General features: G+C 71.3%; 103 protein-coding genes, 1 tRNA gene and 3 pseudogenes (1 of these 107 cut by a window edge). 45 read left to right on the top strand and 62 right to left on the bottom strand.

All coding sequences use genetic code 11. From position 1 onward, the window contains the following. Window positions 1-76 precede the first annotated feature (76 nt). The gene (locus tag AB0E07_RS06815) at window positions 77-415 is read right to left on the bottom strand and encodes a hypothetical protein (protein ID WP_362247224.1); all 339 of its coding nucleotides are present in this window, start codon (window positions 413-415) and stop codon (window positions 77-79) included. Between the two features lie 318 nt (window positions 416-733). Here AB0E07_RS06815 and AB0E07_RS06810 point away from each other — a divergent pair, with 318 nt between their 5' ends. Both AB0E07_RS06810 and AB0E07_RS06805 read left to right on the top strand, forming a co-directional pair. Then, entirely contained in the window at window positions 734-1711 is a 978-nt protein-coding gene (locus tag AB0E07_RS06810) for a helix-turn-helix transcriptional regulator (protein WP_362247222.1), read from the top strand. Beyond that, entirely contained in the window at window positions 1708-2724 is a 1017-nt protein-coding gene (locus AB0E07_RS06805) for a helix-turn-helix transcriptional regulator (RefSeq protein WP_362247220.1), read from the top strand. Before AB0E07_RS06810 ends, AB0E07_RS06805 begins: the two co-directional genes overlap by 4 nt. Here the strand turns inward: AB0E07_RS06805 and AB0E07_RS06800 are convergent. Both AB0E07_RS06800 and AB0E07_RS06795 read right to left on the bottom strand, forming a co-directional pair. Further along, window positions 2660-3709 carry a helix-turn-helix transcriptional regulator gene (locus AB0E07_RS06800; RefSeq protein ID WP_362247218.1) on the bottom strand — a complete coding sequence of 350 codons (1050 nt, stop codon included), beginning with the start codon at window positions 3707-3709 and terminating at the stop codon, window positions 2660-2662. The two genes, AB0E07_RS06805 and AB0E07_RS06800, sit on opposite strands and share 65 nt — an antisense overlap. Before the next feature lie 206 nt (window positions 3710-3915). After that, complete coding sequence (locus tag AB0E07_RS06795) at window positions 3916-5025, bottom strand: substrate-binding domain-containing protein (RefSeq protein WP_362247216.1); 1110 nt, start codon at window positions 5023-5025, stop codon at window positions 3916-3918. A 298-nt stretch (window positions 5026-5323) separates the two neighbouring features. On the opposite strand from AB0E07_RS06795, the pseudogene AB0E07_RS06790 reads away from it, so the two are divergent. Beyond that, window positions 5324-6736: pseudogene (locus AB0E07_RS06790) on the top strand (PA14 domain-containing protein); the annotation flags it as partial. A 74-nt stretch (window positions 6737-6810) separates the two neighbouring features. Here AB0E07_RS06790 and AB0E07_RS06785 read toward each other — a convergent pair. Genes AB0E07_RS06785 through dnaK form a run of 4 tightly spaced genes read right to left on the bottom strand, consistent with a single transcriptional unit; the run spans window position 6811 to window position 10985 of the window. Further along, window positions 6811-7257 (bottom strand): helix-turn-helix domain-containing protein, encoded by a 447-nt coding sequence (locus tag AB0E07_RS06785; protein WP_362247214.1) that lies wholly within the window; start codon window positions 7255-7257, stop codon window positions 6811-6813. A gap of 6 nt (window positions 7258-7263) precedes the next feature. Further along, window positions 7264-8448, bottom strand: a complete 1185-nt coding sequence (dnaJ, locus tag AB0E07_RS06780; protein ID WP_362247212.1) for a molecular chaperone DnaJ — start codon at window positions 8446-8448, stop codon at window positions 7264-7266. Between the two features lie 33 nt (window positions 8449-8481). Next, entirely contained in the window at window positions 8482-9144 is a 663-nt protein-coding gene (grpE, locus tag AB0E07_RS06775) for a nucleotide exchange factor GrpE (RefSeq protein WP_362247210.1), read from the bottom strand. Beyond that, window positions 9141-10985 (bottom strand): molecular chaperone DnaK, encoded by a 1845-nt coding sequence (gene dnaK / locus AB0E07_RS06770; RefSeq protein ID WP_362247208.1) that lies wholly within the window; start codon window positions 10983-10985, stop codon window positions 9141-9143. The genes grpE and dnaK overlap by 4 nt, the downstream gene beginning before the upstream one ends. A 317-nt stretch (window positions 10986-11302) precedes the next feature. On the opposite strand from dnaK, the gene AB0E07_RS06765 reads away from it, so the two are divergent. Both AB0E07_RS06765 and AB0E07_RS06760 read left to right on the top strand, forming a co-directional pair. Next, a complete protein-coding gene (locus AB0E07_RS06765) occupies window positions 11303-13594 on the top strand; it encodes a (Fe-S)-binding protein (RefSeq protein ID WP_362247206.1) in 2292 nt (763 codons plus the stop codon). 106 nt (window positions 13595-13700) lie between these two features. Then, on the top strand, window positions 13701-13985 hold the full coding sequence (locus AB0E07_RS06760; RefSeq protein ID WP_362247204.1) for a zinc-ribbon domain-containing protein: 285 nt from the start codon (window positions 13701-13703) through the stop codon (window positions 13983-13985). A 32-nt stretch (window positions 13986-14017) separates the two neighbouring features. On the opposite strand, the gene AB0E07_RS06755 is transcribed toward AB0E07_RS06760, so the two are convergent. Further along, the gene (locus AB0E07_RS06755; RefSeq protein ID WP_362247202.1) at window positions 14018-14371 is read right to left on the bottom strand and encodes a hypothetical protein; all 354 of its coding nucleotides are present in this window, start codon (window positions 14369-14371) and stop codon (window positions 14018-14020) included. Window positions 14372-14746: 375 nt separating this feature from the next. Next, complete coding sequence (locus AB0E07_RS06750) at window positions 14747-15082, bottom strand: hypothetical protein (protein WP_362247200.1); 336 nt, start codon at window positions 15080-15082, stop codon at window positions 14747-14749. 191 nt (window positions 15083-15273) lie between these two features. On the opposite strand from AB0E07_RS06750, the gene AB0E07_RS06745 reads away from it, so the two are divergent. The 4 genes from AB0E07_RS06745 (at window position 15274) to AB0E07_RS06730 (ending at window position 20947) form a co-directional block, all read left to right on the top strand. Continuing rightward, window positions 15274-16569 (top strand): VCBS repeat-containing protein, encoded by a 1296-nt coding sequence (locus tag AB0E07_RS06745; protein ID WP_362247198.1) that lies wholly within the window; start codon window positions 15274-15276, stop codon window positions 16567-16569. Window positions 16570-16759: 190 nt separating this feature from the next. After that, window positions 16760-18232, top strand: a complete 1473-nt coding sequence (locus tag AB0E07_RS06740) for a VCBS repeat-containing protein (RefSeq protein WP_362247196.1) — start codon at window positions 16760-16762, stop codon at window positions 18230-18232. A 320-nt stretch (window positions 18233-18552) separates the two neighbouring features. Beyond that, window positions 18553-19887: an FG-GAP and VCBS repeat-containing protein gene (locus AB0E07_RS06735; protein ID WP_362247194.1), complete on the top strand. Its 1335-nt coding sequence runs from the start codon at window positions 18553-18555 to the stop codon at window positions 19885-19887. 79 nt (window positions 19888-19966) lie between these two features. Next, window positions 19967-20947, top strand: coding sequence for a Yip1 family protein (locus AB0E07_RS06730; protein WP_362247192.1), 981 nt, complete (start codon window positions 19967-19969; stop codon window positions 20945-20947). 2 nt (window positions 20948-20949) lie between these two features. Here AB0E07_RS06730 and AB0E07_RS06725 read toward each other — a convergent pair. The 4 genes and pseudogenes from AB0E07_RS06725 to dcd all read right to left on the bottom strand — a co-directional run. Beyond that, a pseudogene (locus AB0E07_RS06725) lies at window positions 20950-21093 on the bottom strand (calcium-binding protein); the annotation flags it as partial. A 65-nt stretch (window positions 21094-21158) separates the two neighbouring features. Continuing rightward, on the bottom strand, window positions 21159-21761 hold the full coding sequence (locus tag AB0E07_RS06720) for a hypothetical protein (protein WP_362247190.1): 603 nt from the start codon (window positions 21759-21761) through the stop codon (window positions 21159-21161). Window positions 21762-22151: 390 nt separating this feature from the next. Continuing rightward, window positions 22152-22667 (bottom strand): phosphoribosyltransferase, encoded by a 516-nt coding sequence (locus AB0E07_RS06715; protein ID WP_362247188.1) that lies wholly within the window; start codon window positions 22665-22667, stop codon window positions 22152-22154. An 8-nt stretch (window positions 22668-22675) separates the two neighbouring features. Continuing rightward, complete coding sequence (dcd, locus tag AB0E07_RS06710) at window positions 22676-23251, bottom strand: dCTP deaminase (RefSeq protein ID WP_362247186.1); 576 nt, start codon at window positions 23249-23251, stop codon at window positions 22676-22678. Window positions 23252-23758: 507 nt separating this feature from the next. On the opposite strand from dcd, the gene AB0E07_RS06705 reads away from it, so the two are divergent. Next, a tRNA-Gly gene (locus AB0E07_RS06705) sits at window positions 23759-23832 on the top strand. A 49-nt stretch (window positions 23833-23881) separates the two neighbouring features. On the opposite strand, the gene AB0E07_RS06700 is transcribed toward AB0E07_RS06705, so the two are convergent. The 11 genes from AB0E07_RS06700 to AB0E07_RS06650 form a co-directional block, all read right to left on the bottom strand. Then, window positions 23882-25051 (bottom strand): tyrosine-type recombinase/integrase, encoded by a 1170-nt coding sequence (locus tag AB0E07_RS06700; protein ID WP_362247184.1) that lies wholly within the window; start codon window positions 25049-25051, stop codon window positions 23882-23884. Further along, window positions 25051-25266, bottom strand: a complete 216-nt coding sequence (locus AB0E07_RS06695) for an excisionase family DNA-binding protein (RefSeq protein WP_285430295.1) — start codon at window positions 25264-25266, stop codon at window positions 25051-25053. The genes AB0E07_RS06700 and AB0E07_RS06695 overlap by 1 nt, the downstream gene beginning before the upstream one ends. After that, the gene (locus AB0E07_RS06690; protein ID WP_362247182.1) at window positions 25263-26543 is read right to left on the bottom strand and encodes a replication initiator; all 1281 of its coding nucleotides are present in this window, start codon (window positions 26541-26543) and stop codon (window positions 25263-25265) included. Before AB0E07_RS06690 ends, AB0E07_RS06695 begins: the two co-directional genes overlap by 4 nt. Window positions 26544-26694: 151 nt before the next feature. Continuing rightward, complete coding sequence (locus tag AB0E07_RS06685) at window positions 26695-26934, bottom strand: SpdD protein (RefSeq protein WP_362247392.1); 240 nt, start codon at window positions 26932-26934, stop codon at window positions 26695-26697. Window positions 26935-26951: 17 nt separating this feature from the next. Beyond that, entirely contained in the window at window positions 26952-27146 is a 195-nt protein-coding gene (locus AB0E07_RS06680) for a hypothetical protein (RefSeq protein WP_362247180.1), read from the bottom strand. 10 nt (window positions 27147-27156) lie between these two features. Then, window positions 27157-27348: a mobile element transfer protein gene (locus AB0E07_RS06675; RefSeq protein WP_362247178.1), complete on the bottom strand. Its 192-nt coding sequence runs from the start codon at window positions 27346-27348 to the stop codon at window positions 27157-27159. Further along, entirely contained in the window at window positions 27348-27548 is a 201-nt protein-coding gene (locus tag AB0E07_RS06670; RefSeq protein WP_362247176.1) for a hypothetical protein, read from the bottom strand. Before AB0E07_RS06670 ends, AB0E07_RS06675 begins: the two co-directional genes overlap by 1 nt. 20 nt (window positions 27549-27568) lie before the next feature. Next, the gene (locus tag AB0E07_RS06665) at window positions 27569-28153 is read right to left on the bottom strand and encodes a DUF2637 domain-containing protein (protein ID WP_362247174.1); all 585 of its coding nucleotides are present in this window, start codon (window positions 28151-28153) and stop codon (window positions 27569-27571) included. Beyond that, the gene (locus AB0E07_RS06660) at window positions 28153-28413 is read right to left on the bottom strand and encodes a hypothetical protein (RefSeq protein ID WP_362247172.1); all 261 of its coding nucleotides are present in this window, start codon (window positions 28411-28413) and stop codon (window positions 28153-28155) included. Before AB0E07_RS06660 ends, AB0E07_RS06665 begins: the two co-directional genes overlap by 1 nt. Window positions 28414-28495: 82 nt before the next feature. Then, window positions 28496-29869: an FtsK/SpoIIIE domain-containing protein gene (locus AB0E07_RS06655; protein ID WP_362247170.1), complete on the bottom strand. Its 1374-nt coding sequence runs from the start codon at window positions 29867-29869 to the stop codon at window positions 28496-28498. Window positions 29870-29874: 5 nt separating this feature from the next. Continuing rightward, window positions 29875-30225 (bottom strand): hypothetical protein, encoded by a 351-nt coding sequence (locus tag AB0E07_RS06650; RefSeq protein ID WP_362247168.1) that lies wholly within the window; start codon window positions 30223-30225, stop codon window positions 29875-29877. A 165-nt stretch (window positions 30226-30390) separates the two neighbouring features. On the opposite strand from AB0E07_RS06650, the gene AB0E07_RS06645 reads away from it, so the two are divergent. Then, the gene (locus AB0E07_RS06645) at window positions 30391-30801 is read left to right on the top strand and encodes a hypothetical protein (protein WP_362247166.1); all 411 of its coding nucleotides are present in this window, start codon (window positions 30391-30393) and stop codon (window positions 30799-30801) included. Between the two features lie 30 nt (window positions 30802-30831). Here AB0E07_RS06645 and AB0E07_RS06640 read toward each other — a convergent pair whose 3' ends face one another. The 3 genes from AB0E07_RS06640 to AB0E07_RS06630 form a co-directional block, all read right to left on the bottom strand. After that, window positions 30832-31560: a GntR family transcriptional regulator gene (locus tag AB0E07_RS06640; protein WP_362247164.1), complete on the bottom strand. Its 729-nt coding sequence runs from the start codon at window positions 31558-31560 to the stop codon at window positions 30832-30834. Window positions 31561-31650: 90 nt separating this feature from the next. Next, window positions 31651-32088, bottom strand: a complete 438-nt coding sequence (locus tag AB0E07_RS06635; RefSeq protein WP_362247162.1) for an ATP-binding protein — start codon at window positions 32086-32088, stop codon at window positions 31651-31653. Window positions 32089-32365: 277 nt separating this feature from the next. Continuing rightward, window positions 32366-33106: a GntR family transcriptional regulator gene (locus AB0E07_RS06630; protein WP_362247160.1), complete on the bottom strand. Its 741-nt coding sequence runs from the start codon at window positions 33104-33106 to the stop codon at window positions 32366-32368. A 100-nt stretch (window positions 33107-33206) separates the two neighbouring features. Between AB0E07_RS06630 and AB0E07_RS06625 the strand changes: the two genes are divergently transcribed. Both AB0E07_RS06625 and AB0E07_RS06620 read left to right on the top strand, forming a co-directional pair. Beyond that, on the top strand, window positions 33207-34325 hold the full coding sequence (locus AB0E07_RS06625; RefSeq protein ID WP_362247158.1) for a DUF1152 domain-containing protein: 1119 nt from the start codon (window positions 33207-33209) through the stop codon (window positions 34323-34325). Beyond that, a complete protein-coding gene (locus AB0E07_RS06620) occupies window positions 34322-34552 on the top strand; it encodes a hypothetical protein (RefSeq protein ID WP_362247156.1) in 231 nt (76 codons plus the stop codon). The genes AB0E07_RS06625 and AB0E07_RS06620 overlap by 4 nt, the downstream gene beginning before the upstream one ends. Before the next feature lie 364 nt (window positions 34553-34916). On the opposite strand, the gene AB0E07_RS06615 is transcribed toward AB0E07_RS06620, so the two are convergent. Next, the gene (locus AB0E07_RS06615) at window positions 34917-36803 is read right to left on the bottom strand and encodes an NACHT domain-containing protein (RefSeq protein WP_362247154.1); all 1887 of its coding nucleotides are present in this window, start codon (window positions 36801-36803) and stop codon (window positions 34917-34919) included. A 134-nt stretch (window positions 36804-36937) separates the two neighbouring features. Continuing rightward, window positions 36938-37282 (bottom strand): hypothetical protein, encoded by a 345-nt coding sequence (locus tag AB0E07_RS06610; RefSeq protein WP_362247152.1) that lies wholly within the window; start codon window positions 37280-37282, stop codon window positions 36938-36940. Window positions 37283-37562: 280 nt separating this feature from the next. Between AB0E07_RS06610 and AB0E07_RS06605 the strand changes: the two genes are divergently transcribed. After that, complete coding sequence (locus AB0E07_RS06605) at window positions 37563-38108, top strand: GIY-YIG nuclease family protein (RefSeq protein ID WP_362247150.1); 546 nt, start codon at window positions 37563-37565, stop codon at window positions 38106-38108. 370 nt (window positions 38109-38478) lie between these two features. Further along, entirely contained in the window at window positions 38479-39225 is a 747-nt protein-coding gene (locus AB0E07_RS06600; protein ID WP_362247148.1) for a hypothetical protein, read from the top strand. Window positions 39226-39640: 415 nt separating this feature from the next. Here the strand turns inward: AB0E07_RS06600 and AB0E07_RS06595 are convergent, their stop codons facing one another. Further along, on the bottom strand, window positions 39641-40039 hold the full coding sequence (locus AB0E07_RS06595) for a PIN domain-containing protein (protein WP_362247146.1): 399 nt from the start codon (window positions 40037-40039) through the stop codon (window positions 39641-39643). Further along, complete coding sequence (locus tag AB0E07_RS06590; RefSeq protein ID WP_210924166.1) at window positions 40036-40314, bottom strand: hypothetical protein; 279 nt, start codon at window positions 40312-40314, stop codon at window positions 40036-40038. The genes AB0E07_RS06595 and AB0E07_RS06590 overlap by 4 nt, the downstream gene beginning before the upstream one ends. A gap of 363 nt (window positions 40315-40677) precedes the next feature. On the opposite strand from AB0E07_RS06590, the gene AB0E07_RS06585 reads away from it, so the two are divergent. The 4 genes from AB0E07_RS06585 (at window position 40678) to AB0E07_RS06570 (ending at window position 44842) form a co-directional block, all read left to right on the top strand. After that, the gene (locus AB0E07_RS06585) at window positions 40678-41163 is read left to right on the top strand and encodes a hypothetical protein (RefSeq protein WP_362247143.1); all 486 of its coding nucleotides are present in this window, start codon (window positions 40678-40680) and stop codon (window positions 41161-41163) included. Between the two features lie 141 nt (window positions 41164-41304). After that, the gene (locus AB0E07_RS06580) at window positions 41305-42504 is read left to right on the top strand and encodes a 4-hydroxybenzoate 3-monooxygenase (RefSeq protein ID WP_362247141.1); all 1200 of its coding nucleotides are present in this window, start codon (window positions 41305-41307) and stop codon (window positions 42502-42504) included. Between the two features lie 109 nt (window positions 42505-42613). Then, on the top strand, window positions 42614-44311 hold the full coding sequence (locus AB0E07_RS06575; protein ID WP_362247139.1) for a methyltransferase: 1698 nt from the start codon (window positions 42614-42616) through the stop codon (window positions 44309-44311). 165 nt (window positions 44312-44476) lie between these two features. Continuing rightward, the gene (locus AB0E07_RS06570; protein ID WP_362247391.1) at window positions 44477-44842 is read left to right on the top strand and encodes a L,D-transpeptidase; all 366 of its coding nucleotides are present in this window, start codon (window positions 44477-44479) and stop codon (window positions 44840-44842) included. Window positions 44843-44870: 28 nt separating this feature from the next. Here AB0E07_RS06570 and AB0E07_RS06565 read toward each other — a convergent pair whose 3' ends face one another. The 3 genes from AB0E07_RS06565 to AB0E07_RS06555 are packed head-to-tail and all read right to left on the bottom strand — an operon-like array spanning window position 44871 to window position 48153. Next, the gene (locus tag AB0E07_RS06565) at window positions 44871-46256 is read right to left on the bottom strand and encodes a dipeptidase (RefSeq protein WP_362247137.1); all 1386 of its coding nucleotides are present in this window, start codon (window positions 46254-46256) and stop codon (window positions 44871-44873) included. A gap of 5 nt (window positions 46257-46261) precedes the next feature. After that, entirely contained in the window at window positions 46262-46699 is a 438-nt protein-coding gene (locus tag AB0E07_RS06560) for a hypothetical protein (RefSeq protein WP_362247135.1), read from the bottom strand. Next, entirely contained in the window at window positions 46696-48153 is a 1458-nt protein-coding gene (locus tag AB0E07_RS06555; RefSeq protein WP_362247133.1) for an APC family permease, read from the bottom strand. Before AB0E07_RS06555 ends, AB0E07_RS06560 begins: the two co-directional genes overlap by 4 nt. A 274-nt stretch (window positions 48154-48427) precedes the next feature. On the opposite strand from AB0E07_RS06555, the gene AB0E07_RS06550 reads away from it, so the two are divergent. Continuing rightward, window positions 48428-48922, top strand: coding sequence for a three-helix bundle dimerization domain-containing protein (locus AB0E07_RS06550; RefSeq protein ID WP_362247131.1), 495 nt, complete (start codon window positions 48428-48430; stop codon window positions 48920-48922). A gap of 368 nt (window positions 48923-49290) precedes the next feature. On the opposite strand, the gene AB0E07_RS06545 is transcribed toward AB0E07_RS06550, so the two are convergent. The 8 genes from AB0E07_RS06545 to AB0E07_RS06510 all read right to left on the bottom strand — a co-directional run bounded on the left by AB0E07_RS06545 (window position 49291) and on the right by AB0E07_RS06510 (window position 61681). After that, on the bottom strand, window positions 49291-50619 hold the full coding sequence (locus tag AB0E07_RS06545; protein WP_362247390.1) for a phosphatase PAP2 family protein: 1329 nt from the start codon (window positions 50617-50619) through the stop codon (window positions 49291-49293). Window positions 50620-51131: 512 nt separating this feature from the next. Next, entirely contained in the window at window positions 51132-52811 is a 1680-nt protein-coding gene (locus AB0E07_RS06540; protein WP_362247129.1) for a helix-turn-helix domain-containing protein, read from the bottom strand. Window positions 52812-53400: 589 nt separating this feature from the next. Then, window positions 53401-55053, bottom strand: coding sequence for a ribosomal protection-like ABC-F family protein (gene abc-f, locus AB0E07_RS06535; RefSeq protein WP_362247127.1), 1653 nt, complete (start codon window positions 55051-55053; stop codon window positions 53401-53403). A gap of 181 nt (window positions 55054-55234) precedes the next feature. Then, complete coding sequence (locus AB0E07_RS06530; RefSeq protein WP_362247125.1) at window positions 55235-56173, bottom strand: LysR family transcriptional regulator; 939 nt, start codon at window positions 56171-56173, stop codon at window positions 55235-55237. Between the two features lie 101 nt (window positions 56174-56274). Next, window positions 56275-56970 carry a type 1 glutamine amidotransferase domain-containing protein gene (locus AB0E07_RS06525; protein WP_362247123.1) on the bottom strand — a complete coding sequence of 232 codons (696 nt, stop codon included), beginning with the start codon at window positions 56968-56970 and terminating at the stop codon, window positions 56275-56277. A gap of 217 nt (window positions 56971-57187) precedes the next feature. Beyond that, window positions 57188-57871: a response regulator transcription factor gene (locus AB0E07_RS06520; RefSeq protein ID WP_362247121.1), complete on the bottom strand. Its 684-nt coding sequence runs from the start codon at window positions 57869-57871 to the stop codon at window positions 57188-57190. Beyond that, window positions 57868-59133, bottom strand: a complete 1266-nt coding sequence (locus AB0E07_RS06515; RefSeq protein WP_362247119.1) for a sensor histidine kinase — start codon at window positions 59131-59133, stop codon at window positions 57868-57870. Before AB0E07_RS06515 ends, AB0E07_RS06520 begins: the two co-directional genes overlap by 4 nt. Window positions 59134-59380: 247 nt before the next feature. Then, complete coding sequence (locus AB0E07_RS06510; RefSeq protein ID WP_362247117.1) at window positions 59381-61681, bottom strand: MMPL family transporter; 2301 nt, start codon at window positions 61679-61681, stop codon at window positions 59381-59383. 385 nt (window positions 61682-62066) lie between these two features. Here AB0E07_RS06510 and AB0E07_RS06505 point away from each other — a divergent pair, with 385 nt between their 5' ends. Beyond that, entirely contained in the window at window positions 62067-63392 is a 1326-nt protein-coding gene (locus tag AB0E07_RS06505) for a lipase family protein (protein ID WP_362247389.1), read from the top strand. Window positions 63393-63484: 92 nt separating this feature from the next. After that, complete coding sequence (locus AB0E07_RS06500) at window positions 63485-63853, top strand: DUF6479 family protein (protein ID WP_362247115.1); 369 nt, start codon at window positions 63485-63487, stop codon at window positions 63851-63853. 131 nt (window positions 63854-63984) lie between these two features. Here the strand turns inward: AB0E07_RS06500 and AB0E07_RS06495 are convergent, their stop codons facing one another. Further along, entirely contained in the window at window positions 63985-64521 is a 537-nt protein-coding gene (locus AB0E07_RS06495) for a hypothetical protein (protein WP_362247113.1), read from the bottom strand. Window positions 64522-64716: 195 nt separating this feature from the next. Here AB0E07_RS06495 and AB0E07_RS06490 point away from each other — a divergent pair, with 195 nt between their 5' ends. Together AB0E07_RS06490 and AB0E07_RS06485 are read left to right on the top strand one after the other, a co-directional pair. Continuing rightward, entirely contained in the window at window positions 64717-65178 is a 462-nt protein-coding gene (locus tag AB0E07_RS06490) for an FxLYD domain-containing protein (RefSeq protein WP_362247111.1), read from the top strand. A 115-nt stretch (window positions 65179-65293) separates the two neighbouring features. Next, window positions 65294-66418, top strand: coding sequence for an aminopeptidase P family protein (locus AB0E07_RS06485; RefSeq protein WP_362247109.1), 1125 nt, complete (start codon window positions 65294-65296; stop codon window positions 66416-66418). Between the two features lie 216 nt (window positions 66419-66634). On the opposite strand, the gene AB0E07_RS06480 is transcribed toward AB0E07_RS06485, so the two are convergent. Continuing rightward, a complete protein-coding gene (locus AB0E07_RS06480; RefSeq protein ID WP_362247107.1) occupies window positions 66635-67456 on the bottom strand; it encodes a carboxypeptidase regulatory-like domain-containing protein in 822 nt (273 codons plus the stop codon). A 396-nt stretch (window positions 67457-67852) separates the two neighbouring features. Beyond that, window positions 67853-68116 carry a hypothetical protein gene (locus tag AB0E07_RS06475; RefSeq protein WP_362247105.1) on the bottom strand — a complete coding sequence of 88 codons (264 nt, stop codon included), beginning with the start codon at window positions 68114-68116 and terminating at the stop codon, window positions 67853-67855. 458 nt (window positions 68117-68574) lie between these two features. On the opposite strand from AB0E07_RS06475, the gene AB0E07_RS06470 reads away from it, so the two are divergent. Together AB0E07_RS06470 and AB0E07_RS06465 are read left to right on the top strand one after the other, a co-directional pair. Further along, entirely contained in the window at window positions 68575-69090 is a 516-nt protein-coding gene (locus tag AB0E07_RS06470) for a hypothetical protein (RefSeq protein WP_362247103.1), read from the top strand. Window positions 69091-69199: 109 nt separating this feature from the next. Further along, the gene (locus AB0E07_RS06465; protein ID WP_362247101.1) at window positions 69200-70045 is read left to right on the top strand and encodes a DUF4097 family beta strand repeat-containing protein; all 846 of its coding nucleotides are present in this window, start codon (window positions 69200-69202) and stop codon (window positions 70043-70045) included. Window positions 70046-70059: 14 nt separating this feature from the next. Here AB0E07_RS06465 and AB0E07_RS06460 read toward each other — a convergent pair whose 3' ends face one another. Further along, complete coding sequence (locus AB0E07_RS06460) at window positions 70060-71724, bottom strand: glycoside hydrolase family 13 protein (protein WP_362247099.1); 1665 nt, start codon at window positions 71722-71724, stop codon at window positions 70060-70062. A gap of 402 nt (window positions 71725-72126) precedes the next feature. On the opposite strand from AB0E07_RS06460, the gene AB0E07_RS06455 reads away from it, so the two are divergent. Further along, window positions 72127-73077 carry an LPXTG cell wall anchor domain-containing protein gene (locus AB0E07_RS06455; RefSeq protein ID WP_362247097.1) on the top strand — a complete coding sequence of 317 codons (951 nt, stop codon included), beginning with the start codon at window positions 72127-72129 and terminating at the stop codon, window positions 73075-73077. A gap of 60 nt (window positions 73078-73137) precedes the next feature. Here the strand turns inward: AB0E07_RS06455 and AB0E07_RS06450 are convergent, their stop codons facing one another. Continuing rightward, a complete protein-coding gene (locus tag AB0E07_RS06450; protein WP_362247095.1) occupies window positions 73138-74103 on the bottom strand; it encodes a nucleoside hydrolase in 966 nt (321 codons plus the stop codon). Between the two features lie 224 nt (window positions 74104-74327). Between AB0E07_RS06450 and AB0E07_RS06445 the strand changes: the two genes are divergently transcribed. Both AB0E07_RS06445 and AB0E07_RS06440 read left to right on the top strand, forming a co-directional pair. Then, window positions 74328-75116, top strand: a complete 789-nt coding sequence (locus AB0E07_RS06445) for a hypothetical protein (RefSeq protein WP_362247093.1) — start codon at window positions 74328-74330, stop codon at window positions 75114-75116. Between the two features lie 12 nt (window positions 75117-75128). Continuing rightward, window positions 75129-75398: pseudogene (locus tag AB0E07_RS06440) on the top strand (VOC family protein); the annotation flags it as partial. A 15-nt stretch (window positions 75399-75413) separates the two neighbouring features. On the opposite strand, the gene AB0E07_RS06435 reads toward AB0E07_RS06440, so the two are convergent. From AB0E07_RS06435 to AB0E07_RS06425, 3 genes are all read right to left on the bottom strand, one after another. Then, a complete protein-coding gene (locus AB0E07_RS06435) occupies window positions 75414-76124 on the bottom strand; it encodes a TIGR03943 family protein (RefSeq protein ID WP_362247091.1) in 711 nt (236 codons plus the stop codon). Then, the gene (locus AB0E07_RS06430; RefSeq protein ID WP_362247089.1) at window positions 76121-77107 is read right to left on the bottom strand and encodes a permease; all 987 of its coding nucleotides are present in this window, start codon (window positions 77105-77107) and stop codon (window positions 76121-76123) included. Before AB0E07_RS06430 ends, AB0E07_RS06435 begins: the two co-directional genes overlap by 4 nt. Before the next feature lie 75 nt (window positions 77108-77182). After that, window positions 77183-78526, bottom strand: coding sequence for a tetratricopeptide repeat protein (locus AB0E07_RS06425; protein WP_362247087.1), 1344 nt, complete (start codon window positions 78524-78526; stop codon window positions 77183-77185). 122 nt (window positions 78527-78648) lie between these two features. Between AB0E07_RS06425 and AB0E07_RS06420 the strand changes: the two genes are divergently transcribed. Both AB0E07_RS06420 and AB0E07_RS06415 read left to right on the top strand, forming a co-directional pair. Next, the gene (locus AB0E07_RS06420) at window positions 78649-78849 is read left to right on the top strand and encodes a hypothetical protein (RefSeq protein WP_362247085.1); all 201 of its coding nucleotides are present in this window, start codon (window positions 78649-78651) and stop codon (window positions 78847-78849) included. Window positions 78850-78875: 26 nt separating this feature from the next. Further along, on the top strand, window positions 78876-80117 hold the full coding sequence (locus AB0E07_RS06415; RefSeq protein ID WP_362247083.1) for an amidohydrolase: 1242 nt from the start codon (window positions 78876-78878) through the stop codon (window positions 80115-80117). Window positions 80118-80263: 146 nt separating this feature from the next. Here AB0E07_RS06415 and AB0E07_RS06410 read toward each other — a convergent pair whose 3' ends face one another. Together AB0E07_RS06410 and AB0E07_RS06405 are read right to left on the bottom strand one after the other, a co-directional pair. Next, the gene (locus tag AB0E07_RS06410; protein ID WP_362247081.1) at window positions 80264-81325 is read right to left on the bottom strand and encodes a hypothetical protein; all 1062 of its coding nucleotides are present in this window, start codon (window positions 81323-81325) and stop codon (window positions 80264-80266) included. A gap of 82 nt (window positions 81326-81407) precedes the next feature. Continuing rightward, window positions 81408-82619, bottom strand: a complete 1212-nt coding sequence (locus tag AB0E07_RS06405; RefSeq protein ID WP_362247079.1) for a PP2C family protein-serine/threonine phosphatase — start codon at window positions 82617-82619, stop codon at window positions 81408-81410. A gap of 144 nt (window positions 82620-82763) precedes the next feature. Here AB0E07_RS06405 and AB0E07_RS06400 point away from each other — a divergent pair, with 144 nt between their 5' ends. After that, on the top strand, window positions 82764-83207 hold the full coding sequence (locus tag AB0E07_RS06400) for a hypothetical protein (RefSeq protein WP_362247077.1): 444 nt from the start codon (window positions 82764-82766) through the stop codon (window positions 83205-83207). Window positions 83208-83270: 63 nt separating this feature from the next. Here the strand turns inward: AB0E07_RS06400 and AB0E07_RS06395 are convergent, their stop codons facing one another. Beyond that, window positions 83271-83795, bottom strand: a complete 525-nt coding sequence (locus AB0E07_RS06395; protein WP_362247075.1) for an SH3 domain-containing protein — start codon at window positions 83793-83795, stop codon at window positions 83271-83273. A gap of 155 nt (window positions 83796-83950) precedes the next feature. On the opposite strand from AB0E07_RS06395, the gene AB0E07_RS06390 reads away from it, so the two are divergent. After that, window positions 83951-84796, top strand: coding sequence for a hypothetical protein (locus tag AB0E07_RS06390; protein WP_362247073.1), 846 nt, complete (start codon window positions 83951-83953; stop codon window positions 84794-84796). 276 nt (window positions 84797-85072) lie between these two features. Further along, the gene (locus AB0E07_RS06385; RefSeq protein ID WP_362247071.1) at window positions 85073-87022 is read left to right on the top strand and encodes an FUSC family protein; all 1950 of its coding nucleotides are present in this window, start codon (window positions 85073-85075) and stop codon (window positions 87020-87022) included. Window positions 87023-87124: 102 nt separating this feature from the next. Here AB0E07_RS06385 and AB0E07_RS06380 read toward each other — a convergent pair whose 3' ends face one another. Then, entirely contained in the window at window positions 87125-89191 is a 2067-nt protein-coding gene (locus AB0E07_RS06380; RefSeq protein ID WP_362247069.1) for a PhoX family protein, read from the bottom strand. 236 nt (window positions 89192-89427) lie between these two features. Between AB0E07_RS06380 and AB0E07_RS06375 the strand changes: the two genes are divergently transcribed. The 5 genes from AB0E07_RS06375 (at window position 89428) to AB0E07_RS06355 (ending at window position 96587) form a co-directional block, all read left to right on the top strand. Further along, window positions 89428-90993 (top strand): VWA domain-containing protein, encoded by a 1566-nt coding sequence (locus AB0E07_RS06375; RefSeq protein WP_362247067.1) that lies wholly within the window; start codon window positions 89428-89430, stop codon window positions 90991-90993. A gap of 122 nt (window positions 90994-91115) precedes the next feature. Then, entirely contained in the window at window positions 91116-92834 is a 1719-nt protein-coding gene (metG, locus tag AB0E07_RS06370; RefSeq protein WP_362247065.1) for a methionine--tRNA ligase, read from the top strand. A gap of 94 nt (window positions 92835-92928) precedes the next feature. Continuing rightward, entirely contained in the window at window positions 92929-93294 is a 366-nt protein-coding gene (locus tag AB0E07_RS06365; RefSeq protein ID WP_015659096.1) for a PH domain-containing protein, read from the top strand. 254 nt (window positions 93295-93548) lie between these two features. Then, window positions 93549-95063: a polysaccharide pyruvyl transferase family protein gene (locus AB0E07_RS06360; protein ID WP_362247063.1), complete on the top strand. Its 1515-nt coding sequence runs from the start codon at window positions 93549-93551 to the stop codon at window positions 95061-95063. A 114-nt stretch (window positions 95064-95177) separates the two neighbouring features. Beyond that, entirely contained in the window at window positions 95178-96587 is a 1410-nt protein-coding gene (locus AB0E07_RS06355; protein ID WP_362247061.1) for a VCBS repeat-containing protein, read from the top strand. A 23-nt stretch (window positions 96588-96610) separates the two neighbouring features. Here AB0E07_RS06355 and AB0E07_RS06350 read toward each other — a convergent pair whose 3' ends face one another. Next, window positions 96611-96823 carry a DUF397 domain-containing protein gene (locus AB0E07_RS06350; RefSeq protein WP_362247059.1) on the bottom strand — a complete coding sequence of 71 codons (213 nt, stop codon included), beginning with the start codon at window positions 96821-96823 and terminating at the stop codon, window positions 96611-96613. Further along, complete coding sequence (locus AB0E07_RS06345; RefSeq protein WP_362247057.1) at window positions 96820-97680, bottom strand: helix-turn-helix transcriptional regulator; 861 nt, start codon at window positions 97678-97680, stop codon at window positions 96820-96822. Before AB0E07_RS06345 ends, AB0E07_RS06350 begins: the two co-directional genes overlap by 4 nt. Window positions 97681-97838: 158 nt before the next feature. On the opposite strand from AB0E07_RS06345, the gene AB0E07_RS06340 reads away from it, so the two are divergent. From AB0E07_RS06340 to AB0E07_RS06330, 3 genes are all read left to right on the top strand, one after another. Then, the gene (locus AB0E07_RS06340; RefSeq protein WP_362247055.1) at window positions 97839-98384 is read left to right on the top strand and encodes an ATP-binding protein; all 546 of its coding nucleotides are present in this window, start codon (window positions 97839-97841) and stop codon (window positions 98382-98384) included. 149 nt (window positions 98385-98533) lie between these two features. Then, a complete protein-coding gene (locus AB0E07_RS06335) occupies window positions 98534-99394 on the top strand; it encodes a helix-turn-helix domain-containing protein (protein ID WP_362247053.1) in 861 nt (286 codons plus the stop codon). 62 nt (window positions 99395-99456) lie between these two features. Further along, window positions 99457-99804: a hypothetical protein gene (locus AB0E07_RS06330; RefSeq protein ID WP_362247051.1), complete on the top strand. Its 348-nt coding sequence runs from the start codon at window positions 99457-99459 to the stop codon at window positions 99802-99804. A gap of 113 nt (window positions 99805-99917) precedes the next feature. On the opposite strand, the gene AB0E07_RS06325 is transcribed toward AB0E07_RS06330, so the two are convergent. Further along, entirely contained in the window at window positions 99918-100853 is a 936-nt protein-coding gene (locus AB0E07_RS06325; RefSeq protein ID WP_362247049.1) for an intradiol ring-cleavage dioxygenase, read from the bottom strand. Between the two features lie 113 nt (window positions 100854-100966). Further along, window positions 100967-102730: an aspartate--tRNA ligase gene (gene aspS, locus AB0E07_RS06320; RefSeq protein ID WP_362247047.1), complete on the bottom strand. Its 1764-nt coding sequence runs from the start codon at window positions 102728-102730 to the stop codon at window positions 100967-100969. A gap of 162 nt (window positions 102731-102892) precedes the next feature. Here aspS and AB0E07_RS06315 point away from each other — a divergent pair, with 162 nt between their 5' ends. After that, a complete protein-coding gene (locus AB0E07_RS06315; RefSeq protein ID WP_362247045.1) occupies window positions 102893-105088 on the top strand; it encodes a SpoIIE family protein phosphatase in 2196 nt (731 codons plus the stop codon). On the opposite strand, the gene AB0E07_RS06310 is transcribed toward AB0E07_RS06315, so the two are convergent. The 4 genes from AB0E07_RS06310 to AB0E07_RS06295 all read right to left on the bottom strand — a co-directional run bounded on the left by AB0E07_RS06310 (window position 105073) and on the right by AB0E07_RS06295 (window position 109895). Next, entirely contained in the window at window positions 105073-106116 is a 1044-nt protein-coding gene (locus tag AB0E07_RS06310; RefSeq protein ID WP_362247043.1) for an AI-2E family transporter, read from the bottom strand. The genes AB0E07_RS06315 and AB0E07_RS06310 overlap by 16 nt on opposite strands. A 76-nt stretch (window positions 106117-106192) precedes the next feature. After that, window positions 106193-107164: a pirin family protein gene (locus tag AB0E07_RS06305; protein ID WP_362247041.1), complete on the bottom strand. Its 972-nt coding sequence runs from the start codon at window positions 107162-107164 to the stop codon at window positions 106193-106195. A gap of 128 nt (window positions 107165-107292) precedes the next feature. Next, window positions 107293-109224, bottom strand: coding sequence for an Ig-like domain repeat protein (locus AB0E07_RS06300; protein ID WP_362247039.1), 1932 nt, complete (start codon window positions 109222-109224; stop codon window positions 107293-107295). Between the two features lie 188 nt (window positions 109225-109412). Continuing rightward, window positions 109413-109895 (bottom strand): SseB family protein, encoded by a 483-nt coding sequence (locus tag AB0E07_RS06295; protein ID WP_362247037.1) that lies wholly within the window; start codon window positions 109893-109895, stop codon window positions 109413-109415. 208 nt (window positions 109896-110103) lie between these two features. Here AB0E07_RS06295 and AB0E07_RS06290 point away from each other — a divergent pair, with 208 nt between their 5' ends. Together AB0E07_RS06290 and AB0E07_RS06285 are read left to right on the top strand one after the other, a co-directional pair. After that, window positions 110104-111930 carry an acyl-CoA dehydrogenase gene (locus tag AB0E07_RS06290; RefSeq protein ID WP_362247035.1) on the top strand — a complete coding sequence of 609 codons (1827 nt, stop codon included), beginning with the start codon at window positions 110104-110106 and terminating at the stop codon, window positions 111928-111930. 79 nt (window positions 111931-112009) lie between these two features. Continuing rightward, window positions 112010-112762, top strand: the 5' portion of a protein-coding gene (locus tag AB0E07_RS06285; RefSeq protein ID WP_362247033.1) for a M18 family aminopeptidase. The gene runs 540 nt beyond the window's last position; only the first 753 of its 1293 coding nucleotides appear in the window; its start codon is at window positions 112010-112012; the stop codon falls past the right edge of the window.

The following is a 112762-nucleotide window of genomic DNA, read 5'->3' as shown; positions in this document are numbered from 1 at the left end:
GTCACCGTGTTCAGGTCACGGTGACGCCGCTGCGGGGGGAAGCGCCTGAGCGATCTGTTACGACGGGGGAATCGCGTCAGGCACTGCGGGGGGTGGCTGAGATGGTCGGGGGTACCTGGACCTCCGGGTCCACCAGCTGCTGGTGGTCGCGCTGGTCCAGGTTCACAAAGATCATTCCGTATCGGATGGCGCATCGCACCGGCTGCGGCGCCCCCCGGGGCCGTCGCAGGCACCGGTAGGCCCGCACGTCCTCGTCCTCGTCCCGGGTGACGACGACCGGTTCTCCGAAGACAGTCACCATGAGCGAGTCACCAGGGTGGGGGATGGCGGTGACCAGATCGATGAAGTGCCAGCCGGAGCGATAGGCGGTGGCCATTTCGCGACGGAAGGAGCGGTCGTCAGGTGGGGTCGTCACGTCAACTCCACGCGCTGTCATTCGTCTTGGCAGGAGTTTCGCCCCCAGCCGGGGTAACGGCCGGACTCGACCAGGCGCTGTCGTCCGCACTGCTCACACTCGGGAGGCCACTCAGCGATCCGAAGGCCACAACGGCGGAGAAGGCGGCGACAAGCACCGAGCGAAGCATTCTCTTACGCATAGTCGGCTTCGTCCTCACTTGAAGGTCCCCTCTTCCCCCGTCGAGTAAGACGATGGCTCATTCGGGCACGTCATGGCCACACGATCGGTGCATCATGTTCCTGCATGTTCAGGGTCCTGGGGGGTGGAGATAGAGTAATGAATCGGACTAAAACGACACATCCCCACGCTGTGACGGAGTTGTGCGAGGAAGGCGGTCGCCTTTACGCGAACGCGCTGCGCACGGGACGTATCGCCCGCTCCGACGTGGAATCGGCCCCCTGTCTGATGGAGTTCGCCCTGCTCCATCCCGATCCCGACGACGCGAGCTGGCTGCGTCCGGTTCCGCCCGCGGTCGCCCTGGCCCAGCGGCTCAACCCCATAGAACGCGAGATCACCGAGCACCGGCGGCTCTCGATCGAGCTGGCCAACGCATTCGAGCCGTTCATGACCCTCAGCGCGCAGGGCGCGGCGTCCACGCACTCGATCACCGTATTGGAGGGCCTGGACCGCATCAATGCCGCGCTCGACCTGGCCATCAGCCAGTGCCGCAACGAGATGCTCACCGTCCAGCCCAGCCACCGGCACCCCGAACGCCAGCTCGTCCAGGCGCTGGACCGGGACAAGCTGCTGATCGAGCGCGGGGTGCGGATCCGCACCCTCTACCAGCACACCGCCCGCTACAGCCCCGAACGGCTCGCCTGGGTGGACCACTTCGCCGACGGCAAGGCCGAGTACCGCACCATCGACGAACTGGTGGAGCGGCTCGTCATCTGCGACGAGGCGGTCGCCTTCATCCCCATCCGGGACGACCGCCAGGTCGCCCTGGAACTGCGCCACCCCGGGCTGGTCGGCTACCTCACCAAGGTCTTCGAGTTCATGTGGAACCGCGCGGTCCCGCTGAGCGCCGGCGCCCCCTACGAGACCGACCCGGACGGCATCACCGACATCCAGCACTCCATCGCCAAACTGCTGGTGGAGGGCCATGTCGACGAGGCCATCGCCCGCCGCCTCGGCATGAACGTCCGCACCTGCCGCGCCCACATCGCCAAGCTGGCCAACGCCCTGGGCAGCGGCAGCCGGGCCCAGCTGGGCTATCTCATCGCGCAGTCCGGGATCCTGGACCGCGAGCAGTGACCGGCGCCCTCCACCCCGAGCACGGCCTGGACGAGCTGTGCGCGCCCGGCGCACGCCTGTACGAGCACGCCCTGCGGCACGGCCCGATAGGCGCTCAGGAGGCCGCGGAGGCCCCTTGCCTGGTCGATTCCGGACTGCTCCGGCCGACTGTCGAGGACATCAGCCTGCTGGAACCGGTCGCCCCGGCCACCGCCCTGCACCGGCTGCTGCGCTCCTCCGCCGAACGCGTCGCCGAGGAGCGCCGGCGCGAACTGCGGCTGGCCGAGACCTTCGAGGCGTGGCTGCGCCTGGACGGCGGCCCCGGGACCGCCACCGGGCAGCCCCAGATCGCGGTCGTCAGCGGCAAGCGGCGCATCAACGACGTCCTCACCGAGTCCATGGCCGAGGCCGAGCGCGAGGTCCTCAGCATCCAGCCCGCCGTCAGCTACGGGTCCACGGCCCACCCCGCCACCCACCTCACCGCCATGGCCCGCGACCAGGACCTCCTCGACCGCGGCGGCCGCATCCGCACCCTGTACCCGCACACCCTGCGCCACTCCCCCCAGGTCATGGCCCGGTACGAGGACCTGGACGGCGACGTGGAGGCGCGCACCCTGGACGAGGTCACCGACCGGCTGATCTGCGTCGACCGCACGGTCGCCTTCATCCCCGCCAACCCCGAGCGCACCCACGCCCTGGAGGTCCGCCACCCCGCGCTGATCTCCTACCTGGTCACCACCTTCGACCGGCTGTGGCACCTGGCCACGCCGATGTACCCCGAGGCCGTCCAGCAGCCCACGCTCAACGGCATCACCCCGCGCCAGCGCGCCATCGCGCGGCTGCTCGTCGAGGGCCACACCGACACCGTCATCGCCGACCGGCTGGGCATGAACGTCCGGACCGCCCGCGTCCACATCGCCAAGCTGGCGGCGACGCTGGGCAGCGAGAGCCGGGCCCAGCTCGGCTATCTCATCGGACGGTCGGGGATCCTCGGCCGGGAACCTCGGGACGACCGGGAACCTCGGGAAGGCTGAGCGGGCCGAGGCCCCCCGTGCGGGGCGGTCCGTCCAGGCCGGCCTGAGCGATCCGCACGCCCAGCTGGGCGCGGCTGGCGGCGCCGAGGGTCTCGGAGAGCCGGGCGATGTGGGACCGGCAGGTGCGGACGCTGATGCCGAGCCGTTCGGCGATCACGGCGTCCTGGTGCCCCTCGGCGAGCAGGGCGGCGATGGAGCGCTCCCGGTAGGAGATGCCCTCGATGCCGGTCTCGGGCAGCGGCGCGGTGAGCGGAATGGCCAGGCGCCACAGCCGCTCGAAGACCGTGACCAGGTACTGCACCAGGGCGGGGTGCCGCAGTTCCAGGGCGAGGGTGCGGTCGGCGTTGGCGGGGATGAAGGCCACCGTGCGGTCGAAGAGGATCAGCCGGTCGATGACCTCCTCCAGGGTCCGCGCCTGGACCGCGTCGCCCATCAGCTCCAGGTAGTTGAGCAGCCCCTGCCCGTGCCGGGCGACATGGGTGTAGAGGTCGCGCATACGGACCCCGCGGCCCTGGAGGGCCATCGCCCGGTGCAGGCCCTCGGTCAGCTCGTGCTCGGGGCGGATGCCGCCCGGCTGCACGGTGAGCACCTCCGTGGTGCAGGCGGCGGTCGCCTGGTCCATGGCGGCCTGGATCCGGGAGAGGCCGTCCAGGACGCGGATCGCGGAGCCCTCGGCGGAGGCGTTGCGCGGCTGCGGGCCGAGGCCCGCGTACCACTCGAAGGCCGCGACCGCCGAGCCCATCCGGCGCTGGCTCGCGCTGACCTCGTCGTAGACCCCGCGCAGCAGGCGGGTCATGACCTCCTGCGGGGAGGTCGGCACCAGCCACGCCATGTCGTCCGGATCCGGGTGCAGCAGGGCCAGTTCCAGCAGGCAGGGCACCGCCTCCGCGTCCGCCCGGGGCACCCGACCGCGCCGTACGGCCCGGGAATACACCCGATCCCCGGCCTCGCACAGTCGGTCAGCACCGTGTGGATGCCCGGCCATCGCCCATCCCACCCCCGCATCCCGCGTCTTCCGCAGCGCAAACTATGCGCGGCCGGGACGTGGTCCGCAACACGCCTCCACGACGCCAACCGCCCGGGATGTCCTGGTCCATTCAGGTTTGGAACGGCCCTCGGAACTCGTTTTCCAGCCAAGCGCGACGGCCCGGTCCGCACCGGGACCGGGCCGTCGTGGAAGCCGTCGAGCGCCTACTTCCGCAGACCGATCTCGTCGCACGCCGCCTCGTACTTGGCGGCGCAGATCTCGGAGATCTTGTAGATGCCGTCGCTGACGACGGTGTCGTTGATGTTCTCGCGGGTCAGCGCGACCACGGGGACGAGCTGGGACGGAATGTCCTTGGTGGTGGGGCTGTCGACCCGGTCGGCCGTCAGGGAGTCGAACTTGATGTCCTTGCCCTGGACCTTGGCCACGGCCATCTCGGCCGCCGCCTCGGCCTCCTCCGGGTAGGACTTGTAGACGCTCATGTACTGCTCGCCGGTGACGATCCGCTGCACGGCGTCGAGTTCGGCGTCCTGGCCAGTGATCGGCGGCAGCTCGGTGACGCCCGCGGCCTCCAGGGCCTTGATGACACCGCCGGCCATGCCGTCGTTGGCGGAGTAGACGGCCGCGATGTTGGAGGCGCCGATCTCGTTGATCGCCTCGGTCATGTTGGCCGTGGCGTTCTCCGGCTTCCAGTCCGTGGTGTCGTAGGACTTGGCGATCGTCACCTGGCCGTTCAGCTCGGAGAGCGCGCCCGCCTTGAACTGCTTGGCGTTGGGGTCGGTGGGCGAGCCGTTCATCATGACGATCTTCGTCGAGGTGTCGACGTCACCGCCGAGCGCGGCCATCAGCGACCGCCCCTGCACCTCGCCGACCAGCTCGTTGTCGAAGGAGATGTACGCGTCGATCGGACCCTCGGCCAGCCGGTCGTAGGCGATGACCGGGATGCCGGCCTCCTTGGCCTTCTCCACGTCGGTCGCGATGGCCTTGGAGTCCACGGCGTCCAGCAGGATGACGTCGACCTTGTCGTCGATCATCTTCTGCATCTGCTTGCTCTGCTCGCCGGCGTCGGCGTCCGCGTTGGAGTAGACGACCTGGCCCTTGTTGTCGGTGAGCTCGGCGACCTTGGCCCGGATGATGGGGTGGTCGAACTTGTCGTAGCGCGTGTTGGCCGTCTCCGGCAGGAGCAGGCCCACCGTGATGTCGTCGCCCTTGGTCGGGCTCGCGTCGGCGCTGTCCCCCGACACGCCGAGGGCGCCGCAGGCGGACAGCGACAGGGTCAACGAGGACGCTGCCACGGATATGGCGATACGGCGCATGGGGGAGCTCACTTCTGGTGCCTTCCGGACGCGGGCGCAGCATTGCGACCCAGGTGACTGAAAAGCCAACGCGGCCACGCCCCCCACCGTCAAGCGGAATCACTTAACGAACCCGCAACGCCACGCTCCGCTTGAGTTGTGAAGGTATGGCGGAACCACATCCAAACACCCGTTACGGCCCCTCCACCGCGCCCACCGGAAAGCCGGCGTCCACTTCTCGTACAACCAAGCCGCGTGCTCGGGAGTCGTGATCACGACAGCCTTCGCTCGGCTGTTCGTTCACGACTCAGAGGACCGAATGAACCCAGCCAGAAGCACGACGGCGGCCGCCGCCGCCACGGTCGTGCTCACCACCGCGGCCGGAATGCTCGCCACCGCGACCCCCGCGGCCGCCGCGGTCACCTGCGCCTCCCCGGTGTTCAAGCGGACGTTCTACGCGAACACCACGTTCTCCGGCACCCCGAAGAAGACCGACTGCGACAGCGCGATCGACCAGAACTGGGGCACGGGCGCGCCCGTCTCCGGGCTGCCCTCGAACAACTTCGGCGTGCGCTGGACCGTCACCCGCGACTTCGGCTCCGGCGGCCCGTTCACGCTCAGCGCGTCCGGCCTGGACGGCATCCGGGTCTACCTGGACCCCGAGAAGGCCGACTCCCGCAAGATCAGCCTGTGGACCAACGGCGCCACGACGGTCTCCAAGACCGTCAACCTGACCATCCCCAAGGGCAAGCACACCCTGCGCATCGACTACGTCAACTGGACGGGCAGCGCCAAGGTCAAGTTCGCCTACGCGCCGCGCACTTCGGCGTCCGTCGACACCGTCGCCCCGCTCACGCCCACCGGCACCACCCTGTCCTACGACAAGGCGACCGGCCGGGCGAAGCTCGCCTGGACGAAGAGCGCGGAGATGGACCTCGCGGGGTACCGCGTCTACCGGCGCCCGAAGGGCGGCGCCTACCCGGCCACGCCGCTGGCGACGACGACGTCCACCTCGTACACGGACACCCTGCCGTCCACGGGCGCCGCGCACTACTACGAGGTGCGTTCCGTCGACAAGGCGGGCAACGAGTCGGGCGGCACCGCCGACCTCGGCGTCACCACCGTGGACACCACGGCGCCCGCCGTGCCCGGCACCCTTGGCACCGCCTCCGAGGAGGACGGGCTGCGGGTCACCTGGGGCACCGTCGAGGGAGCCGCCTCCTACCGCGTGTACCGGGCCACGACCGCGGACGGCGCCTACACCCGGGTCGGCACCACGACCGGGGACTCCTACACCGACACCACGGCCGTGGTGGGCACCGCCTACTCCTACCGGGTGACCGCTCTCGACGCCGCCGGCAACGAGTCGGCCCGGTCCGCCGCCGTCAGCGGCAAGCGCCGTGACCTCACCCCGCCGCCCCCGGTGACCGGCGTGGAGGTCACCCCGACCGAGTACGGCTTCCACGTCACCTGGGACCCCAACCCGGCCGAGGACATCGCGAGTTACGTGGTCCGCCGGGGCGAGCTGTGGGGCGACGAGGACGAGCAGGTGTGCTCCCTCTACGCGGGCTACTACGTCTCCGCCGACACCACGTCGTACGAGTACGCCACCGTCCCGGACGGCGACGTGTCCTGCTTCATCGTCGACGCCGTCGACACCGCCGGGAACCACACCTTCCAGATCACCGGCGAGGCGCAGATCGTCGTCGCCACCGAACTGGACATGACGCCGTAGGGGCGTCGGTACGCACGCGAGGGGCCCGGAGAATCGGTCGAGTCTCCGGGCCCCTCGCGTGTTCCGTGCGGCTAGTCCTTGGCCTTCTTCGGGCGCCAGACGACCAGGGCGCTGGTCTGCTGGACCTCCTGGTACGGAACCAGGTCGCGGCGGTACGAGGCGTGCACCGCCGCCTCCCGCTGCTGCATCGCGGCCGCGGCGCCGTCGAGGGCCGACTGGAGTTCGGCCACCCTGCCCTGGAGGGCGGCGACCTGGTTCTCCAGTTCGATGATGCGCTTGATGCCGGCCAGGTTGATACCCTCGTCCTGCGACAACTGCTGCACGGTGCGCAGCAGTTCGATGTCACGGGCCGAGTAGCGGCGGCCCCGGCCCGCGGTGCGGTCCGGGGAGACCAGGCCGAGACGGTCGTACTGGCGCAGCGTCTGCGGGTGCAGGCCGGAGAGCTGGGCCGCCACCGAGATGACGTAGACCGGGGTCTCCTCCGTCAGTTCGTACGGATTGCGTCGACGGCCTTCCATCTGGCATCAAGCTCCCTTCGCGGCCTGGAACAGCTCCGCCCGCGGGTCCTCACCCTCGGTCGCCTCGCGATACGCCTCCAGCGCTTCACGAGCCTTCCCCGTCACGTCCTTCGGGACACTCACCTCTACGGTGACCAGCAGATCGCCCCGGGTGCCGTCCTTGCGGACCGCGCCCTTGCCCCGCGCCCGCATGGTGCGGCCGTTGGGGGTGCCGGGCGGCAGCTTCAGGGTGACCGGCGGGCTGCCCAGGGTGGGCACCCTGACCTCCCCGCCGAGCGCGGCCTCCGCGAAGGTCACCGGGACCGTCACCGTCAGGTTGTCCTCCTTGCGGCCGAACACCGGGTGCCCGTCCACATGGACCGTGACGTACAGGTCGCCGGAGGGGCCGCCCCGCTCGCCGGGCGCGCCCTTCCCGCGCAGCCGGATGCGCTGGTTGTCGCTGACCCCGGCCGGGATGCGCACCTGCATGGTCCGCGAGGACTTGGCCCGGCCGCTGCCCTTGCAGATCTCGCAGGCGTCCTCGGCGATCAGGCCGCGGCCCTTGCAGTCCGGGCAGGGGTCGGTCAGCGAGAAGCCGCCGCCCGAGCCCCGGGCCACCTGTCCGGTACCGACGCAGGTCGGGCAGACCCGCGGGTTGCCGTTCTTGTCGCCGGTGCCCGAACACGCCTTGCACGGTGACTGCGAGGACATCCGCAGCGGCACCGTCGCGCCCTCGATCGCCTCGGTGAAGGTGAGGGTGACCTCGGTGTCGATGTCCTGGCCGCGTCGGGGCTGGACCCGGCCGGTGCCGGCGCCGCCCCGGTTGAACAGGCCCCCGAAGACGTCACCCAGGCCGCCGCCGAAGCCGCCGGCGCCCTGCTGGCCGCCGCCCTGGGCGCCGCCCCCGAAGAGGTCGCCCAGGTCGAAGTTGAACGAGCCGCCGCCCGCGCCCGGCCCCGGGCGGAATCCGCCGTTGCCGAACAGGGCGCGCGCCTCGTCGTACTCCTTGCGCTTCTTGGGGTCGCCGAGGACGTCGTTCGCCTCGGAGATCTCCTTGAAGCGCTCCTCGGCCTTGGCGTTGCCCTTGTTGGCGTCCGGGTGGAACTCGCGGGCGAGCTTCCGGTACGCCTTCTTGATCTCGGCCTCGGTGGCGTCCTTGGGGACGCCGAGGACCTTGTAGAAGTCCTTCTCGATGAAGTCCTTGGTGCTCATCCCCGACGTCCCTCCTTTCTCATCGCTTCAAGCTCAGCCCTCGTCCGGGCCACCGCTCTCCTTGTCGTCGCCCGCTTCCGCGGCTTCCGGGGAGTCCGCCTTGACGGTCTGGGCGCCGGGCTGCGGCTCGGCGACCGCCACCCGCGCGGGGCGGATGGTGCGCTCGCCGATGCGATACCCCGGCTGGAGGATCGCGACGCAGGTCGTCTCGGTGACGTCCGGCGCGTAGCTGTGCATCAGCGCCTCGTGGATCGTCGGGTCGAAGGGCTCGCCCTCCTTGCCGAACTGCTGAAGACCCATCTTGGCGGCGACGGTCTCCAGCGACTCGCCGACGGACTTGAAGCCGCCGACGAACTCGCCGTGGTCCCGCGCGCGGCCGATGTCGTCGAGCACGGGCAGGAGTTCGGTCAGGAGGTTCGCGACGGCGATCTCCTTGACCGTGATCCGGTCCCGCTCCACGCGGCGGCGGTAGTTCTGGTACTCGGCCTGGAGCCGCTGGAGATCCGCGGTGCGCTCACCGAGCGCGGTACGGACCTGGTCCAGCTGGGCGATCAGGCCGGCGTCTGCGGTTGCGTCCCCGGCCGGGGCCGTCGCCTCGCCGTTCGGCTGGGCTGCGGCCTTCGGCTCGGCGTCGTCGGGGGTGGCGCCGGAGGGGACGTCGGGCTTCTCCTCGAAGCCCGGGGTCTCCTCCGTCACGCGGCACCGTCCTTGCGCTCGTCGTCGACGATCTCGGCGTCGACGACGTCGTCGTCGGCCTTCGGGGCGTCGGCGCCGGCGGACGCGCCGCCCGCGGCCTGGGCACCCTGGGCGTCGGCGTACATGGCCTGGCCGAGCTTCTGCGAGACCGCGGCGACCTTCTCGGTGGCGGTGCGGATCTCGGCGGTGTCCTCGCCCTTGAGCGCGGCCTTCAGCTCCTCGACGGACGCCTCGACCTCGGACTTGATGTCGCCGGGGACCTTGTCCTCGTTGTCCTTGAGGAACTTCTCCGTCTGGTAGACGAGCTGCTCGCCCTGGTTGCGGGTCTCGGCGGCCTCGCGGCGGCGGTGGTCCTCGTCCGCGTACTGCTCGGCCTCCTGGCGCATGCGGTCGACCTCGTCCTTCGGCAGCGAGGAGCCGCCGGTGACGGTCATCTTCTGCTCCTTGCCCGTGCCCAGGTCCTTGGCGGTCACGTGCATGATGCCGTTGGCGTCGATGTCGAAGGAGACCTCGATCTGCGGGACGCCGCGCGGCGCCGGCGGCAGACCGGTCAGCTCGAACATCCCGAGCTTCTTGTTGTACGCCGCGATCTCGCGCTCGCCCTGGTAGACCTGGATCTGCACGGACGGCTGGTTGTCCTCGGCCGTCGTGAAGATCTCGGACCGCTTGGTCGGGATCGTGGTGTTGCGCTCGATGAGCTTGGTCATGATGCCGCCCTTGGTCTCGATACCGAGGGACAGCGGGGTCACGTCGAGGAGCAGGACGTCCTTGACCTCACCCTTGAGGACACCGGCCTGGAGCGAGGCGCCGATGGCGACGACCTCGTCCGGGTTCACACCCTTGTTGGCGTCCTTGCCGCCGGTCAGCTCCTTGACCAGCTCGGCGACGGCGGGCATACGGGTGGAGCCACCGACCAGGACGACGTGGTCGATCTCGCTGAGGGAGATGCCGGCGTCCTTGATGACGTTGTGGAACGGCGTCTTGCAGCGCTCCAGCAGGTCCGCGGTCAGCTGCTGGAACTGGGCGCGGGTGAGCTTCTCGTCGAGGTGCAGGGGGCCCTCGGCGGAGGCGGTGATGTAGGGCAGGTTGATCGTGGTCTCGGTGGACGAGGACAGCTCGATCTTCGCCTTCTCGGCGGCCTCGCGCAGGCGCTGGAGCGCCATCTTGTCCTTGGAGAGGTCCACGCCGTGACCGGCCTGGAACTGCTTGACCAGGTAGTCCATGACGCGCTGGTCCCAGTCGTCACCACCGAGGTGGTTGTCGCCGTTGGTGGCCTTCACCTCGACGACGCCGTCGCCGATCTCCAGGAGGGACACGTCGAAGGTGCCGCCACCGAGGTCGAAGACGAGGATGATCTGCTCGTCCTTGTCGAGGCCGTACGCCAGCGCGGCGGCGGTCGGCTCGTTGACGATGCGCAGGACGTTCAGGCCCGCGATCTCGCCGGCCTCCTTCGTCGCCTGACGTTCGGAGTCGTTGAAGTACGCGGGGACGGTGATGACCGCGTCGGTCACCTTCTCGCCCAGGTACGCCTCGGCGTCACGCTTCAGCTTCTGCAGGATGAACGCGGACATCTGCTGCGGGTTGAAGGGCTTCCCGTCCAGCTCGATCTTCCAGTCGGTGCCCATGTGGCGCTTCACCGAGCGGATGGTCCGGTCCACGTTGGTGACCGCCTGGCGCTTGGCCACCTCGCCGACGAGCACCTCGCCGTTCTTCGCGAAGGCGACGACGGACGGCGTGGTCCTGGCACCCTCGGCGTTGGTGATGACGGTGGGCTCGCCGCCCTCCAGAACGCTGACGACGGAGTTGGTTGTGCCCAGGTCGATGCCGACCGCACGTGCCATGGTGATCTTCCTCCAGCTGACTTGAGTGGAACGGACTCAAGTGTGCACGACCGGCCCCGCCCGGTCAACAGACCTGAGTCTGTGAGGCTCAACTCTTATCCCCTCCTTACGCGCAACCGGGCGTCGAGCCGTCCTCAACCTAGCGGCTTATGTACTGATTCGATGCGAATAACGCGATCGGCCCCTAAGGCAAGCCTCAGCGACACAGATCACCGAGGCGCTGACTACAGTGCGAAGCAGGATGCGGGTAGTCTCAGACGGACTACCTAAGTTACCGCTTAGTAATTTGCTGAACCTCGCAGGCCCGAGGAGCCTCCATGCAACTCGCCGCGATCATCGTGTCGATGGTCCTCATGGCAGTCGGCGTAGCCCTGTTCGGCCGTGCCGTGCTGCAGATCGTCCGCTTCATGATGCTCGGCCAGCCGCTCCCGGCCGGGACCAGGACCGACGACCCCGTCCTGCGGACCATCACCGTGGCCAAGGAGTTCCTCGGCCACACCCGGATGAACCGCTGGGGCGTCGTCGGCATCGCGCACTGGTTCGTGGCGATCGGCTTCTACACGCTGCTGCTCACGATCGTGAACGCCGTCGGCCAGCTCTTCCAGGCCGACTGGCTGCTGCCGATCGTCGGCGAGTGGGCGCCGTACAACGTCTTCGTCGAGTTCATCGGCACCATGACCGTCCTCGGCATCCTCGTCCTGATCGCCGTGCGGCAGCTGTCCCGGCCGGGCGGCGCGGGCCGCAAGTCCCGGTTCGCGGGCTCCAACACCGGCCAGGCGTACTTCGTCGAGACGATCATCCTGATCGTCGGTGTCTGCATCTTCATGCTGCACGCCCTCGAAGGCGCCCAGCACCACGTGGACGGCTACGAGGCCTCGTTCTTCATCTCGTACCCGGTCGTCTCCGCGCTGGAGGGCCTGGACCTCTCCACGCTCCAGAACCTCACCTACTTCTTCGCCGCCCTGAAGATCGCCGCGTCCTTCATCTGGATGATCACGGTCTCGCTGAAGACCGACATGGGTGTGGCCTGGCACCGCTTCCTCGGCTTCCCGAACATCTGGTTCAAGCGCAACGCCGACGGCGCCACCTCGCTGGGCGCGCTGCTGCCGATGACCTCCGGCGGCAAGCCGATCAACTTCGAGGACCCGGGCGAGGACGACGTCTTCGGCGTCTCCCAGGTCGAGCAGTTCTCCTGGAAGGGCCTGCTGGACTTCTCCACCTGCACCGAGTGCGGCCGCTGCCAGTCCCAGTGCCCGGCCTGGAACACCGGCAAGCCGCTCTCCCCCAAGCTGCTGATCATGTCGCTGCGCGACCACGCGCACGCCAAGGCCCCGTACCTGCTGGCCGGCGGCGGCAAGTCCATGGAGGGCGAGGAGAAGGCGTCCGAGGAGCAGCTGGCGGGCGTCCCCGCCGCGGCCCTCGCCGAGGCCGAGCGCCCGCTGATCGGCACCGTCGAGGAGAACGGCGTCATCGACCCGGACGTCCTGTGGTCCTGCACCACCTGCGGCGCCTGTGTCGAGCAGTGCCCGGTGGACATCGAGCACATCGACCACATCGTCGACATGCGCCGCTACCAGGTGATGATCGAGTCCGCGTTCCCGTCCGAGGCGGGCACGATGCTCAAGAACCTGGAGAAGAAGGGCAACCCCTGGGGCCTGGCGAAGAAGCAGCGCCTGGAGTGGCTCAAGGAGGTCGACTTCGAGGTCCCGGTCGTCGGCAAGGACATCGAGGACCTGTCCGAGGTCGAGTACCTGTACTGGGTCGGCTGCGCCGGCGCCCTGGAGGACCGCGCCAAGAAGACCACCAAGGCCTTCGCGGAGCTGCTGCACATGGCGGGCGTCAAGTTCGCGATCATGGGCGGCGACGAGAAGTGCACCGGTGACTCCGCCCGCCGCCTCGGCAACGAGCCCCTGTTCCAGGAGCTGGGCATGGAGAACGTCGCCGCGCTGAACATGGCGTTCGGCGAGGACGACGAGGACCCGGAGACCAGGAAGCCGAAGTCGGCGAAGAAGATCGTCGCCACCTGCCCGCACTGCCTCAACACGATCGGCAACGAGTACCCGCAGCTCGGCGGCGACTACGAGGTCATCCACCACACCCAGCTGCTCCAGCACCTGGTGGACGAGGGCAAGCTGGTCCCGGTGACCCCGGTCGAGGGCATCATCACCTACCACGACCCCTGCTACCTGGGCCGGCACAACAAGATCTACACGCCTCCGCGCGAGATCATGACCGCCGTCCCGGGCCTGCGTCAGCAGGAGATGCACCGCCACAAGGAGCGCGGCTTCTGCTGCGGCGCCGGCGGCGCGCGGATGTGGATGGAGGAGCGGATCGGCAAGCGCATCAACAACGAGCGCGTCGACGAGGCGCTGTCCCTCAACCCGGACATCATCTCCACCGCCTGCCCCTTCTGCCTGGTCATGCTCACCGACTCGGTGAACGGCAAGAAGGCCGCGTCCGAAAGCGGCTCCGCCGCGGGCGGCAAGGCCAAGGAGTCGATCCAGGTCGTCGACGTCGCCCAGCTGCTGCTGGAGTCGGTGAAGACGCCGGTCGACCCGCAGGACGCGGCGGAGACCGAGAACGAGCCGGAGCCCGAGCCGGTGAAGTAGCGCCGTCACGGGAGCACGTCCGACGCCCCCTGTCCCTCGCGTGAGGGACAGGGGGCGTCGTCGTGAGGCAGGCTGGACGCAGGAACCGATCGGAAGGGCTCACCGCGTGATCATCTTCGGCACCAAGGGCTACGTGTACCAGCTCGCGATACTCACCCTGGTCTGCGCCCGGTGCGGCAACCCCGCCGCGCACACCCTGCGCAAGCGGGTCACCAAGTTCACCCTGTTCTTCGTGCCGCTGTTCCCGTTCTCCACCAAGTACTCCACGCAGTGCACCTTCTGCGGCGCGGAGCAGAACCTGCCGAGGGAACAGGCCGAGCGGCTCCAGGAGCAGGCCGCGGGCGGGGCCGCCCAGCCGTACGGGCAGCCCCAGAACCAGCCGTACCAGTGACCGGCGGGCCTGCCGGGTGACCGGCCCGCGTCTCAGTGGCCGGCGGCCGGGCGCGGCTGTCCGGTGCCCAGGCGACGGGCCAGCAGCCCCAGGAACGAGGCGTTGACCAGGCCGGCGGCGATCGTCGCAGCGGAGAAGACCAGCGGGCTGAGCCACTCGATGTGCTGGACGGGCATCGCCAGCGCCAGGGCGGGGAAGCTCAGCGGCGCCGTGGTGACGATCGGGTAGATACCGGCGAAGCCCGGGTCCTCGGTGAGGTAGCAGGCGTAGAGGAAGAAGCCGACCGCCGCCGCGACCACCGCGAGGTAGCCGCGCGAGAGCCAGTTGTCCGTCGCGGGCGCCAGCAGGGTCCGGATCGCGCGGCGGGGACGGGCGGAACGCTTCATGTCGGGTCCTGCTTCCTGGGAGTTCGAGGGCGTGGGTTGTTCGAACACGTGCGAGTCCGCGGGCGGGCGGGTTCGCGGGCGGGGGTCGTTCGAGGGCAGGCGAGTCCGCGGGCCTGCGGGTTCGTTGGCCTGCGAGTCCGCGGGGCCGCGGGTTCGCGGGCGGGCGAGTTCGCGGGCGGGCGGGTTCGCGGGCGGGCGAGTCCGCAGGCGGGCGAGTTCGCGGGCGGGCGAGTCCGCAGGCGGGCGAGTCCGCAGGCGGGCGAGTCCGCAGGCGGGCGAGTCCGCAGGCGGGCGAGTCCGCAGGCGGGCGAGTCCGCAGGCGGGCGAGTTCGCAGGCGGGCGGGTTCGCGGGCGGGCGGGTTCGCGGGGAGAGCGTCACGCGTGCCGTGCGGCGCGGCTGTCGCGGACGTGGTGGGCGAGGGCGCCGAGCGCGGCCGCGTTGACCAGCGCGCTCAGCAGCAGCCAGCCGGCGAACCCGGTGAGGGCGAGCGCCTGCGCCGCGCCGCCGCCCTCGGTGCCGGGGCCGAACGGCACGACCGCGGCCATGGTGGACCAGGGCGCGGTGAGCATCAGGGGGGCCGCGGCGAGAGCGCCGTCCGGGGCGGCGAAGACGGCCACCGCGGAGCCGGCGAACAGCGCCCAGTAGCCCCGGGCCGGCCAGGTGTCGGTGGCCAGGGCGAACAGTCGGCGTGCTCGGGAGTCCTTCGGCATCGCGGTCCCCTCCAGGTCGGTCCGTGCGTCGTGGGATCCACAGTGGACCGGCGGGCGCGGCCGGACATGAGTACGGGTACTCAGCGAACGTGGGGCGGAACACCCTCTCTGGCCGAACAGGCCCCTGTCGCCCGCTCTCGAACACATGCATCATGTCGAGGTCGTTACCGGTGATGCCGACGAGATGAGTGGTGCGCGTGCGAAGCGCTGGGACCTGTTACGCGGCCCTCGGCTGCTGCTCCGCGCTGCTCCTGCTCAGCGCCTGCGGACCCGCCCAGCACCCCGCGAGTCCGGCGTCCTCGCCGACGGTGCGGGTCGCGCAGGGCCCGGCCCGGCTGCCCGTCCCGCGCGGCGACGGCAGCCGTGTCGACGACGACTTCAACGGCGACGGCCACCGCGACCTCGTCCTCGACCAGCTGGCCAAGGCGCAGGCGCACGCCGACGACCCGGGCATCGGCATCGTCTACGGCAGCGCACGCGGCCTCAACCCGGCCACCCGTCAACTGCTCAGTCCCGAGAAGAACGCCGCCGCCACCGACGGTCAACTGCCCGCCCTGTTCGAGGCGGAGGCGAGCTGCGACCTGGACGGCGACGGCTTCACCGACCTGGTCGTCTCCACCGACCCGCCCTACGACGGCCAGGGGCAGCCGCCGGTCCCCCTCCAACTGCTGTTCGGCTCGCCGCAGGGCCTGGCCGGCAAGGCCGTCACCCTGACCGTGCCGGTCCGGGCCCGCGTCGGCAACGACTGGCCCGACCGGCCGGTCTGCGGCGACTTCGACGGCGACGGCGCCGAGGACCTGGTCCTGCACGCCTCCGGCGGCCGGCTGAGCTTCCTGCGCGGCCCGTTCACCCGCAAGGGCGCCGCCAGGGCGGCCGGCGACCCGATCGCCTCCCCGGGCAACATCCCCACCGGGCCCGCCACCGACGTCGACCGCGACGGCTACGACGACCTGCTCGTCCGTACCGCCGAGGGCTCCGGCCCCACCGCCGTGGTGCTGGGCGGACCGGCCGGACCGACCCGCACCGGAGTGACCCTGCCCGCCGGGATCGACGTGGCGCTCGGCGACTTCGGCAAGGGCAGGGCACGGGACGCCGCGGTCGGAACCATGGGGGAAACGTCACTGCGCTACGACCTGCCCACCGCCGCCCGCGCCACCCTCGCCTCGGCCGGCTCGATGCTCGACGCCGCCGACTTCGACGGCGACGGACGGGACGAACTCGTCTCCAGCGGGGCCCGGCTGCGGCTCTTCCCCGGCGGCACCGCGGGGCTCTCCGGCGAACCCGTGACCGTCGAACCGCCCGGCACCGGAACCACCCGCGTGGTGTCGGTGGCCGACCTCGACGGCGACGGACGGGCCGACCTGACGGTACGGACGTACCGCAGCGAGACACGCGACCTCGTCGCCGTCTACCCGGGGACGAAACAGGGCCTGGTCGCCGCCGAACCCACGGTCACCTTCTCCACCGCGGCCTTCCTCGGCCACTGAGCCACACGCCGGTCACAGGGGATTCAAAAAACAACCGAACTCACGTACAACCCTTGGACATCGATACGGGTCTCCTGATCGCCGACCGAGACGTGAATCCCGGAACAACTCCCGGAGAACACGACCGGCCGCGCCCCCATCGACTGTGGACGCCCCGCCAGGCGTCCCCGCATGCCGCAGGAGAACCCGCATGCACCAGACAGTGCGACTCGCCCTCGCGGCGGCCACCGCTGCCGCGCTGACGGGCGGGCTGCTCACCTTCACGGCCGCCACCGCGCACGCCGCGGACTCGACCGTCGTCGCGCAGGCCGACTTCAACAACGACGGCTACGGCGACGTCGCCTTCTCCGCCCAGGGCGCGTACGTGAACGGCAAGAAGAACGCCAGCCAACTGGTCGTCCTCTACGGCTCCGCGTCCGGCGTGTCGTCCGCCAAGCGCTCCACCATCAGCCAGAACACCACCGGGGTGCCCGGCACCGCCGAGACCGGTGACGTCTTCGCCGGCGACACCGCGTTCGCCGACTTCAACAACGACGGCTACGACGACATCGCCGTCGGCTCCCCGGGCGAGGACATGGGCTCGGACACCGACGGCGGCAGCCTGGCGATCCTGTGGGGCTCGGCCTCCGGCATCACCGGCAAGGGTGTCACCGTCGCCGACCCGGCGCCGTCCACGCACGACTACTGGGGCAGCACCCTCGCCGCCGGCGACTTCGACGGCGACGGCAAGGCCGACCTCGCCGTCGGCAGCACCACCGCCACCGTCCACGTCTTCAAGGGCGGCTTCTCCAGCAGCGGCAGCGCGGGCGGCCGCTACACCGTCAAGCCGCCGATCCGGGGCGCGGACGGACGCGGCCCGCTCAACCTGACCGCCGGCGACATCAACGGCGACGGCCGCACCGACCTCGTCGTCGACGGCTACGAGACCCAGACCGACTACGGCTGGAACACCAACTACTACATCCCCGGCTCCGCCGGCGGCCTGACCACGTCCGGCATCCGGACCCTCAAGCCGGGCGTCATCACCGCCATCGGCGACATCGACCAGGACGGCTTCGGCGACATCGTCAGCGGCGCCCAGTGGAACACCACCACCGAGGACGGCACGCCGATCCCCAACTCCGCCAAGGGCGGCAAGGTCTGGGTGACCTACGGCACCGTCGACGGCCCCGGCTCGGCCACCGGCATCACCCAGGACACCGGCAACGTCCCCGGCACCTCCGAGGGCAACGACTGGTTCGGCTACGAGCTGGACCTCGGCGACATCAACGGCGACGGCTTCCTCGACCTGGCCATCGGCGTCGCGGGCGAGAACATCGGCTCCGCCGTCAACACCGGCGCGGTCACCGTCCTCTACGGCACCGCGAGCGGCCTGAACACCACCTCCGGGGGCCAGTCCTTCGCCCAGTCCACCGCCGGCGTCCCCGGCAGCGACGAGGACGACGACATGTTCGGCATCGACGTCAAGCTCGACGACGTCAACGGCGACGGCCGGGCGGACCTGGTCGCGGGCTCCTCCGAGAACGCCGGCAACGGCGCCGTCACCTACCTGCCCTCCAGCGGTACGAAGATCACCACCAGCGGCTCCCGGACCGTCTCGCCCAGCACCGCGGGTGTCTCGACGACCGGTACGCCGTACTTCGGCGCGAACTTCGCCGACTGACCGGCCGCACCACCACCCCGGGCCCGCACCCCGCGTGCGGGCCCGCCCCCACCGGAGTCACCTCTTGCGCACTCTCGTAGCAGGGCCGACCTGGTCACCGGCCCCGGCTACGAGAACACCAACGGCTCCGTCACCTACCTGCGGGGCACCACAACCGGCCTGACCACCACCGGAGCCACCTCGTTCACCGCCGCCGGCGCCGGCCTCAAGGGCAGCGCCTTCGGCTGGGACCTCGCCAAGTGAGCCGCCGATCGCGCCGCCGAGTCAGCGGCACCCACGCGCACCCACGGAAGCCACGCGCCCGACAGGAGACCCCCGTCATGACCCGACGCACCGCCGCCGCGCTCACCGCCACCCTGCTGGCGACCGGCGTGACCCCCCTGTTCCTCTCCGCGCCCGCCTCGGCGGCCGTGGCCAAGTACTCCGACGACTTCAACGGCGACGGCTACCGCGACCTCGCCTACGGCGGCCACAACGACACCGACCGCTCCGGCGGCACCGTCACCGTCGTCTACGGCACCGCCACCGGCCCGGACACCGCGCACCCCCGCTTCCTCCACCAGGACAGCGCGGGCATCCCCGGCTCCGGCGAGGAGGACGACCAGTTCGGCGCCTCCCTCGCCAGCGCCGACCTCAACAAGGACGGCTACGCCGACCTGGTCGTCGGCAACCCCACCGAGCACGTGGGCAGCCAGCGGTACCGCGGCTCGGTGACCATCGTCTGGGGATCGAAGTCGGGGCTGTCCGGCGGCACCGCCGTGACCCCGCGCACCGGCTCCCAGGGCCACTTCGGCACCGACGTCGCCACCGGCGACTTCACCGGGGACGGCTCGCCCGACCTGGCCGTGATCGGCGGCATGGAGACCTGGCTGTACCGGGGTGCGTTCACCAAGTCCGGCGCCACCGGCTCCGTCAGCAAGATCGACAAGGCGGGCGCGGGCTGGTACTCGTACGGCCTCGCGGCCGGCAAGGTCAACGGCGACGGGAAGACGGACCTCGTCGTCCTCGGCGAGCAGTTCGTGGACAACACCCCCGTCGAGCGGGTCTGGTTCCTCAAGGGTTCCAGCTCCGGGCTGACCTCGGGCGCCTCCAAGACGGTCGCCGCGGGCAGCGCCGCCATCGGCGACTTCGACAAGGACGGCTACGGCGACATCGCCCTCGGCCGCCCCGACGCCAACGACGGCATGGGCTCGCTGACGGTGTGGCGGGGCACCGCCTCCGGCCCGAGCGGTTCGCACACCTACAACCAGGCCAGCTCCGGTGTCTCCGGCAGCCGTGAGCGGGACGACAACTTCGGTTACGCGGTCGCGGCCGGCGACACCGACGGCGACGGCTACGCGGACCTCGCGGTCGGCGTCCCGCACGAGGACGCCGGCTCGGTCGAGGACCAGGGCGGCGTGCACCTCTTCCGCGGCGGCCCCGGCGGCCTGACCGGGACGCGCTCCGCGTGGATCGCGCAGACCGTCACCGGTGCCGACGGGGCGTACGCGTCCTTCGGCTACACCTTGCGCCTGCGGGACCTGACGCGGGACGGCAAGGCCGACCTGGGCGTGGGTGCGGCGGGCGCCGGTGTCCTTCTGCGGGGCGCCGCGGGCGGCACGACGACCAGCGGCGCGGTCGTCCTGCCTGAGCTGGGCGGATCGTTCCAGGACTGAGGCCGGCAGGGTCTCCGACCCCATCTCCGGCCCCACCCCCGACCCCACCCCTGATTCCCTCCTCGGAGGCCCTTAGGGGATGTCACAGCTCGGCAGCAAAGCCGGGCCCGGACCGCCGGGCCCGGCGCACCGTCCGCCGGGACCAGGTACGTTCGAAGGCGTGGCTGGATTCAGGATCGGACGCGGCGGCCGGGACAACCGGACCCCGCAAGGGCGACCGCAACAACCTCCGTACGGGCAGCAGGGGCCGTCGTACGGCTACCCCCCGCCCCCGCAGGCGCCGTACGGCGGCCAGGGCGGCGGACACGGCGGCCAGGGCGGACACGGCGGCGGCTACGGCGGACACGGCGGCGGACACGGCGAGCCGGAGTACTTCGGCCACGACGGCCGGCACCCGCAGGGACACGGCGGACCGGACCCGTACGCGGCGAACAACCCTGGCCACACCCAGGCGTTCTCCGTCCACGACGACCCGTACACCCAGGGCGAGACCTACCAGGCGGGCGCGGCGCCGATCGGCCCCCGGCTGCCCTGGAAGGAACTCCTGAAGGGGATCTTCCTCTCCCCGTCGAGGACCTTCCTCCAGATGCGGGACTACGCGGTGTGGGGCCCCGCCCTCATCGTGACGTTCCTCTACGGGCTGCTCGCGGTGTTCGGTTTCGACGACACCCGCTCGGACGCGATCAACGCCACCCTGTCGAACGCGATCCCCATCGTCCTGACCACGGGCGTGGCGATGGTGATCTCCTCGTTCATCCTCGGCGTGGTCACCCACACCCTGGCCCGCCAGCTCGGCGGCAACGGCGCCTGGCAGCCCACGGTCGGCCTGTCCATGCTGATCATGTCGCTCACGGACGCCCCGCGGCTGCTCGTGGCGATGTTCCTCGGCGGCGACGCGACCTTCGTCCAGCTCCTGGGCTGGGCGACCTGGGTCGCGGCCGGCGCGCTGCTGACCGTGATGGTCAGCCGCTCCCACGACCTGCCGTGGCCGAAGGCGCTGGGCGCGTCCGCGATCCAGCTGATCGCCCTGCTGTCGATCGTGAAGCTGGGCACGTTCTAGCCCTACCGCACGTCGACGAAGTCCCCGGCGGCACTGACCGCCGGGGTGGTCGCGCTACCGGCGAAGCTGTAGCGGAAGTAGCCGTCGACGGAGGCGGAGACGGTGGCCCTGAGCGCCCCGGTCGAGCTGGTGCTCACGGTCTTCACCCGGAGACCTGGTAGTTGATCGCGGAGAGCCCTACGGCGTTGACCAGCGCATCACCACGGAGTTGTCAGGACTCTCCGCACTTCTCCAGAACGGCAGGGCTACCGAGCGCACTCTCGGGACCGAGTTGGTGAGGCGTCTCGTACTTTCCTTTCTCGAAGAGCTTCCGATACTTCTCGCGGGCAGATTCGCCAGGATTCCTCTCGGCAGGATAGAGCTTTCCGTCCCGCGGACGTTCCCACTCATTTCCGTCGGAGTCGACGAACGAAAGTGAGTAATTCTTGAACTCGGCCCCCGAGTCGAGTCGAACGTTCTCACCGTGGCGGTTCGGTGCATAGATATCGATCAACGCGATCTCAGCCCTGGAACACGGGGCGAGCGCATCAACCGGAACCTGAATCACAGCCCTGACCCTCTCGCCCTCCGCCTGCCCCGAGATTTCCATCCCCAGGAACACCTTGCGAACCGGATCAAGCGAACGGTTGACGACAACAAGCTTCGACTCACCGCCCTTCGGATATTCGGGCCAGAGATTGACGAGCGAGGCTTGCGCCTGCTCTGCCAGCTGGTCCTGTTTCTTCGACTGCTTCAACTGATCCTGGGCAACCTCCCTCGCGGTGTCGTTCGTGTCCCAGTTGAGGAAGAGGGCCACAACGGCGGCAAGGGCCACGACAATTGCGGCAATCCCCTGCCAGCGCTCGCTCCAGGGTCGACGAGAATCCTGGCCTTGATTCGGATCCGAGGGCCTCGGATCCGAAGGAGAACTCGGACGCCCGGGGCCGGGTTGCGAAGGTAAGGGCAAAGGCGCGCCGGAGGCCGAAGGAGTTCCCATGGCCGGTGGTTGATTCATGTGTGCGTCAGCCTTGTCAGAGATCCGCATGGATATCCGGGACGACGCCTTGCCGCAAGAGGTGGTTCCAGAGACACGGCCGAACACGCACTAGCACGCGCGTACCATCCCTCACCCACGCCGACGCCGACGCCGACGCCAATAATTAATGGGCCCCACCGAATTCGACGGGACCCAATGGGGCTTCGGAGCCGGAACGACACAACCTCGCTACAGAGCTTCCCTGTTGGGCCTGGCCGACTCGCCAGACTTGTGCACGGGGGGCAGGACGGACCACGGGAAGTTGATCCAGTCGTCCGTCCGCTTCCACACGTACTCGCACTTCACGAGGGAGTGGGACTTCTCGTAGATGACGGCGGAGCGGACCTCGGCGACGTGGTCGAGGCAGAAGTCGTGCACCAGCTTGAGCGTCTTGCCGGTGTCGGCGACGTCGTCGGTGATCAGGACCTTCTTGTCGGAGAAGTCGATCGCGTTGGGGACCGGCGCGAGCATGACCGGCATCTCGAGGGTCGTCCCGACGCCGGTGTAGAACTCGACGTTCACCAGGTGGAGGTTCTTGCAGTCGAGGGCGTAGGCGAGCCCGCCGGCCACGAACACCCCGCCGCGCGCGATGGAGAGGACGATGTCGGGCTCGTACCCGTCGTCCGCGATCGTCTGCGCCAGCTCGCGGACGGCGACGCCGAACCGCTCGTAGGTCAGGTTCTCCCGTGCCGTCGCGTCGCTCATGCCGTCACTCACACCTGAGTCCGATGGAAGTTGAGGAAGGACCGCGAGGCCGTCGGCCCCCGCTGCCCCTGGTACCGGGATCCGTACCGCTCGCTGCCGTAGGGCTCCTCGGCGGGCGAGGTGAGCCGGAACATGCACAGCTGGCCGATCTTCATGCCCGGCCACAGCTTGATGGGCAGCGTGGCGAGGTTGCTCAGCTCCAGGGTGACGTGCCCGGAGAAGCCGGGGTCGATGAAGCCGGCGGTGGAGTGGGTGACGAGGCCGAGGCGGCCGAGGGAGCTCTTGCCCTCCAGCCGGGAGGCCAGGTCGTCGGGGAGGGAGATGACCTCGTAGGTGGAGGCGAGGACGAACTCGCCGGGGTGGAGGATGAACGGCTCGTCGCCCTCCGGCTCCACCAGCCGCGTCAGATCGCTCTGCTCGATGGAGGGGTCGATGTGGGGGTATCGGTGGTTCTCGAACACCCGGAAGTACCGGTCGAGACGTACGTCGATGCTGGACGGCTGCACCATGGATTCGTCGTAGGGATCGATCCGTACCCGTCCGGCGTCGATCTCGGCGCGGATGTCCTTGTCTGAGAGAAGCACGCCCCGAGGATACGCAAGGCGCGCGGACCGACCACAACCGGACGGTACCGCGCGCCTTCGTTCACACTCCGTTACTGCTGCTTCTCCAACGTCACCTGTACGACGCTGCGGAGCCGGGCACAGCGCGGACACCGGACCAACCGTCCGGGACCGAGCCGCTCGGCCTGCTGCATCGGGAACGAGGCGGTGCTGAAGACGTGCCCATCGGCACATCGGACGACGGTGCGCTCCATCAAGTCCTTCGAGTCCCTTCCCCAAGAGCCGCACCCGGCTGCTTGCCGCCGGGCGACGAAAGGCCACATTACGGGATGAAAGGGACGGCTCTCCAGGCGGCACTCCGGTCCCGCCCGGACCCTCTCCCACGCCTCCACCGTACGCCCCAACTCCGGGCGCCCGCAGCCGCATCCCCGCCCTGAAACGCCGTCAGACCCCGCGGTCGGAGCACCGGGGGTCTGGCATGAGGTACAGTGAGCGAGCATGCGGACACCGGCTCGGTCGGCGTCTTACGCGGGTGTAGTTTAATGGTAGAACATCAGCTTCCCAAGCTGAGAGCGCGAGTTCGATTCTCGTCACCCGCTCCATGAAGAAGGCCCAGGTCATCGACCCGGGCCTTTTTGCTGTCCGCTGCGATCACTCGCCGCGTGCCAGATTCGTGCCAGAAGCCTGGTCGCGCTCCTTCTCTCTGGCCGCAGCCCGAGCCTTCCGCACGGTCGCATCCAGCCCGGCGGCGACCTCTTCCTGCCGCTCGTCGTCGGAGTGCTGATAGATCAGCGCCGCCTTCTCCGAGGACTGCCCGGCACGCACCATGGTGTCCTTGAGCGTGGCACCGGAGCGCGTGGACAGCGTGTGCCCCGTGTGCCGCAGGTCGTAGAACCGGAAGCCCTCTGGCATCCCTACGACCTCCCGCGCCCGCCGCCACCTCCGCCCGAAGGTGCTGCGCCGGAACGGAGCACCCTTCTCCCCCACGAAGATCAGCCCATCGGGGCCCGGCTCGGCGTAGCTCTCCAGATGCCAGCGGAGCTCCCGGCGGAGGAACGCGGGAAGAATCACAGTCCGGGTGCCCGCCTCCGACTTGGTGTCGCCCTGGACGCGCCGCCCGTTCATTCGCTCAGGCTCGGCGAGACGCACGCGGACGCGCAGGTTGTCGAGGTCGACGTCTCGACGGCGGAGGCCGGCCAGCTCTTCCGGCCGCATCGGACCGTACGCTCCGAGGTAGACCATGAGCCGCCACCGCATCCCGACCGCTTCGGCGAGGGCATCGACCTGGGCGACGGTCGCGATACGCCGCTCAGCGGCCTTCTCCTTCCCCGCTCCCTTGATCCGGCACGGGTTGCGGGTGATCAGCTCGTCGTCCACGGCCGTTTCCATGATGGCCTTGAGGAGCCGGTACGCCTTGGCCGTCATCGTCTTGGCGTTCGTGGTCCGCAGCCGATCGGCCCGCCACTCACGGACACGCGGAGCGGTGATCTCGTCCAAGTCCGACTCAGCGAAGGCGAACAGGTGCTTGTCGAGGAGGTAGCGGTAGAGGTCGCGGGTGAGCGGTGCAAGCTCCCGTTCCTCCACCCACTTGTCGGCGTAGGCCCGGAAGCTCACTGCACCTGCTTCGGGGTCGCGCCACTCCCCCCGGCGGATCTCCGTCTGTTTCTCGGCAAGCCAGTCATCGGCGTCGGCCGTGGTCTCGAAGGTGATGGGAGCCGGACGCATCACGCCATCAGGGCCCGGATAGCGCGCCTGGTACCGGCCGGAGGGAAGCCGTCTGATCGCACCGAAACGGCGGCGTCTGCCCTTGCTATTGGCCATCAGGCAGCAGCCCTCCCGAAGCGGGAGCGAGGCCGCCGCAGCGGCTCCACCGTACGAGAGGCGATGTACTCGCGAAGGGCGCTCTCCGGGATACGGACGTACCGGCCGACCTTGACGTACCGGATGCGCCGCTCCTCGATCAGCCGCCGAGGGAAGCGCGCGGTCGTGCCCAGCAGCTCGGCGACCTGGTCCACGGACAGGTAGCGGTCGTTCATGTGGTCGGCTCTCCTTCCGTTCCGGGAGCGGGTTCGAGGGATGCGGCAAGCCAGGTCTCCCCCGCGCTCAGGCCCGTTCCGGCGAAGACCCAGTGCGCGAGGACGAGCGTGGTCTCGCCGTCCTGGGGCGCGGGCGGAGCGGCTTGGGCGCGGCGCCACTCGGCGCGAGCGTCGCGGAGGGCGCCGAGGGTGGTGGAGTAGCGGCGGGACTTGGTGGAGAAGTGGCCGCGGAAGCCGAGCATGTGGGCCCAGGCGCGCAGACGAAGGTGTGCGAGGTCCTTGCGTGCGCCGAGGGTCCAGGCGGTTCGGATGAGGCTGCGGGCGTGATCGGTGATGCGTGCGTGCGCCAGTTCGGCGAGGAAGCGGATCGGTCGGTCGAGGGTGCCGGTCGTGGTCTCGGCGCCCTTGGTGGCGTACTTGGCGATGTACGCGGCTACGGCCCGTTCGGTCAGTTCCTGGCCGTTGTCGAAGTCGGCGGTGCGGATCGGGCGGACGTCGAGCTGACGCCCGAAGGCGAAGGTGTGGGCGCGGCCGTCGATGGTCGGGCCGTCGATGCGGGCGGCGGCCGCGGCAGCGCGGATGGCGTCGGTCAGCAGCTCGGCCGTGGCCCAGGCCGGGGGTGGGGTGTCGCCGCCCTCCGGGCCGTCGAGGCGGATGACCGCGTGGAAGTGGACGGCGCCCCGCTTCTGGTATTCGGCGACCTTGGCGAAGGAGACACGGGCGTGGTCGCGGAAGGCGCGTTGGGTGAGGCCGGCACGCTTGGCGACCTCACGGCGGAGGTAGATGGAGAAGCGCCGCCAGAGGGCCCCGGCATGGGCGTTCCAGAGGACAGCCGCTTCGTAGTCGTAGGTGTCGGGGTCGAGTGGTGTGCCGAGGGCTGCGTCCTCCTGGTCGTGGTGGGTGCCGCAGCGGCAGGGGCGGTTGTCGGTGCGGCGGTTGTGGACGGGGCCGAAGCCGGGGGCGGTGAAGGTGGCGAAGACACGGGGGTGGGCGGCGACCTGGTCTGGGGTGCCCTTGCCGCCGCGGAGGCCGGCGGTGATCAGGTGGTAGGTGTCGCGGCGGTAGGTCTCGGCGCAGGCCGGGCAGCGGGTTGCGCGGCGGTTGTTGCAGCGGACGAGGAGGTGACCGGCGGGGAGGGTGGCCGAGTCGAGGTGGCGTAGGACGTTGCCGATCTCGCCCGTGCGGGTGTCGACGTCGTATTCGGTGCGGTGGCCGTCGAGGCGGACGGGGTGGGTGCAGCCGCCCAGGCCCGCGAGCTGTCGCGCGAGGGCGGGCATGGTGCCGAGGGCGGCGAGGGTGCTCAGCTCCGCCAGCGGGGGCGGGGGCGAGTGGGTAAGGATGGGAGTCCCTTTCGGCTGTTTCGGCGGTTGGGAGGGGATGGCACCGGGGCGGCGGGATGCTTGGCGGCGTTTGCCGCCCCGGTGCCGGTCAGCGCCTGTTGGCGCCTGTGACGAGAGAGCGCAGGACCACGGCGGCGATGGCCACGGACACGGCCGTCACGGCGACGGCCGCCAGGAGCGCGGTGAGGACGATGCCGACGACGACCACGGCGGCGACCGCTCCCACGTAGGAGGTGAGCGGACGGCCGGCGGAAGGCACGGGAGCCTGGTGTTGCGGGGTGATGATCGTGGGCAGGTGCGGAGCCTCGGGGAGCTGCGGGCGGAACAACACGGCGGACCTCCTTGTCACTTGTTGTCGCCGTTGACGACGCCGACCCCGGTACGGGTGCCGGTTTCGATGGCGGGGGCGAGGAAGGTGTGCGAGAGCCAGAAGCCGAACAGGGCGATCACGACGGCGGCCCAGAGGCGGACGCCGAGGAACTTGATCGCGGCCCAGGCGATGACACCCAGGACGAAGACGAGCGGGAGAGAGACGGTCACGGGGATCTCCTCAGCGGACGCGGCAGCGGTGGGTGCGGGCGGCCAGCTCGGCGGCGGTGCGGCTGTCGTAGTCGGCGGAGAAGCCGCAGCGCGGAGCCGTGCAGACGGCGGCGTGCTTCTCGCGGCCCCGGCCGTCGTGGTAGGTGCCGACCTGGACGGGACCGATGCGGACGACGCGGCGGAAGCGGGGGGTGGCGGACATCAGGGCAGCTCCTTCGGTTCGTCGTGGTTCTCGCCGGTGAAGTCGGCGACGTGGTTGAGCAGCCACCGCCGGATCTCTTCGCCCTCGATGTCGTCGGCGACGAGGATCACGGGTTCGGCGATGAGCATTGCTTCGGTGAGGCGGTTCTGACGGGTCAGCTCGGCCGCGCGGTTGAGCGCACGGAGCGTGGACGGGCGCATGTGCGGAAGCACTCCTGAGTTCAGACGAGTTGGGCGGCGATCGCTTCGGCGAGCGGCAGCGGGACGCCGAGCCGGGCGCGAAGGGTTGGGGCGTCGATGGGGGTTCCGGTCCGGGCGCGGTGGTCGTCGGCGACCTTGCGGGCGTGGGCGACGAGGGCGGGTGGGACGGGGGTGGCCAGCAGCGGAGCCGTTTCGGTTTCCTGGGTCGGCAGTTCGGTCGGAGCCGTCGCCGGTTCGGGTGCGTCGGTCGGTCCGTGGGCGAGAAGCGTGCCGCCGAGGAAGGCGACCGCGGGCCATCCGGCGACGAGGATGCGCAGCCAGGCCGGTACGGCGTCCAGGTCGAGCAGGCCGGCCGTGGCGACGTTGGCGCCGAGCGAGGCGGTCAGCGCGACGAGGAACCAGCACCACCCGGCCGCCTTCGAGCCACCGGAGCGCAGTCGCCGCCAAGCGGCCACCAACAGCAGGTCAACGGAGACCGGGTAGGCCCACGCCTTCCAGCCGTCCTGCCCGGCAGCGGCAGCCAGGTCGTGAAGGTGGGCGAAGGACAGCGCGGCGGCGATCAGAGCTTGGACGAGTACGGCGTCCACACGGACGGGCATCCGCATCACAGCCGCTCGCCCCGGTCCGACTCGCCGTCAGGCAGAGCGGCGGCGTAGGCCTCCAGGGCCTTGACGTAGTCGGCGCAGGCGACGGCCAGCTCACGTGCGAACGCCAGGTGTTCGGCGACGGGCACCCGCGCGAAGGCCGACACGGTCAGGGAGTGGCCCTCACCGTCGAGGGTGAGGATCGGCGTACGTGTCGTGCCGTACTGGGCGAGGCGGACGATGGTGTTGCCGTCCGCGTAGAAGGCCATGGAGGCGGTCACGGGCGTTCCTCTCCGATTCGGGCATGGCGGGGGTAGGGACATGGCGCGGGAATGCCGCGCCGGCCGGTGGTTCGGGTGGCGGTTACTCGGTGACCGGGCGGGAAGCGGTCGCCGTCCCGGAGTCCGCTACGGGCGAGGGCGGGACGTACGGCAGGAAGGGCGAGAGCGCCGGAACGTCCGGGGCGAGGTGCGCCAACGCACGGCAGACGGCCGCAGCGTCGGCTAGGGACAAGTAGGGGGTGCGGATGCGGGACCAGCCGCCGGAGGTGTCGCCGACGACTGCGAGACCGGGTAGTTCAGGGGCGATGGAGCAGGCCGCGTAGACCGCTTCGGGCGCAATGTCGCCGAGCGCCATCTTGGCGGAGGCTTCATCATTTACGCGGTGGCAGACACGGCCGGTCAACTGCGCCCGGAGCATGGTCGCGCCCTTGCCGAGTTCGGCGCCGAAGCGCTGCCCGCACACCTCCAGATAGATGCCGGCCGCGCGGCCGAGCTGGGCGAGGCGGATGAGATGGGTGACCATCTCATCGCGCCGTTCCTCGTCCTTGCGGGTGGCGACGAGGAAGAGTTCCGCCACCTCGTCGACGAACAGCACGATGGGCACGGGCCGTTGGTGCTCCGGCAGGCCCCAGATGTCCGAGGTGATCTCCTCGTCCGGCGTGCTGGGCGCGATGCCCTGCCGGGCCTTGATCAGGTCGTAGCGGTCCTCCATTTCCTTGACCAGGACCGGCAGCAGTTCGGCCGCCTCGTCCGGGTCAGTGGCCAGCGCGGAGAGCCGCGCAGCGAACGGCGCCAGCTCGACACCGCGCTTGCAGTCGATGCCGACCAGGGCGACGGCTTGGGCCGCGAGGCCGGCGATGAGGTGCCGGAGGTACATGGACTTGCCGGACAGCGTGGCGCCGAGGACGAGCTCATGCGGTACGGCGCGGTAGTCGCGGACGCACGCGGTCGCGTCCTCTCTCAGGGCCACCGGTACCCGCAGAAGCCCGCTGTCGACGCGGCGAGGCATCCGGACCTTGCGTAAGACGTCGTAGCCGACGAGCCGCAGTTCCACGACACCGGGCTTGACGTCCCGCACGTAGACGGCGTGAACGCCCCAGGCGTGCCGCAGCCGTTCGGCCGAGGCCGCCACGTCCGCCGGCTCCTGTCCGGGGGCGAGCCGCAGCCGTATCCGCAGGCCGGTCGAGTTGGGCCGGATCACTCCGCGTCGCGGAGGAACGGGCCGAACCTCCCGCCGAGTCGTCGCCCGGACGGCCAGAGCCCGCCAGCGGGACGGCTCGACGGTCAGCCCGCAGGCGTCCATGGTCGAGGAGTACGAGGCCAGCAACCGGGCCACCGAGAGCGGCAGCCCGACCGTGGACCAGTACGCCGCCGGGTGGGCGTGCCGGGCGTAGGCCGCGCCGCCTATCACGGCGAGCGGTCCGCCCAGCTCTGCCAACGTCACCAGGTCGGTCACGTCGATCAGCCCGCCTGAGCCATCTGGAAGGCACCGGGCATGACGGCGGTGGCCCGGTAGGCGATGCCGTGCCGCTCACGCCCGTTGAACACGCTCTGCCAGGGCCGGGCGACGAGCCCCGGCAGCGAGACCGGAGCGCCGACGGTCAGCCCGTCCGTCACTCCGCTCTCGGGGATCGTGACCTGGATCAGCGACGACTCACCCTCGTCGATGTAGACGACGCCGATGGTCATCAGCGCCTCTCCGCTCACGGTGTCCTTCGCGATCTCACCGGTCTGCCGGTCGCGCACCTTCGGCGCCGGCGCTTCGGTGAGCAGGATCGTGGCGGTCGAGGCGTCAACACGGATCACACGCACAGAGGTTCTCCTTCGATTCGACCAACTCGCCACATGACAAGTTGACTTAGCAAGTTTGACGTTAGGGATGCCAGGTTGACTTGTCAAGTGGCTTGATGGGTGCCGCCAGGCGAGACGCGTAGCGCAAGCGCACCATGAAGCAAGCAGCACGAAGGAGGGCGCGACATGGGCAAACAAGACCGCGCTCAGGAACCACAGTCATGGGGTCCCCGCAAGCCACCCGGAGCCGCGCCACCGCCGGGCGCCTGGCCGACACCACCCCAAGGCCCCACGCCAAGCGGCTACCAGCAGGCCGGACCGACACCCCAGCCGAAGAAGCGCCGCCCAGTCTTCCTGTGGATCTTCCTGGCCATCCAGATACTCTTCTTGATCTGGGTGATCACGGGCGCCGCGAGCGGCAGTGGCACACCCGAGGAGTGCCGCGGCCTGACAGGCAGCGACCTGGACTTGTGCGAGGACGCAGGCGACGTGGGAACCACCATCGGCGTGGGACTCATCATCGGTCTCTGGGCGGCGGTGGACATCATCCTCGGCTTCAGCTACGTGGTCTACCGACTCGCCACCCGACGCACATGAGGCGCGCCACCGCAGCAGCCGGCCCGCAGCTCAGCTGAGCCGGTAGGTGTCTTCGAGTTCCTGCCGGTCAGCGGGGAGCAGCACGTCAGAGACTTGCAGTGCCTGACCGGAGGCGTCGCACGCGACGACCAGGACGCTGAGGACAGGCACACCGTCCGGGAGCTCCAGAAGCTCCGCCTCATCCCGCCCCGGCAACCGGGCCGAGACCCGCTCCGTCACGTGGTCGAAGCGAACCTTCTTTCGCGCCTCAAGGTGAGCGCGAGTACCGCTCCCCAAGGGGTCGGCGCTCTCCAGCTCGGTGCCCTCGGCCAGGCCGGCGGGGAAGTACGACGAGACCAGCTCGACGGGTTCGCCGTCCTCCACGACGAGGAACCGCCGTACGAGAACCTTGGCGCGCCTCGGCAACCCGAGCACGGCGGCAACGCGCGCCGGCACAGGTACTTGCCCAACCTCGACCAACCGCCCCGGAGTCTGCGACTCGTCACGCGTGAGCGCTTCACTCCCCCGCCGGTCCTTGCGCTCGACGACAGCGGGACGCCCCCGGACGATCGTGCCAAAACCCTGCCGGGACTCCAGCCAACCGTCACGCTTCAGCAGCTCCAGCGCCCGGACGACGGTCGGACGGGACATCCCGAACGCCTGCACCAGCTGATTCTCACTGGGCACGCGGCTACCGGGCGCGTATGTCCCGTCCTCGATGCGCTGCTGAATCGTCTGCGCGAGGCGTACGTACTTGGGCGCCTCCACTTCATACGCCATGAACGCCGCCTGTCGAGATTGGCCAAGTCAACTGGTCAACCAGACTAACGACATTTCCACTGTGGCAGTAGAAGCGGGTGTTCACCTTTCTCAGGCCAGCCAGGCGTCAGCGACGACGAAGGAGACCACCGTTCCGCCGAAGCGACTGGGCCCGCAGTGCCACGAGTGGGCGATTGAGTCGACCAGGAGCAGGCCGCGCCCGTGCGCGTCATGGGCATCGGGCCGCCTGAGCCGCACATTCGCGGGGAATCCGGGGTTGTGCACCTCGACCCGGAGCGAGGTCCCGTCCCGGAACCACTCGACCCGTACGTGCCACGGGTCATCGGCCTGCCCGTACCGGATCGCGTTGGTGACGAGTTCCGAGATCAACAGCGCGCAGTCCTCGACCGAGCAGGCCGGGTTGTAGAGGGCGATGAACTTCCGGAACCAGCGCCGGGCACGCGGCACGGACTCCGGAGTCGGGTGCAAGGTCATCGCTCCAAGCCGCGGAGAGTCCTCGCAGGGGTAGCGGTCGAGCATGTAAGCCATCCGACGCTCACTCCTTGCCGCTGCCGTCGCAGTCGAGGCAGCGCCGCTTCGACGTGGCACGGGTCCGGTCGGCAGCGACGGCGAGAGCGAGGCTCGTACGCGAACCAACGCGCTTCCAGCCCTGCCCACGGCATCCCCGGCAAGGTAAGTGCGCGCCTTGATCCGGTCGCTGACTCGTCACGCCGTGCCCCCTTCCAGTAAGTGGCCTTAGCCACTTACTGGATAGTGGCATTAGCCACTCGCGACGCGCAAGCCGTTCGCGGCAACTGGCGGACCGTCAGCCGAGCGGGTACCCCTGCTCGAACGCCCAGCGATGCGGCGGGTACGTAGCCTCGGCGAACTCCAACGGCCGGTCCTGGAGATCGAAGACGACGTGGTGAACAATGAGCACGGCCGACCCTGGCGCGAGTTGCAGGTCCGCCGCCTCTTCCCCGGTGGCGCTCCTCGCGCACATGCGGTCCTCGGCATAACTCCCCTGACGTCCGGTCATCTGCTCGACGTACATCAGGGTTCCCTCCTGAATCCGCTCCGGCTCCAGCAACTTGGGCGCACGCTGCCCGACGTCCGGGGCGAACCACGAGGTGGAGAGCGTGATCGGCCCGTCCTGGTTGTTGGTCACGCGCCGACGATGCACAGCCCGCCGGTCCTTGACCAGGCCGAGCGCCTCAGCCACGTGATCGGGAGCCTCAAGCCAGCCGGCGGACGTGATGGCCGCGTACTCACCGGGCGTGTAGATCTTCCCGGTCTGCCGCGCCCGCCCGTACAACTCCCGCGCACGCCGGTTCACTTCGAGGCTCCGCACGTACGTGCCGGACCCCTGCCGCTTCTCCACAAGCCCCTGATGGCTGAGCGCCTCCAAGGCCCGCGCGGCCGTAGGCCTGGACACCTTCCAGTCCGCAGCCAGTTGCCGTTCCGACGGCACTTCGTCCCCCGCCCGCAGGTCACCCCGAAGGATCTGATCGCGGATGAAGTACGCGATCTGGAGATACTTCGGCTGAGTCTCCTCGATCTGCGGCATCTGCCCTCCTCGTCCTACCCGCAGCAAGCGGGCAAAGTGGCTATGGCCTCTAGCCACTATAGAGTGAGTGGTCAACACGGGACGCCGTACTCTTGGGCCCATGACGCGGTTGATCGTCGCAGCAGGAGGAGGGGGCGACACTGTCGCCGCCGCAATGCTTGACGCCGCTCTCCACGGCGACGAGGACCGAGCCGTGATCCTCACGTACGCGTGGGACCGGCTCCTGATCGACCCGGTACCGGGCCCTCGAAGCCCCGATGACTTCACCGGTCTCAAACCGATCACCGCATCCGTCTGGAAGGTGCCGGCGGAAGCCCGCCCGGTCGGCCCGGCAGGCTCCACGCTTCCACGACTCGCGGCAGAGCTCCCTCACACGTTCGCATTGATCGACCCGCGGCACGGGGCTCAGGGCGTCATGCGCCAGCTGGAAGAACTCACCGCGCACTTGGACCTAACCTCGATCGACCTCTTGGACGTCGGGGGAGACGTGCTGGCACGGGGCGACGAACCCACTCTGAAGAGTCCACTCGCCGACGCCCTCACCTTGGCCGCGTGCGCCCAAGTGAACACCCCGGTCAGGCTGCTGGTCGCAGGGCCCGGTCTCGACGGTGAACTCCCACTCGACGACATACGCCCAGCGCTCGGCCGACTCGTCCACACCTTCACCGCGAGGGATGTGGATGCGATCAGCTCCGTCCTGGAGTGGCACCCGTCCGAAGCAACGGGGATGCTCGCGGCGACGGCCCGCGGGGTCCGCGGCACGTGCGAGGTACGAGACGCCGGCCTCCCGATCCCTCTCACCGACGAGGGCGCGACGGTCCACGAGGTCGACCTGGACGAGGCATTGGGCCGCAACGAGTTGGCCCGAGCGGTCATGGCGACGTCAGCCTTGGACGAGGCGGAAGGCCTCAGCCGCGAGATCTGCGGCTTCTCCGAGATCGACTACGAGCGCAACAAGGCTGCATGGCTGAAGGACCGCCCGACGACGAAGCTAGACGCCGACTCGCTACTCCCGCGCCTCGACCAGTTCGAGGCGGAGGCCCGAAACCGCGGAATCACCCACACGACGTTCCGCCACCTCACCGAGGTCCTGGACCTCAACGGCACCCAGCGCGACGAACTGCGTCAGCTGCTCATCAGCAGCTACCCGGAACGGCACGAGGCGCCGCTGTGGAGCGTCACAGGCGCCAGTGCCCACGGCCCGAGCCGGACTCCATGAGCGCCTACAGCAGCGATCCAGACCTCAACGTGCAGGACGTCACCGGCAACGGCACGGAAATCGACGTTGCCACCAACCTTCTGAACGGCGACGTCAGACTCTCGATCCTCTGGACGCAAGAGATCCTCTTGTCCGCCGACGACGCCGAGCAGGTTGCAGACGCTCTGCGACGAGCAGCAGCACAGTCCCGCAGCATCACAGCCGACACCCCCACACCGACTGAGTAACAACCTTCTTCACGGGTTCAAGGCGGCTCGCTCCGCTCCCCGCGCGCGGCCCGGCCCCCGGCCGGGCCTGCGCTCCTGTCTCCGCCCCGCTCCAGCCCGGCCAGCGCCCGTGCCGCGCACACAGCAATCAGCCGCTTGCCGTCAGAGAAGGGGTACGTCGTGGCTGGGGCGGTCGGCTCCACGACTTTAGGCAGCCACTTTGGCGCGAGCCTCGAAGATCATGGCCCCAACGTCGTGCTTTACCGGGCAGGTCCACAGACTGCCCGACGCGCCATCAGCTTACGGGGCCATGATCACTCGCGCCAAAGCAGCTCCAGCCCAAAGCCGCTACGCCGACCTTTTACGCCAAGCAGAAAGCGGTGAATCAATCTTCAACAAGAACGATGCTGCGCCGCACCGCCAGGTCATTCGGCGCCTTTCTTGCCAAGTGGTCTCGAACCATCAGGTGGCGGAACTCAAATGACCCAAGCCTAGGAATCAACATGGAAGATTTTCTCAACGATTCCAGTGCTTTGAAATAATTCCTTGGAAGGAGACCCTTCCTCGCCATGATAACAATGCATAGACGGCGTCTGATCAAGTCGGCTCCACCGTTCTGCAAGGCCGCAAGAAGACCGACGGGGAAGGCGTAAAAGAGTGTATTAATTCCCGGCTGGAACAACATTCCGTCCTTGAGTGCGGGATACAGAGCGTACATCGACAAACCGACGCAAGCGTAGAAGCCGCCACCAACTAGCAGGCCAACAATGAGCGCAGCTCGGCGTAGGCTTGTCAGTTCCTCCCCTGGATAGAAAGGCAGCCGAGACCTTTCGACCCGCTCCGAAGACCAGATCATACGCATTGGAGGCCACATCATCGAGACTGGGAATCCGACGACAACAATGGTGGCCACCACTGGATTTCCCGCGAATGGCATTAGCGATGCAGCCACTACACCTTGAGCAATGAATACGGCGCACAACCGCTTAAGGAATGCCGTCACATTTTTCCTGGCCGCCGTCGCGCGAGAAGCAGGTGCACGCAGCAACTCGTCCTTAGCTATTTTTACAGCCAAGAAACCGAAAGTGAGCGGAAACAAATACGTAAGGAATACATAAACTGTTCGCACGGGTGATTCATCTGCCAGGCCCGTCATTACGGCTCTTACCAGTATCGTCGGCACAACGACGGACAAAAAGCAGCACCACAGCGTAGCTCTAGTTAGATCCCGTTCAAGGCTTTCAGGGAAGTACTCGACTGGCGCTCGGTCAGGATAGAAAGAAGCGACTTTCTTGACTCTGAGAACTTGAGCGATACTAGTCAACCAGGAAATCTGCATAGGCTCATGCGGACTAAATCCCGCGCGCTGCTTGCAGTGCTTTACATACTCCTCTAGAAGCGCTGACTCCATATTGCGTGATTCTACGACGCTGATCGTATCGGCCTCGCGGTAGGTAATCAAAGCAAGCCGAAGAAAAAGCGGGTTCTGAAGCAGGGAACGGAATTTCCTGCTGGCTCGGACCTTGCTTACGAGTTGTTCAAAACCTGACCCGAGGCTACTAATGGAGTGACTTAGATCTTTCACCTTGATCGGATTCAAACTGATCGATCCACGCAACTCAAGGAACTTCCTAGCTTCTTCGTACTCCCTTTTCCTGCACGCAATCACCACTTCGGAGTTCGGGTGCCGCGAGAGGAATTTATTGAGGGCAGTTATGCACTCACGACGTCGGCGGAGGCTAAGTTCATCTAGCCCATCCATGAAGAGTGCCAATTCTCCGTCCATGAACCAGCGCTCCAAGTACTGTTCATGAACACCGTACTGCTGACTGAGCGCATCAATCACCCAGTCTCTTATGTTTTGCTTAGGACCCACCCAAGATGAAAAGTGGAGGTAGAAGGGGATAGGGTTGCTTGAACTTTCCCTAGCCCTTTTGAGAGAATGCCGCATAATTCGACGCAGGATGTATGTCTTACCTGCACCTGGCTCTCCGAGCACCAGCAGGCGCCCCAAAGAGGAGTCAAAGGCATGCGCCATTTCAACCCCTGACACTTCCTTACCGTCGACAGCACCAGGAAGTGATGCAATCTCTCGCCGCGGGTGTGCCACATAACTAACACTATAGTTGGCTGTAACAGGGAACTCTAGATCATCGTCTCCGGACCATAGCTCCTCTTCGGCAAGCCACTTCGGTAACAGCTTAGCCACGAGTCGGTGCCGGACCTTATCGGCTCGACTTTCACGCCAGAGGGCAGGAAGGTTGGTGGTCAAATTGCGTATCTTGACATCTCTGCCGGCAGCGAACTGCCCCGCTATTTCGACGTCGCCGAATACAGTACTTGCCCCGCTCGGCTTACTTTTGTAGCGCAGTCGACTCCGCCATCTAAGCATGGCAGGACTTCCCGTTATCGGTCGAAACGTATGTCGCGACCTGCAACATACTTGCCTTTGAGTGTCACATTCCCGTGCACAGTGCCAGCGCCCTCAATCGTAACCGCTTCTTTAGAAGAAAGTAGCTGGGCAAGTTCGTGAGCGTCTTGGGGATTTTCTTGCAACGCTTCCAAAATAGCGGCAGATAGCGCCTGTTCACCCGATTCCAGGACCGGTTCGATACCATCGCGCGCTGCAAGGAACGAACGAAGGCGCTCGAACCATGAGCGTGCCACAACGTCTGTAGCGGCTGCTGCCTGAGCGGACAGGCCCGTCACGTAGGCAGTTGCAGCCGCGTCGGACAGTTGAACAAGATCCACATTCGCCCCCGGAGTACAAGTCCCAACCACGTAAGCCTGCCACAACTGCACAGCTATGGGGCAGGCTTGTCGCATATTGATCCACTGCTGCCGGTGAACGACCAGTCACCGACCCACTGCTTGGCAGGCACCACGCTCAGTGGCTCGCGACTGATGATCGCGTTCCTCGACACGAGCGTGAGTCGTCAACGGAGGTTGCATGACTACAAAGGCCACGAAGTACTCCATCGAAGGTGACCAGTAGCCTGCGACGATCAGTCGTGGCACGCCTGGAGGTTTCGTGGACGCTACCGCTCTCGTCAGTCCCGATCGGTTGTGGTCGGCGCAGGAGGTCTTGGTGCGTCCGAGCCCTGTCCCGGCGGCGGCAGGAGTCTACGGATGGCAGTTCAAGCAGCCGCCCCATCCGGACCTGGACGCCGGACGCCTGCTCTATGTCGGCATAGCCCCGCGGTACATGGCGAACCGAACCAGCACCCAGAACCTGCGCAAGCGGGTGCGCTACCACTACCGGGGCAACGCGGCCGGCTCGACCCTGCGGCTCACGCTCGGCTGCCTGCTCGGGCTTGAGCTGCGCCGCGTGGGCAGCGGCAAGCGGATGACCTTCGGCAAGGCCGGCGAAGCCACCCTGAGCCAGTGGATGGCGGACAACGCACGAGTGTGCTGGATGAAACAGGGCGAGCCATGGGACCTGGAGTCACAGCTCATTTCCCAACTCGACCTCCCGCTGAACCTCGACCAGAACCGCCACAACGCTTTCCATAGCCGCCTGAAGGAACTACGGGCCCAAGCACGCCAGCGGGCGAGGGAACTACCCATCGGTTCGTAGGCCGGCAGACGGGCCGTTGTCTGGGCCGTCCGAGGGGCGCTCGACAGTGGCCAATGACGACCAACGACGACCACCAGGCGCACGGGTCTGCCAACTCTGAGCAGGGAAAACGCAGGTCATCAAGATCCCTGGCAAGACCCAGGGCAAGAAGAAGTAACGCGCACTGATCAAGCCCCCTGCCCGTTCCGTCGGTAGGGGGCTCGTCGCAGTGCTGGAGGCGTCTCTGTGGCCTCAGTTGCTCAGTTGGTCCGTCACGTCACACGGCAGAACCAAACGACTGTGCGATACAGCAGCGGCCTGTGGCAGGACCGCAGACCGAGCGACTGGTCTGGAAGGGGATGGCGTCAGACCTCTGATCTAGGTTTGGCCCGTGACCCACATCCGTTCCAACGCCGGGGCGCCCCGCGAGCCTGACTTGCCTCCCTACCAAGTTGTCCTGGCGGAGACCGACTGGCGCTCGCTCCAGACGGCTTTCGGGTCCGGTGAGGACCTGCCCAAGATTCTGACGCAACTCTTGGAACCCGATCCCAAGGTCCAGGTCACCACCTTGTGGGAGCTGGGTGAGCTGGTCGGCCACCAGAACACTACTTACGAAGCCACCGCCCCCGCCGTCATGTACGTCGCCGGCATCCTCACCCACCCGGCGGCCATGACGCGACGGCCCTATCGCGACGTCCCCATCCGCGCGACGCTGTTGGGCTGGCTGGCTTCCACGCTTCACGACGCCTCTGACGAGATCGTCGCCCGCAACGAGGAGCACTTCGCCGGCTTCCTCACCCACGACACCACCGTGGCGGCCTTCCGCGACCTGCGCCCGATGCTCTACAGGGCCGTCGCGCCCTTCCTGCATGACAGCCACGAGGACGTGCGTGAAGCCGCCGCCATCGCCGCGCTCCTCCTCGCCGAACACCCCGCGCTCACCAGGCACCATGCTCACCTCGCCGTGCACGCGGGCCGCATCCTGGACACCAGCAGCAACGACCCCAACCGCCGCGTCGCTTGGAGGGCCCTCGAAGCATGGGGCCACAATCCGCCCGGCCCGGAGCCACTTTCCGAGGAGGCCGAAGACCGAGGGCCGCACAGCGATGGCCGCGGCGATCTCGAACCTCCCTTCTGACCGATACGCGCACGGCACACCGGCGGACCATGGCAGCAGGCGAGAGATACACAGACTCCTGGTCGCGCGTGCCACATCCGTGCCAGAACAGGCGGGGAACCACGGGAAACAGCGGGGACCAGGCCACCGATCAGCCAGCCTCCGCGCCCGCTCCGCCACAGGTCGGCTAAGTAGCCTCCCGCCGAGAACCCAAGCTTCCCAAGCTGAGAGCGCGAGTTCGATTCTCGTCACCCGCTCCACGAAGAAGGCCCAGGTCAGAGACCCGGGCCTTTTGCTGTCCGCTTGATCAGTGGTCACGTTGCAGATTCGCGGCAGAACGCTGAACAGCGGGGTGCGAGGAGGCGGAAACAACCAGCACGATCAACCTCCGGGCAACCTCGTGCGCAGCGAGCGCCGTTCTACAAGGTGCCTCGTCTCAGACCTTCTCCGCGCTCACGCGCGGATGCTCGGCAGTGAGCAACCCGATGTCTTCCACGTCCGAGGTCAGGATCGTCACCCGGCCGGGATGCTGCAGGGCGGTCGCGCACAGCATGGCGTCGATGGCGTACTTGTGGCCGTGCAGCCCCGCCGCACGCAGCAAGGCGGCAGCGGACTGCGCGAGGGTTTGGGTCACCGGCTCGACACTCAGGCGGGACAGGGTCCACTTCAGGGCGGCGTCATTGATCTTCGGGTGGATCACCTCGACCAGTACGGCGGCCGAGGTGATCACTGGCAGGTCCGCGTCGCGCGCCGCCGTCAGCCACTCGTGAATTTCCCGATCCCTCTGCACGGCCTTTGCCAGGCCCTCGCTGTCCAGGACCAGGGCACCGCTCACGCGGCTACCCCGGCGTTCGAGTCGCCTCCGGTCAGTCGGGCACGCTTGGCCGCCACGGCCGCGGGGTCGGCCGGGCCGTGCATCTTGTCGAAGTCCGCGATCAACTCGTCCAGGTTGTCGCGCTCGATCTGGCGCTGGGCCGCCTTCTCCAGGTACGCCGAGACGCCTCGCTTGCCGACCCGCTCGCGGATCGCCTGAAGGGTTCCGGCGGTCAGCGTGACGGAGATACCGCTGGTGGGGCCGTCGCCGGGTGGGAAGTCCACGTCATCAGTCACACGTCAAGTATGCCATTCGATATGGCATAGCACACAGTGCGTGTACGGGCCGGGCCTGTGGTCTGATAACGAGGGCGCGGAGGGCGGTGGGCTGTGCAGCAGCAACGCTGCCTCTACGGCTGATCTTCGCATGGTGCGGACCGCGCGGAGTTGCCCCCAGATGAAGCCGGCTTCGACCCTTTCCGGAAGTACGTGCCCTCCGCGTGCCCGTAAGGGCGGAAACCCACGGTCAACAGCGGTGCGATCCGACGCGCAGGACCACCCCGAGGTCCAGGTATCCGTGCTGGTCAGAGCTGTGAAGCCGGTGCGAGCGCCGTCGCTTCCCAAGCTGAGAGCGCGAGTTCGATTCTCGTCACCCGCTCCATGAAGAAGGCCCAGGTCATCGACCCGGGCCTTTTGCTTTGCGCCCTCTTCGGTCACCGACTTCGCGAGGGGGACATCACGGACGCCAGTTGGACGGGTCTGCTGATCGCCGTCGTCGGCGTGACGGGAACGCTCGGGGCGGCCCTGCTGACGCAGAACCGCGCGGACCGCATCAAGCGCATGGAGCTGCAGGCCGCCGCTGAACAACGGCGCGAGGAGCGCGGGCACACCGAGGAACTGCTCAGGGCGGAGCAGGCCAGACAGCGGCAGGGCGAGAGCCTTGAACGGCGGCGCACCTGCTGCATCACCCTGAACACCGCCTCGCGCCAGTACCTGACGGCGATGACCAACTACCTCCACGCACTTCGACGCGGCGAGGTCGTTGCCGCGTCACTGGAGGGTCTGGAAGCGGGCAGGCCGGCCTATCGGGACAGCTACGCGGAATCCCAACGGTCCAGGCGCGCCGATCGGGGCGTCGACGACTGACCGGGACGACCGTTCAGGACCGCAGACAGCGATCCCGTCACGCGCTTTCGGTCCACGGACCCGTGGACAAGATCACCCGCGTCCGGCATTCAGGTGATCTTTGTCCAGTACGCCCGCTTACGTCACCTAGCATCCCGTCTCGTGACCGAAGGGCAGAACTGGGGGGCGGCCGATGTGGTCGTTCTCGGCGCCGGACCGGCCGGGCTCGTGCTCGGCAATCTCCTTCAGGACAGCGGGGTGGACTGCGTCATTCTCGAGCGGGCCGAAGAGGAGCGTGTGCGGACGCGGGCCCGGGCCGGTTTCCTCGCCGCCCACACCGCGCGGATCCTCGAACGGCACGGGCTGGACGAGGGGTTGCGGCTGCGGGGGCGGGAGCACGGGGTGTGCGAGTTCCGCACCGAGGACGGCCGGTTCCGGCTGGACTACGGCGGGCTCGGGCGGGGCGAGCGGCACACCGTGTATCCCCAACAGGACCTGGTGAGCGATCTGTTGACCCGGTTCCTGGACCGGGGCGGCCGGTTGCGGTTCGGGACCGAGGCGGTGGCCGTGCTCGACGCAGACACCGGGCGCCCCTCGGTGGCGGTGCGTGCGGCGGACGGGCGGACCGGACGGTTCCGGGCGCGGTACGTGGCCGGGTGCGACGGGCGGCACGGCGCGGCACGGCGCTCACTCCCGGAGGGTGCGGTGCGCCGGTACCCCTGCGACCACGGGGTGACCTGGCTGGGTCTGCTCGCCGAGGCGCCGCCCAGCATGGACGCCGTCGGGTACGCGGTCCACGAGCGCGGATTCGCCGGGCACATGGCCCGCTCCGGCACGATCACCCGCTACTACCTCCAGTGCGAGCGCGGCACCCCGGCCGGGGCCTGGTCGCAGGAGCGGATCTGGGACGAGCTGGATCTGCGGATGGGGGCCAAGGAGCACGGCCCTCTGGAGCGGGGCCGGCTCGTGCAGCGCGGGGTCGTCGACCTGACCTCCGACGTGCTCGAACCCCTGCGCCACGGTGCGCTGTTCCTGGTGGGCGACGCCGCCGGGCTGATCAGCCCGTCCGCGGCGAAGGGCGCCAACCTCGCCGTACTGGAGGCGGAGGCCCTCGCGGAGGGACTGATCGCCGAGCTGCTGCACGGCGATCCCGACGGGCTCGATTCCTACTCCGCGCGGTGTCTGCCCCGCATCTGGCGGGCGCAGGAGTTCTCGCACTGGATGATCGGGCTCCTGCACGGCCCGTCCGGCCGGGACGGCGCCTCGCCCTTCCACCACGCCCTGTGGCGTGCGCGCCTCGACTCGCTGCGTACCTCGCGCAGCCGGCAGGACTGGTTCGCCGAGCACTACGTCGGCGTGTGAGGAATCGATTCCCTCAGCTGATTCCCCCGCCGGTGTCTCCCCGATGCCGATTCCCGACTTCCCTCCTCGGTACCCCCATCCCCCGAACACCGGAATGAGGACCTCCGCAATGATCACTACGTTGTCGGGCGAAACGTCCCGCCTGCGTACGACGGTCGAATTCGTCCGGGAGCAGGACACCGCGACGCTGCTGCCGCTCCTGCTGCCCGGACTCGACGGACCGGAGCTGCGCGCGCTCGTGGAGCGGTGCCGCTTCTCCCATGCCGCCCTGCTCGTCTTCCCCTCGGACGAGGCGGAGCTGACCGCCATGCTCGGCGACTGCGGACTCGTCGCCCCGGCGCCGCCGCGGCCGAGTGTCGTCGTACGCGACCGGCTGGCGCTGCGGCACCGGCGGCGGGCCGCCGACCTGGACGTCCGCATCCTGCGCCCCGCGGTGACCGGCGCGGACGGCGCGCGGCGGACGGTCGAGGTGTTCGCGCTGACCGTGCCGCCCGGATCGGGCCTGGACGGCGTCGCCGCGCACGAGCGGGAGCAGCAGCACGAGGCACATGTCGCCTTCGACGTGACGGCGCCCGATCCGCTGCTGCTGCGCGGGCTGTGCGCGACCCTCGCGCGCTGCGGGGCCACGCCCGACGGGGGCGGCTACAACCCGCACGAGAACGGCACGGTCTTCTACTTCGGCCTGCCCGTGGAGGCCAAGGTCGGCTACCGACGCGTGGAGCTGTACGTACCCGGCGACCACCGCGACCTGCTGGCCGCCCATCTCGACGAGCACCGCGCCGGTCAGCCGGCCGAAACGCTCCTGCGGCTGATGACCGGGGCGTGGACGACGCAGGCGCTCGCCGTGTTCGCGGAGCTCCGGGTGCCCGACGCGATGGACACCGGACGGGGAGTCCCCGTCGGGGAACTCGCCCGGGAGGTCGGCGCGCGGCCGGAGAACCTGGCGAAGCTGCTGCGCTATCTCGCCATGCTGGGCGCGGTGACGGAGGGGCGCGACGGCTTCCGGCTCACCGCGCGGGGTGCCCTGCTGCGCGCGGACGCGCCCGCGTCGATGCGGGCGCTGGCGCTGATGTACGGCGGCCCGTTCTACCGGTCCTTCGGCGCCCTCGGGCACACCGTGCGCACCGGGGAGGTCGCCTTCGAGCACCTCTTCGGGGAGCACCACTTCGGCCACTTCGCCCGCGACCCCGAGCTGGCGGAACTCTTCGACCGGTCCATGGCCGCCGGAGCCGCCATGTTCGACCCCGTCCCCACGCACGCGGCTCTGGCCGCCGCGGCCGAGGCGCCCGCCGGGGCCACCGTGGTCGACATCGCGGGCGGCAACGGGGAACTCCTCGGCCGTGTCCTCGCCGCGCACCCGCGCCTGAGGGGGGTGCTGCTGGAGCGGCCGCACGCCGTGGCAGCCGCCCGGCGGCGGCTGGCGGAGGCCGGTCTCGGCGCCCGGTGCGACTTCCTGACGGGCGACTTCGCGGACGTGCCCGCGGGCGGCGACGTCTACGTCCTCTCCCGTGTCCTGCACGACTGGGAGGACGAGCGGTGCCGGGAGATCCTGCGGCACTGCGCCCGCGCGATGCCCGGCCACGCCGATCTGCTCGTCGTCGAACGCCTGCTGCCCGCCGACGGCTCGGTCTCGCTGGCCACCGCCTGGGATCTGCACATGATGTGCAACGTCGGCGGGCGGGAGCGGCAGGCCGCCCACTACGAGCGGCTGTTCGCCGACGCGGGTCTCGCGCTGGTGGGCCGGACCCCGCTGCCCCTGGACGGCCATGTGCTGCACGTCAGGAAGGCCGGGGCGCCTTCGGTGTGAGGGACGGCTTCGGTGCGGGGGCCGTGCGGCGGCCTCGGTGCAAAAGACGTGCGGCGGCCTCGGGACGCTCCGGGGGCGGGCCGGGCCGTCGGTCACCCCTGGCCGAGGGCGAGGCCGCAGGTGTCGGAGTGGGTCGTGCCGTCGTCGCCGGTCAGCTGCACCTCGATGCGGCCGTCGCCGACTCGTCCGTATCGCGCACCCGCCTTTTCCGGAGGCCCCGTTGCCCCGCATCCGCATGGCCTCGGCGACGCCCACGACAAGATGGTCGACCCCTCGATGCGGCTGACCTGGTCGGGCATGTCCGCGCACGCCGCCCCGTGGAACGCCCGCCACTTCGGCAACGCCAACCGCGGCTCCGGCTGCCTCGGCATGAGCGACGCCGACGCGGCCTGGCTCTACGGACAGCTCCGGCCGGGCGACCCGTTCGAGACCAGCGGCAGGGAGACCAAGGGCGTCGTCGAACCGGGCAACGGCTTCGGGGCGTGGAACCTGTCGTGGAGCGAGTGGCGGGACAGGAGCGCGCTCGACTGAGCCGCGCCCCCGCCCCGCCGTCCGCCGGTCAGCGGCCGCTCTTGGCGAACTCCTGCAGGAACAGGGCCTCCACGTGGGCCATGTGCTCGATCTCCGTGGGGTCGACGCTCTCGTTGGGGGCGTGGATGAGACAGCGGGGCTCCTCCACACCCATGAGGACGATCTCCGCCCGCGGATAGGTCGAGGCCAGGACGTTGCAGAGCGGGATCGAGCCGCCCTGGCCGAGGAAGGCGAGCGGCTTTCCGTAGACGGCGTTCATCGCCGTGCCGAGCGCCCGGTAGGCGGCTCCGTCGGTGGCGGCCCGGAACGGGGAGCCGGTGCCCTCTGGGTCGACGGTGACCTTCGCTCCCCAGGGGGCCGCGGCGGTGAGGTGCCGGGTGAGGGCCTCGCGGGCGGCGTCCGCGTGCATGCCGGGCGGGACGCGCAGGCTCACCCGGGCGCGGGCGGTGGCCGGTACGGCGGCGGCGGAGCCGATGACCGGCGGGCAGTCGATGCCGAGGACGGTCACCGCGGGGCGCGCCCACAGCCGGTCGGCAACCGTGCCGGTGCCGGTGAGCCGTACGCCGTCCAGGACGCCGGCGTCCGCGCGGAACCGGTCCTCGTCGTAGGGCTCGCCCGGCCAGTCGCCGTCGCAGTCCAGACCCTCGATCCGGGTCGCGCCGGTCTCCGGGTCGCGCAGGGTGGACAGCATCTGGATCAGCGCGGCGAGCGCGTCCGGGGCGGGGCCGCCGAACATGCCCGAGTGGACCTCGCCCTTGAGGGTGTCGACGGTGACGACGAGGTTGGCCAGGCCGCGCAGGGTGATCGTGGCGGTGCCGGTGCCGACCTCGGAGTTCCCGGTGTCGCACACCAGCAGCGCGTCGGCGAGGAACAGCTCGGGGTGCTGGGCGACGTACGCCTCCAGGCCGCCCGTGCCCTGTTCCTCCGAGCCCTCGGCGACGAACTTCAGGCCCACCGGGATGTCCTCGCCGAGCGCGCGCAGCGCGGTGAGGTGCATGACGATGTTGCCCTTGCAGTCGGCGGTGCCGCGGCCGTACCAGCGGCCGTCCGCGCGCTCGGTGAGCCGGAACGGCGGGCTCGTCCACGCCTTGTCGTCGAGCGGGGGCTGGACGTCGTAGTGGCAGTAGAGCAGGACCGTGGGGGCGCCCGGCGGGGGCGGGCGGTGGCCGATGACGGCGTGGCTGCCGTCCGGGGTCTCGGCGAGGTGGACGTCCCGCAGGCCCGCCTCGGTGAAGGCGTCGGCGACCCAGCGGGCGGCCCGGTGGCACTCCTCGGCGGGGTACTGGCGGGGGTCCGCCACGGAGGGGATCGCCACCAGTTCGGCGAGGTCGCTCTTGGCGCGGGGCATCAACTCCGCGACGCGCGCGGCGAGTTCCGTGGCCCCGGGGTGCGGAGTGTCCTGTGTGTTCGACATGCGCGTCACCGCCTCACCGTGTCGTCGGTCTCCAGGTCGTCGTACCGGTCCTGGAAGGCGTCCAGCTCCTCCGGGCAGTAGATCTCCAGGATCTTCTCCTCGGCCCGCAGCGCGCGGGTGTCGCCGATGACCGGGCGCTGGCCGACGAAGGCCGCGCCGTTGGACACGTTCGTCTTCCACAGGGCCTTCTTCAGGGCGCTGTCGGGGTCCTCGCAGACGAAACCGCCGTCGGTGCCGAGGGTGCGCACGATCGTGTCGGTGTCGGGGCGCGGGTAGCCGGCGTCGACGGCGGCGTCGGCGAGCTGGTTGGCCTTCTCGGTGGCCGCGTTGGTGGTCCTGAGGTTCTCCCAGCGGACGATGCCGATCACCACGAGCGCCAGCAGGATGACGATGGCGCCGAGGTAGATCCACCGGTGCTCGGACGCGAACCGGGTGGGGCTCATGCCTCCTCACCGCCCTCCGTGCGCCAGCTGGGCTTGCGGAACTTCAGGAACGCCCACGGGATGACCAGACCGAGGATCACCAGGCCGCTGCCGACGATCGCGACGTAGGAGCCGACGCTGCCGCCGCTGAACTGCGAGGGCGGCACGAAGCCGATGACCATCGCGGCCGCCGAGGCCACCAGGCCGACCACGCAGACCAGGCCGAGGGCCGGGACGCGGTAGCCGCGGGGGTGGTCGGGCTGGTTCTTCCTGAGGCGCATCGCGGCGAGGAACATCAGCAGGTAGACGATCAGGTACACCTGCGTGGTGATCGTGGAGAAGATCCAGTACACGCTGGAGACACCCGGGATCAGCGCGTACATCAGGGCGATGGCCGTGGTGACGATGCCCTGGGTGACCAGGATGTTCTGCTGGATGCCGTTCTTGTTGAGCTTCTGCAGGAACGGCGGGAGGTAGCCCTCGCTGCGGGAGATCTCCAGCAGGCCCTTGGAGGGCCCGGCCAGCCAGGTGAGCATGCCGGCCAGCGAGGCGGAGATCAGCATCACGGCCGCGATGGGGGTCATCCACCCGATGTGGAAGTAGGAGAAGAAGGCGTTGAAGGCCTGCATGACTCCGGCGGTGAGGCTGGTCTGGTCGGCCGGGACGACCCAGCTGATGGCGAGCGCCGGGAGGATGAAGATCAGCAGGACCAGGCCCATCGCCAGGAACATCGACTTCGGGTACTCCTTCGCCGGGTTCTTCAGCGAGGAGACGTGCACCGCGTTCATCTCCATACCGGAGTAGGAGAGGAAGTTGTTGACGATCAGGACCAGGCTGGCGAGGCCGGTCCAGGCCGGCAGCAGGTGCTCGGCGGTCATCGGGGCGGCGGAGGGGTTGCCCTGCGCGAGGAAGACGATGCCGAGGACGACGAGGATGGTGCCCGGCACCAGGGTGCCGATGACCAGACCCCAACTGGAGAGGCCCGCCAGGGCCTTGGTGCCGCGCGAGGAGACCCAGACACCGGTCCAGTACAGGACCATGATCACGATCGCGGTGTAGACGCCGTTGGAGGCGAGGGCCGGGTTGATGACGTACGAGATGGTGCTGGCCACGAAGGCCAGCAGACTCGGGTAGTAGAAGATCGTCATCGCGAACTGGCACCAGACCGCGAGGAAGCCGAGCGGCTTGGACAGCCCCTCGCTCACCCACCGGTAGACACCGCCGTTCCAGCCGGAGGCCAGCTCGGCGGAGACCAGCGCGGTCGGCAGCAGGAACACCACCGCCGGGAGCAGATAGAGGAACACGCAGGCCAGCCCGTACACGGCCATGGTCGGGGCGGCCCGGAGACTGGCCACGGACGCGGTGGTCATCAGCGCCAGGGTGAGCCAGGTCAGCCGGGGCGCGGCCACCGCCGCTCTCGCCTCGGCGCGCACCGCCGGTTTCGGCCGGTCGGCGGGTACGTCCATCGAGGCCATCGGCACTCCCGGGTGCTCAGGGGGGCATTGCCGTCATCGTCCGAGCGGGGGAACCGGGTCGCATCGCGGGCGGGGCCGTACGGGTGAGCCCGGCCCTCGGCCGCCGACCGGCCTGTTCGGACCCAAGGAGGGCCGTTGCGGGGCGAGTTCGCGCCCTGGAACGAGGTCCCGGGGCGGTCCGGGCGCCCCGGGAGGCGATCTTGTCCGGCGGATCCGAGAATGACAGCGACAGACCGGGACGTTTCAGGCTCAAGGGGACCGGAGTCGTGTGGCCATGATCGCCGATGAGGGGACGGACGAGCCCGGCGCGCCGGCGCTCGACGAGACGGGCGGCGGCCCTCGCGGCCCGCTGGCACTGACGGGACCCGAACGGGCCGCGGGAGCGGTGGGCTTGGCGGGTGCCACGGCACCACTGCCGGACGCGTCGGCCGGGGCGCTTCCGTCGCTGACCTCCCCGGCCGTGGGCGCACCCCCCGTGCCGGACCGCACGGAGCCGCGGCCGGAACCGCAGCCGAAACCGCACCGCACGGAGCCGGACGCGCGGGCCGGGGACGACTCGCGGGCCGGGGACGAGGGGGCGGTGCTGCGGGATCTCACCGACCGGCTCTGCGCCGGGTGGCCCGGTGCCGACCGGGCGGGCGTCGAGGCGGAGGTCCGGGCGGCCTACGACGCCTTCCGGGAGGCCCGGGTCAGGGCCTACGTGCCGATCCTCGTCGAACGCCGGGTCCGCAGACGGCTCGCGGGCCGCCCCGCTCCCGACGAAGGCTGACGGCTCGCGGCTGGCGGCTCGCGGCTGACTGCTGGCGGCTGGCGGCTGACGGCTGACTGCTGGCGGCTGACGGCTGACGGCTGACGGCTGACTGCTGGCGGCTGACTGCTGGCGGCACGGCTTGGCCGACGCGGGCGGAGCGGAGGCCCGCCGGGCCGGGACGGCCCGGCGGGTTGCTGGACCGGCGGCCGGGAGCCGACGCCGCTCCGGGCGGCTGGACGCGGCGAAGGGACGGTCCGTGAAGGACGGCCCGTCGGCGGCGCAAGAGCCAGCGGTACGGGCTCACCGACACGATCGATCCGCGCCACTTCTTCGCCACCGTGGAGTCCGCGGCGGCCGCGTTCCGTCGGGACGCCGGGCCGGGCTGGTCAGACCAGTTCGGGCTGGGGCGCCGGGGTGCGGACCGGCTCGGGGCTGGCGTTCCACCGCGCGGTGGTGCGGACGTAGCCGTGGATCACCGAGCCCATGGCCAGCAGGAGCAGCGGGCCGTACAGCCACGGGTGGGCGGCCATCTCCAGCGGCAGGAAGCGGTACGACAGCAGGAGTGCCGCGAAGACGGCGGTGCCGTAGGCGACGAGGCGGACGCCCGAGCGCTCCCAGCCGCGGTCGTGGGCGCGCAGCCCCGCCTCGATGGTGAGGGTGAACACCACGCCGGCGATGAGGTCGGCGCCGTAGTGGTAGCCGAAGCCGAGGGTCGCGCAGAGCGTGGCGACCAGCCAGAAGGTGCCCGCCCAGCGCAGGGCGCGCGGGCCCTTGCGGGTGTGTAGGAAGATCGCGGTGGCCCAGGCGGTGTGCAGGCTGGGCATGCAGTTGCGCGGGGTGACGCCGTCGAAGGGCATGGACTGCGGGTCGCCGAGCGGCGGGAGGGTCCGCGGCCACAGCTCACCCACGGCCCAGGGCGCGCTGGGTGGCATCTCCGGTGCCCACAGGCTGACCCCGGCCCAGTGCTCGGCGCCGGTGCCGTAGGCGAAGATCGGCCCGACCACCGGGTAGATCATGTAGAACGCCGGTCCGATCAGGCCGATCACCAGGAAGGTGCGGACCAGGTGGTGGCGCGGGAAGCGGCGCTCGGCGGCCACGTGGCGCATCTGGTAGAGCGCGGCGAGGACGGCGGCGACCGGGAGCTGTCCGTAGACGAAGTCGAGGACGTTGAAGCCGACGGCACCGCTCGCGGTGACGATCCGGCCGACCACCCACGAGGGGTCGCCCAGGGCGTGGTCGGCGGTCGCCACGTACTGGTCGAGCACGGTGGGGCGGGTCTCGGAGGTGATGAACAGCCAGGTGTCGCCGGTCTTGCGGCCCGCCATCAGCAGCAGGCCGAGCCCGGCGCCCTTGAGCAGCAGGACCCGTTCGCGGTCGGTGCGGCGGGTGACGGCGACGACCGCGATGCCGATCAGCGCCCACAGGGCGCCGTTGCCGAAGGGGTGGCCGCCGGTGACCTCGACGCCGGCCGCCCAGCGCGCGGTCAGGAAGGCGAGGTCGACGCCGACCGCGAAGGCCAGCGCGATCAGCCGCTGCCGCCAGGTCAGCACCACCATGGTCAGCGCCAGGGAGGCGTAGAGGAGCCCGCCGGACTTGGGCGGGAACAGCACCTCGCGGCTCTGCGTGGTGAGCGGTCCCGGCATCCCGTAGTGGCGCGCGGTGAACTCCAGCGCGACGAGGAAGGCGAGCGTCACCGCCGCGGCCGCGGCCCACAGGACCGTACGGGGCCGGCGCCAGAAGGGGGGCGCGGTGTCCGGCTCCGCCGGCGCAAGGTTCTGCGGGGGTATGTGAGTCACTGTTCGGCCGCTTTTGTTAGATGTGGTCGGGTCGGGGCGGGCTTCGCTCCGCAGCAAGACGGAAGGAACGCGGTCCGGGTTCCGGGCGGGCGGCACCTGAACGCCCGGTGACGGGCGGCCGCGGGCCGAGCGGTCATCTCGTCCCCACCCCGCGCCCCCGCTGTCGTCCCCCTGTCGCACGGCTGTCGTACGGCTGTCGTACAGCTGTGCCCCCAAACCCCCACGCGAGGGAAGCACGGCCCTTCTGCGCAGGTCAATAGAGGTGTCGCAGCCCACGTAGTGGCATTCAGGGCATCAGGTACAGCTCCGGCATTTCGGCGGGGGTGGACGGCTCAGGTGTGTCCGTCGCCTCAGTCGTCCCGGGCGGCCCGGTCGCCCCGGCCGTCCCAGTCGCCCCGGCCGTCCCAGTCGCCTCAGTCGTCCCGGTCGCCTCAGTCGCGGGGGAAGGTGGTGTCGGCCAGTTCCCGCTCGGTCAGTTCCAGCCGGAGCTGGAGCGTGGCGGCCAGCCGGTGCTCGGGGTCGTCGAGGTCGAGCCCGGTCAGCGCGGCCGCCCGACGGACGCGGTAGCGCAGGGTGTTGGGGTGGACGCTGAGCCGCCTGGCCACGGCGGCGACGTCACCGAACCCGTCGAGGTAGAGCAGCAGCGAACGGGCGAGGTCGGTGCCCTGTTCCCGGTCGCGGGCGGCGAGCGCGGCCACCGCGGGGAAGCGCAGCCGCGGCTCCCGGTCGATCAGCTCCAGGGCGTCGCGGACCAGCAGGGCCGGGGCGAGCCGGCTGTGGGTGCCGACGGCCGCCTCGGGCGTGCGGGCCAGCAGGTGCAGGGCGCGGTGGCCGCGGAGCTTGACGGCCGGGATGTCGGCCAGCCGCTCGGCGCGGCCCGCCACGACCGCCTGGGCGGGGGTGCCGGTCAGTCTGCGCAGGGTGGCGACCAGTTCCTCGGCCCAGCGCACCAGCGGCCCGTCGTCCTCGACGGGCCGGGCGGCCTGACCGGGCGTCGGCAGGAGGGCGTAGAGCTGGCCGCAGGCGTGGACGACGAGGGCGTTGTCGCGCAGGGCCGCGGCGTGCACGGACATCACGCCCGCGGCCTCCGCGCGCCGGGCGTCCGCCCGTACGGCGGTGGCCGTGCCGTCGGGCTCGCGCAGGTCCACGGCGACCACGTCCGCGCCGCCCGCCGGGTCGATGCCCAGGTGGGCGGCGAGGGCCCGGGGTTCGAAGCGTCCGGTCAGCAGGCCGTGGCTGAGTTCCTCGCGCGAGGCCAGCCGGGCTCCCGCGTCGCCCTGGAAGTAGTGGTCGACGAGTTGGGTCGCGGCGATGCGGGCGGCGCCGCGCAGCATGTCCGGCGCCCCCGCGGCGAGCGGCCGGCCGCCCTCCTGCACCCAGATGGTGCCCAGCGGGCGGCGCCCGGCGTTGATCCCGATCACCAGCCGCCGCCGCGCGCCCAGTTCGGGCCGCTCGTCCACCTCGACGACCTCCTCGCCGGAGCGGACCCGCTGGTAGACGCCGAGTCCGCGCAGCAGCTCCAGATAGGGCTCGGGGCAGCTGCGGCCGAGGATGGACCGGCGGCGCAGTTCGTCGGCCTCGTCGCCGGACCCGGCGTACGCGACGGTCCGGTGGGCGCCGTCCTCGATGCTGACCACGCCGTGGGTCAGGGTCGCCACGGTCTGGGCGAGGGAGAACAGGTCTCCGTCGCGCGCGAAGGTGCCGGACGGACCGGCCAGGGCCGCCCGGATCTCGGACTCGGCGCGGTCCCAGCGCAGTCCCTGGGGCAGGCCCAGCACGGTGACCCCGGCGCCCTCGGCCGCCGCGCGCACCTCGGCGGGCAGCTCCCCGTCGCCCGCGCGTACGGCGACGGCGACCGCGCCGGCCGCTCCGGCGGCGGTGACCATCGCCGCCGCCTCCGCCTCGCGCGCCCCGATGGCGAGCACCAGGGCGCCCTTCACCCCGTCCAGCGGGTCCCCGGGCTCGGCGATGACCACGTCGGCGATCTCACCGGTGCCCGGACCGCAGCACAGCGGCCCGGGGGCGAGGGCGTCGGCGAGCCGCCGCACGACCGCGTCGACGGACACCCCGCCCCGGGCGGGGGCGGGGACCGGCGGCGGGATGTCGTTCACGCGAGCAGGGTAGACAGCGGACCTGCCCCCCGTCTCGGCCGTACCGAGTCGTGGACGTTGCCCCGGGTAACGATTCGGCGGCGGGCGGTACGGGCATCGGGCGCGGGGAGCGGCGGGGCCGGGCCGGACCGAGCTGACCCCGATCAGGCCGAGCCGGGCCTGACTGGGCTGGACTGGACTGGACCGAGCCGGGCCTGACCGAGCCCAACCAGGGGTGGAGCCGACGTGGTGCCGGGCAGAAGCGGGGCGGGCCGAGGGCCGGGCTGGACTGGACCGAGCCGGACTCAACCAAGCCGGGCCGGGCCTCATCAGGGGGCCAAGCCAAGCCGGGCCAGGCCGGAGCGGGCCGGGCCGGGCGCAGGCGGCGGTCGTGGGTGACGACGATCAGGGAGCCGTCCCACCGGGTCCCGGCAGCTCCAACTCCAGGCAGGACCAAGTCGAGCCCCGAACCTTGGCCGGGGCCCAGGCCGACGGGCATCAGGGAGCCGCCGCACCGGGTCCCGGCAGCTCCGGAACCGGACCGGCCGGGCCCCGGGGCGCCGGCCCGGTCGGGACAGTCGGCCCACCCGGCGCCGGCCCCGGTCGGCGGTCACCGGGCTGTCGGGCCACTCGGTGCCGGCAGTTCCAGGATCGGGCCCGACCAGGACCGGCGTAGGCGGCGGTCGTGGGTGACGACTATCAGGGTGCCCTCGTAGGCGGCCAGGGCCTCCTGGATCTCCTCGACCAGGGACGGGGCCAGGTGGTTGGTCGGCTCGTCGAGGAGCAGCGCGTCGTGCGGAGCGGTGAGCAGCCGGGCGAGGTCGAGGCGGCGGCGCTGGCCGATGGACAGCGCCCCCACCGGGCGGTGCAGGTCGGCCTCGCGGAACAGGCCCAGGCGGAGCAGTTCCGCCGCCCGCTCCGGCCCGAACGCCGTCCGCAGCGGACGGGCCGACTCCTCGGGTGTCAGCGGGGTCATGGTCTGGCGCAGCAGGCCCGCCCGATCCGGGCGGCTCAGCGATCCGCCGGGTTCCGGGCCCACCTCACCGGCCAGGACCCGCAGCAGCGTGGACTTGCCCGCCCCGTTGGGCCCGGTCACCAGCAGTCGGCCGCCCGCCGGGACGTGCAGCGAGTCCAGCGTGAGCCGTCCGGGCACCCTCAGGTCCGCCGCCGTCACCGGGGCCGTCGCGGCGCCCTCGATCCGTGCGGCGAACCGCAGCGGCTCGGGCGGCGCGGCCACCGGGTCCTCCGTCAGCCGCTCCAGCCGTTCCCGCGCGTTGCGGATCCGGCTCATCGCGCCGTGCGCCCGGGAGCGGGCGCGAAAGGCGCCGGCCCCGCTGAACGCCCACGGCCCCTTGCGCGGGATGGCGTCCAGGCGGCCGATGTGGGAGTCGGCGAGCCGGGACTGGCGGGCCACCTCGGCACGCCAGTCGGCGTACTCCCGCTCGTGGCGGGCGCGTTCGGCGGCCTTCGCGGCCAGGTACCCCTGGTAGCCGCCGCCGTAGCGGCGGACGGACCTGGTGTCCGCGTCGACCTCCAGGAGGGTGTCGGTGACCCGGTCCAGGAAGGCCCGGTCGTGGGTGACGGCCACGACCGTGCCCCGGTGGGCGCGCAGCCGCTCCTCCAGCCAGGCCACCGCCTCGTCGTCGAGGTCGTTGGTCGGCTCGTCGAGCAGGAGCAGTTCGGGCGAGGCGGCCAGGGTCGCGGCGAGGGCGAGCCGGGAGCGCCGGCCGCCGGAGAGGGTGCCGAGCCGGCGCGAGCGGTCCAGGGCCTCCGGTTCGCCCAGGTGGCGCAGGGCCACGTCGACGCGGCGGTCCGCGTCGTACCCGCCGCGCGCCTCGAACTCCGCCTCCAGCGCGGCGTACCGCTCGTACGCGGCCGGGTCGGCGCCCCCGAGTTCGGTGGCCGCCGTGCGCAACCGGCTTTCCAGGGAGCGCAGTTCGGCCAGGGCGAGGTCGACGGCGTCGCCCACGCGTGCGGTGTCCGGCAGGTCGAGGGTCTGGGCCAGGTGGCCGGTGCCGCCCGGCGCCACGACGGTGATCCCGCCGTTGTCGGGCCGCTCGGCGCCGGAGAGCAGACGCAGCAGGGTGGACTTGCCGGAGCCGTTGTCCCCGACCACACCGACCCGCTCGCCGGGCCGGACGGAGAAGGAGACCCGGTCCAGGACCAGGCGGTCGGCATAGCGCTTGCTGACCTCGGTGACGGTGAGCTGGGAGACGGCGGCGGATGCCGCGGTGACTGCGGGTGCTGCGGTGACTGGGAACAAGTGGTGTCTTCTTCCGTGGGCGACAGGGTCGGGCGATCCGGGACGCACGCCTTGACTACGAAGCGCGCCCCGCTCAAAAGCGAGACGAACCGTCTCGTCTCGATCGCGTACGCCGACCGTACAGCCCTTCACCCCCTCCCCGCAAGACGCTCCGTCTCGGCAATCTCCGGGGAGCCCGTCTTCACCAGGTGGGGCCCAGCCGCAGCAGGTGGTCCCGTACCCGCGTGACGTGCGGGTTCTCCGGGACACCCGGGCGCTGGACCAGGTAGGCGGTGTTGATGGGCGGATCCTCGGGTTCGAGCAGCGCGACCAGCGCACCCGCCGCCAGTTCGGCCTCGCAGAGATAGCGGGGCAGCACCGAGAACCCCGCCCCGCCCGCCACCGCGGCGAGCACGCCCCGCAGATCGGGCAGGGTGACCGCGGCCCGGCAGTTCAGCCGCTGCTCGAAGACGTGCCGCCAGAAGCGCCGGACGATGGGCAGGTCCTCGGCGTAGGCGATCAGCGGGACGGGGTGCAGGACGCCGGGGCCCTCGGTGGTCACCCGGTCGCCCAGGCGCTCCGCCCACACCGGCGCCGCGACCAGGACGAACTCCTCGTCGAGCAGCGGGGCCGAGGGCAGGGTCCGCCCGCGTGGGCGGCTGGTGGCCAGCACCAGGTCGTACCGGCCCGCCCGCAGGCCGTCGAGCAGGGGGTCCGTCAGTCCGGGCGTGACCCGGAGCCGGAGGCCGTCGGCGACCAGTGGGGCCAGGGCGGGCAGCACCCGCAGACAGAGCACCTCGGCGGGGCCCGCCAGATGGACGGGGGCGGGCGGGCCCGCCTCCGCGGGATCGTGACCGGTGGCGGCCAGCAGCGCGTCCAGCGGCCCGGCGACCCGCGCGGCCAGGTCGTGGGCGTACGGGGTGGGGGCGACGCCCCGGGGCAGACGGGTGAACAGCTCCCGGCCCGACTGCCGCTCCAGCGCCTTCACCTGGGTGGTCACCGTGGGCTGGGAGATGCCCAGCACCTGGGCGGCGGCGGTGAAGGAGCCGGCGCGGTAGACCGCGAGGAACGTCCGGACCAGATTGAGGTCCTGGGCCCCGGGACCGGCGCCGGCCGCAGCACCCGGCCCCGCACCGTTCAACCCGCCCGCACTGCTCGACCCGCCCGCACTGTTCGACCCGCCCGCGCCGTCCGCCTCCGCACGCCCCACGCCCGGAACCCCCGTCCGCCCGTGCGGGCCGCTCAGCCCAGCTTCTTCAGCAGCTCGGCCGCGAGCGGGGCCGAGGAGGCCGGGTTCTGGCCGGTCACCAGGTTGCGGTCGACGACCACGTGCGGCGCCCACGGCTCGCCCGCGCGGACGTCCACGCCCTCCTCGACCAGGCGGGACTGGAGCAGCCACTTGGCCCGGTCGGCGAGTCCGGCCTGGGTCTCCTCGGCGTCGGTGAAGGCGGCGACCCGGTAGCCGGCGAAGGCGTTGGAGCCGTCCTCACGGGTGGCGGCGAGCAGCGCGGCCGGGCCGTGGCAGACCACCGCGAGGGGCTTGCCGGAGTCGAGGGCGTCGACGAGCAGCCGGCCGGAGACGGCGTCGACCGCCAGGTCCTCCATGGGACCGTGCCCGCCCGGGTAGAAGACGGCGGCGTAGTCGTCGAGGTTCACGTCCTCCAGCCGCAGGGGCTGATGGAGTTCGGTCATCGCGGAGAGCCCGGCGGCGACGGCGTCCGCGTTCTCCTGGCCGCCGTTGGCCTCGGCGGCCAGGCTGCCCCGGTCGACGGTCGGGACGACCCCACCGGGCGTGGCGACGACGATCTCGTGGCCCTCGGCCTTGAACCGCTGGTAGGGGGCGACGGCCTCCTCGGCCCAGAAGCCGGAGGGGTGCTCGGTGCCGTCGGCGAGCGTCCAGTGGTCGGCGCCGGTCAGTACGAAAAGGATCTTGGACATGGTGTGCGCTCCAGAGGGGCCTGAGGGTCGGAAGGGGATGTCCCCGGGCTTCGAACGTACGCCCGCCCACCCATAGGCATCCAATGAGGAATCCAATCCCTGCCATCGGCAATCCAATGGCACCGGCGGAATGCGCCGGCCCCCTGCGAATCTACGTCCCCGAGCTCGCCCCCGCCCGTCCTAGGGTCCGGAACAAGCCCTGACGGCCGGTGCGGGCTCACCCCGGACCCGCGGGCCCCGCCTGCACCAGTCCCGTCTGATAGGCGATGACCACCAGTTGGGCCCGGTCGCGGGCGTGCAGCTTCGTCATCGCCCGGTGCACATGGGTCCGTACCGTCAGCGGGCTCACCGTGAGCAGCTCGGCGATCTCGGCGTTGGACCGGCCCTCCGCCGCCAGCGCCATCACCTCCCGCTCTCGCACGGTGAGTTCGGCCAGCCGCTCCGGGGGAGCCAGTTGGGCCTCCGGGGCGGGGGAGGTGAGGAAGCGGGTGATCAGGGTGCGGGTCGCGCCCGGCGAGAGGAGGGCGTCGCCGGAGGCCACCGTGCGGATGCCGGCCAGCAGGGCCTCGGCGGTGACGTCCTTGCCGAGGAAGCCGCTCGCCCCGGCCCGCAGCGCCCGTGCCACGTACTCCTCGGTCTCGAAGGTGGTCAGGATCAGCACCCGGGTGGCGGTCAGGTCGGGCTCGGCGCAGATCGCCGAGGTGCCGGACAGGCCGTCGGTGCCGGGCATCCGGATGTCCATCAGGACGACGTCCGGGCGGTGGGCGCGGGCCAGTTCCAGCGCCTCGGCGCCGTCGGATGCCTCGCCGACCACCTCCAGGTCGGGGCAGGAGTCGATCAGTATCCGGAAGGTGGCCCGCAGCAGGGCCTGGTCGTCGGCGAGCAGCACCCGGACGGTCACGGTGTCTCTCCCTCGGGAGCGGGGGCGGTGGCGGAGGCGGAGGCGGAGGCGGGGGCGGTGGCGGCGTACGGCTGGAGCGGCAGGGCGGTGGTGACCTCGAAGCCGCCCTCGGGGCGGGGGCCGGCGCGCAGTTCACCGCCGACGGAGTGGGCGCGTTCCCGCATGCCCATCAGCCCGTAGCCGCCGGTGGCCGGGGCGGCGGTGGCCGGTCCGTCGTTGCTGACCGTGATGAGCAGCCGGACGTCGGCGTAGGTGAAGCGGACCCGGGCGCTGTGGGCCGAGGCGTGCTTGGAGACATTGGTGAGGGCCTCCTGCACGATCCGGTACGCCGTGAGGTCCGCGCCGGGGGACAGCGGGCGCGGCTCGCCCTCGGTGGTGACGGTGACGTCGAGGCCGGCCGACTCGTACGCCGCGATCAGCTCGGGCAGCCGGGCGAGGCCGGGTGCGGGTTCGAGGCCCTCGCCCTCGGGGTGGTCGTCCTCGCGCAGCAGGCCCAGGGTGGCCTTCAGCTCGCGCAGGGCGGAGGAGGTGGTGCCGGTGAGGTCGCGCAGGATCCGCTCGCTCTGCCCGGGGTCGGCGCGCACCAGGTGGGCGGCGGTGCCGGCCTGGGCGTTGGCCAGGGCCAGATGGTGGGCGACGACGTCGTGCAGCTCGCGGGCGATGCGCATGCGTTCCTCGGCGACCCGCAGCCGCGCCTCCTCGTCGCGGGTGCGTTCGGCGTACTCGGCGCGGGCCTGCACCGCCTCCAGGTAGTCGCGCCGCAGCCGGGTCGACCGGCCCGCGGCCACCGGCAGCGCCAGCCAGAAGACGGGGCCGATCACCCGCAGGACCAGGGACACGCCGTCCATGGCGTCGCTGGCCACGGTCGCGGTCAGCAGTACCGCTCCGATCGCGGCGCCGTAGAGGCGGGTCGTCCTGCGGTCGCACAGGACGGCCAGCCAGTACACCGCCACCAGCAGCGGGGCCAGCAGCAGCGGGGTGATCAGATAGCCGCGGACGATCGCCACAACGGTGACCAGGCCCACCACCACGACGACCGCGCGCGGCCGGGTGCGGTACTTCAGCAGGAACAGGCAGGACAGACCGAGGAGGATCTCGGTGAGCTTGCCCGAGTCGGGCGGCGGGCTGCCGGGGAAGCTGAGCTGGGTACCGAGGATCGCGCAGCCGATCACGGACAGCACCATCGTCACGTCGACGGCGTGCGGGAAGCGTTCCGCGTAGTTCTCGAAGCGGCCGGCGTAGCGCTCCCGTTTGGTGATCATGCGTGGCTCTCTCGGTCCTCGGGCCTCGGGCCTCGGTCCCCGGTCGGTCCGTGGGGCTGGCTCCATGGTGGACGACGCGGGGCCGCCCGGGTCCGCGGCGGGTCCCGGGCGGCCCCAACTCCGGGCGGCCCGAGCCCCGGGCGGTCCCGGCTCCGGGCGGTCCCCGCTCCGGGCGACCCGAGCCCCGGGCAGCCCCGGCTCCGGGCAGCCCCGGCTCCGGGCAGCCCCGGCCCGCCCCTCGCGTCCCTCAGACGCGCACGGTCTCCTTGGGGGCGGGTTCGGCGCTCGGGGCCGCGGGGCGGGCGAGCCCCTCGCCCTCCACGTCGACCCGGGGCAGGATCCGGTCCAGCCACTTCGGCAGCCACCAGGCGCGGTCGCCGAGCAGGGCGAGGACGGCGGGCACGATCGCCATCCGGACCACGAAGGCGTCGAGCAGCACCGCCGTGGCGAGGCCGAAGCCGATCATCTTGATCATGGACTCGCTCTCGCCGACGAACCCGGCGAAGACGGCGATCATGATCAGCGCGGCGGCCACGACCACCCGGGCGCTGTGCCAGAACCCCGAGATCACGGCCTGCGGCGCGGGCTCGCCGTGCACGTACGCCTCCCGCATCCGGGAGACCAGGAAGACCTCGTAGTCCATCGCCAGTCCGAAGACGATGCCCACCAGGAAGATCGGCATCAGGCTCATGATCGGGCCGGTCTGCTCGACCCCGAGGAGTTCCGCGCCGTGCCCCTGCTGGAAGACCACGACGACAGCGCCGAGGGAGGCGAGCACGGAGAGCAGGAAGCCGAGGGCGGCCTTCAGCGGGACGAGGAGCGACCGGAAGACCACCAGCAGCAGGACCACGGCCAGCCCGACCACCACGATCAGGTACGGCACCAGCGCGGACTGCACCTTCTCGGCTATGTCGATGTTCATGGCGGTGGTGCCGGTGACCTCGAAGGTGGCCCCGGTGCGGTCCTCGACGTCGGGCCGTTCGCCGCGGATCGTCGTGACCAGGTCCTTGGTCCGCTCGTCGGTGGGCGCGGTGGCCGGCACGACGGAGAGGACGGCGGTGTCCCCGGCCTCGTTGAAGCGGGCGGGCGAGACGGAGACGACACCCTCGGTGCCGGCGATCTCCTCGGAGACGGCGGTCGCGGCGGCCTTCGCGTCCTCGGCGCCCCTGGCGTCGACGACGACGGTCAGCGGCCCGTTGAAGCCGGGCCCGAAGCCCTCGGCGAGCGCGTCGTAGGCCCGGCGCTCGGTCGTGGAGGTCGCCTTGGCCTCGTCGCCGGGCATGCCGAGCTGGAGGTCGGCCGCCGGTACGGCGAGCGCGCCGAGGCCCACGACGCCGAGCAGCAGCACGGGCAGCGGGCGGCGCAGCACGAACCGGGCCCAGCGGGCACCGCCGTTGTCCCGCGCGGCCTGTCCGGGGCGGCCGTCCTTCGTGGCCCGTCCGGGGAGGCCGTCCTTCGTGGCCCGTCCGGGGCCACCGTCCTGCGCGGGCTTTCCGGCGTGGCCGTCCAGCGCGGCCTTCTCGGCGCGGCGGGCCTTGCGGGCCAGGACGGCCCGGGGCCAGAAACCGAGGAGGGCCGGGACGAGGGTCAGCGCGACCAGCACCGCGACGACGACGGCGCCCGCCGCGGCGAGCCCCATCTTGGTCAGCATCGGGATGCCGACGACCGACAGCCCGGCGAGCGCGATGACGACGGTGAGGCCCGCGAAGACGACGGCGGACCCGGCGGTCCCGGTGGCGAGCGCCACGGCCTCCTCGGGCGTGCGGCCCGCGGCGCGCTCCTCGCGGTAGCGGGAGACGACGAACAGGGCGTAGTCGATGCCGACGGCGAGCCCCAGCATCATCGCCAGGGTGCCGGTGGTGGCGGACAGGCCGAGGGCGCTCGACAGGGCCAGGATCGCGGCCATGCTCACGCCGACGCCGACGACGGCGGTCAGCAGCGGCAGACCGGCCGCGGCGAGCGAACCGAAGGTCACCATCAGCACGACGGCGGCGATGGCGATGCCGATCACCTCGGCCGCCCCGCCCGCGCCGCCGCCGTCGGAGAGGGCGTCGCCACCCGCCTCGACGGTGAGCCCCGAGTCCCGGGCCGCCGCCAGGGTCTTGGTCAGGTCGTCCTTGGCTGCGTCGGTGAGGGCGTCGCCGCCGACCTCGTAGGTGACGGTGGTGTACGCCGTGCGGCCGTCCGCGCTGACCGCGCCGGCCTCGAAGGGGTCGACGGCCGCCGCGACCTGCGCGCCGTCGCCGAGTTCGGTGACGGCGGCCTCGACCGCGGCCCTGTTCTCCGCGGCGGTGACCTTCTCGCCGCCCGGCGCGACGAAGACGACCCGCGCGGTCGCGCCGTCGGCGGCGGTGCCGGGGAAGCGCTCCTCCAGCAGGTCGAACGCCTGCTGCGACTCGACCCCCGGCATCGAGAACTCCTCGTCGGCCGCGCCCGGGGACCGAGCGGCGCCGAGCCCGACCGCCGCCAGGACGGCGGCCCAGACCAGGACGGCGTACCAGCGCCGCCGGTGGGCCAGTCGGCCCAGTCGATACAGGAAAGTTGCCACGGCGGGAGGTCTCCAGAGCTGGACGTCGAAGGGTGCGTCCAGGCTCGCCGTGCGGGGGGTGTCCTGTCGTCGTGCGGCTGACGACACCGCGCGGTACTGAGAACGCAGTACGGCGCCCCTCCCCGGTCCCACCCGGGGACTAGGAAGGATCGCCCCGAAGTCGGGGTCGACCCCGGTTGTCCACAGTCTGTGAAGATCGAAGTTAAATTACTGAACCGTAACCTACCGGCCGGTATCGATCGGCGAGTTACCGACGGTACGGTCCTGGCGAGCCCTTGAACGGCCCGCCGTGCCCGCGCTCCGGACGACCGCGCGCACGACGGGCCGCCTTTTCACGCACCTTCCTGCCAGCCGCTTCAACAGGAGGTTCGCCATGCCCGTACGCCTGCCCGTACGCAGACGGCTCCTGGCCGCGAGCGTCATCACCGCCGCCGCCCTCGGTGCCCAGACCCTCTCCGGCGCCGCCGCCACGGCGTCCGACGAGGTCGTGTCCCGGGGTGTCACCATCCCGGCGTTCTACAACCCGCCGGCCACCCTGCCCGCCGCCGACGGCGCGCTGGTCCGCACCGAACCCCTCAAGCTCGCCCTCAGCCTGCCCGGCCTGAACGGCCCGCTGCCCGGCCGGGCGACCCGGCTGATGTACAAGTCCACCGACGACAGCGGCCGCCCGGTCGCCGTGACCGGCGCCTACATCGAACCCTCGGCCGCCTGGAAGGGCGGCGGCCCGCGCCCGCTGGTCGCGCTCGCCCCGGGCACGATGGGCCAGGGCGACCAGTGCTCGGCCTCCCGGGGCCTGGAACACCCGCTGACCCTGAGCGGCGAGACCGTCTCCGTCGGCTACGAGGACCTGGCGATCTACCGGCTCCTCGCCACCGGCGCGGCCGTCGTCGTCACCGACTACGCGGGCCTCGGCGCGACCGACCGGCTGCACACCTACGTCAACCGCGTCGACGAGGCCCACGCCCTCCTCGACGCCGCCCGTGCCGCCCGCGCGGTGCCCGGCGCCTCGGTGACCGCGGCGTCCCGGGTGGGCCTGTTCGGTTACAGCCAGGGCGGCGGGGCGAGCGCCGCGGCCGCCGAACTCCAGCCCTCCTACGCCCCCGACGTCAACCTCGCCGGCGCCTACGCCGGTGCCCCGCCCGCCGATCTGACCGAGGTCACCCGGGCCATCGACGGCAGTGAACTGGCCGGCGCGCTCGGCTGGTCGCTCAACGGTTTCGTCCAGTCCGAACCGGCGCTCAGGCCGATCGCGGACGCCCACCTGAACGCGACGGGCAAGGCGGCGCTGGCCGACCTGTCGACGATGTGCGTGGGCGACGCGCTCCTCAAGTACGCGGGCGCCGACAGCACCGACTGGACCAAGGACGGCCGCTCGGTCAGCGAGATCATCGCCGCCACCCCGGCCCTGACCAGTTTCCTGAACAGCCAGCGCATCGGAACCATGAAGCCGGCCGCGCCGGTCCGGATCGCCACCGGCACCAGCGACGACCTGGTCCCGCACAAGCAGGCCCGGAAACTGGCGGTCGACTGGTGCGCCAAGGGCGTCAACGTCACCTACGAGGCGGAGATCCAGATCAACAGCGGGAGCCCGCTGATCAACCACATGACACCGCTCCTCACCGACCAGGGCGAGGCGGTGGACTGGATCACCGACCGGCTCAAGGGCAGAACGGCCCACTCGAACTGCTGGAGCATGCCGCTCCAGCCCTGAGAAACCCGGACCCGAGAAAACCGGACCTGAGAAACCCGAAATCGGTTAGCCCGAAAAGGGGTATATTCGCCCGTTTCGGTGATAATTGGTGCATGAGTACGACGACGCTTGATCTAGCGGCCGCGGGGAGTGACGTGCTCAACGTGCTCGCCGCGTTCATCGGCGGCATGATCGTCGCCGGTGCACTGATTTTCGCCGTGCAGTTCGGTATGCGGGTCATGGACCGAGAACTTCCGCATCCCGCTCCGGACGAGCACCCGAAGCTCCCCGAGGGTGGCGCCATCCGCGAGGAGCGGGAGATGCGGGAGCCCGACGAGCTGCCGACGAGCGAGACCGGCGAACGGCTCATGCCGTACCAGCTGCGGCATTCCGGGAGCAAACGGGGTGAGGACCAGCAACGCAAACGCTGGCTGCCGGGTTCCAGCGGATCCTTCGGCAGTGGTGGCCTGGGTCACGTCTGAAACGGTGACCCGGGGGCCGCCCCCGCACTGGGGCGGCCCCCACTCCTGCGCCGGGCGGGCCGGTCGGGCCCGTCAGCCGGTGGGGGTCGGGCCCGTCTGGACTTCGGCGCGGCTCAGGACTTCGGCGCGGCTCAGGACTTCGGCGCGGCGCGGCGGCCTCCGCCGCGCGGCGCGTCCGGCGCGGTGGCCAGCGCCCAGATCACGAAGAAGTCGATCGCCACCATCAGCACCGACCACACCGGCTGGTACGGCAGGAACAGGAAATGGGCGACCATGCTCAGGGACGCCAGGAAGATACCGGTGATCCGGGCCCACCAGGCGCCCTTGAGGATGCCCCAGCCGGCCGCCAGGGCCAGGACGCCGAGGCAGAGCAGGACGACGCCCCACCCGGTCAGGTTCATCTCGTAGACGTAGTCGGCCAGGGCCTCGTACACGTCGTCCGAGGCGAGGGCGGAGATGCCCTGGAGGATCGCCACGACACCGGTGACGATCATCAGGACACCGGCGAAGACCATGCCGCCGGTGCGCCATTCGCTTCCGGCCGGGGCCTGGCCCCGGTCCCAGCCGCCGGCACCGGGCGCGGGGCCCGCCGGTCGGTTGGTCTCCCCCCAGACCGGGGACTGCTGCCCCTCCTCGGTCGGCGGTTTCGCGTGCGGCTGCTGGGTCATGGCACGTCCCGTTCGCTCCGGGGCGGGCGGCGCGTCGTACGCCGTCCGCCGCTGACGTTCGTCGCGTCCACCCTCGGCGGGGCCGGGCCCCGGCACCACGGGGGTGGACCGTACGGGTGAGGCCCCGGCATGCGGCGGCCGGTCCCCGCGATTTCAATGGGAGCGACGCACCCCACCGCACCCCTGGAGGGCGACATGGCCGGACACCGGACCCGTTGGGCGAGGGGCGCCGCCGTGCCGGCGGTCCTGCTGGCGGTGGCCCTGGGCGGGCTCACCGGCTGCTCGGAGGACGACCTCCCGGAGGGCGTCTCCAGCCGGGCCGCCTCCGCCGCCTCCTCGCTCGCGTCGGAGGCGGAGAACAAGCTGAACGAGATCAAGGACGGCGCGGACGCCAAGGACGACGTGAAGCTGGGCGACACCGGCGCCGACGGCGACCGGGTCACGGTCCCCGTCACCGTCGAGAACACCGACGACTCCACCAAGTCCTTCGCCGTCCAGGTCGACTTCACCGACGCCGACGGCAACCGTCTGGACACGGTCGTCGTCACCGTCTCCGACGTCGCGGGCGGGGAGTCCAAGGAGGCCACGGCCCGCTCCAACCGCGATCTGAGCGGCGACAACGTACGCGCCGAGGTGGCCCGCGCCCTGCGCTACTGACCCGGCCGGCCCCTCGGTCCCACCTCACCCGGACGGCGTAATCCGCCGAGGCGGCGCCGCCCGCCCGCTCCTCCAATGGGAACGTCAGCGCACACCACGGCGATGGGGTCCGATCATGAGCGAGTCACCGGCGGCCTTCACCGAGCACGACCACGCGGAGCGCATGGCCCGCGCCACCCGGGACGCCGTCGACGCGGGTCTCGCCGGGCTCCTGGTCACCCCGGGCCCGGACCTGACGTGGCTGTGCGGCTACCGCCCCACCGCGATCACCGAGCGGCTGACCCTCCTGGTCCTCACCCCCGAGTCCGAACCCCGGCTGCTGGTGCCGGCGCTGGAGCACCCGGACGCCGCGAGCGCGCCCGGCGCGGGCGCGCTGCGCCTCGCGGACTGGCGGGACGGCCAGGACCCGTACGCGGTGGCGGCCGGGATGCTGCGCCCGCACGGCCGGTACGGCGTCTCCGACTCCACCTGGGCGCTGCATCTGCTGGGCCTCCAGGAGGCGTTGCCGCAGACCGCCTACCGCGCCCTGACGACCGTCCTGCCGATGCTGCGCGCGGTGAAGGACGAGCACGAGGTGGACCGCCTCGCGGGCGCGGGCGCGGCGGCGGACGCGACGTACGAGGAGATCCTCTCGGTACGGTTCGCCGGGCGCCGGGAGACCGAGGTGGCCGCCGACCTCGCCCGCCTCCTGCGCGAACACGGGCACAGCCAGGTCGACTTCACGGTCGTCGGCTCCGGCCCGAACGGCGCCAACCCCCATCACGAGGCGGGCGAACGGACCATCGAGCGGGGCGACATGGTGGTCCTCGACTTCGGCGGGCTCAGGGACGGCTACGGATCCGACACCACCCGCACCGTGCACGTCGGCCCGGCGACGGACGAGGAGCGGCGGGTCCACGACATCGTGCGGGAGGCCCAGCAGGCCGCCTTCGAGGCGGTCCGGCCCGGGGTGGCCTGCCAGGAGATCGACCGGGTGGCGCGCGGGGTGATCGAGGCCGCCGGGTACGGCGAGTACTTCATCCACCGCACCGGGCACGGCATCGGCGTCACCACCCATGAGCCGCCCTACATGGTCGAGGGCGAGGAGCTGCCGCTGGTACCCGGGATGTGCTTCTCGATCGAGCCCGGGATCTATCTGCCGGGACGGTTCGGGGTCCGCATCGAGGACATCGTGACCTGCACCGAGAACACCGGCCGCCGCCTCAACAACACGGCCCGGGAGATGGCGTTCGTGGAGTGACGGCCCGCTCCTCGCCGACACCCGTCGCCGGACGGGCCGGGGCCGCTGCCGGACCGATCCCTCGGGGCAACCGATGCCGACGGAGCGCGGGAGCCGGCGTTCGTGGATCGTCCGCCCGGCCGACACCGCACCGGCGGGACGGATCCGCTGCCGGACCGGCTCCTCGGCATGACCGGCACCCCACCCGGTCCTTGGCAGGGGGCAGCCGACGGTGGCTCAGCAGCAGCGCGCTGGAGACGGCGTTCTCGCGGAGTGCGCCCGGCCCTCGTTGACGCCGTCAGTCGGGGGGACCGGGCCGGTTCCGGTGCCGGAGTGGGCCTCGACGGTGACCGTGACCGGCGGGCTCGTCGCCGCGACCCCGCCCAGGGCGGCCGTCGCCCGCAGCGTGCCCGGTCCGGCGGCGAGCGGGAGGGCGGGGACGCAGGACCAGGCGCCGGCCCGGTCCGCCGTGGTGGCGCAGACCTCGCCGTCCCGGGCGTCCCGGACGGTGATCTGCGCGCCGGGGTGGGCGGTGCCGGAGACCTCGGGGCGTACGTCGAGCACGGCGCCCGGCGGGGGCAGCGTCACCGTCGGCACGGGCATGCCGACGGTCACCGCGCACGTACCCCGGTCCCGTGGCACTCCCCACGCGTCCGCCAGCACCATCGTGCAGCCGGCGGGCCTCGTGCCGGGCACCGCGTCCGCGGGTACGGCGAGCGCGAACGGGAAGGCGCGCTCCCGCCACGGCCCGCCCGCCGGGGCGGTGTAGCTGGCGGCACGTCCGCCCGGGGCGACGGCACCCCGGTACCCGGGGTCGGCCAGGGGCGTGTCCGTGACGCGGGTCCCCGTGGGCGGGGTCAGCCTCAGCTCCGACCCCGCGCCGAGGGGCGGCCCGGAGTACCCGGTGATCAGGACGACGCCCTCCCGGCCGGGCAGGATCGTCACGGCACCCCACAACTCGTGCCCCTCCCGCGCCGCGGCCCGCCCCGGCAACGCGGCCAGGGCGACGCCCGCGAGAGCGAGGGCGAACCCTGCGCGGGTCCTGCGGAAGCTGTTCATCGGCGGCGCTCCTCCCGGCCCGGGAGGCCCGCTGCGGCCCCCCGCCTGCGATTCTCACGGCCCCGCCCTCGCCCCGGCCCGAGCCGCTGAGCCGTACGGCCGAGCCCAAACCCCCACACCACCCGTCCGGCGGCGTCCCCGCGCCCACGATCCGGACGGCCGCCCTGACGGTGCAATCGACTGAGAACAGAGCGAGTTGGTTCCGCGTGTGCGGGACCGTGCGTCGAGATGGAGGGACTGTCGAGTACGGCACCCGCACCGGGCGCGTGGGCGGTCACGGTCATCGCCTCACTGACCAGGATCACCCGCCCATAGCCCCTGCCTCAGGCCCCACACCGAGACGGGAACGGCCCCCTCTGCACCGCACTGGAGTTCTTGTGGTCGTCGCAGAGGGGGCTACTCGTCCGTGTCGCCCTCAGCCGCCGCGCCAGCGACCCGATTGCGGTATGCCGCACTGCCCGCCTTGCCGGGGGACAGCTTCAAGATCGCCGTATCCGCGCTGCTGCCACTGAGGAACGCCTCAGTGAGCACGTACGGGGTGCCCTCGACCCGAAAACGGATCGATCCGTCGTCGTAGGCCATGACCCGGATTCTCCGGCCGTCGGGCAAGGTGACCCACTCGGAGAACACGTTGTCGGGTGAGTCCGGACTCTTGGCCATGCGGCCCTCCTGAACGCCCTGCGGGCTGTCGTGCAACGGCAGGAACCTACCGCCGCTGCGGCCTCAGGGCGATAGAGAGGTCTCCTGCACGTCATGTGGCTCGCGGTCCTACTGAGCATCGTTGGCGCATGCAGCGGCGACGGTGACGACGGCGCTCCGCAGGATGACAGCCCGGGAATCACCGACACGATTCGTGATCCCGGCTACACGGACAGCCTCTGTGAAGGCTCTGACCACCCGCGGCGGGCTACCTGTGGGCGCGGGCGTCCTTCCGGGCGAGTTGATCCGCACGGCCGATACCGACCGAGCCGGAACGGACTGAGCCGGTACCGATCGAGCCGCCGACCGCATCCGCGGGCCGGCGGCTCCGCCGCGTACACCTCCACCTGATGCCAAATGGCACCATGGAGTGGCACCAATGCTTGCGTCAGGCGCCATAATGATGCCAAGATGGCGTCATGGACCTCACCCCGTATGTCGACAACCTCCGTCGCGAACTCGCGGTGGCCGCCGAGGCCGGCGGCGAGGAGGCTCGCGAGCTGGCCGAACGGCTCACCGCGCCCTTGGAGTCGGCGACCCGGCTGACCATGCTCAACGTGCTCTCCGCCGCCATGGACGAGATCACCCGCGACCTCGCCCCCGGCTCGGTGGACGTCCGGCTGCGCGGGCTCGACCCCGACTTCGTCGTCTCCCTGCCGCCTGCCGACGGCGCCGCCGCGGAACCCTTCGCCCCCGCCGAACCGCTCGGCGCCCCGGCCCCGGCCGAGGGCGACGAGGGCGGCACCGCCCGGGTCAACCTGCGACTGCCGGCCCACCTCAAGGCCCGCGCCGAGGAGGCCGCGAGCCGCGAGGGCCTGTCGGTCAACGCCTGGCTGGTACGGGCCGTCTCGACCGCCGTCGAGGGCGGCGCGCGGCCCCGGCCGACGGGCCGGAGCCACACCGTCGGCCAGAGCTTCACGGGCTGGGTGCGCTAGCTAGCGCGGACCCGGCACGCCCCGCCGGCCCCCACCTCGCTCACCGCGTCCCACCTGCGAGGACGCCCCAGGATCCCCGGACCCCAGGACCCCAGAGGACGGTTCAGCCATGCCCACGTTCGACAGCCCGGCTCCGATCTCCGTCACCGCCCAGGTGGAGGCCGGTTCCATCCGCTTCACCGCCGGCGACCGCGCCGACACCGTCGTCGAGGTGCGGCCCCGCGACCCGGAGAAGGACCGGGACGTGCGGGACGCCGAACAGACCGAGGTCACCTTCGCGGGCGGCACACTGACCGTGCGGACCCCGAAGTCCCGCAACGCGCTGCGCCGCACCGGCACCGTCGACGTGACCGTCGAACTGCCCGAGGGATCGAGCGTCGACACGACCGGCGCGTGGAGCCAGGTCCTCGGCGAGGGACGGCTCGGCGAGGTCCGGGTGAAGACCTCCTCCGGGGACGTCCGCCTCGACACGACCGGGCCGCTCCGGCTGACCGCCGCGCACGGCTCGATCACCGTGGACCGGGTCGAGGGCCCGGCCGAGATCACCACCAGCACCGGCAGCCTGCGGGTCGGCAGCGTCGACGGCACCGCCACCCTGAAGAACTCCCACGGCACCACCGCCGTCGGCACCGTCACCGGCGATCTGAGCGTGCGCAACAGCCAGGGCGACATCGACATCGCGCGCGCCGAGGGCTCGGTCGTCGCGACCACCGCCCACGGCACCGTGCGCGTGGGATACGTCGCCCGGGGCACCGTCCAGGTGGAGACCGCGTACGGCGCCATCGAGGTCGGCGTCCGTGAGGGCTCGGCCGCCTGGCTCGACGTCAGCGCCGGCTCCGGGCAGGTGCGCAACACGCTCGCCGCGTCCGACGCCCCGCAGGACGCCGGGGACACCGTCGAGGTCCGCGCGCGCACCCGGTACGGCAACATCGACATCCTGCGCGCCAAGGGCTGAACGGCCGGGCGCCCCTAGGTGAGCCACACCGTCGTGTCCGGGCCCAGCCGCCCGTCCTCCTCCAACGGGCCGCTGGAGATGACGACTTCGCCGGGCGGCAGCGGCACCGCGGACCCGGACAGGTTGGCCACGCACCGCCAGCCGTCCGACCGGGCGAACTGGAGCACGCCGTCCGGGGCGTCCGCGGCCCAGGTCAGCGACTCCCCCTCCAGCAGCTTGCGGCGCAGCCGCAGCGCGCGCCGGTAGAACTCCAGCGTCGACCCCTCCACCCCGTCCTGCGCCCCGACGGAGAGCCCGGCGAACCACTCGGGCTGCGGCAGCCAGGCACCGCCCGCGCCGAACCCGTACGAGGGACCGTCCGACGTCCAGGGCAGGGGGACCCGGCACCCGTCGCGGCCTTTGCGCACGTGCCCGGTCTGCTCCCAGATCGGGTCCTGGAGCACGGCGACGGGCAGGTCGGCGACCTCGGGCAGCCCGAGTTCCTCCCCCTGGTAGAGGTACGACGAGCCGGGCAGCGCCAGCATCAGCAGGGTGGCGGCGCGGGCCCGGCGCAGACCCGCCGCCCGGTCCACGGCCGGGGCGTTTCCGCCGGACAGCAGCCAGGCGTTGTCGTCGGTGCCGGGCGGCAGCATCAGCCGGGAGGCGTGCCGGACGACGTCGTGGTTGGAGAGCACCCAGGTGGCCGAGGCGCCCGCGGCACGCGCCTCGGCGAGCGAGTCGGCGATGACGCGGCGCAGCGGGCCGGGGTCCCAACCGGTCTGGAGGTACTCGAAGTTGAAGGCCTGGCCGAGTTCCTCGGGGCGGGCGTACAGGACGCGGCGGGGGCCCGGCACCCAGGCCTCGGCGACCGCCATGCGGGGCGGGGAGTAGCCGTCGAGGACGGCGCGCCAGTCCCGGTAGATCTCGTGGACCTCGTCACGGTCGTAGTACGGGTGCGTGCCCGGGGGCATGCCGTCCAGCAGCCCTTCGCCGGCCGCCTCCGGTCCGCCGAGGTCGCGCAGCGGCTCGGTGAGGTCCTTGGCCAGCGCGTGGGCGACGTCCACCCGGAACCCGTCGACCCCGCGGTCGGCCCAGAAGCGCAGGGTGGCGCGGAAGTCGGCGCGCACCAAGTCGTGGGCCCAGTTCAGGTCGGGCTGTTCGGGGGCGAACAGGTGCAGGTACCACTGCCCGTCCGGCACCCGCCGCCAGGCGCTGCCGCCGAAGACGGACTGCCAGTCGGTCGGCGGGAGTTCGCCGTGCGGACCGCGCCCGTCGCGGAAGACGTACCGCTCCCGGGCGGCCGAGCCGGGGCCGTCGGCGAGCGCCTCCTCGAACCAGACGTGCCGGTGGGAGGTGTGGTTGGGCACGATGTCGACCATGACCTTCAGCCCGAGCCGATGGGCCTCCTCGACCATGGCGTCGAAGTCGTCCAGGGTGCCCAGGCGCGGGTCGACGGCGCGGTAGTCGGCGACGTCGTACCCGCCGTCGGCGAGTTCGGAGGGGTAGAAGGGGCTGAGCCACAGGGCGTCGACGCCGAGCCCCGCCAGGTGGCCGAGCCGCTCGGTCACGCCCCGGATGTCCCCGAGTCCGTCACCGTCGGCGTCGGCGAAGCTGCGCGGGTACACCTGGTAGACGACGGCCTGCCGCCACCAGTCGGGGTCCTTGCTGGAGAGGTCGGGGGCGGTGCGGCGGACGGTCACTCGGTCTCCTCTGCGACACGGAGGGCGAAGGCACGGGCACAGGAACGTGCACGGGCAGGCACGGGCACAGGCACAGGCACAGGCACAGGCACAGGCACAGGAGAATCTGTCCCGATCGCCGGAAAAGCGAACCTCCCCGTGGCCCGCGAGAGACTCCGTCCGCTTCCGGAGCAGATGATTCCCTGTGTGGCGAAATGGTGTGGGAGCGTGAACTCCATGTGCGTTCCCGCAGGTTGACAGGGGGTCAGGGGCGCGACCACCATGGGCCTCGCGCTGTGGCACATGTGACCAATGAGCCCAGTGCTTCTTCGACCACCACCCCGGCACGGCACGGCCCGCCGCCCCTGCGCGCTGCCCGCCTGCCGTCGGCCGGGTTCTGCACAAGCCAAGATGGGGAACCGCATGTCCATAGCGAGACGTGTCATCGCTCGTCGCCTGCTCGGAACGGGCGCCGCGTCGCTCGTCCTGTGCGCCGCCACCGTCGCCGCCGCCACCGGCGCCCACGCCCACGGCACTCCGGGCGGTGACGGCTGGACGACGGGCGGCCAGTACCAGCCGGGCACGGGTGCGGGTACCGAGACCGCCACCGACAAGTGCCAGTTCTCGCTCGACGGCAGCGGCTTCTTCGACTCGGTGAAGGTCGACGACCAGAACCTGAGGCCGACCGACGACGGCAAGGTCCACATCCAGGTCCGCACCGCCGGTGACGCCGCGACCTGCACCGCCTCCCTCGCCTCCTACCTCGCCCACGGCGCGACCTTCGCCACCTCCGGCGAGCAGGTCTTCGTCGACTTCGACACGGTCACGGTCAAGCCCGGCCAGACGGAGTCGCTCGACATCGCGGTGCCCGACGCGGGCTGCTTCGCGCAGGTCGACCTCTACCGCGGCGCGGTGAAGTTCGACGGCGACCTCGACGCCGAGGACGGCTTCGTCCACGGTGACGTGCCCAGGGGCCCGGACCGCCCGGTCATCAAGGACAAGCTGATCGCGGCCTGGAACGGCGGTACGAAGGACTGCACGACCGCGCCGAGCGAGCCGCCCGCCTCCCCGAGCCCCTCCACGCCCGAGGAGTCGACCCCGGCGACCGAGACCCCCGGCACCGAGACGCCGGGCACGGAGCCCCCGGCCAGTGAGACTCCCGGCACGGAGCCCCCGGCCTCGGAGACCCCCGCCGAGCCGACCCCGGCCGACTCCACCGACGCCCCGGCGCCCACCCCCAACGGCGGCGGCGACCTCGCCGAGACCGGCGCCGACGGCAGCACCCTCCCCGTGACCATCGGCGCGGCCGTGCTCCTCGCGGGCGGCGCGGCGATCGTCCTGGCGACCCGCAAGCGCCGGTCCCACCAGGCCTGATCCCGCTCGGCGGCGGGGGCGGGGGCGGGCCGGACGGTCCGCCCCCGCCGCCGGCAGGGCCTAGTCGCCCTCCACGGCGGACAGCCACAGCTTCACGTACCGCTCGACGTCGACGTCCAGCGCCACGTCCACCAGGTGCAGCTCCCGCTCCCCGTGGTGGATCTCCGCCTCGCCGGGCCTGGCCCGCCGGTCGACGATCGTCTGACCGCGGGTGGGCCCCGGGGCGAGGGAGACCTCGACGGGCAGCAGCCGGGTGGTGATGCCGCCCGGGTCGACGACCGCGCAGACCGCGCCCGCGTCGCCCAGCCCGCCGGACGGGTCGTCACCGTCGGGGTCGGGGGAGGCGGGACGGTGGGCGAGCAGGTCACCGGCCAGCCGCAGCCGCGGCTCCGGGCTCCCCCGCAGGCGCCGCACGTCGGCGCCCGGCATCAGCACGCGCTGGAACACGTCAAGGCCGTACATGGTGATCGGCACCCCGGCGGTGAGCAGGATCGCCGCGGCCTCGGGGTCGTGCCACACGTTGAACTCCGCGACCGGGGTGGCGTTCCCCGTCTCCACCGCGCCGCCCATGAACACGATCCGCTCGATGTTCCGGACCACCTCGGGGTGGGTGCGCAGCAGCAGCGCGATGTTGGTCAGCGGCGCCGTCGGCACCAGCGTGACCGGCTCGGGCGAGGCGAGGATCTCCCGGCGCAGCAAAGACACCGCGTCCAGGTCCACCGGGCGCCGCGTCGGCGCGGGCAGGCCCAGGTCGCCCATCCCGTCCTGTCCGTGCACATGGCTCGCGGTGCGCACCGGCTCGATCAGCGGGCGCCCGGCGCCCCGCGCGACCGGGACGTCCCCGGCCCCCGCCACCTCCAGCACGGTGAGCGTGTTGCGGACCACGCCGTCGATGTCGGTGTTCCCCGCCACGCAGGTCACCGCACGCAGGTCGATTCCGGGATGCCGGGCGGCGAACAGCAGGGCCAGGGCGTCGTCGACGCCGGTGTCGCAGTCGATGATCACCGGGATGGGCTGACCGGTCACGGAGGCTCCCTCTTCGGCGGGCGAGCGCGCGGACACGCGCGGCGGGCGCGGACGGACGGGCGTCGTTCCGCCACCGACCTTACGCAGCGGCCCCGGGTTCGGCCCCGCGGGCGCGCTCACCCGGACGGACCGGCGCACTGGTGGGCGGCGGCGCGCGGTGGTGCCTTGAAAGCACACACCTCGATCGCGGCAGCCCCCCGCCCCGGCCCCAGGGAGACCCTCCGATGCCCCGACCCCCGGCCCGCGTCCTGACCGTCCCCGTCCTCGCCCTGGGCACCCTGCTGTCGGCGACCGCCTGCGGCGCCCTGGAGCCGGAGTCCGCCGCGAAGGCCCCGGTGTCCGCCGCCCCCTCGGCCTCCGCGCCCGGGACCGAGCCGTCCCGCGCGTCCGCTCCCGCCCTCACCGAGGCACAGGCCCAGGCGGCGCTGATCACCGAGGCGGACCTCGGCGAACCCTGGACGGCGACCCGGGGCGCCGCCACCTGGCGGGACAGCATGCTCAAGGCGACCGCGAAGAAGGCCGACTGCCGGCGGCTGCTGGACTCCCTCTACGCCGAGCAGCTCCTCGGGCCCGAGGCCAGGACGCGCGCGGTGACCGGCCTCGACGACGACTGGGACGGGGCGCAGATCCGGTACCAGGTGGTGGACCATCCGGCGGAGGAGGTCGACCGGACCCTGGCCTGGCTGAAGTCGCTGCCGCGCGAGTGCGCCGAGTTCACGGCGGTGACCGCGACCGGGCGGACGGCGTACGCGCAGGTCGTCGAGGCGGACCTGCCGGACATCGGGGACGCCCGTCAGGGCCTGCGCATCGGCCTGTCCGTCGCCACCACCCCCGAAGGCGACGACTGGACGACCCTGACCCTGGACCTGGTCGCCGTCCGGGTCGGCGACGACGCGATCGTCCTCACCAACGGCGGCCTGGGCGAGGTGCCGTCGGACGCGACCCGGGCGGCGGCGGAACTGGGCACCCAGCGGCTGACCGAGGTACGGCGGCAGGGACGCGCCCAGGTCTGACGGCCCCCGACGCCCGTCGACCTGGGCAACGGCGTGACCCTCGACTACTACGAGACGCGGGACGAGCCGATCCAGTCGCAGCACTACGCGTTCCTCGTGCCCGACGAGGAGTTCGACGCCATGACCGCCCGTCTGGAGGCGCTCGGGGTGACCTACTACGCCGACCCCGGCCACACCGAACCCGGCCGGATCAACACCCTGTTCGGCGGTCGCGGCGCCTACTTCGACGACCCCGACGGCCACAACATGGAGATCATGACCCGCCCCTACGCCCGGCCCTGAGCGGGGGGCCTGCGGTCACCGCTTCTCGTAGGGGTCGGCCGGTTCGGCGATCCGCTCGACGGAGGTGACGTCCACGGCGGGCGGCCAGGCGGCCTCGGAACCCAGCTCCCCCTCGGGGTGCCAGGTGCCGGTGACCGTGATCCAGGTGTCGTCGGGCGGGGCGTCCGCGCCGCGTATCTCCGCCTTGGCGGTCGCCGCGTCGGCGGCGCAGCAGGAGACCGCGAGACGGGTGACGTACCAGCCCTCCGCGTCGTGGGTGACGAACCCGGTCAGCCGGACCGTGCGGCCGGTCAGCGAGCGTTCGCTGTCGTAGACCGCCCGGGAGCCGAACTCGCCGAGCGTCAGCGTGACCGGGTCGCCCGCGGGCAGCTCCGGAAAGGTGCCGACGCCCTGGGCGGCCCGCGCGGCGGCCTCCCGCTCGGCGCTGTAGGAGCCGAGCGCGGGCGGCGGGAACAACAGCAGGGCGAGGGCGGGCAGGGCGAGCAGCCAGGCGACCCCGGGACCGTGGTGCCCGGGGTGCTCGTCGTGCTCGTGCTCCTCGCCCCCCGCCCGGCGTGCCGTCAGCGCGGACACCGCGCCCAGCACCACCAGCACCGCGCCCGACACGACCAGGTAGGGCCGCAGCCCGGCCTGCACGTACCGCAGGTACAACGTGCTGAACAGGGAGATCCGCAGGATCGCGGCTCCGGTGAGCAGCAGCAGGACGGCCGGTCCGTACCTCCTCACAGCAGCCACCACCCGGTCAGCGCGCTCGCGGCGACCGCGACCACCCAGGTCGCCGCGGAGAACCGCAGGGCGAAGGCCCGCCCGAAGGTGCCGGCCTGGAGGGCGAACAGCTTCAGGTCGACCATCGGCCCGACCACCATGAACGCCAGGCGCGCGGTGGGCGAGAAGCCGGTGAGGGAGGCGGCGACGAAGGCGTCCGCCTCGCTGCACACGCACAGCAGCACGGCGAGCAGCGCGAGGAGCAGGACGGAGGCCCAGCCGGGCACGTCCAGCAGGGAGGCCGGTACGACCAGGTCGAAGGTGGCCGCGGCGGCGGCGCCCACCACCAGGAAGCCGCCCGCGTGCAGGAAGTCGTGCTGGAGCGCGGCGACGAAGGCGCGCGGTCCGGAGGCGGAGGCGGAGGCGTGCCGTTCGGGCCGCCGCAGCCACTCCTCGCGGCCGAAGCGCAGCCACAGCCAGCCCATCACCACGGCCGTCGCCAGCGAGGCGAGCAGCCGCCCCAGCACCATCAGCGGCTGGCCGGGAAAGGCGACGGAGGTGGCGACCAGCACCACCGGGTTGATGGCGGGCGCGGAGAGCAGGAAGGCGAGCGCCGCCGCCGGGGCCACCCCCCGGCGCATCAGGCTGTCCGCCACCGGCACCGACGCGCACTCGCAGCCCGGCAGGACGGCCCCGGCCGCGCCCGCGACCGGCACGGCGAGCGCCTGGCGGCGCGGCAGGACCTTGGTGAAAACCCGCTCGGGCACGAAGGCGGCGATCGCCGCCGACACCACCGTGCCGAGCAGCAGGAACGGCACGGCCTGGACGGTGATCGCGGTGAACACCGTCCACCAGGCGGCCACCGGCGGGGTGTAGAGATCGAGGGCGAGGAGCGGCCCGAGCACGGCGGCCACGGTGGCGACGGCAAGCAGCGCCGCCCCGCCGACCACGGCGTACACGAGCGCGCGCAGGCCGCCGTAGACCACTGTCCGCTGATTCGCCACGCGCCCTGCCCCTGGATCTCGCTTCCGTACGCCCCGCAGGCTAACCGGTCCGGGCTGTGTGCCACCTCGGAGCGGTCACAGGAGAGGCTGTGCGGGCGCCGGACCGAGGGTGGTGGTGCCGGGGGCCGTACGGTGCCCGAGGCCCGTCCGGTACGCGTCGAGCGCCGCCTCCACCCGGCCGGTGCGGCGCAGCAGATCGCCCAGCAGCCGGCACAGGTCGGCCAGGTCCCCGGCCGCACCGGCCCGCTCCAGCAGGCTCAGGGCGCGTACGTAGTGCTCCTCGGCGGCCTCGGTGTCGCGGGCGTCCTCGGCGATGATGCCGAGCAGGCGGTGGGCGGCGGCGGAGTGCAGGGCGCCGCGCTCAGGGCTGAGGTCGCTGAGGACCTCGCGGAGCATCGCGGCGGCCTCCTCCGACTTGCCCCGCCGGTGCAGCACGTCGGCGAGTTCCACGGCGACCTGGCTGGTGTAGAGGGCGGCGCGCTTGGCGGAGAGCATGGCGCGGGCCTCGCGGAGTTCGGCCTCGGCGCGGTCCAGTTCGCCGTTCTGGGCGCAGACGTAGCCGCGCATCCAGTGGCAGTGGGCGAGTTCGGTGCGGATCTGGAGGCCCCGGTACAGCTCGGCCGCCTTGGCCAGGGAGGCGTCCGCCTCGGCGATCCGGCCCTCGGCGAGCAGGGTGCGGGCGACGGAGCGGTGCATACGGGCCACCAGCGCCGGGTCACCGGCCTGCGGGGCGAGGGCGAGGGCGAGTTCGGCGGCCTGCGCGGCGCGGGCGTGGGCGCCCAGGTCCATGTAGGGGCCGATGGCGCTGGCGTAGAGCAGCAGCAGCGCGTCGGGGTCGTGCAGTCCGCCGCGGTTCAGCTCGTCGAGGGTGGACTCCAGCAGGTAGACGGCGTACCGGAGTTCACCGGCGAGATAGTGGGCGACGGCCCGTCCGCGCAGCGCCGGGACCCGGGCCGGCAGGGGGGCCGCGCCGAGGGCCTGCTCGGCGCGTTCGAAATGCACGCGGGCAGCGTCCAGGTCCCCGGTGTCCAGGCCGCACTCACCGAGTCCGAGCAGCGCGGCGACGGACTCCTCGGTCAGCGCGTGCGCCTCCGCCTCGGAGAGGACGGCGGCGAAGGACTCGGCGGCCGCCTCGGTGGCGCCGGAGGCGAGGGTGCGCTGGGCGCCGGTGAGCTGGAGCCGGAGTTCGGTGGCGAGGCGGGCGGAGCGTCCGGTGGCGAGTTCCTCGTAGGCCACGCCGAGCCGTTCGGCGATGTGCCGCAGGGCCTCGTCGGAGGCGCGTACCCGGCCCGCCTCCAGGGTGGAGATGTAGGCGGGTGTGTACGCCGGTTCGGCCAACTGCTTCTGGGTCAGCCCGCGTTCCCCACGCCACTGCTGCACCCTGCGCCCGATGGTCACCGGATCGTCGCGCTCCGACATGCCCAACTCCCCAGGCGCCTCTTGCCGTTCGACTCCGTCAGCCCCTAGGTTAAACCGGGGATTAAGGCCGATTACTAAAACCGCTTAATACATCGCGTCAATACACCGGTTGCGAGGTCGCCGTGCTCGAACGCACCAGTACGACCGAGCGGTACGTCCGTGGGGCGGCGGCCGCGATAGTGGCGGTGGCCGCGCTGGTCCTGGCCGCGAACGCGGGCCCGGCACGGGCGGCGGACACGGTCCGCGAGCAGCAGGTCCGGCACACGGACGTCGCCCCGGCCCACCTGGGCGCGCCCCCGGCGGCCGCCGCCCCTTGGTGGTGACGCCGGTCCGGTGACAGGCTGGCGGCATGACCTCTGCCGCCGCACGCACCGCGCTGGACCTCACCGCCGACCTGCCCGTACCGGAGCTGGCGGACTTCTACCGCGATCTGCACCGGCACCCGGAGCTGGCCTTCCGGGAACACCGCACGGCGGCCCGGCTCGCGGCGCGGGTGCGGGCGGCCGGGTTCGAGACCGCCGAGGGCGTCGGCGGCACCGGGATCGTGGGGGTGCTGCGCAACGGTGACGGGCCCACCGTGCTGCTCCGCGCCGACATGGACGCGCTGCCGGTGACCGAGCGGACCGGGCTGGAGTACGCCTCGCTGACCGAGGGCGTGATGCACGCCTGCGGGCACGACCTGCACGTCACCTGGCTGGCCGGGGCCGCGGCGGCGCTGGCCGCGGGGCGGGACGCCTGGTCGGGGACGCTCGTGGTGGTCGGCCAGCCCGCCGAGGAGTCGGGCGGCGGGGCCGCGGCGATGGTCGCGGACGGGCTCCACGACCGCTTTCCCCGTCCCGACGTCCTGCTCGGTCAGCATGTGGCGCCGGGTCCGGTGGGCGGGATCGCCCATGTGCCGGGGCTGATCATGTCGGCGACGACGGACGTGGAGATCGTGGTGCACGGGCGGGGCGGGCACGGCTCCCGCCCGGAGACGACCGTCGACCCGGTGGTGACGGCCGCGTTCCTGGTGACCCGGTTGCAGACCGTCGTCAGCCGGGAGCTGGCCCCGCGGGAACAGGCGGTGCTGACGGTCGGCCGGATCGAGGCCGGCACGGCGGCCAACGTCATCCCGGCCACCGCCCGGATCTCCCTCAACCTCCGGACGCAGTCCGAGGACGTACGGGACCGGATGCTCGCCGCGATCCGGCGGATGGCGGCCGGGGAGTGCCTCGCCGCGGGCTGTCCGCGCGAGCCGGAGGTGACGCTCGGCGCCGCGTACCCGGTGACCGTGAACGACGCCGACACCGACCGTCTCGTGGCCGGGGTCCACCGGGAGGTCTTCGACGCCGACGCCGTCTTCGACCCCGGCCCCGCGATGGGCAGCGAGGACTTCCCGCACCTCGCCGAGGGCAAACTGCCGTACTCCTACTGGTTCGTGACGAGCACTCCGCCCGCGGTGTGGGACGCGGCGCCCGGGGACGATCCGGTGAGCCGCTCCCACTCCGTGCCGAGCAACCACAGCCCGCACTTCGCCCCCGACCCGGCCACCGTGCCGATCGGGGTGCGCACGTTGGTGTCAGGGGCCCTGTCCCTGTTGACGGTGGCCTGAGGCCGGTCGGCGCGGGCGGCGGCCTGGGGCCAGTCGGCGCGGGCGGTGGTTTGAAGCCGGCCGGCGCGGGCGGCGGCCTGAAGCCGGTCGGCGCGCGTCCTTTTCACCCGGTCGGCGCGTCCCTCTCGCGAGGACGCGCCGGGGTCTCACGAGCTGAGCGCGCCCAGGGTGTCCAGGCGTCGCCGGACATGGTCCAGCGCGCCCTCCCGGCGGCCCGGCACCCGGGTCCTCAAGTCGGCGAGCGCGGGCCCCAGTTCACGAGCCCGCGCCGGGTCGGTGACCAGGCCCCACTGGTGGTGGGCGCGGTCCACGGCCGACTCGACCTCCGGGTCCGCGGCCGACTGCCCGGCGGCCAGCCGGGCGGACGCCACCGACAGCCAGCCGCGGCAGCTGCGGACCGCGTCCCCCGCGAACATCGCGAGATCGGCCCGGACCTCGGCCCAGTGCAGTGCCTGGGGCGAGCCCGGTCCGTAGGTGCGCACGGCGTCCAGTTCATGGCGGGCGGCGAGCGCTTCGGCGTCGGCGTGGCGTCCGGACTGCACGGCGGCGGCGAGGGCCGGGTGCGGGTCCGGGGCGGTCGCCTCGGGCACCCCGAGCACCAGGTCCGCGTACCCCTCGCTGCCCACCCGGGCCAGCGCCTGCTGGTGCAACTGGGCGAGCGGGGGCCGCCGTCCGCTGCGCAGGATCGTCGCCACCGCCTTCATGTACGAGGGCGCGGCCACCGTCCGCCGTCCCGGCGGCGGCGCGACACGGCCGTACACGGCGCTGGTGCGGCCCGAGTCCAGCGGGTGGCTCCGCAGGTGTTCCCAGGTCTCGGCGTCCGCGTGCAGATCGAGCAGCAGCGTCGTCGTGCCCGGTGGCCGCAGCCGCAGTTCCTCCCGGACCCAGGGCCAGGGCAGCGCCGTGTAGCGCACCGTCGACGGCGTCGTCCGGGCCAGCGCGAGGTGCACCTGCCGCTGTCTGCGGTCGAGTTGGAGCTGACCGACGACGAACACGGTGAGCGGCCCGGGGGCCGCCGCAGCGGCCCGCAGCCGGGTCAGCACCGCCTGCGGCTCCAGCGGGTCCACGAGTTCGACGACGTTCGCCGTGTCGGCGCCCGCCAGCACCGCGGGCGGCACCGCCGCGAGCACGGGGAGCACGGACGCCGCGTCCACCAGACAGCCCTTGCCCGCCGGTGAGGCGGCGAGCAGCAGCACGGTCCCTGGCATCGGTCCCTCCCCATCCCCCGTCGATCACGTACGGCAGCACCGTAGCCGGTGCGGCTGCAAAGAGGCGCCCCCGGAGCTGTGTTCAGGAGCGGGGCGGCCCGGTCGGTCCGGGCCGCCTGCGCAGGGCGAAGACCGTGGTGTCGTCGGCCAGCACACCGCCGCAGTGGCGCAGAGTGCCGTCCCGCACGAACGCGACCAGCCGGGCGGGTTCGGCGATCCGGGGGTCGGCGGCCACCGCCCGGGTGACCTCGGTGGCCAGGGGGTAGAAGACGTCGTCCCCGTCGCGGGCCTCGGTCACGCCGTCGGTGGTCAGCAGCACCGTCTCCCCGGCGGCCAGCGGCGTCCGCAGCACCGGGGGCGGCGCGGTGGTGCCGGTGAGCGCGGCCAGCCCCAGGGGCAGCGCGTCGCCCGGCGGCAGCTGGCGCACCCCGTCGGCGCCGACGATCAGCGGCGGATCGTGGCCGAAGACCACCGACTCCAGGGTGTCCGGATCGTTGACGGGGAAGTTCAGCAGCACCGCGGTGGCGAACCGGTCGGCGTCCTCCCGGCCGAGCGCGTTGACGTGGGCGACGTGCCGGACCATCCGGATCTCCAGACGTTCGGCGACGGTCGCGAGGTCCGCCTCGTGGTAGCCGGCCTCCCGGAAGGTGCTGAGCAGCGCGGCCGCGGCCTCCACCGCGCTCAGCCCCTTGCCCTGGACGTCGCCGACCAGGACGCGGGTGCCGTGCGGGCCGGGCTGGATGTCGTAGAAGTCGCCGCCGACCTCCGCCTGCTCGTCGGCGGTGAGGTACACCGCGGCGTGGTCCAGCCCGCCCCAGCCGGGCGGCAGCGGCCGCAGCATCGTCCGCCGGATCGTCTCGGTGACGTCCGCCAGGTGCGTCCCGCGCCGCTCGGCGCGCACCCGGACCGCGCAGGCCAGCGTGGCCAGCGTGCCGCCGATCGCGGACAGCATGAAGTCGGCGGGCCCGGCCTGGTACTCGTTGGGCAGGACGCTGTCCCCGACCAGATAGGTGAGCGTCGCCAGCACCGCGAACCCGGCCGTGGTCCACACCCCGCAGATCGCGGCGGAGATACCGGGCACGAGCACCAGCCAGGAGATGATCCGGAACTCCCGCGCGGTGTTGTAGTCGATCACCACGATGGCGATGAGCAGCACCAGCGGCGGCACCCAGGCCACGCTCCGGCCGCGCACCCGGAGGATCTGCGGGCGCCCGTCGCCGCGGTCCGTGACGGAGCCCGGCGGCAGCAGGCGGACGGCGCGACCGCCCACCGGTGTCCGTCCGCGCCCGCTCATGCCGTCAGCGAAACACGGGGGTCTGCGCCCCGCATCTTCGACTTGCCAGGCCACCCGCCACGGGTGTGCCCTGGAAGTCCGGGGGCGGAGAGACCGGAGTGACCCCGGGGAGGCCCGGAGTGACCCGGAGAGAGGAGTGCTCCCATGGCTCATGCGGCACCCAGACCCGGCCTGACGGCCAGGGGGACGACCACGTCCGACATCTTCAGCGAGCGCGCCCACGACATGGCCCGGATCGGCATCCCCGTCGCCCTGGGGCTCGTCTACGGCCTGTGGGCCGCGGCCAACCGGCGCGACGGTGGCCCGATCACCGGCTGGAACGTCCTGTTCGGGTTCGTCACCGCCTTCGTGTTCGCGGTCGCCTGCATCGCGGTGGCGACGCTGGCACCCCGGCTCAAGCGGGAGCTGCACTCGCTGGTGAAGTCCGCCTTCGCCGGCGCCGCGTTCGGCTTCCTCTACAGCCAGTCCGGCGTGAGCATCCTGTCCGCCGCCCTGCTGAGCCTGCTCATCACGGCGGCGGTCTTCGCGGCGTTCTTCTACCGCTACTACACACGCGAGGACGGCGAGGGCAATCCCCTCCCCCGCTGACCCCCGGCACACGCGTGGGCCCCGGCACGACCGCCGGGGCCCACGCGCTCCCTCACCTATCCCTCACCAGCCGCCCAGCAGGCTCCAACCGCTGGACGACGTCCCTGACGCGCTGAAGCTCCACGAGCCGGAGGCGGAGACACTCCAGGAGCTGTCGGTCTTCGGCTCGTCCCAGTTGGTCCAGGACCCGTCCTTCCACTCCGGACAGGGGTCCGCGCACTTGGGCACCCAGTGCCCGTCGGTGTCGACGAAGGCCGCGCTCGCCCATCCCTGGGCGCCGACGAGCCAGTACCAGTACGGGTTCCCGTTGACGCTCTGGCCGCGCACCGCGCAGTCCACGCGGTCCTGACTGCCCGGCGCGAGCGAGGCGACGGCGGGCGCGTGGCTGGTCGGCGCCTGCCTGACGTTGAGTTTCGTGTGGGAAACGACGGTGCCCCGGACCGGATCGCCGTGCCGCCCGCTTCCGTCTCCGTCGGCGTAGGTCGGCGGTGCTGCCACGGCGGCCGTCGCACCCGCTGTGCCGGCGATCAGGGAACCGCCGGTGAGCAGGGCCACGGCCAGGGTCCGCAGGGCAGGAGTGGTGCGCATCAATCGGCCTCCTTCTCCCCAGCACCAGGAAACACCCGTTCGGGTGAACCCTCCACCGGAGGGCCCGGATCCCTGTTCCCCCAAGGGGTTCCGGGCCTCGGCCGGACGGCCGCACCCCGCTGGCGGGCCCGGCCGGGGCCGCCTTGCCTGGGAGGGTGTCCACCCGACTGCGGAACGCCCTGTCGGCCGCGCTGATCGCGTCGGCCTGTCTGCTCGTGCCCTTCGGCGCGCTGGCGGCGTGGGCCTCGTACGCGCTGGCCGACACCGGCCGGTACGTCACCGCGATGGCGCCGCTGGCCGGTGATCCGGCGGTCCGGGACGCGGTCGCGGACACCGTCGGTGACGGCATCGTGCGGGAGACGGGCGCCGGGGCGCCGTTGCGGCCCTTCGTACGGGACGCGGTGCGGTCCTTCACCGGCACCGCGGCGTTCCGCGCCGCCTGGGACAGCGGCAACCGGGCCGTCCACGACGCGGTCCTGCGGGCCGTCCGGGAGGGCGGCACGGGGGAGGTACGGGTCGACCTCGCGCCGGTCGCCGCCGAGGTCAAGGCCCGGCTGGCCGCCGACCACGTCCCCTTCGCGCACCGCATTCCGGTCCGGCACACCGAGGTCGCCGTCCTGCCCGCCGGTGAACTGGCCGAGCTGAGACGGGGGTTCCGGGCGCTGGAGGTGGCCGGGTTCTGGCTGCCCGTCGCCGCCGCGGGGCTCGCCGTCGCCGGGATCACGGTCGCCGCCTGCCGCCGTCGCGCGCTCACCGCGATGTCGCTCGGCACCGCCCTGGGCGGCGCCTTCCTCGGCCTCGCCGTCGCCCTGGGCCGCCGCCTCACCCTCGCCGACCTGCCCGACGACGTGCACCGGCCGGCCGCGGGAGCGGTGTACGACGCCCTCACCGAGACCCTGCGCCATGTCTCCTGGCTGCTGGTCGCCGTCGGCCTCACGGTGGCCGCGGCCACCTGGCTGCTGACCCGGCGGCACCCTTCGACGCCGGACCCCCGTCCTTGAGGATTCCTCAGCAGAGTCCTTGAGGTGGGGAGACCTGTCCGTGGACGAAGGGCCGGGAGTCGCGCGGTGCGGCTGACGAGGGGACGCCGGGGGAGCCGGCCGGACAGCCACGGGCACGCCCAACCCCGCCCCCACCGCACCGGCCCCGCCGAACAGCCCGCCCGCAACCGCGGACCTCAGCACACCGGCCCCGCCGAACCCGCCCACCCACACCCGCCCCCCACCGCGGACCTCAGCACACCGGACCCACCCAACCCGCCCGCCCATAATGGGCGCATGCCCCGCGAGTTCCCCATCGGCCTCACCCCGCCCGACTGGCTGGTCCGGAACCTCCAGGCGGAGCCCGCGCCGGTCAACCGGGCCGCCGTCGCACGCGCCGCCGTCGCGCTCACGGCCCCGCTCGCCGTCGGACTGGCGGTGGGCGAACCCGCGTACGGGGCGCTCGCCTCCATGGGCGCCCTGTCCGGGGTCATCGGCGACACCGCGGACGCCTACCGGATGCGGCTGCTCAACATCGCCGTCCCGCAGCTCTTCGGCGCCGTCGGCATCACCCTGGGCGCCCTGGTCTTCGGGCAGGGCTGGCTCGCGGTCGTCGTGGTGACGGCGGTCGCGCTGGTCTCCGGGATGATCTCGACGATCGGCGCGGTGGCCTCCGTCTCCGGGCTGCTCCTGCTGCTGAACACGGTGATCGGCGCCGGGCTGCCGATGCCGGGCCCCTGGTGGGCGGCGCCGGTGCTGATGACCGGGGGCGGACTGCTCGTCCTGCTGCTGGCGCTGCTGGCGTGGCCGCTGCGCGGCGGGGTCCCGGAGCGGTCGGCCGTCGCCGACACCTACCGCACGGCCGCCGACCTGCTGGCGGCCACGGGCCGGCCCGGAACGTACGACGAAGTCCGCCACACCGTCACCCAGTCCCTGAACCAGTCCTACGACCTGGTCCTGGCCCGGCGCACCCGCCACCACGGCCGCAGCCCCGAACTGACCCGGCTGCTCGCCCAGTTGAACGCCCTGATCCCGGTCGTGGAGGCCGCCCCCGCCGCGCACCTCGACGGCAACCGGCTGCCGCCCGAACTCCCGCGGGCGGTACGGCATCTCGCCCGCGCCGTGGAGACCGGCTTCACCGGCCCGCTGGAACTGCGGCTGCCCGCGCCCACCACGGAGACCGGGCGGGCCGTCGACCACGCCCTGCGCCACGCCGCCGACGTGGTGGCCGCCCCCGACGTGGACCCCCGCGGCATCGACGACCGCCTCGGCCGGCCCGCCGCGCTCGGCGTCCGGGCCGCCCGCGCGGCCCGCAACGTCGCCCTGTCCGCCGCCTCCTGGCGCTACGGACTGCGCCTGGCCCTGTGCATCGGCGCCGCCCAGGTGCTGGTGTCGACGGTGGCGGTGCCGCGCTCGTACTGGGTGGCGCTGACCATCACCTTCGTGATGAAGCCCGACTTCGGCTCGGTCTTCTCCCGGGCCCTGCTGCGCGCGCTGGGCACGGTCGCCGGACTGGTCGTCGCCGCGGCCGTCCTCTCGCAGGTGCCGCGCGGCTGGTGGGACGTGCCCGTGATGCTGGTGCTCGCGCCCCTGATCCCGGCGCTCACCCCGCGCGGCTACGGCTACCAGACCGCCGCCATCACTCCGGTGATCATGCTGCTGTCCGACACCCTGAACCACCAGGGCACCGATCTGCTGCTGCCCCGCCTGGTGGACTCCCTGATCGGCTGCGCCATCGCGCTGGTCGCCGGCTACCTGCTGTGGCCGGAGAGCTGGCACACCCGGGTCGGGGACCGGCTCGCGGACGCGGTGGCCGACACCGCGCGCTATGTGGAGGGCGCCTTCGGGGCCGACGCCGTCGAACCGCCCGCCCGCGCCCGGATGCGCCGCCGCCTCTACCGCGACCTGTCCGTCATCCGTACCGAGTTCCAGCGCGCCCTGACCGAGCCGCCGCCCACCGGACGCCGGGCCGCCGCCTGGTGGCCGCTGGTCGTCGCCGTGGAACGGATCGTGGACGCCACCACGGCGGCCAGGGTCCGGATCAAGCACGGGGCCGCGCCGCCCTCGCAGGCGGAGATCACGCAGGTCGCCCGGCAGCTGCGGGAGCTGTCGGACGGTCTGCGCGAGGTGGACGTGCTGTACGCGGTGCGCACCGACCTCACCGGACCGGCGGGCAGTGTGCTGGAGCCGCTGCGGCAGGAGGTCGCCGCCGCCCGCGCCATCGCCTCACCGGCCGCACCGCGCTGAGCCGGGCGGGGGGAGGCGGCCGGACCCGGCGAGGTGCGACTCCCGCCGGCCCCGGCCCCTCCCCCCGCCCGCCCATCGGGGCGGATCAGACGCCGATGCGGATCAGACGCCGATGTCGCAGCCGTCCTTGCGCCACACGGCCACGACGGCCGGGCGGACGTAGGTGCCGGGCCCGTCGGGCCAGGTGCTCGCCGGGTTCTCGACGTTCGCGCCGTCGATCTCGCCCGGGTGCTGGACGGCGACCAGGACGCGGCGGTCCTGGACGAGCGGGCCGCAGGTCTCCGCGCCCTTGGGCACGGTCAGGAACTGCTTCAGCTCACCGCGCCGGTCACCGCGCGTAGCGACACCGAAGAGACCGTCGTGCGAACCGAGCTGGGCACCGTCGGTGGAGATCCACAGGTTGCCGTACGGGTCGAAGGCGACGTTGTCCGGGCAGGAGATCGGGCTGACCTGGTCCTTCGGGAAGCCCGCGAAGTAGGTGGCCGGATCGTTGGGGTCACCGGCGACCAGGAACAGGCTCCAGGCGAACTTCGTGCTGTCGGCGCGGTTCCAGCGCTCGGTCAGCTCCAGGATCTGGCCGTGCTTGTTGCTGTTGCGCGGGTTGGCCTCGTCGGCGGCGGCGTAGCCGGTCCTCCCGCGGTTGGTGTTGTTGGTGAGGGCGACGTACACCTTGCCGGTGTGCGGGTTGGGCTCGATGTCCTCGGGGCGGTCCATCTTGGTGGCGCCGACCTTGTCACCGGCGAGCCGCGTGAACACGAACACCTCGTCCGCGGTCATGCCCTCGACGTGGCTGACGGCACCCTTCGCGGTCGCCGTGGCCAGCGGGATCCACTCGCCGGAGCCGTCGAACTCGCCGTCGGAGGGGAGCTTGCCGGTGCCGTCGATCTCGATGGCGGGGGAGTCACCGGTGAGCTTGGCGACGTACAGGGTGCCCTCGTCGAGCAGCGACAGGTTGTGCTCGCGCGCCGACCGGCTCGACCCCTTCTTCATCCGCTTGCTGCCGACGAACTTGTAGAAGTAGTCGAAGCGCTCGTCGTCACCGGTGTAGACGACCGGGCGGCCGTCGTCGGTCAGCCGCACGGTCGCGCCCTCGTGCTTGAAGCGGCCGAGCGCGGTGTGCTTGCGGGGCGTGGAGTCCGGGTCGTACGGGTCCAGCTCGACGACGTAGCCGAAGCGGTGGACCTCGTTGGGCTCCTGGGCGACGTCGAAGCGCTTGTCGTACAGCTCCCACTTGCGCTCGGTGGCGCCGGTGCCGATGCCGTACCGCTTGTCGGTGGCGCTGGAGGAGTTGGCGAAGTACTGGTTGAAGTTCTCCTCGCCGTGCAGCGTGGTGCCCCACGGGGTGGTGCCGCCGGCGCAGTTGTTGAGGGTGCCGAGGGCCTTGGTGCCGGTCGGGTCGGCGGAGGTCTTCAGCAGGTCGGAACCGGCGGCGGGCCCGGTGATCCGGAACTCGGTGGTGGCGGTGATACGCCGGTTGAGCGGGTGGCGCGGCACGGGACGGAGCCGGCCGGTGCGGCGCTCGCCCTCGACGACCACGGCGGACAGACCGTGCGCGGCCCAGGCGATCTCGACCTGCTCACGGGTCGGGGCGGCCGAGTCGTAGCCGCGGAACATCAGGATCTCGTCGGTGTACTCGTGGTTCGCGACGAGGATCTGCCGGTTGTGCTCGCCGGGCAGCGGGAGCAGGGCGAGGAAGTCGCAGTTGTACCCGAACTGCTGGGCCTGCGCCTTCGCCGTCTGGTTCTCCGGGTCGAAGGCGGGGGCGCCGCGCAGGATGGGCTCGCCCCAGCGGATCACGACGTTCTGGTCGTAGCCGGTCGGCACCGTGACGGCGTCGGCCGTGTTGGGGGCGACGGGCGTGAAGCGCAGACCGCGGGCGCCCTTGTTCACGGGCTTGTGCTTCGTCGCGGGCGCGGCCTCGGCGGACGGCGCGGCGGCGACGGAGACGGCGGTGCCGGCGGCGGCCGCGGCGGTCACCACGGCGGCGGCACGCATCACACCGCGTCGGCTCAGGGCGCCGGCGATGATGTCGCCGACGTACGGGTTCGCGGTGGTGTTGGGCACCTCGTGGAAACAGGCGTCACCGCAACGGAAACGACAAGTCATGGCGGAACGCCCACCGGCGTGCGAACCGTCCGACGTTCTGATCAGCGGCAGTGGAATGCGCACTTTGTTCTCCCCTAGCTTCCCCTTGAATCCAGCCAGACGGACGGTAGGGGGAGGTATGTGCGAAAACGGGGACGCCGACTGAACGAAGGGTGAACTGGAGGTATCGGAAAGTCAGTTGCTCCACAGGCGCGCACCTGAGGCATCCCGGCCCAAGATCACCCCACGGGGCGGCTAACCTTACGTGTCCGTCCTGGCCAGGGATTGACGGGCTACAACTCATGCGAAGGGTTGCGCACATGGGCATTCTCACTCTCCTGCGGAACGCATTCGGCCGCTCCCGAAAGGAGCGCACGGCCGAAGCAGAGGGTGCGGCGGACACGACGCCCACTACGCCGGAACCCGCCTCCCCCCAGCTCCCGGAGCCCCGCGAGGCAGCGGAGTCCTCCAACGAGCACGAACTGGTCTCAGCGGCCTTCAACAACGTCACAGTCCCCAAGCAGTCCTCCTCACCGGACGACACCCCCACGGCAACGGAGCCGGAGCCGGCACCCGCCCCGGAGCCCACCCCCGAGCCGGTGGTAGCCGAGGAGCCCGACCCGGTGGTCGCCGAGACCCCCGAGCCGGTGGTCGCCGAGACCCCCGAGCCGATGGCCCCCGAGGAGCCCGCGCCAACCGCAACCGAGACCCCCGAGCCGACCGCAGCCGAGGTGAGCGAGCCCGTCGCAGCCGAGGCCCCCGAGCCCGTCGCAACGGAGGCCCCCGAGCCGACCGCAGCCGAGGTCAGCGCGCCAGCCGCAGCCGAGGAGCCCGCGCCGGAGGCCACCGTGCCCGCGGCCGCCGACGGCGAACCCGCCCCACAGGGGCCACCCGCAGCCGACGACGAATCCCGCACGGGTGGTGCGGGTGGGAACCCCCCGGCCGAAGGCGAAGCCGAGGCCGAGACCCCGACCCCCGCACCTGCCGCAGCCGAGGAGCCCGAGCCGGCCCCAGCCGAGGCCAGCGCGCCGGCCGCGGTCGAGGAGCCCGAGCCGGCCCCAGCCGAAGTGAGCGAGCCGGCCGCAACCGAGGCCCCCGCACCCGTCGCGGCCGAGGTCAGCGCGCCCGCCGCAACCGAGCAGCCCGAGGAGACGGCCCCCGCGACGGAGTCGACCCCCACCGAAACACCCACAGAAACCCCCACAGAAACACCCACCGGCACCCCCGCCACCCCCCTCACCCGCCTCAAGACCCGCGCCCCCGGCCTCACCACGGCGTACAAGGCAGCCACCACCGCCCTGAAGTCCAACAACCTCACCGGCACCCGCGCCCGAGTCCACCTCGTACTCGACCGCTCCAGCTCCATGCGCCCGTACTACAAGGACGGCTCCGCCCAGGCCCTCGCCGAGCAGACCCTCGCCCTCGCCGCCCACCTCGACCCCGAGGCCACGGTCCAGGTCACCTTCTTCTCCACCGAACTCGACGGCACCGGCGAACTCACCCTCGCCGACCACGAGAACAAGATCGACGACCTGCACGCCTCCTTCGGCCGCATGGGCCGCACCAGCTACCACGTAGCCGTGGAAGAGGTCGTCGCCGCCCACACCAAGTCCGCCCCCGACGGCACCCCCGCCCTGGTGATCTTCCAGACGGACGGCGCCCCGGACGCGAAGACCCCCGCCACCCAGGCCCTGGCCGACGCCGCGAAGAACCACCCCCACATCCACTTCGCGTTCGTCGCCTTCGGCGAGACGGACAACAAGGCCTTCGACTACCTCCGCAAGCTGAAGACCGGCAACGCGTCCTTCTTCCACGCGGGCCCCACCCCCCGCGAGCTGACGGACACCGAGCTGTACACAGGCGTACTCGCGGGCTGGCGCCCGTAAAGAACCCCGTACGACACCCCCGGCCGCCCCCTCCCACCCCTTAAAACGGGAGGCGGGCGGCCCACCCATGTCGGCTACGATTTCAAGGTTCGAAAAACAACCGACCCGGGAGCAGCCAAGCCATGGCTCGACACCTCATCACCAGCGCCCTTCCGTACATCAACGGGATCAAGCACCTGGGCAACATGGTGGGGTCCATGCTCCCGGCGGACGTGTACGCCCGGTACCTCCGCCAGCGCGGCCACGACGTCCTGTACATCTGCGCCACGGACGAGCACGGCACCCCCGCCGAACTGGCCGCGAAGGAGCAGGGCATCCCGGTCGCGGAGTTCTGTGCCCAGGCGCACGACGCGCAGAAGGCGGTCTACGACGGCTTCGCGCTGGCCTTCGACTACTTCGGCCGCAGCTCCTCCCCGCAGAACGTCGAGATCACCCAGCACTTCGCCCGCCGGCTCAACGAGAACGGCTTCATCGAGGAGCGGGCGATCCGCCAGGTGTACAGCCCGGCCGACGGCCGCTTCCTGCCGGACCGCTACGTCGAGGGCACCTGCCCCCACTGCGGCTACGACAAGGCCCGCGGCGACCAGTGCGAGAACTGCACCCGCGTCCTGGACCCCACCGACCTGATCGACCCGCGCTCGGCGATCTCCGGCTCCACCGACCTGGAGGTCCGCGAGACCAAGCACCTCTTCCTGCTCCAGTCGAAGCTGGAGAACGAGGTGCGCGAATGGGTCGCCCGGCACGACAAGGACTGGCCGCAGCTGGCCTCCTCGATCGCCCACAAGTGGCTCACCGAGGGCCTGCACGACCGCGCGATCACCCGTGACCTGGACTGGGGCGTCCCGGTCCCGGCCGACACCTGGCCGGAGCTGGCCGCCGAGGGCAAGGTCTTCTACGTCTGGTTCGACGCCCCGATCGAGTACATCGGCGCGACCAAGGAGTGGTCGGACGAGGACCCGGAGAACCGCGACTGGAAGTCGTGGTGGTACGAGGCCGACGACACCGTGCGCTACACGGAGTTCATGGCGAAGGACAACGTCCCGTTCCACACGGTGATGTTCCCCGCCACCGAGCTGGGCGTGCGCGAGCCGTGGAAGAAGGTCGACTTCGTCAAGGCCTTCAACTGGCTGACGTACTACGGCGGGAAGTTCTCCACCTCCCAGAAGCGCGGTGTCTTCACCGACCAGGCCCTGGACATCCTCCCGGCCGACTACTGGCGCTACTTCCTGATCGCCAACGCCCCCGAGTCGGACGACTCCTCCTTCACCTGGGAGCACTTCACGGCGACGGTCAACAAGGACCTCGCCGACACCCTCGGCAACTTCGTCAACCGCGTGCTGTCCTTCTCCAAGAAGCGCTTCGGCGAGGAGGTCCCGGCGGGCAGCGTCGCCGGTGAGGCGGAGGCGAGGCTCGGCGAGCAGATCGCCGAACTGCTGGCCGAGTACGAGGCGCAGATGGAGGCCCTCCAGTTCCGCAAGGCCGCCGCCGCGCTGCGCGCGCTGTGGTCCGCGGGCAACTCCTACCTGGAGGAGAAGGCCCCCTGGCTGGAGATCAAGACCGACCCGGAAGGCGCCGCGCTGACCCTGCGCACGGCGATGAACCTGATCCACCTGTACGCGGTGGTCTCGGAGCCGTTCATCCCGTCGACCTCGGCGGCGATGCGCCAGGCGTTCTCCCTCGCCGACGACACGGCGACCTGGGTCTCGGCGGACGAGGCGAAGGCCCTGTCCTTCGTCCCGGCCGGTACGCCGTTCACGGTTCCGCCGGTGCTGTTCGCCAAGCTGACGGACGAGGACCTGGAAACGTACAAGGAGCGCTTCGGCGGCGACACAGCGGCGTAACAGCCCTTCTCGGACCCCTCACTCAGCGGGTATATCTGGCCGTGATCATGCGGCCGGACACGGCCGCACTGTCATTCGAGTGGGGGGTCCTCTCATGGCTCTTTTCGGCAACGCACACCCGATCGACCCGGCGCAGGCCGCACAGGACTACGCCAAGCTGCTCGGCCAGGGCGAGACGGTGCACACCGCCTACCTGCTGATACGCGACACCATCCTGTTCACCGACCGCCGTCTGATCCTGGTCGACAAGCAGGGCATCACCGGCAAGAAGACGGAGTACCACTCCATCCCGTACCGCAGCATCACGCACTTCGCGGTGGAGACGGCCGGCACCTTCGACCTCGACGCCGAGCTGAAGATCTGGGTCTCCGGCGCCCAGCTGCCGATCACCAAGACGTTCACCAAGGGCGTGGACATCTACGAGGTGCAGGCGATCCTGACGCAGTACGTGGCGCGATAGCCCGACCTCCGCGACAGCCGGAACCGGCACCCCCGAATCCACTTTCGAGGGTGCCCTCCGCGCGGGTCGCCGTCGTCACGACGAACCCGCAACACGCGGGAGGAGTCGAGCAGATGTACGGATGACAACCGGCGGCAAACGATTTCATCACGTCATTGCCCTTAGCACTCATTTCACTTTGCATCCACTTGTGTGCACGGTTCATGGTCGGTGTGACCACTTCGTCGTCTTCGTCGTGCTAGCCAAGGATTCTCGTGAAGCGCATACTGATCCGCTCCGGTAAGAGCCCCTTCCGGGTCGCCAGCCCGACGGAGTTCATCCACCAGGACCTCATCGGCACCAACACCGGCAACCTGCTCTTCAGCGACTCCGCCCACAAGATGCTGACGACCCCGGACACCGAGGTCACCTCCAACGGCATCCGCACCAACCACACGGCCGAGCGCGCGGCGGAGATCAACGAGCAGTACGACGCCTTCGTCGTCCCCCTCGCCAACGCCTTCCGGCCGCAGTTCCAGGCGTCCCTGGACCGGCTCTCCAAGCTGATCGAGCAGCTCACCATCCCGGTCGTCGTGTTCGGTGTCGGCGCCCAGGCGACGGACGACTACGCGACCGACATGCTCAAGCCGATGGAAGCGTCCGTGAAGCGCTTCGCCCGCGCCGTCCTGGACCGGTCCGCCTCCATCGGCGTCCGCGGCGAGCTGACCGCGAGCTATCTGAGGGACCACGGCGTCCCGGACGACAACATCGACATCATGGGCTGCCCGTCGATGTTCCTGTACGGCGACACGTTCCCGGAGATACGCGCAACGGAGATCACCGCCGACTCCCGTATCTCGATCAACATGTCACCGAACGCGCGCCCTGTCGGCCCCATCTCCGGCCTCGCCGAGCACGCCCACGCGCGCTACCCGCACCTGACGTACTACGCGCAGAACCTCTCCGACGCCGAGCTGCTGCTGTGGGGCGACACCAGCCCCGAGTCCAACTTCGAGGACGTGTTCCCGAAGCAGCTCACCCACGCCATGCTGCGCGAGAACAAGGTGCGCATGCCGCTGGACCCGGCGCAGTGGATCGACGAACTGCGTGGTTACGACTTCGCCTACGGCACCCGCATCCACGGCAACATCGCCGCCCTGCTGGCCGGCACCCCCGCGGTCGTCCTCACCCACGACTCGCGCACCCTGGAGCTGTGCCGGTACTTCGACATCCCGCACCGCCAGCTCTCCGGCCTGCCCGCCGACACCGACCCGCGCGACCTGTACGAGGCCGCCGACTGGTCGCCCATGATCAAGGGGCACAGCGAGCGCTTCGACCGCATCACCGCGTTCCTCACCCGCAACGGCCTGGACAACGCCTACCAGCACGGCGACGGCGGCGCCGCCTACGACGCCCGGGTCGCCGCCCTCGACCTGCCCGCCTCCATGCAGGTCTGGGACGGCACCGAGGACGGTCAGAACCGCTACCGCGCGGCTCGGCTGCGCGAGCGGATCACCGTGTCGGAGACCAAGCTCACCGCGACCGCCAAGAAGAACGACGAACTGCGCGGCCGGGTCGCCGCCGCCGAGAAGCGCGCGGCGAAGACCGCCGAGCAGCTCGACGCCGCCGTCAAGCAGCTGGAGGCCACGCGCAAGCAGCTCGCCGCGATGGAGCGGCGCGTCGCGGGCATGGAGAAGCGGGTCCTGGTCCGCCTCGGCCCGGCCCTGCGCCGCCGCACCCGCAAGATCTCCGGCACGGGCACGGGCACCGGCACCGGCATCAAGGGCTGACCCGCACGATGATCAACCACTGTTAACATCCGGTCACTTGTGCGAGGGGAAGGGGCTCTCGCGAGGGGGACGGGGCCGGCGCGCGGACGGTGCGCCGGCGGGGAGGGGACACGCATGCGCAGATGGGGAACGGCCGCCGCGCTGACCGGCGGACTGATCGCGGGGACGCTGCTGCCCGCCGTACCGGCGGCCGCCGTGCACGGCGCGGTGCCGGGTGACTTCAACGGCGACGGCTACCGGGACGCGGTCCTGCCCGCGCCGGGCGCGAACGTGTCGGGCAAGGAGGCCGCCGGGGCGGTGGTCGTGCTCTACGGCTCGTCCTCCGGCCTCTCCGCGAGCCGCCGCAAGACGATCACGCAGAACACGGCCGGGGTACCGGGCACGGCGGAGGCGTACGACCGGTTCGGCGCCGCCACCGCCACCGCCGACCTCAACCGCGACGGCTACGCCGACCTGCTGGTCTCCTCCCCCTACGAGGACACCACGAAGGGCGTGGACGCAGGCACGGTGACGATCCTGTGGGGCGGCGCGAACGGGCTGTCGACCGCCACCAACCTGCCCACGCCGAGTGCCGAACCGCGCCACTACGGCCTGGACCTGGCCGTCCTGAGCACGGGCAGCGGCTCGCGCACCCAGGTCCTGGCCGCCGGCTGGGACGCGGTGGTGCACGTCAAGGGCCCCTTCAGCAAGAGCGGCAGCGTCGGGTCCGCCGAACTGAACCAGAACACCGCCTCGGTGGGGTCCGTCGCGCTCGGTGACTTCGACGACGACGACGTGCCCGACCCGGCCGTCGCCACCGTCCGGCTGCACGACATCAGCGGCGGCGAGATCTACACGAACCTCGCCTACGGTCATCAGCTCCGGGGCAACGGTCTCACCGTCGCCTCCGGCGACATCAACGGCGACGGCCACGACGACCTGGTGGCCGGTGACCCGGACGAACCCCTCACCCCGGGCGTGGACGGCGCGACGGGCGGCCGGGTTCTGGTCTGGTACGGGACGGCGGAGGGCGTCGCGAGCGCGGCGCAGCCGGTGGAGGTCACCCAGGACACCGAGGGAGTACCCGGCGGCAGCGAGAAGGGGGACGCGTTCGGCGCCGCCCTCGCCGTGGCCGACGTCAACCGCGACGGCCTGGCGGACATCCTGGTCGGCGCCCCCCACGAGGCGCTCGGCAGCACGAAGCGGGCGGGCATGGTCACCGTGATCCCCGGCCGCGCCTCCGGCGCCCTCGGCACCGGCTCGTACTCCTTCACCCAGAGCACCTCCGGCGTGCCCGGCGGCGCCGAGGCCGACGACTTCTTCGGTACGACGGTCGCCGCCGGGGACGTGAACAAGGACGGCAGGCCCGAACTGTTCATCAGCGCGGCGGGCGAGAACAACCACACCGGCGGCGTCTGGGTCCTGCCCGGCGGCACCTCCCGCCCGACGGCTTCCGGCAGCAAGGTGTACACGGCCCGCTCGATCGGCCTGACCCAGGACGCCGACACCCTCGTGGGCGGCAACGGCCTGCTCTGGGACATCTGACGGCGCGTACGGTTCGCGAGGGCTCAGCTCCCCGACGCGTACGCCACGAACTCCGCCCACGCCTCCGGCTTCAGCGCGAGCCGGGGGCCGGTGTCGCGGTACTTGGAGTCACGGACGTGGATGGTGCGGGGGGTGGCGGCGACCTCGACGCAGGAGTCTCCGTCGGGGCCGCTGCTGAAGCTGCTCTTGAACCACGCCAGTTGGGGGGCGCCACCGGCGGTGGGCTTGCGCATCATGTTTCTCCCAGCAGTCGTTCGACGAGGGCCAGCGACTCCCTCGGAGGAAGAGCCTGGGCCCGGATAGTTCCCCACCGCAGCTCAAGGATGCGCAGCTCCCGCGGGTCCGAGACCGGGCGGCCGTTGAAAGCACCGTCCGAGCGCCCGACAGCCGTGCCGTCCTCGAACTTCAGCAGCTCGATCCTGCCGCTCATGCCCGGATGCGGCCCGCTGTCCAACGGCATCACCTGAAGCGTGACGTGGCGCAACTTCCCCACCTCCAGCAGACGTTCGAACTGCTGTCGCCGCACCATTGTGCCTCCAACGTTGCGGTGCAGCGTCGCCTCTTCCAGCACGAAGGCCAGCGCTGGAGCGGGCATCCGCTCGTAGACGGACTGCCGAGCCACACGGGCCGCGACCAGTCGCTCCAGATCCTCCGGCGAATAAGCGGGCATCCACGACTCCAGCAGGGCCCGCGCGTGCTCGGGCGTCTGAAGAAGCCCGTGGATGTTGCTGCACTCGTACACCCCGATCTCGACCGCCCTCGCTTCCATCTTCGCCAGCGCGCGCACCTTCTTCGGGTACCGAACCTTCCGGACGTCCTCCCAGGCCGCCGCGATCAGCCCACCCGCACCCAACACCTCGTCCGCCTTGTCCAGGTACTCCTTCCTCGGGATCCGCCTGCCCGCCTCGATCTTGTAGACAAGATCCTCTCCGTACCCGACCGCCGTTCCGAACTCCCCGACCCGCATCCCCACCGACTCCCGCCGCAGCCTCAACTGCCGTCCCACCGTGGCGACTACGGCCACTCCCCACTCGTCGTCGGGGTCGACCTCCCACCCCGGCTCGTCCGCCTCCGTCCGCGTCTCCACCGACATCCCGCACCCCTCCGCCGTACGACCGACCGTGCCGCGACGCCCCTACCCGTTTCCGCAGGCCGGACAGCCCGGACAGAGCTGGACAAGCTCTGGACAGTAGCTCTACGTATCGGCGTCGTGACTCCTCACGGTAAGCGCATCCGGCCACGCTGAGTGACATGAATTCCGAACCGGTCGGCCACGACGGCCCCGTCCGCAACTTCAGCGTGCTGCTGTCACCCACACCACGCGGCGCCCGCCTGGCTCGAAGGCTCGCCACCGAGCAACTGCGTTGCTGGGGGCTCCCCTTGGAGCCGGCGGACCTGATCGTGGCCGAGCTGGCGAGCAACGCGGCCACGCACGGCCGTGTCGCGGGCCGGAGCTTCCAGCTCCTGCTCTACGTGGTGGGCGCGACGCTCCGTATCGAGGTCACCGACACACGGGGTGACTGGCTGCCCGAGCCGCGGGACGCCGACCCGGAGTGCGGAACGGGCCGCGGGCTGCTCCTGGTGGCCGCGCTCGCCGACCGCTGGGGGGTGACCCGAAGTCTGCCACCTCGAAAGACCGTCTGGGCCGAACTCACCATCGCCGCAGGGGAGTCACCGGAACCCGGGTTCCCGGGCGCCGGTCCGACCTGCGCTCCCTATGAACAACCCACTGATGTGAAAGCACTCCACCAAACCCCACCCCTCCCTCCCGCCGGGCAAACTCACTCCCGCGAGTGAATATGCCCAACTCAACTGGATTTGGGACGGGTTGCCTGCCCTACGCTCAGCCCGAGCAACACCACACAACCCCAGACATGCGACGGCCCTCGCCGGGACTGACATTCCCAAGGCGAGGGCCTGACCACCGAGGAAGAAACGGCTTCCCGATGGACTCCGAAAACCCTAGCGCGCCCTCGCGCGCCCAGTCCCGTATCCCGGGCAAAAACCACCCCCACGGGCGCCCGAACTCCGGCGTGATCCACGAACACGTCCGCCTCACCGAGAACTTCACGGTGATCGGCAACGACCTCGCCCAGCACAAGGAGCTGTCGCTGCTGGCGATCGGGCTCAGTTGTTACATCCAATCGGTGCGGCCGGGCACGGCCATCGACATCAAAACCCTCGCCGCCCGCTTCCCGGAGGGCCCCACGCGCATCGCCGCGGCCCTCCGCGAACTCGAAACCCACGGCTACCTCCGCCGTACCCGCTTACGGGCCCAGACGGGCCAGGTCATCACCCGCACCGTCTCCTGCAACAGGCCCGGACACCACGCCGCCGCGGCCGAAAGCCCCGCCCGCCGCCGCCCGGCACCGCGAAAGCCCCCGCAGCCCAAGCGCCTCCCGGCCGTGCCGCAGCCCGCGTACACCTCGGCCGACCTCCTCCGGACAGCCGTGGACGTGCTGGCCGGCCTCCGCGGAGAGGACCCACGCCTGTTGCTGTCCGCCACGGACGCCGAGCATCTCGCACCGGGTGTCGCCGCCTGGCTGGAACGGGACCTCACCCCCGCCGCCGTGCACCGCGCCCTCACCGAGAACCTCCCGCCGGATCCCCTGATCCGCCCGGCCGCCTTCCTGGCCCACCGCCTGACAGCCCAACTCCCCCCGCTGCCTCCGCCGCGCTCCTCGGCCTCGCCGGGCCCGGCCCTCAGACACCCCTTCCAGACCTGCGACGGCTGCAACCGCGCCTTCCGCGCCCCAACCCCCGGCCGTTGCCGAGACTGCCGAGCCGAGCAGAAGGAGTCCGGGTGAACACGTCGACCCTCGCCCGGTCCGGCCCTGACACCCTGCCAGGGGTACCCATGAAGGACACCATGAGCACACTGGCCGATCACGGGCGCGAGCTGATCCCCCGCCCGGAGCAGACCCCTGACGCCCTGCGCACGGCGCTCGCCGTCGTGGCTCCCGCCCGTTTGGAGGAGATGCAGGCCACCATGGACGCGGCGTTCGCCAAGGCCGTGGAGTGGGAGTCCCTGAGCCCTGTGAGGAGCTGGGTCCTCCTCTGGTCCCGAGACGTCGAGATCGCCCGTCGTCCCGAGCTGGCCGTCCGTTTCGAGCGCGCGAAGAGCGCTCTGGAGGACGAGGATCCCGATGTCGCTCGGAAGGCCCTGCGGGAGCTGACCGCAGTCCTGGACGAAGCCATGAAGGCAGTGCGCGATTGAGCTGGAAGTAGGAGTACGCCTCGTCCAGATCACACACCTGGGGTTCTGAACGCGCGGGCCCCCAGGGCTTCCGGCGGCGCCCCGCGGGGAGCGGTGCGCCGCCGGCCGGGGCGTCAGGTCCCGGTGTTCGTCGCGTCCGGGTCGACGGACATCGTGAGGGAGGCGACGACTCCCTTCGCGATGTTCTTCTTGCTGTACTTCAGCTTGAGCAGGCCGCCCGCGGTGCCGCTCTGGTCGTAGATCGTGTCCTCGGTGAGCGTCGTGCGGGTGGTGGTGCTCGTGGAGTACGGGTCCACCTCCTCCGTCAGGAGCACTGCCGTCTCGTCGAAGAAGAGCTGGCCGGTGTGGCAGGTGGTGCCGCCCTCGTAGCCGGCGTCGGTCCACTCGCCGTCCACGTGCACCTTGGTGTGGATGTGGACGCAGCGGCCCTGGTACCAGCCGGGGAAGACCGTCTTGAAGGTGACCCGGCCCTGCTTGTCGGTCTTCCAGGTACCGCGCAGATAGCGGGTGTCGCTGGTCGGCTCCTCGTGGCCGCCGCCACCGCCGGTGCCGCCGGACGGATCGCCGGACGGGGGCTCGCCGGTGGGGGTGCCGGACGGCGCGTCCGTCGGGGCGCCGGAGGGAGCCGTGCCGCCGCCTCCGCCGGAGAAGCTCTCGTAACCCGAGTACAGGCCGAGCGCGTCGCAGTGCCAGATGTCGACGGCCGCGTTCCGCAGCGGCTTGCAGGTCTCGGAGTCGATGACCTTGAGGCTCAGGACGAGCGGGATGCCCTCCTTGTCCTCGGTGATGTCCCGGCGGAGCTTGTCCGCGTCGATGTAGTACGGACCCTCGGTGGTCTCCGAGGTGAGCTTGTAGCACACCTCGGCGGAGGAGCTGCTGCTCGCGGAGGCGGTGGTGGACCCATCCGTCTTCTCACCCGCGAACGCGCCGGAGGCGAGCGTGGCGCCCCCGCCGATCGCGACGGCGGCGCCCGCGCCGGCCACGACGACCTTACGACGCGTCAAGTCACGCTTGTGCTGCGGCTGTTTGTGCTGCTGGTTTCCCGTCATGTCCACGACGCTAGGGACGCGCGCTGTAAGGAGCATGGGTGCCGACTGTGGGCACCTGTGGAAACTGAAGGGGCCCGGAACCGCGTACGGTTCCGGGCCCCCTCGGCCGAGGACTACTTCGGCTGCGGCTTGCGCACCGACAGGTGCAGCTCCCTCAGCCGGGTCTCGTCCAGCTCGGTCGGCGCGCCCATCATCAGGTCCTGCGCGTTGCCGTTGAGCGGGAAGGCGATGGTCTCCCGGATGTTCGGCTCGTCCGCGAGGAGCATGACGATCCGGTCGACGCCGGGGGCGATGCCGCCGTGCGGCGGGGCGCCGAAGCGGAAGGCGCGCAGCATGCCCGCGAACTGCTCCTCGACGGTGTCCCGGTCGTAGCCGGCGATCTCGAAGGCCTTGAGCATGATCTCCGGCTCGTGGTTCCGGATCGCGCCGGAGGACAGCTCGACGCCGTTGCAGACGATGTCGTACTGCCAGCCGAGGATGTCCAGCGGGTCCTGGGTCTCCAGGGCCTCAAGGCCGCCCTGCGGCATCGAGAACGGGTTGTGCGAGAAGTCGATCTTCCCGGTGTCCTCGTCCTTCTCGTACATCGGGAAGTCGACGATCCAGCAGAACCGGAAGACGCCCTCCTCGAAGTGCCCGGCGCGCTTGGCGGCCTCGACCCGGACGGCGCCCATGATCTTGGAGACCTCGTCGAACTCGCCCGCGCCGAAGAACACGGCGTGACCGGCGGCCAGCGACAGGCGCTTGGTCAGCTCGGCGACGTTCTCCTCGGTGAGGAACTTGGCGATCGGGCCGGTCAGCGAGCCGTCCTCGGCGACCCGCACCCAGGCCAGGCCCTTCGCGCCGAGCGAGACGGCGAAGTCGCCGAGCTGGTCGAAGAACTTCCGGGGCTGCGCGGAGACGTCCGGCACGGCCAGCGCGCGCACGTGCTTGCCGGCGAAGGCCTTGAACTCCGAGCCGTCGAAGACGTCGGTGATGTCCACCAGCTCCAGCTGGGCCCGCAGGTCCGGCTTGTCGGAGCCGTACTTCAGCATCGCCTCACGGAACGGGATCCGCGGGAAGGGCGAGGTGACGTGGCGGCCGCCGCCGAACTCCTCGAACAGCTCGGTCATGAGCTTCTCGATCGGCCGGAAGACGTCCTCCTGCTCGACGAAGCTCATCTCCACGTCGAGCTGGTAGAACTCGCCCGGCGAACGGTCGGCGCGGGCGTCCTCGTCGCGGAAGCAGGGCGCGATCTGGAAGTAGCGGTCGAAGCCGGAGATCATCAGCAGCTGCTTGAACTGCTGCGGCGCCTGCGGCAGGGCGTAGAACCTGCCCGGGTTCAGACGGGAGGGCACCACGAAGTCACGGGCGCCCTCGGGGGAGGTCGCCGACAGGATCGGGGTGGCCATCTCGTTGAAGCCGAGGGCGACCATCTTCGAGCGGATCGAGGCGATCACCGCCGACCGCAGCATGATGTTCTTGTGCATGCGCTCGCGGCGCAGGTCCAGGAAGCGGTACTCAAGGCGCCGCTCCTCGTTGACCCCGTCCTCGGTGTTGATCGTGAACGGCAGCGGCGCGGCCGCGCCGAGCAGCTCGACCTCGCCGACCTCGACCTCGACCTCGCCGGTGGGCAGGTCGGGGTTCACGTTGTCGGTTCCACGTGAAACAACGCGGCCGTCGACGCGGACCGTGGACTCCTTGGAGAGCTTGTCCAGGGCCTCGTAGGCGGGGGTGCCGGGGCGGGCGACGAGCTGCGTGATGCCGTAGTGGTCGCGCAGATCGATGAAGAGGATGCCGCCCAGGTCGCGCCGATTGTGCAGCCAGCCACTCAGCCGGACGTCGGTGCCGACGTCAGAGGCGCGGAGCTCGCCGCAGGTGTGGGACCTGTACCGATGCATCGTCGTTCATCCAGTCTTCGCGGATCGGGAATCTCCGGGGCCCGGTGCCCGGACGTCCCAAGGGTACCGGCCACCCCGAGATCGGCTCCCCACCATTAAGGGCGGGGCGGCCCGGGGCGGCTTCGGTGGCAGCCCCGGAGCACCTCTTCTTACAGTGGGTCAATGCGCACTGGTGAGCCCCTGCCCGCCGTGGCTGAGGTTCTGGCCGCCCTGGAGACCGGCCAATGGCACTGGTCGACCGCGACCGGGCTGGTGACGGCGGACGCCGAGGCGGCCAGGCTGCTGGGGCTGCCCGCGGTGCGGGCCACGCTCCGCGAGTCCCAGGTCCGGGCCCGGCTCCACCCGGTCGACTGGAACGAGATCGTCGGCGTCATCCAGCTCGCCGTCGCCGAGGGCACGCTCGGCGAGGTGCGGGTGCGCATCATGGACGAGCGCGGCGAGGTGGTCCGGATCACCCGCAGCCGCTTCAAGCCCGCCTTCGACCCGGAGAAACGGGCCTACGAGGTGATCGGCACCCTTCAGGAGGTCGCCGAGCCCGATCCGGCCACCGCGACCGGGCGACGGGCGGTCACCGGGGACTGGCGGCGTTCCCGGGAGGCGTTCCTGCTGGACGCGGGCCGGGCGCTGGCCGAGGCGCGGTCCACGGCCGAGGTGCTGCGGGTGGCGGCCGGGCTGTCGATGCCCGGGTTCTCGCCGGACGGGCTGGCGGTGTTCGGGGTCACGGGCGACCGGCTGACGATCATCGGCCACCACGGGCAGCAGCCCGGCGACGAGGGCCCCTTCAGCCACATGCCCCTCCAGACCGACTACCCGGCCGCCGAGGTCGTCCGCACCGGGCGGGCCGTCTACCTCTCCTCCCCCAAGCAGTACCGCTCCCGCTACCCGGTGACCTGGCCGCTCGCCTCCCACTTCGGCCGCCGTTCCTGGGCCTTCCTGCCGCTGACCGTGGCCGGCCGCACGATGGGCGCCTGGATGGCGGCCTTCACCTATCCGGTGACGTTCACCCCCGACGAACGGTCCGTGCTGACGACGGTGGCCCGGATGCTGGCCCAGGCGCTGTCCCGGGCGGGGGCGGCGGAGACCCAGCGGGAGCTGACCGACGGACTCCAGCGCTCGATGCTGCCCACGCTCGGCCCGCGCCAGATACCCGGCATGAGCGTCGCCGCCCGCTACGTGCCCACCGGCGGCGGCCTCCAGGTCGGCGGCGACTGGTACGACGTGATCCCGCTGCCCGGCGGCACCGCCTCCGGGGCCGGCCGCTTCGCGCTGGTCATCGGGGACGTCCAGGGCCACGACGTGCGGGCGGCCGGCCTGATGGGCCAGCTGCGGATAGCCCTGCGCGCCTACGCCTCCGAGGGACACCGCCCGGACGCGGTGCTCTCCCGCGCCTCCCGCTTCCTGCACGGCATGACCGACGACGGCGATCCGGAACCGGCCGACCTGCGCTTCGCGACCTGCCTGTACGTCGAGGTGGACCCCGTCACCGCGACCCTGGACGTGGCCCGCGCCGGGCACCCCGACCCGGCGATCCGGATGACGGACGGCACCGTCCTGACCCGGCACACGGCGGGCGGGCTGCCCCTGGGCATCGACCCGGACGCGGACTACCCGACGACCCGGATCACCCTGGAGCCCGGCGAGACGATGATGCTGTGCACCGACGGTCTGATCGAGACCGGCGGCCACGACCTGGAGACCGGCTGGCAGCGCGTCCGCTCGATCCTGGAGGACCACGAGGGCGATCTGGACAAGCTCGCCGACGCCCTGGTCCAGGCGGTGCACGGGCCCTCCTCGCACCACACCACCGGCCCGCTCGCCGACCGGCGGGAGGACGACATCGCGGTGCTTTTGCTGTGCCGTGAGGGGGAGGGCTGCGGCTGCGGGGAGACGGCGGTGGCACGCCCCACCGTGCGGCGCACCATGCTCACGGTCGCCCAGGACGAGCCCGAGCGGGTCGCGGTGGCCCGGCAGCAGTTGCGGGAGCTGCTGCACGACTGGGCCTCGGACGATCAGGTCGACTCCGCGGTGCTGCTGCTCTCCGAGACGCTGACCAACGTCCTGGTCCACACCGAGGCGGAGGCGCTGCTGAGGGCGGAGGTGCGCGGGGAGGCGGGCAGGCGCCGGATGCGGGTGACGGTCAGCGACAACAGCGACGACCTGCCGCACAAGCGGCGCCCCGGCGAGCTGGCCTCCTCGGGCCGGGGGCTGGTGCTGATCGAGCTGCTCGCGGACGTGTGGGGGGTGGACCCGCGGGGCGAGGGCAAGTCCATCTGGTTCGAGCTGGTGGAGCTGGTCCCGGAGCCGGAGCCGGAGCCGACGCCGGAGCCGGAGCCGGCGTCCGCTCAGGACGTGCCGTAGCGGACGCGCAGTTCCTGGATGACGCCGAAGGCCGCCGCGGTGATCGGCACGGCGAGCAGCATGCCGAGGATGCCGGCCACGGAGGCGCCCGCGGTGATCGTCACCATCACCATCGCCGGGTGCATCTGCACGGTGCGGCTCTGGATCATCGGCTGGAGCACGTGCCCCTCCAGCACCTGTACGGCCAGCACCACCCCGAGCGCCCACAGCGCGATGACGAACCCCCGGTCGGCGAGCGCGACCAGCACGGCGACGGCACCGGACAGAAAGGCGCCGAGATAGGGGATGTAGGCGCCGACGAAGACCAGCGCCCCCAGCCCGGCCGCTCCCGGCACGTCCAGGATGAGCAGGCCGACGGTGATGCAGATGGCGTCGATGAACGCGATGAAGGTGGTCCCCCGCATGAACCCCTCGACGGCCTCGAAGGCCCGCCGGGCCATCGCCTCCAGGGTGTCGGCGGTCCCGGGCGGCGCGAGGGAGCGCAGCGTGCCGGCGGCCCGGTCGGAGTCCCGCAGGAAGAAGAAGACGAGCAGCAGCGCCAGGACGGCCATGGCGATGGTCTCGCCGACGACACTGACCCCGCTGATGACCCCGGAGGCGGCGGTACCGCCGAACTTGGTCAGCAGATCACGGGAGTTGGCGGCGAGGTCGTCCAAGGACGTCCCGGCGGCCCCGAAGTGCTCGGCGAGATCCTTCCCCGCGTCACGCAGCGAGGCGACGATCTGGTCCCCACTGTCGATCAGCGCGGCCACGACGACATAGACAGCACCGCCCACCACGGCCACCACCGCGACACACGTCAACGCGGCGGCGACCGACCGATGCACCCGCGCCCGCACCAGCCGCCGGTGCAACGGCCCGAGCAGCGCGGTGCCGAGCAGCGCGAGCAGCACGGGCACGACGGCCGTACGGAAGGCCACGCACAGCCGGATCGCGACGTAGAACACCCCGGCGGCCAACAGAATCACGGCACACCAGGCCCCCACCCGCCGCACGGGCTCGGGAAGCAGCGTCCGAAAGTCCTGCACCCTCCCACCCGACCACGCGGCCCCCACCCCCGCCCCCGGACAAACCCACCCGGGCGACGGGGGTGTCGGCGAACTTCTACAGTCCGCCCTCGGTCATGCCGTGCACCGCGGGGATGGTGCCCAGGCGGCCCTTCTGGAAGTCGTCGAAGGCCTGCTGGAGTTCCTCGCGGGTGTTCATGACGAACGGGCCGTAGTGGGCCATGGGCTCACGGATCGGCTGTCCGCCGAGGAGGACGACCTCCAGGTCCGGGGTGTGGGAGTCCTGCTGCTCGTCCGCGCGGACGGTGAGGGAGCCGCCGGCGCCGAAGACGGCGGTCTGGCCGACGTGCACCGGACGGCGGTCGGGGCCGACCGAGCCCTTGCCCGCCAGGACGTACGCCAGGCCGTTGAAGTCCTCCCGCCAGGGGAGCGTGACCTCGGCGCCCGGCGCGACCGTCGCGTGGATCATCGTGATCGGGGTGTGGGTGATGCCGGGGCCCTGGTGGCCGTCCAGTTCGCCCGCGATGACGCGGAGGAGCGCGCCGCCGTCCGGGGTCGTCAGGAGCTGGACGTTGCCGCCGCGGATGTCCTGGTAGCGCGGGGGCATCATCTTGTCCTTGGCCGGGAGGTTCACCCACAGCTGGAGGCCGTGGAAGAGACCGCCGGACATGACCAGGTGCTCCGGCGGCGCCTCGATGTGGAGCAGGCCCGAGCCGGCCGTCATCCACTGGGTGTCGCCGTTGGTGATGGTGCCGCCGCCGCCCTGGCTGTCCTGGTGGTCGAAGATGCCGTCGATGATGTAGGTGACGGTCTCGAAGCCGCGGTGGGGGTGCCAGGGGGTGCCCTTGGGCTCACCCGGCGCGTACTCCACCTCTCCCATCTGGTCCATCATGATGAACGGGTCGAGGTGGCGGTAGTTGATCCCGGCGAACGCGCGGCGCACCGGGAAGCCCTCGCCCTCGAAACCGCTGGGCGCGGTCGTCACGGCGAGCACGGGACGGGCCACGGCCTCCGCGGACGCGGCGACACGGGGCAGCGTCAGCGGGTTCTCGACGGTCACTGCGGGCATGTCGGTGCCTCCTTGTGCGTCAGCTTGCGACGCCAGTTTAGTTGAGCATTGAACTTCCTGCCACTCCTAACAGAAGGAGCCCGGAGGGCATTCCCTCCGGGCTCCTTCCGTCCGAGCCGTGGACGGCGTCAGTTGCTGAAGTACAGGTACTTCCAGGACCCGTACGCCGTCGAGTTCACGTTGTCGCCGGACGAGCCGTTGACGTACACCGACCGCATCCGCGCCCGGATGCCCGACTCACCGGGCGCCTCCAGGGTCACGGCCGACTTGCCGTTCGTACCGAGCGGGAAGTACTCCGAGCCCGCCGAGTACCACTGGCCGGCGTAGTAGACCTGGAGGTCGAAGCGCTGCTGACGGCCCGCGTAGTAGTTCATCGTCGTGGTCAGCAGCGGGTCGGTGTTCTTGTGGAACCAGTAGTACGTGGTCGAGCCGATCTTCGCCGTCTTGTAGTGCTTGGAGACGGCGGTGGAGACCTTCGCCTTGCCGTACGCCGTGACCTTCACCGACTTCGGCTTGTAGCGGGCGTCGCCCTTGAAGACCGCGGTGACCGTGGTGTCCCGGGTCATGTCGACCCAGGCGGCGATGTTGCCGTCCGAGTTGACCTTGCCGCTCTTGATCAGCTTGTTGGGCCGGTCCGAGCCGTAGGGGTTGGCCCAGATCTCCACCGAGCGGTTCTTGTACGTCGTGCCGAGGTGCGCGGTGAACCTGACGTCGGCGCCGTAGCCGTACACCTTGCCGTTGTTGTTCAGGCTCAGCGAGGTCGACGCCCGGGAGACCTCGACGGAGTCGGAGGCGCTCACCGCGGTGTGCGTGGCGTCGCCCGCGTACTTCACCGTGTACGTCACCTTGCCGCCGGCCGGCGGGACGTCCTTGAAGGAGTAGGTGCCGTCCGCCTTCGCCGTGACCGGCGCCAGCGCCTTGCCGCTCGGGCTCTCCAGGTCGGTACGGGTGACCGAGAGCCGCGTGCCCGCGGGCAGCGCGACCGTCGCCGAGATCCTGCCGGTGACGGTGAGCGTCTTGGCGCGGGTGGCGGTCGACGGGGCGCCGACCGTGAGGGTGGGGACGTTGAGCGTCGGGTCGGTGAGCGCCTTCAGCGTGTAGCCGCCGGTGCCGGAGACCAGGGCGAAGATCCGGGAGGAGTCCGGGGCCCAGGCCACGTCGGCCGCGCTCGCGGTGTACGTGCGCAGCGGCTGCGTGGCGTTCGGCCGGTAGACCGCGACCTTGGTGCCGGTGCTCTGGGCGATCAGGCCGCTGCGCCCGACGTCGGCCCGGTGTCCGGCCGGGTAGGCCCCGGCCTTGGCGAACCTGCCGTCCGCGTAGGCGTCACGGTCGGTGCCGTTGACGAGGACCTGGTCGGCGCCGGCGACGAGGTCGATGTCCCCGATGCCGTTGTTCAGCGAGTAGTCGCCGTCGTGCCAGGCGGTCAGCTGCGGCGTGCCGCTCGACACGTCGACGACGGCCATCGAGCCGGTGGACAGCCCGGTCTCGCCGAGGGCCAGCAGGCCCGGCCGGAGCGGGTCGGTGTCCAGCAGCGGCTGGCCCCACATCCCGACACCCGTTCCCTCGGTCGGGAACTGGGCCAGCGCCACCGGGTCCGTACCGGTGGCCGGGTCGACCGCCGGGTCGACCGAGCCGAGGTCGCCGTCCCACTGGTCGCCGTAGGTGAACCAGACCTTGCCCGCGGCGAACTCGACGTGGACGGGCCCGGTGTCGGTGGCGACCGGGTAGCGGGCCTTCTCGTCGAGGGTCGCCGCGTCGAGGGCCACGATCTCGTGGGTGTCCGAGGCCGTGGCGTACAGGGTGCTGCCGTCGTCCGACAGCGCGAGGTCGGAGACCCCGGGAACACCGCTCACCGAGGCGAGCAGGGCGCCGGTGTGGTCGGCGACGAGGACGGTGCCGGCCGAGCGGTCACCGAGGAAGACCCGCTGACCGTCCACGACGATGCCGCCGGGCGTACCGACCCTGGCGGAGGCCGCCGACGCCGGTCCGGCGGCCACGACGCTCAGCGCCGCCGAGCTGAACAGGACCGCGAGCGCCGTCGCGGCCGAAGTGCTGCGCATACGCACAGTGATGAACCCCCACAGAAGACCCCGGCCCGGCCGGGAGACGAGAGAGCGCCGCGCGGCACCCGGACGTGTTCCGCCGGGAGGCGGTGACGTGCGGGGCGCGGCTGCCGGGGGAACTCTATGGCATGGATGTGACAACCACAGGGGGGAATTTTCCGCCAGGAAACGGCGGGAAACGGTGTTTACCCGTACATCCGGCGCATCGCGAACTCCACCATCTGCTCGACCGCCTTCGCGTCGAACACCATCCGGTGCTCGCCCTCCATGTCCACCACGAAGCCGTACCCGGTCGGCAGGAGGTCGATCACCTCGGCCCCGGTGATCACGAAGTACTTGGACTCCTTGCCCGCGTACCGGCGCAGCTCCTTCAGCGAGGTGAACATCGGGATCACCGGCTGCTGGGTGTTGTGCAGGGCGAGGAAGCCCGGATTGTCGCCGCGCGGGCAGTACACCTTGGAGGTCGCGAAGACCTGCTGGAAGTCCTCCGCGGCCATCTGACCGGTGGTGAAGGCACGCACCGCGTCCGCGAGGGAGGGCGGGGACGGCTCAGGGTAGAGCGGCGGCTGCTGGCCGTACCCGCCGACGCCACCGTTCATGGGCTGCTGCGGCGGGGCGTACTGCTGGCCCGCAGCGCCACCGTCCATGGGCTGGCCGTATCCGTACATGGGCGCAAGCGTACCGAGCGGGCGGGAGCGGGGGCCGCGGTGCCCGGGAAACCGGCGGCCCGTCCGGGTCCGGTGGGAACCGTCACAGATGGCCGGATCGGGGTTGCGGGATATTACCGACGGGTAGCATCATCGTAGCTACTTGTTGGTACGTGAACTAGCGCGAGGATCCAGTGCCTCGCCGATCTCTCTCTACGGAGCCGTCGCCATGGGGCACTACAAGTCGAATCTGCGGGACATCGAGTTCAACCTCTTCGAAGTGCTCGGACGCGACAAGCTGTACGGCACCGGGCCCTTCGCCGAGATGGACACGGACACCGCGAAGAGCATCCTCGCGGAGATGACCCGCCTCGCGGAGAACGACCTCGCGGAGTCCTTCACCGACGCCGACCGCAACCCGCCCGTCTTCGACCCGGAGACGAACACCGCGCCGGTTCCCGCATCCTTCAAGAAGAGCTACAAGGCGTTCATGGACTCCGAGTACTGGCGCCTCGGCCTGCCGGAGGAGATCGGCGGCACCACCGCCCCGCCGTCCCTGATCTGGTCGTACGCGGAGCTGATCCTCGGCGCCAACCCGGCCGTGTGGATGTACTGCTCCGGCCCGGCCTTCGCCGGCATCCTCTTCGACGAGGGCAACGACGTCCAGAAGAAGATCGCCCAGATCGCCGTCGAGCGGACCTGGGGCTCCACCATGGTGCTGACCGAGCCCGACGCGGGCTCCGACGTCGGCGCCGGACGCACCAAGGCGATCCAGCAGGAGGACGGCTCCTGGCACATCGAGGGCGTGAAGCGCTTCATCACCTCCGGTGAGCACGACATGGAGGAGAACATCCTCCACTACGTCCTCGCCCGCCCCGAGGGCGCCGGCCCCGGCACCAAGGGCCTGTCCCTCTTCCTCGTCCCGAAGTACCTCTTCGACTTCGAGACCGGCGAGCTGGGCGAGCGCAACGGCGTCTACGCCACCAACGTCGAGCACAAGATGGGCCTGAAGGCCTCCAACACCTGCGAGATGACCTTCGGCGACCAGCACCCCGCCAAGGGCTGGCTGATCGGCGACAAGCACGACGGCATCCGCCAGATGTTCCGCATCATCGAGTTCGCCCGCATGATGGTCGGCACGAAGGCGATCTCCACCCTCTCCACGGGCTACCTCAACGCCCTGGAGTACGCCAAGGAGCGCGTCCAGGGCCCCGACCTGGCGAACTTCCTGGACAAGGCCGCGCCCAAGGTCACCATCACCCACCACCCCGACGTGCGCCGCTCGCTGATGACGCAGAAGGCGTACGCGGAGGGCATGCGCGCCCTCGTCCTCTACACCGCCTCCGTCCAGGACGCCATCGCCGTCAAGGAGGCCACCGGCGAGGACGCCAAGGCCGAGCACGCCCTCAACGACCTGCTCCTGCCGATCGTGAAGGGCTACGGCTCCGAGAAGGGCTACGAGCAGCTCGCCCAGTCGCTCCAGACCTTCGGCGGCTCCGGCTTCCTCCAGGAGTACCCGATCGAGCAGTACATCCGGGACTCCAAGATCGACACCCTGTACGAGGGCACCACCGCGATCCAGGGCCAGGACTTCTTCTTCCGGAAGATCGTCCGCAACCAGGGCGCCGCGCTGAACTCCCTCGCCGAGGACATCAAGAAGTTCCTCGCCCTCGGCACCGGCGGCGAGTCCCTCGCCCCGGCCCGTGAGCACCTCGCCAAGGCCGCCGTCGAGCTGGAGGCCATCGTCGGCCTGATGCTGACCGACCTCGCGGCCACCGAGCAGGACGTCAAGAACATCTACAAGGTGGGCCTGAACACCACCCGCCTGCTGATGGCCTCCGGTGACGTCGTCGTCGGCTACCTGCTGCTCAAGGGCGCCGCGGTGGCCGCCGAGAAGCTGGAGACCGCCTCCGCCAAGGACCAGGCGTTCTACCAGGGCAAGATCGCGGCGGCGAAGTTCTTCGCGGCCAACGTCCTGCCGGGCGTCACCGGCGCCCGCAAGCTCGCCCAGGGCATCGACCTGGACCTGATGGAGCTGGACGAAGCGGCCTTCTAGCCCCAACTCCCCTTTCCCACCAGGGCCCGCCCCCTCATCAACGGGGGGCGGGCCCTGGTACGTCGTTAAGGTGAACCCCATGAGCGAACCCTCCCGCTTCGACCGCGGCCACACCGACGACCTCATGACCTTCCTCGCGGCGAGTCCGTCGCCGTACCACGCCGTGGCGAACACCGCCGAGCGGCTGGAGAAGGCCGGGTTCCGCCAGGTCGCCGAGACGGACGCCTGGGACGGGTCCAGCGGCGGCAAGTACGTGGTGCGCGCCGGCGCGATCGTGGCCTGGTACGTGCCCGAGGGCGCCGCGCCGCACACCCCGTTCCGCATCATCGGCGCCCACACCGACTCGCCCAACCTGCGCGTCAAGCCACTGCCCGACACCGGTGCGCACGGCTGGCGCCAGGTCGCCGTGGAGATCTACGGCGGTCCCCTGCTCAACTCCTGGCTCGACCGCGACCTCGGCCTCGCCGGCCGGCTGACCCTGCGCGACGGCTCCACCCGGCTCGTCGACGTCGACCGTCCCCTGCTGCGCGTCCCCCAGCTCGCCATCCACCTCGACCGCGCGGTCTCCTCGGACGGCCTCAAGCTCGACAAGCAGCGCCACCTCCAGCCCGTCTGGGGCCTCGGCGACGCCCCGCGCGACGGCGACCTGATCGCCTTCCTGGAGGAGGAGACCGGGCTCGCCCCGGGCGAGGTCACCGGCTGGGACCTCATGGTCCACTCCGTCGAGCCGCCCGCCTACCTCGGCCGCGACCGCGAACTGCTCGCCGGGCCGCGCATGGACAACCTGCTCTCCGTGCACGCGGCGACGGCCGCGCTCACCGCGGTCGCCACC

This window comes from Streptomyces sp. NPDC048002 (genome assembly GCF_040653275.1).
In the GTDB taxonomy this organism is placed as follows: domain Bacteria; phylum Actinomycetota; class Actinomycetes; order Streptomycetales; family Streptomycetaceae; genus Streptomyces.
This window is presented reverse-complemented; position numbering and strand designations above follow the sequence as displayed.

Coding starts and splice junctions, on each gene's coding strand:
- AB0E07_RS06620 (WP_362247156.1), top strand. CDS start 34,322: ATGAGCGCCTACAGCAGCGATCCAGACCTCAACGTGCAGGACGTCACC.
- AB0E07_RS06340 (WP_362247055.1), top strand. CDS start 97,839: ATGAATTCCGAACCGGTCGGCCACGACGGCCCCGTCCGCAACTTCAGC.
- AB0E07_RS06640 (WP_362247164.1), bottom strand. CDS start 31,560: ATGGCGTATGAAGTGGAGGCGCCCAAGTACGTACGCCTCGCGCAGACG.
- AB0E07_RS06345 (WP_362247057.1), bottom strand. CDS start 97,680: ATGTCGGTGGAGACGCGGACGGAGGCGGACGAGCCGGGGTGGGAGGTC.
- metG (WP_362247065.1), top strand. CDS start 91,116: ATGGCTCGACACCTCATCACCAGCGCCCTTCCGTACATCAACGGGATC.
- AB0E07_RS06785 (WP_362247214.1), bottom strand. CDS start 7,257: ATGGAAGGCCGTCGACGCAATCCGTACGAACTGACGGAGGAGACCCCG.
- AB0E07_RS06455 (WP_362247097.1), top strand. CDS start 72,127: ATGTCCATAGCGAGACGTGTCATCGCTCGTCGCCTGCTCGGAACGGGC.
- AB0E07_RS06495 (WP_362247113.1), bottom strand. CDS start 64,521: ATGACCCAGCAGCCGCACGCGAAACCGCCGACCGAGGAGGGGCAGCAG.
- AB0E07_RS06355 (WP_362247061.1), top strand. CDS start 95,178: ATGCGCAGATGGGGAACGGCCGCCGCGCTGACCGGCGGACTGATCGCG.
- AB0E07_RS06560 (WP_362247135.1), bottom strand. CDS start 46,699: ATGAGCCCCACCCGGTTCGCGTCCGAGCACCGGTGGATCTACCTCGGC.
- AB0E07_RS06375 (WP_362247067.1), top strand. CDS start 89,428: ATGGGCATTCTCACTCTCCTGCGGAACGCATTCGGCCGCTCCCGAAAG.
- AB0E07_RS06735 (WP_362247194.1), top strand. CDS start 18,553: ATGACCCGACGCACCGCCGCCGCGCTCACCGCCACCCTGCTGGCGACC.
- AB0E07_RS06690 (WP_362247182.1), bottom strand. CDS start 26,543: ATGCCCGCCCTCGCGCGACAGCTCGCGGGCCTGGGCGGCTGCACCCAC.
- AB0E07_RS06485 (WP_362247109.1), top strand. CDS start 65,294: ATGAGCGAGTCACCGGCGGCCTTCACCGAGCACGACCACGCGGAGCGC.
- AB0E07_RS06550 (WP_362247131.1), top strand. CDS start 48,428: ATGATCGCCGATGAGGGGACGGACGAGCCCGGCGCGCCGGCGCTCGAC.
- AB0E07_RS06730 (WP_362247192.1), top strand. CDS start 19,967: ATGTCACAGCTCGGCAGCAAAGCCGGGCCCGGACCGCCGGGCCCGGCG.
- AB0E07_RS06645 (WP_362247166.1), top strand. CDS start 30,391: ATGGGCAAACAAGACCGCGCTCAGGAACCACAGTCATGGGGTCCCCGC.
- dnaJ (WP_362247212.1), bottom strand. CDS start 8,448: ATGAGCACCAAGGACTTCATCGAGAAGGACTTCTACAAGGTCCTCGGC.
- AB0E07_RS06700 (WP_362247184.1), bottom strand. CDS start 25,051: ATGGCCAATAGCAAGGGCAGACGCCGCCGTTTCGGTGCGATCAGACGG.
- AB0E07_RS06335 (WP_362247053.1), top strand. CDS start 98,534: ATGGACTCCGAAAACCCTAGCGCGCCCTCGCGCGCCCAGTCCCGTATC.
- AB0E07_RS06500 (WP_362247115.1), top strand. CDS start 63,485: ATGAGTACGACGACGCTTGATCTAGCGGCCGCGGGGAGTGACGTGCTC.
- aspS (WP_362247047.1), bottom strand. CDS start 102,730: ATGCATCGGTACAGGTCCCACACCTGCGGCGAGCTCCGCGCCTCTGAC.
- AB0E07_RS06470 (WP_362247103.1), top strand. CDS start 68,575: ATGGACCTCACCCCGTATGTCGACAACCTCCGTCGCGAACTCGCGGTG.
- AB0E07_RS06625 (WP_362247158.1), top strand. CDS start 33,207: ATGACGCGGTTGATCGTCGCAGCAGGAGGAGGGGGCGACACTGTCGCC.
- AB0E07_RS06800 (WP_362247218.1), bottom strand. CDS start 3,709: ATGGCCGGGCATCCACACGGTGCTGACCGACTGTGCGAGGCCGGGGAT.
- AB0E07_RS06665 (WP_362247174.1), bottom strand. CDS start 28,153: ATGCGGATGCCCGTCCGTGTGGACGCCGTACTCGTCCAAGCTCTGATC.
- AB0E07_RS06330 (WP_362247051.1), top strand. CDS start 99,457: ATGAGCACACTGGCCGATCACGGGCGCGAGCTGATCCCCCGCCCGGAG.
- AB0E07_RS06740 (WP_362247196.1), top strand. CDS start 16,760: ATGCACCAGACAGTGCGACTCGCCCTCGCGGCGGCCACCGCTGCCGCG.
- AB0E07_RS06490 (WP_362247111.1), top strand. CDS start 64,717: ATGGCCGGACACCGGACCCGTTGGGCGAGGGGCGCCGCCGTGCCGGCG.
- AB0E07_RS06515 (WP_362247119.1), bottom strand. CDS start 59,133: ATGATCACCAAACGGGAGCGCTACGCCGGCCGCTTCGAGAACTACGCG.
- AB0E07_RS06555 (WP_362247133.1), bottom strand. CDS start 48,153: ATGGCCTCGATGGACGTACCCGCCGACCGGCCGAAACCGGCGGTGCGC.
- AB0E07_RS06400 (WP_362247077.1), top strand. CDS start 82,764: ATGGCTCATGCGGCACCCAGACCCGGCCTGACGGCCAGGGGGACGACC.
- AB0E07_RS06480 (WP_362247107.1), bottom strand. CDS start 67,456: ATGAACAGCTTCCGCAGGACCCGCGCAGGGTTCGCCCTCGCTCTCGCG.
- AB0E07_RS06385 (WP_362247071.1), top strand. CDS start 85,073: ATGCCCCGCGAGTTCCCCATCGGCCTCACCCCGCCCGACTGGCTGGTC.
- AB0E07_RS06585 (WP_362247143.1), top strand. CDS start 40,678: ATGAAGAAGGCCCAGGTCATCGACCCGGGCCTTTTGCTTTGCGCCCTC.
- AB0E07_RS06565 (WP_362247137.1), bottom strand. CDS start 46,256: ATGTCGAACACACAGGACACTCCGCACCCCGGGGCCACGGAACTCGCC.
- AB0E07_RS06325 (WP_362247049.1), bottom strand. CDS start 100,853: ATGACGGGAAACCAGCAGCACAAACAGCCGCAGCACAAGCGTGACTTG.
- AB0E07_RS06365 (WP_015659096.1), top strand. CDS start 92,929: ATGGCTCTTTTCGGCAACGCACACCCGATCGACCCGGCGCAGGCCGCA.
- AB0E07_RS06635 (WP_362247162.1), bottom strand. CDS start 32,088: ATGGCTTACATGCTCGACCGCTACCCCTGCGAGGACTCTCCGCGGCTT.
- AB0E07_RS06695 (WP_285430295.1), bottom strand. CDS start 25,266: ATGAACGACCGCTACCTGTCCGTGGACCAGGTCGCCGAGCTGCTGGGC.
- AB0E07_RS06410 (WP_362247081.1), bottom strand. CDS start 81,325: ATGCCAGGGACCGTGCTGCTGCTCGCCGCCTCACCGGCGGGCAAGGGC.
- AB0E07_RS06795 (WP_362247216.1), bottom strand. CDS start 5,025: ATGCGCCGTATCGCCATATCCGTGGCAGCGTCCTCGTTGACCCTGTCG.
- AB0E07_RS06290 (WP_362247035.1), top strand. CDS start 110,104: ATGGGGCACTACAAGTCGAATCTGCGGGACATCGAGTTCAACCTCTTC.
- AB0E07_RS06405 (WP_362247079.1), bottom strand. CDS start 82,619: ATGAGCGGGCGCGGACGGACACCGGTGGGCGGTCGCGCCGTCCGCCTG.
- AB0E07_RS06755 (WP_362247202.1), bottom strand. CDS start 14,371: ATGAAGCGTTCCGCCCGTCCCCGCCGCGCGATCCGGACCCTGCTGGCG.
- AB0E07_RS06295 (WP_362247037.1), bottom strand. CDS start 109,895: ATGTACGGATACGGCCAGCCCATGGACGGTGGCGCTGCGGGCCAGCAG.
- AB0E07_RS06395 (WP_362247075.1), bottom strand. CDS start 83,795: ATGCGCACCACTCCTGCCCTGCGGACCCTGGCCGTGGCCCTGCTCACC.
- AB0E07_RS06315 (WP_362247045.1), top strand. CDS start 102,893: ATGCGCACTGGTGAGCCCCTGCCCGCCGTGGCTGAGGTTCTGGCCGCC.
- AB0E07_RS06465 (WP_362247101.1), top strand. CDS start 69,200: ATGCCCACGTTCGACAGCCCGGCTCCGATCTCCGTCACCGCCCAGGTG.
- AB0E07_RS06715 (WP_362247188.1), bottom strand. CDS start 22,667: ATGAGCGACGCGACGGCACGGGAGAACCTGACCTACGAGCGGTTCGGC.
- AB0E07_RS06765 (WP_362247206.1), top strand. CDS start 11,303: ATGCAACTCGCCGCGATCATCGTGTCGATGGTCCTCATGGCAGTCGGC.
- AB0E07_RS06425 (WP_362247087.1), bottom strand. CDS start 78,526: ATGTCGGAGCGCGACGATCCGGTGACCATCGGGCGCAGGGTGCAGCAG.
- AB0E07_RS06525 (WP_362247123.1), bottom strand. CDS start 56,970: ATGTCCAAGATCCTTTTCGTACTGACCGGCGCCGACCACTGGACGCTC.
- AB0E07_RS06445 (WP_362247093.1), top strand. CDS start 74,328: ATGCCCCGACCCCCGGCCCGCGTCCTGACCGTCCCCGTCCTCGCCCTG.
- AB0E07_RS06350 (WP_362247059.1), bottom strand. CDS start 96,823: ATGATGCGCAAGCCCACCGCCGGTGGCGCCCCCCAACTGGCGTGGTTC.
- AB0E07_RS06670 (WP_362247176.1), bottom strand. CDS start 27,548: ATGCGCCCGTCCACGCTCCGTGCGCTCAACCGCGCGGCCGAGCTGACC.
- AB0E07_RS06750 (WP_362247200.1), bottom strand. CDS start 15,082: ATGCCGAAGGACTCCCGAGCACGCCGACTGTTCGCCCTGGCCACCGAC.
- dnaK (WP_362247208.1), bottom strand. CDS start 10,985: ATGGCACGTGCGGTCGGCATCGACCTGGGCACAACCAACTCCGTCGTC.
- AB0E07_RS06810 (WP_362247222.1), top strand. CDS start 734: ATGAATCGGACTAAAACGACACATCCCCACGCTGTGACGGAGTTGTGC.
- AB0E07_RS06630 (WP_362247160.1), bottom strand. CDS start 33,106: ATGCCGCAGATCGAGGAGACTCAGCCGAAGTATCTCCAGATCGCGTAC.
- AB0E07_RS06415 (WP_362247083.1), top strand. CDS start 78,876: ATGACCTCTGCCGCCGCACGCACCGCGCTGGACCTCACCGCCGACCTG.
- AB0E07_RS06575 (WP_362247139.1), top strand. CDS start 42,614: ATGATCACTACGTTGTCGGGCGAAACGTCCCGCCTGCGTACGACGGTC.
- AB0E07_RS06675 (WP_362247178.1), bottom strand. CDS start 27,348: ATGTCCGCCACCCCCCGCTTCCGCCGCGTCGTCCGCATCGGTCCCGTC.
- AB0E07_RS06475 (WP_362247105.1), bottom strand. CDS start 68,116: ATGGCCAAGAGTCCGGACTCACCCGACAACGTGTTCTCCGAGTGGGTC.
- AB0E07_RS06570 (WP_362247391.1), top strand. CDS start 44,477: ATGCGGCCGTCGCCGACTCGTCCGTATCGCGCACCCGCCTTTTCCGGA.
- AB0E07_RS06300 (WP_362247039.1), bottom strand. CDS start 109,224: ATGCGCAGCACTTCGGCCGCGACGGCGCTCGCGGTCCTGTTCAGCTCG.
- AB0E07_RS06305 (WP_362247041.1), bottom strand. CDS start 107,164: ATGCCCGCAGTGACCGTCGAGAACCCGCTGACGCTGCCCCGTGTCGCC.